General features: G+C 64.0%; 103 protein-coding genes, 2 tRNA genes and 4 pseudogenes (1 of these 109 cut by a window edge). 44 read left to right on the top strand and 65 right to left on the bottom strand.

Annotated elements, in window-relative coordinates; all coding sequences use genetic code 11:
- Positions 1-272: the 5' end (the start) of a porin gene (locus tag B5V03_RS37310; protein WP_129275388.1), read on the bottom strand. It extends 1312 nt beyond the left edge of the window; the window shows 272 of its 1584 coding nt (coding positions 1-272); it begins with the start codon at positions 270-272; its stop codon lies off the left edge, out of view.
- A 508-nt stretch (positions 273-780) separates the two neighbouring features.
- Between B5V03_RS37310 and B5V03_RS37305 the strand changes: the two genes are divergently transcribed.
- Positions 781-1260: a MarR family winged helix-turn-helix transcriptional regulator gene (locus B5V03_RS37305; RefSeq protein WP_129275387.1), complete on the top strand. Its 480-nt coding sequence runs from the start codon at positions 781-783 to the stop codon at positions 1258-1260.
- A 22-nt stretch (positions 1261-1282) separates the two neighbouring features.
- Here B5V03_RS37305 and B5V03_RS37300 read toward each other — a convergent pair whose 3' ends face one another.
- Positions 1283-2365 carry an alpha/beta hydrolase family protein gene (locus B5V03_RS37300; protein WP_129275386.1) on the bottom strand — a complete coding sequence of 361 codons (1083 nt, stop codon included), beginning with the start codon at positions 2363-2365 and terminating at the stop codon, positions 1283-1285.
- Positions 2366-2894: 529 nt separating this feature from the next.
- Positions 2895-3073, bottom strand: a pseudogene (locus tag B5V03_RS37295) (aspartate transaminase); the annotation flags it as partial.
- A gap of 122 nt (positions 3074-3195) precedes the next feature.
- On the opposite strand from B5V03_RS37295, the gene B5V03_RS37290 reads away from it, so the two are divergent.
- Positions 3196-4986 carry a peptide ABC transporter substrate-binding protein gene (locus B5V03_RS37290; RefSeq protein ID WP_129275385.1) on the top strand — a complete coding sequence of 597 codons (1791 nt, stop codon included), beginning with the start codon at positions 3196-3198 and terminating at the stop codon, positions 4984-4986.
- Position 4987: 1 nt separating this feature from the next.
- Here B5V03_RS37290 and B5V03_RS37285 read toward each other — a convergent pair whose 3' ends face one another.
- Together B5V03_RS37285 and B5V03_RS37280 are read right to left on the bottom strand one after the other, a co-directional pair.
- Positions 4988-5197: a hypothetical protein gene (locus tag B5V03_RS37285; RefSeq protein ID WP_129275384.1), complete on the bottom strand. Its 210-nt coding sequence runs from the start codon at positions 5195-5197 to the stop codon at positions 4988-4990.
- Entirely contained in the window at positions 5194-6039 is an 846-nt protein-coding gene (locus B5V03_RS37280) for an AraC family transcriptional regulator (RefSeq protein WP_129275383.1), read from the bottom strand. Before B5V03_RS37280 ends, B5V03_RS37285 begins: the two co-directional genes overlap by 4 nt.
- 444 nt (positions 6040-6483) lie before the next feature.
- On the opposite strand from B5V03_RS37280, the gene B5V03_RS37275 reads away from it, so the two are divergent.
- The 7 genes from B5V03_RS37275 to B5V03_RS37245 all read left to right on the top strand — a co-directional run bounded on the left by B5V03_RS37275 (position 6484) and on the right by B5V03_RS37245 (position 14303).
- Positions 6484-8355, top strand: coding sequence for a PAS domain-containing sensor histidine kinase (locus tag B5V03_RS37275; RefSeq protein ID WP_245502460.1), 1872 nt, complete (start codon positions 6484-6486; stop codon positions 8353-8355).
- Between the two features lie 2 nt (positions 8356-8357).
- Positions 8358-9029, top strand: coding sequence for a response regulator transcription factor (locus B5V03_RS37270; RefSeq protein WP_129275381.1), 672 nt, complete (start codon positions 8358-8360; stop codon positions 9027-9029).
- Positions 9030-9131: 102 nt separating this feature from the next.
- Positions 9132-9509: a response regulator transcription factor gene (locus B5V03_RS37265; protein ID WP_129275380.1), complete on the top strand. Its 378-nt coding sequence runs from the start codon at positions 9132-9134 to the stop codon at positions 9507-9509.
- Positions 9510-9662: 153 nt separating this feature from the next.
- Entirely contained in the window at positions 9663-11561 is a 1899-nt protein-coding gene (locus B5V03_RS37260) for an FUSC family protein (protein WP_129275379.1), read from the top strand.
- Complete coding sequence (locus tag B5V03_RS37255; RefSeq protein WP_129275378.1) at positions 11558-11761, top strand: DUF1656 domain-containing protein; 204 nt, start codon at positions 11558-11560, stop codon at positions 11759-11761. Before B5V03_RS37260 ends, B5V03_RS37255 begins: the two co-directional genes overlap by 4 nt.
- Before the next feature lie 11 nt (positions 11762-11772).
- Positions 11773-13047 (top strand): biotin/lipoyl-binding protein, encoded by a 1275-nt coding sequence (locus tag B5V03_RS37250; protein WP_129275377.1) that lies wholly within the window; start codon positions 11773-11775, stop codon positions 13045-13047.
- 239 nt (positions 13048-13286) lie between these two features.
- Positions 13287-14303, top strand: coding sequence for an AraC family transcriptional regulator (locus B5V03_RS37245; RefSeq protein ID WP_164988535.1), 1017 nt, complete (start codon positions 13287-13289; stop codon positions 14301-14303).
- A 186-nt stretch (positions 14304-14489) separates the two neighbouring features.
- Here the strand turns inward: B5V03_RS37245 and B5V03_RS37240 are convergent, their stop codons facing one another.
- The 9 genes from B5V03_RS37240 to B5V03_RS37200 form a co-directional block, all read right to left on the bottom strand.
- Complete coding sequence (locus B5V03_RS37240) at positions 14490-15419, bottom strand: malonate decarboxylase subunit epsilon (RefSeq protein ID WP_129275376.1); 930 nt, start codon at positions 15417-15419, stop codon at positions 14490-14492.
- A 9-nt stretch (positions 15420-15428) separates the two neighbouring features.
- The gene (locus tag B5V03_RS37235; RefSeq protein ID WP_129275375.1) at positions 15429-16379 is read right to left on the bottom strand and encodes an AEC family transporter; all 951 of its coding nucleotides are present in this window, start codon (positions 16377-16379) and stop codon (positions 15429-15431) included.
- Positions 16376-17257: a triphosphoribosyl-dephospho-CoA synthase MdcB gene (gene mdcB, locus B5V03_RS37230; protein ID WP_129275374.1), complete on the bottom strand. Its 882-nt coding sequence runs from the start codon at positions 17255-17257 to the stop codon at positions 16376-16378. Before mdcB ends, B5V03_RS37235 begins: the two co-directional genes overlap by 4 nt.
- The gene (mdcG, locus tag B5V03_RS37225; RefSeq protein ID WP_129275373.1) at positions 17254-17934 is read right to left on the bottom strand and encodes a malonate decarboxylase holo-[acyl-carrier-protein] synthase; all 681 of its coding nucleotides are present in this window, start codon (positions 17932-17934) and stop codon (positions 17254-17256) included. The genes mdcB and mdcG overlap by 4 nt, the downstream gene beginning before the upstream one ends.
- Positions 17909-18631, bottom strand: coding sequence for a biotin-independent malonate decarboxylase subunit gamma (gene mdcE / locus B5V03_RS37220; RefSeq protein ID WP_129275372.1), 723 nt, complete (start codon positions 18629-18631; stop codon positions 17909-17911). The genes mdcG and mdcE overlap by 26 nt, the downstream gene beginning before the upstream one ends.
- Positions 18618-19556, bottom strand: coding sequence for a biotin-independent malonate decarboxylase subunit beta (locus B5V03_RS37215; protein ID WP_129275371.1), 939 nt, complete (start codon positions 19554-19556; stop codon positions 18618-18620). The genes mdcE and B5V03_RS37215 overlap by 14 nt, the downstream gene beginning before the upstream one ends.
- Positions 19553-19870 carry a malonate decarboxylase acyl carrier protein gene (mdcC, locus tag B5V03_RS37210; RefSeq protein ID WP_129275370.1) on the bottom strand — a complete coding sequence of 106 codons (318 nt, stop codon included), beginning with the start codon at positions 19868-19870 and terminating at the stop codon, positions 19553-19555. Before mdcC ends, B5V03_RS37215 begins: the two co-directional genes overlap by 4 nt.
- A gap of 9 nt (positions 19871-19879) precedes the next feature.
- Positions 19880-21526 carry a malonate decarboxylase subunit alpha gene (mdcA, locus tag B5V03_RS37205; RefSeq protein ID WP_129275369.1) on the bottom strand — a complete coding sequence of 549 codons (1647 nt, stop codon included), beginning with the start codon at positions 21524-21526 and terminating at the stop codon, positions 19880-19882.
- 184 nt (positions 21527-21710) lie between these two features.
- On the bottom strand, positions 21711-22496 hold the full coding sequence (locus B5V03_RS37200) for an alpha/beta hydrolase (RefSeq protein WP_129275368.1): 786 nt from the start codon (positions 22494-22496) through the stop codon (positions 21711-21713).
- A 320-nt stretch (positions 22497-22816) separates the two neighbouring features.
- Between B5V03_RS37200 and B5V03_RS37190 the strand changes: the two genes are divergently transcribed.
- From B5V03_RS37190 to B5V03_RS37165, 6 genes and pseudogenes are all read left to right on the top strand, one after another.
- Positions 22817-23158: a hypothetical protein gene (locus B5V03_RS37190; RefSeq protein ID WP_129275367.1), complete on the top strand. Its 342-nt coding sequence runs from the start codon at positions 22817-22819 to the stop codon at positions 23156-23158.
- Positions 23159-23189: 31 nt separating this feature from the next.
- On the top strand, positions 23190-23786 hold the full coding sequence (locus B5V03_RS41890; protein WP_164988534.1) for a hypothetical protein: 597 nt from the start codon (positions 23190-23192) through the stop codon (positions 23784-23786).
- Positions 23787-23806: 20 nt separating this feature from the next.
- Positions 23807-24979: an efflux RND transporter periplasmic adaptor subunit gene (locus tag B5V03_RS37180; RefSeq protein WP_129275365.1), complete on the top strand. Its 1173-nt coding sequence runs from the start codon at positions 23807-23809 to the stop codon at positions 24977-24979.
- Positions 24976-28119 carry an efflux RND transporter permease subunit gene (locus B5V03_RS37175; protein ID WP_129275364.1) on the top strand — a complete coding sequence of 1048 codons (3144 nt, stop codon included), beginning with the start codon at positions 24976-24978 and terminating at the stop codon, positions 28117-28119. Before B5V03_RS37180 ends, B5V03_RS37175 begins: the two co-directional genes overlap by 4 nt.
- A pseudogene (locus tag B5V03_RS37170) lies at positions 28106-28521 on the top strand (thioesterase family protein). Before B5V03_RS37175 ends, B5V03_RS37170 begins: the two are co-directional and overlap by 14 nt.
- A gap of 81 nt (positions 28522-28602) precedes the next feature.
- Complete coding sequence (locus B5V03_RS37165) at positions 28603-30099, top strand: sensor histidine kinase (protein WP_129275363.1); 1497 nt, start codon at positions 28603-28605, stop codon at positions 30097-30099.
- On the opposite strand, the gene B5V03_RS37160 is transcribed toward B5V03_RS37165, so the two are convergent.
- Entirely contained in the window at positions 30046-32337 is a 2292-nt protein-coding gene (locus B5V03_RS37160; RefSeq protein ID WP_129275362.1) for an FdhF/YdeP family oxidoreductase, read from the bottom strand. The two genes, B5V03_RS37165 and B5V03_RS37160, sit on opposite strands and share 54 nt — an antisense overlap.
- 250 nt (positions 32338-32587) lie before the next feature.
- Between B5V03_RS37160 and B5V03_RS37155 the strand changes: the two genes are divergently transcribed.
- Positions 32588-33835 (top strand): oxalate decarboxylase family bicupin, encoded by a 1248-nt coding sequence (locus B5V03_RS37155; RefSeq protein WP_129275361.1) that lies wholly within the window; start codon positions 32588-32590, stop codon positions 33833-33835.
- A gap of 64 nt (positions 33836-33899) precedes the next feature.
- Here B5V03_RS37155 and cydB read toward each other — a convergent pair whose 3' ends face one another.
- The 8 genes from cydB to B5V03_RS37115 all read right to left on the bottom strand — a co-directional run bounded on the left by cydB (position 33900) and on the right by B5V03_RS37115 (position 41952).
- Positions 33900-34886 carry a cytochrome d ubiquinol oxidase subunit II gene (gene cydB / locus B5V03_RS37150; protein WP_129275360.1) on the bottom strand — a complete coding sequence of 329 codons (987 nt, stop codon included), beginning with the start codon at positions 34884-34886 and terminating at the stop codon, positions 33900-33902.
- A gap of 2 nt (positions 34887-34888) precedes the next feature.
- Positions 34889-36298, bottom strand: coding sequence for a cytochrome ubiquinol oxidase subunit I (locus B5V03_RS37145; protein ID WP_129275359.1), 1410 nt, complete (start codon positions 36296-36298; stop codon positions 34889-34891).
- A 19-nt stretch (positions 36299-36317) separates the two neighbouring features.
- Positions 36318-37856 carry a malate dehydrogenase (quinone) gene (gene mqo, locus B5V03_RS37140; RefSeq protein WP_129275358.1) on the bottom strand — a complete coding sequence of 513 codons (1539 nt, stop codon included), beginning with the start codon at positions 37854-37856 and terminating at the stop codon, positions 36318-36320.
- A 42-nt stretch (positions 37857-37898) separates the two neighbouring features.
- The gene (locus B5V03_RS37135) at positions 37899-38303 is read right to left on the bottom strand and encodes a hypothetical protein (RefSeq protein ID WP_129275357.1); all 405 of its coding nucleotides are present in this window, start codon (positions 38301-38303) and stop codon (positions 37899-37901) included.
- Positions 38304-38330: 27 nt separating this feature from the next.
- Positions 38331-39767 carry a class II fumarate hydratase gene (gene fumC, locus B5V03_RS37130; RefSeq protein ID WP_129275356.1) on the bottom strand — a complete coding sequence of 479 codons (1437 nt, stop codon included), beginning with the start codon at positions 39765-39767 and terminating at the stop codon, positions 38331-38333.
- Positions 39768-39909: 142 nt separating this feature from the next.
- Positions 39910-40572: a YoaK family protein gene (locus B5V03_RS37125; RefSeq protein ID WP_245502458.1), complete on the bottom strand. Its 663-nt coding sequence runs from the start codon at positions 40570-40572 to the stop codon at positions 39910-39912.
- A 23-nt stretch (positions 40573-40595) separates the two neighbouring features.
- The gene (fdhD, locus tag B5V03_RS37120) at positions 40596-41432 is read right to left on the bottom strand and encodes a formate dehydrogenase accessory sulfurtransferase FdhD (RefSeq protein ID WP_129275354.1); all 837 of its coding nucleotides are present in this window, start codon (positions 41430-41432) and stop codon (positions 40596-40598) included.
- A gap of 19 nt (positions 41433-41451) precedes the next feature.
- Complete coding sequence (locus tag B5V03_RS37115; protein WP_164988533.1) at positions 41452-41952, bottom strand: Dps family protein; 501 nt, start codon at positions 41950-41952, stop codon at positions 41452-41454.
- Positions 41953-42542: 590 nt separating this feature from the next.
- Here B5V03_RS37115 and B5V03_RS37105 point away from each other — a divergent pair.
- Both B5V03_RS37105 and B5V03_RS37100 read left to right on the top strand, forming a co-directional pair.
- A complete protein-coding gene (locus tag B5V03_RS37105; RefSeq protein ID WP_164988532.1) occupies positions 42543-43415 on the top strand; it encodes an SDR family NAD(P)-dependent oxidoreductase in 873 nt (290 codons plus the stop codon).
- A 156-nt stretch (positions 43416-43571) separates the two neighbouring features.
- Complete coding sequence (locus B5V03_RS37100) at positions 43572-46472, top strand: ATP-binding protein (RefSeq protein ID WP_129275350.1); 2901 nt, start codon at positions 43572-43574, stop codon at positions 46470-46472.
- A 245-nt stretch (positions 46473-46717) separates the two neighbouring features.
- Here B5V03_RS37100 and B5V03_RS37095 read toward each other — a convergent pair whose 3' ends face one another.
- Positions 46718-49570: an ATP-binding protein gene (locus B5V03_RS37095; protein ID WP_245502457.1), complete on the bottom strand. Its 2853-nt coding sequence runs from the start codon at positions 49568-49570 to the stop codon at positions 46718-46720.
- Positions 49571-49682: 112 nt separating this feature from the next.
- Positions 49683-49964: a hypothetical protein gene (locus B5V03_RS37090; RefSeq protein ID WP_129275348.1), complete on the bottom strand. Its 282-nt coding sequence runs from the start codon at positions 49962-49964 to the stop codon at positions 49683-49685.
- A 250-nt stretch (positions 49965-50214) separates the two neighbouring features.
- On the opposite strand from B5V03_RS37090, the gene B5V03_RS37085 reads away from it, so the two are divergent.
- From B5V03_RS37085 to B5V03_RS43105, 4 genes and pseudogenes are all read left to right on the top strand, one after another.
- Entirely contained in the window at positions 50215-50457 is a 243-nt protein-coding gene (locus B5V03_RS37085; protein ID WP_129275347.1) for a hypothetical protein, read from the top strand.
- 317 nt (positions 50458-50774) lie between these two features.
- Positions 50775-52040: an ABC transporter substrate-binding protein gene (locus B5V03_RS37080; RefSeq protein ID WP_433995370.1), complete on the top strand. Its 1266-nt coding sequence runs from the start codon at positions 50775-50777 to the stop codon at positions 52038-52040.
- Between the two features lie 163 nt (positions 52041-52203).
- Positions 52204-52431: a hypothetical protein gene (locus tag B5V03_RS41885; protein WP_164988531.1), complete on the top strand. Its 228-nt coding sequence runs from the start codon at positions 52204-52206 to the stop codon at positions 52429-52431.
- Positions 52432-52838: 407 nt separating this feature from the next.
- Positions 52839-53123 (top strand): annotated as a pseudogene (locus tag B5V03_RS43105) (winged helix-turn-helix domain-containing protein); the annotation flags it as partial.
- A gap of 2634 nt (positions 53124-55757) precedes the next feature.
- On the opposite strand, the gene B5V03_RS41880 reads toward B5V03_RS43105, so the two are convergent.
- The 7 genes from B5V03_RS41880 to B5V03_RS41875 form a co-directional block, all read right to left on the bottom strand.
- The gene (locus tag B5V03_RS41880; protein WP_164988530.1) at positions 55758-56459 is read right to left on the bottom strand and encodes a hypothetical protein; all 702 of its coding nucleotides are present in this window, start codon (positions 56457-56459) and stop codon (positions 55758-55760) included.
- A gap of 11 nt (positions 56460-56470) precedes the next feature.
- Complete coding sequence (locus tag B5V03_RS37060) at positions 56471-57742, bottom strand: efflux RND transporter periplasmic adaptor subunit (RefSeq protein WP_129275343.1); 1272 nt, start codon at positions 57740-57742, stop codon at positions 56471-56473.
- The gene (locus tag B5V03_RS37055) at positions 57739-60921 is read right to left on the bottom strand and encodes an efflux RND transporter permease subunit (RefSeq protein ID WP_129275342.1); all 3183 of its coding nucleotides are present in this window, start codon (positions 60919-60921) and stop codon (positions 57739-57741) included. Before B5V03_RS37055 ends, B5V03_RS37060 begins: the two co-directional genes overlap by 4 nt.
- Before the next feature lie 79 nt (positions 60922-61000).
- Positions 61001-61924: an RNA polymerase sigma factor RpoH gene (rpoH, locus tag B5V03_RS37050; RefSeq protein WP_129275341.1), complete on the bottom strand. Its 924-nt coding sequence runs from the start codon at positions 61922-61924 to the stop codon at positions 61001-61003.
- Positions 61925-61983: 59 nt separating this feature from the next.
- Positions 61984-63408, bottom strand: a complete 1425-nt coding sequence (locus tag B5V03_RS37045) for a sensor histidine kinase (protein ID WP_129275340.1) — start codon at positions 63406-63408, stop codon at positions 61984-61986.
- Between the two features lie 9 nt (positions 63409-63417).
- Positions 63418-64098 (bottom strand): response regulator transcription factor, encoded by a 681-nt coding sequence (locus B5V03_RS37040; protein WP_164988529.1) that lies wholly within the window; start codon positions 64096-64098, stop codon positions 63418-63420.
- 77 nt (positions 64099-64175) lie between these two features.
- Positions 64176-64355: a hypothetical protein gene (locus tag B5V03_RS41875; RefSeq protein ID WP_164988528.1), complete on the bottom strand. Its 180-nt coding sequence runs from the start codon at positions 64353-64355 to the stop codon at positions 64176-64178.
- 234 nt (positions 64356-64589) lie between these two features.
- Here B5V03_RS41875 and B5V03_RS37035 point away from each other — a divergent pair, with 234 nt between their 5' ends.
- Positions 64590-64838 (top strand): hypothetical protein, encoded by a 249-nt coding sequence (locus B5V03_RS37035; RefSeq protein ID WP_129275338.1) that lies wholly within the window; start codon positions 64590-64592, stop codon positions 64836-64838.
- A gap of 261 nt (positions 64839-65099) precedes the next feature.
- Positions 65100-65465: a hypothetical protein gene (locus B5V03_RS37030; RefSeq protein WP_129275337.1), complete on the top strand. Its 366-nt coding sequence runs from the start codon at positions 65100-65102 to the stop codon at positions 65463-65465.
- A 904-nt stretch (positions 65466-66369) separates the two neighbouring features.
- Here B5V03_RS37030 and B5V03_RS37015 read toward each other — a convergent pair.
- From B5V03_RS37015 to mnmA, 8 genes are all read right to left on the bottom strand, one after another.
- Positions 66370-66663 (bottom strand): DUF2934 domain-containing protein, encoded by a 294-nt coding sequence (locus B5V03_RS37015; RefSeq protein WP_129275336.1) that lies wholly within the window; start codon positions 66661-66663, stop codon positions 66370-66372.
- A 292-nt stretch (positions 66664-66955) separates the two neighbouring features.
- Positions 66956-67117, bottom strand: coding sequence for a DUF2934 domain-containing protein (locus B5V03_RS37005; protein ID WP_129275334.1), 162 nt, complete (start codon positions 67115-67117; stop codon positions 66956-66958).
- A gap of 295 nt (positions 67118-67412) precedes the next feature.
- A tRNA-Met gene (locus B5V03_RS37000) sits at positions 67413-67489 on the bottom strand.
- Between the two features lie 112 nt (positions 67490-67601).
- On the bottom strand, positions 67602-68003 hold the full coding sequence (locus B5V03_RS36995; RefSeq protein ID WP_129275333.1) for a VOC family protein: 402 nt from the start codon (positions 68001-68003) through the stop codon (positions 67602-67604).
- A 132-nt stretch (positions 68004-68135) separates the two neighbouring features.
- A tRNA-Met gene (locus tag B5V03_RS36990) sits at positions 68136-68212 on the bottom strand.
- A 303-nt stretch (positions 68213-68515) separates the two neighbouring features.
- Positions 68516-68878 carry a hypothetical protein gene (locus B5V03_RS36980; RefSeq protein WP_129275331.1) on the bottom strand — a complete coding sequence of 121 codons (363 nt, stop codon included), beginning with the start codon at positions 68876-68878 and terminating at the stop codon, positions 68516-68518.
- A 204-nt stretch (positions 68879-69082) separates the two neighbouring features.
- A complete protein-coding gene (locus tag B5V03_RS36975) occupies positions 69083-69721 on the bottom strand; it encodes a class I SAM-dependent methyltransferase (RefSeq protein ID WP_129275330.1) in 639 nt (212 codons plus the stop codon).
- A 21-nt stretch (positions 69722-69742) separates the two neighbouring features.
- Positions 69743-70924: a tRNA 2-thiouridine(34) synthase MnmA gene (gene mnmA, locus B5V03_RS36970; RefSeq protein WP_129275329.1), complete on the bottom strand. Its 1182-nt coding sequence runs from the start codon at positions 70922-70924 to the stop codon at positions 69743-69745.
- 348 nt (positions 70925-71272) lie between these two features.
- On the opposite strand from mnmA, the gene B5V03_RS36965 reads away from it, so the two are divergent.
- The 8 genes from B5V03_RS36965 to flbD all read left to right on the top strand — a co-directional run bounded on the left by B5V03_RS36965 (position 71273) and on the right by flbD (position 79428).
- Positions 71273-72898 (top strand): flagellar hook-length control protein FliK, encoded by a 1626-nt coding sequence (locus B5V03_RS36965; protein ID WP_129275328.1) that lies wholly within the window; start codon positions 71273-71275, stop codon positions 72896-72898.
- A gap of 13 nt (positions 72899-72911) precedes the next feature.
- The gene (locus B5V03_RS36960; protein WP_129275327.1) at positions 72912-73619 is read left to right on the top strand and encodes a flagellar hook assembly protein FlgD; all 708 of its coding nucleotides are present in this window, start codon (positions 72912-72914) and stop codon (positions 73617-73619) included.
- Between the two features lie 215 nt (positions 73620-73834).
- A complete protein-coding gene (locus B5V03_RS36955) occupies positions 73835-74110 on the top strand; it encodes a DUF1153 domain-containing protein (protein ID WP_002714638.1) in 276 nt (91 codons plus the stop codon).
- A gap of 188 nt (positions 74111-74298) precedes the next feature.
- Positions 74299-75903, top strand: coding sequence for a flagellar basal-body MS-ring/collar protein FliF (fliF, locus tag B5V03_RS36950; protein WP_129275326.1), 1605 nt, complete (start codon positions 74299-74301; stop codon positions 75901-75903).
- Positions 75904-75921: 18 nt separating this feature from the next.
- Entirely contained in the window at positions 75922-77013 is a 1092-nt protein-coding gene (gene fliG, locus B5V03_RS36945) for a flagellar motor switch protein FliG (protein ID WP_129275325.1), read from the top strand.
- On the top strand, positions 77013-77636 hold the full coding sequence (locus B5V03_RS36940) for a FliH/SctL family protein (RefSeq protein ID WP_129275324.1): 624 nt from the start codon (positions 77013-77015) through the stop codon (positions 77634-77636). Before fliG ends, B5V03_RS36940 begins: the two co-directional genes overlap by 1 nt.
- A gap of 3 nt (positions 77637-77639) precedes the next feature.
- On the top strand, positions 77640-77990 hold the full coding sequence (gene fliN / locus B5V03_RS36935; protein ID WP_129275323.1) for a flagellar motor switch protein FliN: 351 nt from the start codon (positions 77640-77642) through the stop codon (positions 77988-77990).
- Between the two features lie 52 nt (positions 77991-78042).
- Positions 78043-79428, top strand: a complete 1386-nt coding sequence (gene flbD, locus B5V03_RS36930; protein WP_129275322.1) for a sigma-54-dependent transcriptional regulator FlbD — start codon at positions 78043-78045, stop codon at positions 79426-79428.
- A gap of 127 nt (positions 79429-79555) precedes the next feature.
- Here the strand turns inward: flbD and B5V03_RS36925 are convergent, their stop codons facing one another.
- Positions 79556-79888: a GYD domain-containing protein gene (locus B5V03_RS36925; RefSeq protein WP_129275321.1), complete on the bottom strand. Its 333-nt coding sequence runs from the start codon at positions 79886-79888 to the stop codon at positions 79556-79558.
- 378 nt (positions 79889-80266) lie between these two features.
- Here B5V03_RS36925 and B5V03_RS36920 point away from each other — a divergent pair, with 378 nt between their 5' ends.
- Together B5V03_RS36920 and B5V03_RS36915 are read left to right on the top strand one after the other, a co-directional pair.
- On the top strand, positions 80267-81517 hold the full coding sequence (locus tag B5V03_RS36920) for a vanadium-dependent haloperoxidase (protein WP_129275320.1): 1251 nt from the start codon (positions 80267-80269) through the stop codon (positions 81515-81517).
- Positions 81518-81727: 210 nt separating this feature from the next.
- A complete protein-coding gene (locus B5V03_RS36915) occupies positions 81728-82876 on the top strand; it encodes a M20 family metallopeptidase (protein ID WP_129275319.1) in 1149 nt (382 codons plus the stop codon).
- Positions 82877-82989: 113 nt separating this feature from the next.
- Here the strand turns inward: B5V03_RS36915 and B5V03_RS41870 are convergent, their stop codons facing one another.
- The 13 genes from B5V03_RS41870 to B5V03_RS36860 all read right to left on the bottom strand — a co-directional run bounded on the left by B5V03_RS41870 (position 82990) and on the right by B5V03_RS36860 (position 93563).
- Entirely contained in the window at positions 82990-83145 is a 156-nt protein-coding gene (locus tag B5V03_RS41870; RefSeq protein ID WP_164988526.1) for a hypothetical protein, read from the bottom strand.
- A gap of 87 nt (positions 83146-83232) precedes the next feature.
- On the bottom strand, positions 83233-83814 hold the full coding sequence (locus B5V03_RS36910) for a flavin reductase family protein (protein WP_129275318.1): 582 nt from the start codon (positions 83812-83814) through the stop codon (positions 83233-83235).
- A gap of 30 nt (positions 83815-83844) precedes the next feature.
- Positions 83845-84684 (bottom strand): ATP-binding cassette domain-containing protein, encoded by an 840-nt coding sequence (locus B5V03_RS36905; RefSeq protein ID WP_129275317.1) that lies wholly within the window; start codon positions 84682-84684, stop codon positions 83845-83847.
- Positions 84685-84704: 20 nt separating this feature from the next.
- Complete coding sequence (ssuC, locus tag B5V03_RS36900) at positions 84705-85511, bottom strand: aliphatic sulfonate ABC transporter permease SsuC (protein WP_129275316.1); 807 nt, start codon at positions 85509-85511, stop codon at positions 84705-84707.
- The gene (ssuD, locus tag B5V03_RS36895) at positions 85508-86674 is read right to left on the bottom strand and encodes an FMNH2-dependent alkanesulfonate monooxygenase (protein WP_129275315.1); all 1167 of its coding nucleotides are present in this window, start codon (positions 86672-86674) and stop codon (positions 85508-85510) included. Before ssuD ends, ssuC begins: the two co-directional genes overlap by 4 nt.
- Complete coding sequence (locus tag B5V03_RS36890) at positions 86671-87624, bottom strand: sulfonate ABC transporter substrate-binding protein (protein ID WP_129275314.1); 954 nt, start codon at positions 87622-87624, stop codon at positions 86671-86673. Before B5V03_RS36890 ends, ssuD begins: the two co-directional genes overlap by 4 nt.
- Before the next feature lie 38 nt (positions 87625-87662).
- A complete protein-coding gene (locus tag B5V03_RS36885; RefSeq protein WP_129275313.1) occupies positions 87663-88613 on the bottom strand; it encodes a sulfonate ABC transporter substrate-binding protein in 951 nt (316 codons plus the stop codon).
- Positions 88614-89168: 555 nt separating this feature from the next.
- Positions 89169-90335: a cytochrome P450 gene (locus tag B5V03_RS36880; protein ID WP_129275312.1), complete on the bottom strand. Its 1167-nt coding sequence runs from the start codon at positions 90333-90335 to the stop codon at positions 89169-89171.
- 144 nt (positions 90336-90479) lie between these two features.
- On the bottom strand, positions 90480-91262 hold the full coding sequence (locus tag B5V03_RS36875; RefSeq protein WP_129275311.1) for an SDR family NAD(P)-dependent oxidoreductase: 783 nt from the start codon (positions 91260-91262) through the stop codon (positions 90480-90482).
- A 73-nt stretch (positions 91263-91335) separates the two neighbouring features.
- The gene (locus tag B5V03_RS36870) at positions 91336-92109 is read right to left on the bottom strand and encodes an SDR family oxidoreductase (protein WP_129275310.1); all 774 of its coding nucleotides are present in this window, start codon (positions 92107-92109) and stop codon (positions 91336-91338) included.
- 101 nt (positions 92110-92210) lie between these two features.
- A complete protein-coding gene (locus tag B5V03_RS36865) occupies positions 92211-92711 on the bottom strand; it encodes an SRPBCC domain-containing protein (protein WP_129275309.1) in 501 nt (166 codons plus the stop codon).
- A 44-nt stretch (positions 92712-92755) separates the two neighbouring features.
- Positions 92756-92923, bottom strand: a complete 168-nt coding sequence (locus tag B5V03_RS41865; RefSeq protein WP_164988525.1) for a hypothetical protein — start codon at positions 92921-92923, stop codon at positions 92756-92758.
- 1 nt (position 92924) lies between these two features.
- Positions 92925-93563: an NADPH-dependent F420 reductase gene (locus B5V03_RS36860; protein ID WP_164988524.1), complete on the bottom strand. Its 639-nt coding sequence runs from the start codon at positions 93561-93563 to the stop codon at positions 92925-92927.
- Between the two features lie 94 nt (positions 93564-93657).
- Here B5V03_RS36860 and B5V03_RS36855 point away from each other — a divergent pair, with 94 nt between their 5' ends.
- Entirely contained in the window at positions 93658-94557 is a 900-nt protein-coding gene (locus tag B5V03_RS36855) for a LysR family transcriptional regulator (RefSeq protein WP_129275307.1), read from the top strand.
- 253 nt (positions 94558-94810) lie between these two features.
- Here B5V03_RS36855 and B5V03_RS36850 read toward each other — a convergent pair.
- The 9 genes and pseudogenes from B5V03_RS36850 to B5V03_RS36810 all read right to left on the bottom strand — a co-directional run.
- Positions 94811-95104, bottom strand: a pseudogene (locus tag B5V03_RS36850) (cytochrome P450); the annotation flags it as partial.
- Between the two features lie 117 nt (positions 95105-95221).
- Positions 95222-97396 (bottom strand): PQQ-dependent dehydrogenase, methanol/ethanol family, encoded by a 2175-nt coding sequence (locus tag B5V03_RS36845; protein ID WP_129275306.1) that lies wholly within the window; start codon positions 97394-97396, stop codon positions 95222-95224.
- A 241-nt stretch (positions 97397-97637) separates the two neighbouring features.
- Positions 97638-98516, bottom strand: a complete 879-nt coding sequence (locus B5V03_RS36840; protein WP_129275507.1) for a L,D-transpeptidase — start codon at positions 98514-98516, stop codon at positions 97638-97640.
- 213 nt (positions 98517-98729) lie between these two features.
- A complete protein-coding gene (locus B5V03_RS36835) occupies positions 98730-99167 on the bottom strand; it encodes a hypothetical protein (protein WP_129275305.1) in 438 nt (145 codons plus the stop codon).
- 122 nt (positions 99168-99289) lie between these two features.
- Positions 99290-99916, bottom strand: a complete 627-nt coding sequence (locus B5V03_RS36830; RefSeq protein WP_129275304.1) for a LysE family translocator — start codon at positions 99914-99916, stop codon at positions 99290-99292.
- A gap of 179 nt (positions 99917-100095) precedes the next feature.
- Positions 100096-100878, bottom strand: a complete 783-nt coding sequence (locus tag B5V03_RS36825) for a helix-turn-helix transcriptional regulator (protein WP_129275303.1) — start codon at positions 100876-100878, stop codon at positions 100096-100098.
- A gap of 227 nt (positions 100879-101105) precedes the next feature.
- Positions 101106-102311 (bottom strand): LLM class flavin-dependent oxidoreductase, encoded by a 1206-nt coding sequence (locus B5V03_RS36820; protein ID WP_129275302.1) that lies wholly within the window; start codon positions 102309-102311, stop codon positions 101106-101108.
- Positions 102312-102427: 116 nt separating this feature from the next.
- The gene (locus B5V03_RS36815) at positions 102428-102934 is read right to left on the bottom strand and encodes a hypothetical protein (protein ID WP_129275301.1); all 507 of its coding nucleotides are present in this window, start codon (positions 102932-102934) and stop codon (positions 102428-102430) included.
- 113 nt (positions 102935-103047) lie between these two features.
- Positions 103048-103839 carry a hypothetical protein gene (locus B5V03_RS36810; protein ID WP_129275300.1) on the bottom strand — a complete coding sequence of 264 codons (792 nt, stop codon included), beginning with the start codon at positions 103837-103839 and terminating at the stop codon, positions 103048-103050.
- A 279-nt stretch (positions 103840-104118) separates the two neighbouring features.
- On the opposite strand from B5V03_RS36810, the gene napE reads away from it, so the two are divergent.
- From napE to B5V03_RS36780, 6 genes are all read left to right on the top strand, one after another.
- Positions 104119-104304, top strand: a complete 186-nt coding sequence (gene napE, locus B5V03_RS36805) for a periplasmic nitrate reductase, NapE protein (protein ID WP_129275299.1) — start codon at positions 104119-104121, stop codon at positions 104302-104304.
- Positions 104305-104329: 25 nt separating this feature from the next.
- Complete coding sequence (locus tag B5V03_RS36800) at positions 104330-104644, top strand: chaperone NapD (RefSeq protein WP_129275298.1); 315 nt, start codon at positions 104330-104332, stop codon at positions 104642-104644.
- A gap of 15 nt (positions 104645-104659) precedes the next feature.
- On the top strand, positions 104660-107173 hold the full coding sequence (gene napA, locus B5V03_RS36795) for a nitrate reductase catalytic subunit NapA (RefSeq protein ID WP_129275297.1): 2514 nt from the start codon (positions 104660-104662) through the stop codon (positions 107171-107173).
- A complete protein-coding gene (locus B5V03_RS36790; RefSeq protein ID WP_164988523.1) occupies positions 107170-107640 on the top strand; it encodes a nitrate reductase cytochrome c-type subunit in 471 nt (156 codons plus the stop codon). The genes napA and B5V03_RS36790 overlap by 4 nt, the downstream gene beginning before the upstream one ends.
- On the top strand, positions 107637-108278 hold the full coding sequence (locus B5V03_RS36785; RefSeq protein WP_129275295.1) for a NapC/NirT family cytochrome c: 642 nt from the start codon (positions 107637-107639) through the stop codon (positions 108276-108278). Before B5V03_RS36790 ends, B5V03_RS36785 begins: the two co-directional genes overlap by 4 nt.
- Positions 108279-108378: 100 nt before the next feature.
- On the top strand, positions 108379-109494 hold the full coding sequence (locus B5V03_RS36780; protein ID WP_164988522.1) for an ATP-dependent DNA helicase: 1116 nt from the start codon (positions 108379-108381) through the stop codon (positions 109492-109494).
- 69 nt (positions 109495-109563) lie between these two features.
- Here B5V03_RS36780 and B5V03_RS36775 read toward each other — a convergent pair whose 3' ends face one another.
- Together B5V03_RS36775 and B5V03_RS36770 are read right to left on the bottom strand one after the other, a co-directional pair.
- Positions 109564-110409 carry a metal-dependent phosphohydrolase gene (locus B5V03_RS36775; protein WP_129275293.1) on the bottom strand — a complete coding sequence of 282 codons (846 nt, stop codon included), beginning with the start codon at positions 110407-110409 and terminating at the stop codon, positions 109564-109566.
- A 198-nt stretch (positions 110410-110607) separates the two neighbouring features.
- Positions 110608-112296, bottom strand: coding sequence for a caspase family protein (locus B5V03_RS36770; RefSeq protein WP_129275292.1), 1689 nt, complete (start codon positions 112294-112296; stop codon positions 110608-110610).
- A 307-nt stretch (positions 112297-112603) separates the two neighbouring features.
- Between B5V03_RS36770 and msrA the strand changes: the two genes are divergently transcribed.
- From msrA to B5V03_RS36755, 3 genes are all read left to right on the top strand, one after another.
- On the top strand, positions 112604-113308 hold the full coding sequence (gene msrA, locus B5V03_RS36765; RefSeq protein WP_129275291.1) for a peptide-methionine (S)-S-oxide reductase MsrA: 705 nt from the start codon (positions 112604-112606) through the stop codon (positions 113306-113308).
- 30 nt (positions 113309-113338) lie between these two features.
- A complete protein-coding gene (msrB, locus tag B5V03_RS36760; RefSeq protein WP_129275290.1) occupies positions 113339-113773 on the top strand; it encodes a peptide-methionine (R)-S-oxide reductase MsrB in 435 nt (144 codons plus the stop codon).
- Positions 113774-113878: 105 nt separating this feature from the next.
- A complete protein-coding gene (locus B5V03_RS36755) occupies positions 113879-114043 on the top strand; it encodes a DUF3309 family protein (RefSeq protein WP_129275289.1) in 165 nt (54 codons plus the stop codon).
- The last annotated feature ends 190 nt before the right edge of the window (positions 114044-114233 follow it).

Raw genomic sequence — 114233 nt, 5'->3', positions numbered from 1 at the left:
TAGTTCATCATGCGGTTGCGAGCACCGGCAGTACCGCCCTGGTTCGGATTGAAGTCCGAATTGGTACCGAGATTCAAATCGGCACGCACGTAGCCACCGAGCTTGATGCAGGTGTCGGTGCCCGGGATGTAGTAGAAGCCGGCGCCGTACAGCGAGCAGATCTTCACGTATTCGACCGCCTTGGCCTTCACGGGAAGATCGGCGGCGAACGCACCGGAGGCGGCCATCAGGCCGGCAGCCGTGCCGAGAAGAAGCGTCTTCGTAAACTTCATTAGTAAACCTCCAGGTCGGTTCAGGGGGCCCGGCTCCTGGACGGAGGCCGCTCTACCCTCTTCAATTTCCGTTCAATTCAGATCCGCACCGAGGGTCCGGACTGAAACGACAGCGAGGTGCCCCCCCTCCGTCGTGGCTTCACATATAGTTTATAAAAACAACTGCCTCAATTTATTGATTTGATGAATCGACAGTTCGAAGGAAGATGTTGCCCAAGCGCAACAGAGACGAGAGGCGCGCGACCCAAGCATATGCAAGACAAAGAAAAAGCCCTCAGGGGGCATCCCGAGGGCTTTCTTGGAGGTCTCGCATCGCTGTCCGTCGACAAAGGTCAAGAGCAGCAAGATTGAGTATGAAGAGGCGTAATTTACTTAATTGTTTTTTGCAAGCATTTAATGCCGAACGATTTCAACCTTTCGGTGTCTAAAACTATCGTCGGTGCGCGATGTTAGAGACGCCTCCCCAATATCCCATTAAAAGACAATAATAAGACAGGGGGGAAGCCACATGATCGAGAAGAAACTCGACAGGGCAATTACGGACTTCATCTGGAACGTCTTCGAGATTCACTCTCAGCTGGAGGATATCCATACCAGCTGGGCCGGACTGCTGGGCATTACCGAGCCGCAATGGTTGATCTTGATGGCCATCACTGAACTGGACGAGGGACAGGGCGTCGCTGGAATCGACATTGCGAACAAGCTGCGCGTTCACCCGGCCTTTGTGACCAACCAGACCAAGACCCTCGAAAAGAGCGGCTTCCTGTCGCGGCGTCCCGGCGCGGACGACGCACGCTTCGTCCTGATGTCGCTCACGACAAAGGCGACGACGGACATCGAGAAGCTCTCCAAGAGAAAGCTCGCCCTGAACTCGACCATGTTCAATGATCTCGACGAGAAGACGTTGGCTACCCTGAACGCTGCGCTCGCAACGATCGCCAAGAACGCCCGACTGGCAGCACGATTGCTGGCTATCGACGCCTCGTAGCGCGAGCCGCCGCAAACGCTCTCTAGAGATAGGCAAGAGGATCGATCTGACGGGCAGGCCCGAACTTGTCGCCGAACCAATCGAAGACGAAATCGTCCACGGCAACGAAATTTTCGACCTCTCCCAAAGGGCACCGGATCGCGTTCGGGACGACGACCGAGCAATGCGCCCCGGATTGGTGGTAGGCAGCTTGCAGTTCGAGCGCGTCCTCCTCCCGCACCATCGAGCGACGCCCGACCGCCACGAGAATCGGACAGGGCACGCGACGCGCCGTCGGCAGGGACCGCGTCGGGCTGTCGCCGCCGACCTCATGCCAGACACCGGTTATCCAGCGAACCGACGCGCGAAGTCGGTGCGAGGCCCAAAAGCCACCGTCGCACACCGCAGCGGCGATCCTGCGATCCGAGCAGGCGAGGCGTGAAGCGTGGCTGGCGCCCGCCCCTTCGCCATAAACACCGATCCGATTTGAATCGACGTCCGGGCGACCATCCAGATAGTCGAGCCAGCAACCAAGAGCATGCTCGGGCCTGCGTGAGCGAGAGACGGATGCATTGCGGCCGTCAACGAGCAGGAGCGAAACTCCTCGGCCAAGCAAGGCCGGAAGCAACCGAGCCAACACCGCGCCCAGATCGGCTTCCTCGTCGCCGACACAAATGACCGCGGGTGCGGAAGCACAATTGCAAGCCGCCGAGACAAAGAAGCCCTCGAGCGTCGCTTGACCAAGATAGTCGATTTCCACGCGCTCAATCCGCTTGGCCCAGCGATCTTCGAGCTTGCCGAGGCTAAGGCCGATCTTGTCCGCGAGATCGATGCCTGCCGCATCTTCGGAGCAGGACAGACTTCTTGCGACTTCGTGGGCGGTCATCGCACACAGATACGATTCGCCTGAAAATCGAGACGAACCTGCTTCGCCCGCGGATTCGGCGAGCACGAGGTAGTCGTCACCTATTCTCGCCCAATCCGATACCCATCGCCGCCTCTGCGCGTCACGCGCGAGTTCGGCGACCGGCAGCCTTTCGAAGAATGCGGAGGCTCGTTCGCGAAGGTGTGCCAGACTGCCGGAAGCGCTGTCACAGAAGCTGTGGGGCGAATGATCCCCGTCCATCTCTCGTCTCCCAAGCGGCGCTGTTAGCGGCTACTCGGGCTCGCCGGATTCGCCTCGTCCACTGGTGTACTTTGCAATATCATCAGAGCAATTCCGATGCCACATCTCGTCGGCTCACGCAGGGCGACATGCGCTGTGCGCGAAGACTGCTACAAGATGACGCACCATCAATGTCGCCACCTTGTTTTGCTCGCACTCTCGCAATCTTCTGCCGCAACCAGCGAAAAAACAGAACGATGTTTCGTGAGAAGGCGCGACTGCAATTTGCGAACGTTCACAAATGAGTATGGCCGCGCGCTGCAGCACTCCTTTCGCTGCGTCTAGCGTATCAGGACACCGGGCGCTCCAGCGCGAGACGGTTGATTCATGAGCACGCTGCCCAAAGAACAAGCCAGTGCCGAGTCCACCGATTCCGGGCGCAGATCCGCAGCGATCCGACACCGTATATCCCACGACAACCCTCGCGTTCAGTGCAGCGCTCTGCACGCGCGCGATGCGCTCGCAGGCCCGCTTGAGCGTGTCCCTCGACGATCGCAGTCAGCCGCACACGGGCGCAGTCGCGACGCGCCTTGTCGAGCCTAACGCTGTCGCGGACGAACGACTGATCGCTCACCAGCGCATGCGCGGGGTGGCCTGGCTGATCGACGACGGACATGACGAGGTCTGCGACAGCAGCTCGTTGATCGCAGCAATCAACGGCGCGGGACCACGCCCTTGCGCGGATTCGCACATTTCGCCGCAGGGCGTCCCGGCAATGTCGGCATTGCTGCCTTGCCCGCGATGAAACATGATGGGTTGCCGGGGATGACGTATCTTTCGAGGTGAATCCGATGAACGAAAACGAAATCCGTCAGCGCATCGTGGAGGTGAAGCAAGGCACGCTGTCGCGGCGCTCGTTCATCCAGACCATGGCTGCGGTCGGGATCGCAGCGCCCGTCGCGAGCCAGATCCTGCTCTGGAACGACGTGGCGATGGCGGATGCCACGCTTCCCTACAAGCCGACCAAGGCCGGCGGCGGCGGCCCGCTGAAAATCCTGATCTGGCAGGCCCCGACCCTGCTCAATCCGCATTTCGCGCTCGGCACCAAGGACCAGGTCGCCTCGCGCATCTTCTTCGAGCCGCTCGCAGGCTGGGACAAGGAAGGCAACCTCGTCCCATGCCTTGCCGCCGAAGTCCCGACCAAGGCGAACGGCGGCCTCTCCGCCGACGGCACCAGCGTGACCTGGAAACTGAAGCAAGGCGTGAAGTGGCATGACGGCAAGCCCTTCACCGCCGACGACGTCGTCTTTACTTGGGCATACGCCGCGGACCTGGCGACGGCTGCGTACACCACGGGATCCTACCAGAATATCAAGGTCGAAAAGATCGACGACCACACCGTCAAGGTGATCTTCAAAGCTCCGACGCCGTTCTGGGCCGACCCCTTCGTCGGCTCGGTCGGCCAGATCCTGCCAAAGCATCATTTCGGCGACTATGCCGGCGCAAAGTCGCGCGACGCACCGGGCAATCTGAAGCCGGTCGGTACCGGCCCGTACAAATTCGTCGAGTTCAAGCCGGGCGACCTGCTCACGGCCGAACGCAATCCCGACTATCACGTCAAGAACCAGCCGCATTTCGACACGCTCGAGCTCAAGGGCGGCGGCGACGCCGTCTCCGCGGCCCGCGCGGTGCTGCAGACCGGCGAATATGACTATGCCTGGAATCTGCTGGTGGAGGACGAGATCCTCAAGCGCATGGAGGCCGTCGGAAAAGGCAAGGTGGAGTTCACCCTCTCCGGCGGCGTCGAGTTCATCGTTCTCAACACCACGGACCCGTGGACCGAGGTCGACGGCGAGCGGTCCAGCGCCAAGACCAAACACCCGACGCTGTCCGATCCGGCCGTTCGAAAGGCATTCAACCTGCTGATCGATCGTGAGGCGATCCAGAAATTCATCTACGGGCGTGCGGCCGTCGCCACGGCGAGCTTCGTCAACCAGCCCAGCCAGTTCAAATCGGGCAAGCTGAAATACGAGTTCGACATCGAGAAGGCGAACAAGATCCTGGACGAGGCCGGCTGGAAGAAGGGCGCGGACGGCATTCGCGCGAAGGATGGCAAGCAGCTCAAATACGTCTTCCAGACCTCGATCAACGCCCCGCGACAGAAGACGCAGGCCATCATCAAGCAGGCCTGCCAGAAGGCCGGCATCGACATCGAGCTGAAGTCGGTCACCGCGTCGGTGTTCTTCTCGTCCGATGTCGGCAACCCCGACACCTATTCGAAGCTCTATTGCGACATGGAGATGTACAACACGACGCAGCCGCAGCCCGATCCGGAGCGGTTCTTGAACCAGTGCGTCTCCTGGGAGATCTCGACCAAGGACAACAAATGGCTCGGCCGCAACGTCTCGCGCTGGTCGGATCCCGAGGCCGACAAGGCCTACAAGGCCGCGCAGAACGAGCTCGATCCGGTCAAGCGCGCCGCGCTGCTGATCAAGGTCAACGAGATCTTCTGCGAGGCCAACGTGCTGGTGCCGCTGCTCTCGCGCAATATCGTCGGCGGCAACGTCAACAGCCTGATGGCGGACATCTCGGGGTGGGATGTCACGACGTGGAATCTGGGGAGCTGGTATCGGAGCTCATAGCTCACCGTGCAGCCAACGCCACGGCGCTCCGGCAGAAGTTGAGGGCGAAGCGTCCGTAGAGAAAGCTGCTCCCCGGTTCCAAGGCAGCGAGACGATAGGAGCTGCCGAGGGCGCGGACAAGCTCGATCGTCTCCATGAGCTCATGGTGCGTCAGCATCAAATGAATGCTCGCCAGCGGCAGCAGCAGGGCTTGAATGCCGAGATTGCTCATGACGATCCCGCTCCTGCACGCGGCAGCGGCATGAATTGCGCGAGATAGGCGCTCCGCCATTGATACGGCGTGTCGCCGACAAAGCGCTTGAACACCGTGGTGAAATGCGCCTGGGTCTGAAAGCCCACGGTCAAGGCGATATCGACGAGCGGAATTTCGGCCTGCTTGAGCAGCTCCTGGGCGCGCTCGATGCGACGCCTCAGCAGATATTCGTGAGGCCGAACGCCGGTGGCGGTGCGGAACTGCGCCGCGAAATGCATCCTGCTCAGGCCCGCAACGGCGGCCATGTCCTGTAGCGTTATCTTGGCGGTCAGGTTCTTGTCGACATATTGCAGAACGCGCTTGAGGCGCCAGTTCTGCAACGACCGAACGGTCCGGCCGGCATCCTCCTCGCGAACGTCGTCAGTTGGGTCGAGCTCGGCCGGTGCGCGAAACGTCTGCCGGCTGAACGTCCGGGTGAGGATCGCAAGCCGAAGGGCGTCGGCCATGATCCCGGAGTGGGCATCGTGCGTGGCTTCGGTCGCCGCGAGCGCATCCGACAGGCGCCGCATCACCGGATCGGTGAATTCTTCCGCTCGCTCGTTCCCAGCAGGCGATCCCGCCAGGAGTTTTGCAGAGAGCTTGAAGCCGGATCCGCGGACGGCAGATCGCTCGACATCGGCTGTTTGCGCCTCCACTGCCAGGGCTACGTCCAGATGGACGAAGGAGAGCATCGCACCGTCTTCGCCGAACCGGTCAGGGAGTTTCGACAACCCGAGCCGATCGCGATCGATCGCCGAGATATCGATCGCGCGAACGCCATGATCCCTAACCACCTGTGAGCGTGACATCTGCAACGACATCGTCGAATCTCCTTATCCCGTTTTCCATCCGGCCTGGCCTGACTGGCTTGTCCGAATGTCATGGGAGCAGAGTAATTCGACGGTCCGCGCGATCCATTCTACGCGCGGGTGCATCGCTAGGTTCTCGGGTTGACCGCGTCATACCTAGGTATGATCGCAGCATGTTCGTCGGGTGAGCCGACCGGCGCGACGCGCCTGCGGTAAGTTGACGCGCTTTTGCCTGCCATCCACCTGCAGAATCGCGGGAGTTCCCCGGTTTTTCCAGGGAATGCCATCCGCCGGCGCTTTCGCCGGATTGAGCGGCGTGAAGGTCTTCCACGAGAGCACGAAAATCGCGCCGCGGGATGTTGTGGACGCGATCAAATCGCGGCATCAACGCCGCTGATATGAGACAAACGGCTGCCAGCGACGATGACTGCTCATGATCGGGCCACGGGTTCATCCATGAGCCGCGCCGGCTTGCGGTTCTGGTCCGCCGTCCTCGCCGTCGCGGTTTTCCTAATTGACGTGCTGACGCCGCTCGAGGGCGCGGTCGCGGTTCTCTATGTCGTGGCCATCCTACTCGCAGCAAGGACCAACCGGCGCGACGACACCATCGTGGCCGCGGCCGGCTGCGTCATCCTGACGATATCAGCCTATCTGCTGTCGCACGGTCTGGAGACCATCGCCTCGCCCGCCCTTCGCGCGCTGGTGAGCCTCGCCGCCATCGGCATCACGACGCTGCTGGCCTTGCAGAATCACGCGGCCACGAAGCGCCTCGCCGCGCAGGCGCGCCTGCTCAACCTCTCGCATGACATGATCTTCGTCAGGGATCGCGGCGGCGTGATCACTTTCTGGAACAAGACCGCCGAGCAGGTCTATGGCTGGTCGGCCGACGACGCGCTCGGGCAGCTCGCCGACGAGCTTCTGCAAACCCAATATCCCGACCGGCGCGAAATCATCGAGTCTGGCCTGCTCGACACCGGTCGATGGGAGGGCCGCGTGCGGCAACGAACGAAAGACGGCGCCGCACTTACCGTCGATGCCCGATGGGCCTTGCAGCACGACCGTCTCGGCAAGCCGGTCGGGGTTCTTGAAACGCACACCGACGTCACCGATCGCGTCGCCGCACACAGCGCGCTGGTGCAGAGCGAGCAGCGATACCGCCGGATGTTCGACGCGAGCCGGATCGGCGTGGTCGAAGAGGACTGGAGCAAGCTCCGAGCCGCGCTGCGATCGCTGGAGATCGCGGGAACCAGCCTGCGCGACCATCTGGCGCAACACCCCGATTTCGTCCGACATGCCCGCCGGCTCGCTGGAATCACCGACGTCAATCCGGCCCTCCAGGCGATGGCAGGAGCAGACCGCGCCTCGGCCTTCATCGAGAATGTGGAGCGGCTTCTCGGCGCGGACGACCGGAGCTTCCTCGGCGCGTTGATCGCGTTCGCGGAAGGGGAGCCGTTCTACGAAGGCGAGACGGAGCTCGTCAGGCTCGACGGTCGCAAGGTTCCCGTGCTGTTCACGATCACCTTTCCTCCCGGGCCCGACGGCGATCGCAACGTGCTCGCCTTCGTGGTCGACATCACCGAACGCAAGCAGGCGCAGGATGCATTGCTCGCGGCGCAGGCGGAGCTCGCTCATGCCGCGCGCCTCGCCACCCTCGGCGAGCTCAGCGCCTCCATCGCCCACGAGGTCAATCAACCGCTGGCGGCGATCGTCACCAGCGGCGAGGCCGGCTTGCGCTGGCTGCGGCGCGAGGTGCCCGATCTGAAGGAGGTTGCGGCGACGATCGGTCACGTCGTCGCTCAAGGCCGCCGGGCCAGCGAGATCGTCACCCGCGTCCGCGCCTTCCTGAAGAAAGCTCCGGCCCAGCGGGACCTGCTTGAGATCAGCGAGATCGTCGAGGACGCGGCGCTCCTCGTCGCGCGCGAGCTCGCGAATGACGACGTCGCCCTCACCGTCGAGACCGAGCAGGGCCTGCGGCCAATTCGCGGCGACCGGATCGAGCTTCAGCAGGTCCTGGTCAATCTCTTGATCAATGCCGCCCAGGCCATGTCAGGCCAACCCGGACCCCGCACCATCACGCTGCGCGCCGGCGCCGTCGACGGTGAAAACCTCGCCATCACGGTGCAGGACAGCGGCCCCGGCATCCGGCCCGACGACCTGCCGCGCCTGTTCGATCCGTTCTTCACGACGAAGCACGGCGGCATGGGCATGGGACTTGCGATCTGCCGAACCACGGTGGAAGCTCACGGCGGCCAGTTGGCGGCCGAGAGCACGCCCGGTGCGGGAGCGACATTCCGCCTGACACTGCCATACAGCCAAGAACACCCCTGACCATGACACGATCAGATCAAGCGCAACCATCGGCCCGATCCCTCAACTCAGTCGTCATCATCGTCGATGACGACGCAGGCATCCGCGCCTCGCTCGACAGCCTGTTCCGATCCGTCGGCCTCGAGACGCGCCTGTTCGGCTCCCCGGCCGAACTGCTCGGCGGCTCGCTGCCCGACGGGCCCGGCTGCATCGTGCTGGACGTCCGCCTTCCCGGCGTGAGCGGGCTCGATCTGCAAAGCCAGCTCGTCCGGCAGGGCATCAGCTATCCAATCATCTTCATGACCGGCCATGGCGACATTCCGATGTCGGTGCGGGCCATGAAGGCCGGCGCGGTCGATTTCCTCGCAAAACCGTTTCGCGACCAGGACATGCTCGATGCCGTGACGACGGCGCTCGAACGCGATGCCCAGCACCGTGCCGAAGCCGCGACCAGGGACGATATCCGTGCCCAGTACGAGACCCTGACAGCGCGCGAGCGCGAGGTGATGGGCCATGTCACCGCCGGCCTGATGAACAAGCAGGTCGCTGCCCTGATCGGCCTCAGCGAGATCACGGTCAAGATCCACCGCGGCAATGTCATGCGCAAGATGGCGGTCCGGTCGCTCGCCGACCTCGTCCGCAAGGCCGAAGCGCTCGGGGTCTCCCAAACCCGCAGGACTACGGACCAAACCTGAGTATAATTCCGGCGGGACTGCCCCGGGTGCATATAAGCCGTCATCGGCCGCGCAATGGGAGATGTTCTCCTTGCGGAACACCGCGGCCAGGATTGTGCGCTGATGGCCAAAACCCCGGTGATTGCGATCGTGGACGACGACGAAGGCGTTCGCGCGTCGCTCGCGAGCCTCGTGCGATCGATCGGCTACGAGGCCCAAGCCTACGAATCCGGCGCGGACTTCCTGCAACATGCGCCGGGAGACGATCCCGCCTGCATGATCGCCGACGTCCAGATGCCTGTTGTCACCGGCGATGAATTGCAGGCCCGGCTGATTGCCGCCGGCCGCCGCTTCCCGATCATCTTCATGACGGCGTTTCCGAGCGAAATCGTGCGCCAGCGCGTGATGGCCGCAGGCGCGCATTGCTATCTCGGCAAGCCCTCCAGCGGTGACGAGATCATCCGTTGCCTTGAAGAGGCGCTGGCAGGCCACGTGCCGTAGTCCGCAAGACGGCCCTCGACCTGAGCCCAGCGTGCGTTCCGACAACTCGGTTGACGGAGCGGAAATACCGGCAAGCCCGGCAAACCTCATATTCGACGTGGATTTCGCGACATCGGCAGGGCCGCGCGTTCTGCCGGAAACGGCTGAGGCACGATGCGAGTGAATGTCACCAGTGCTGCCGCCCCGCGTCCACTGGTCTTTGCCGGCTTTCCGGCAAATTCCTGGGCCTTCGCGCTGCGAACCTGGCTGGCCATGCTCCTCGCGCTCTATGTGAGCTTCTGGCTGGAGCTCGAATCCCCATCGTCGGCTGCGCTGACCGTGGCCGTCCTGGCGCTGCCGACACGCGGTCAGGGTATGGAAAAGGCCGGCTACCGGCTGCTCGCAACCACCATCGGTGTCATCGCCGCGATTGCGATCGCGGGCATATTTTCCCAGACCGATGGCCTCCTGCTCGCGGTATTGGCCATCTGGGTCGGGCTTTGCACCTATGTAACCGGCATGCTGGACGGCAATCGCGCCTATGCGGCGGCGCTTGCCTCCATCACCGTCGCCCTGATCGCCGTCGAGCAGATCGACACGCCGCTGCAGGTGTTCCCGACCGGCGTCGCACGTGGCGCGGCCATCGGCATCGGGGTCCTTGCGGTGGCGATCGTGAATGAGGTTCTGGCCGCACCAAGCTATCATCCCGTTCTGGCGAACCGTCTCGAGGCGCTGCAAGTCCGGGTATCGGACTTCGCGCAGAACGCCATCCGCGGCGAGGCTTCGTCCGCAACGATTGCCGCGGACATGTTGCGCGACATCGCGTCCCTGCATCCGGAGATCGCAAGTCTCACCACTGAATCAAGCAGCGGCACCGCAAGAACCGCGGCTGCACGCACTGCAATGGTCGATCTCGTGACCGGGCTGTCGCTCGCCCGCGCGCTGGCGGTGCTGCCGCGCCCCGTCGCAGCGGCGCAGGACGACCGGAACGACAGCGAATCCAGCCTGACGATGATCTGCCGGGACGTCCTGCTCCGCGAGCTCGCCGGCAGCAGCGCGGACGTGCGCAGCAGCCTCGAGGCGCTACGGACCGGAACGCATCCGCGCCGGCAATGGCGCGCCCCGCTGTACCGCTCACGGCGCATCGCAGCGGAGGGCGGCGTCAGGGCCGCGATCCACTTCATGCTCATCGCAATGATCTTCGTGACGGCGGGATGGCCGGCCACCGAGCTTTGTCTCACCCTGGTCGCAGCCATCATCGGCCTGAGCTCGACGGTCCCCGACCCGCGCGGCTTCACGAGGCTCGCGGTCTTTGCCATGCCGATCGCATGCGTACTGGCCGGTATCCTGAAGTACCTCGTCTTCAACGGCGTATCCGAGTTCCAATTGCTGGCGATCGGCCTTGCGCCCGTCGTGATTGGCGCGGCGCTGCTGATCACGCTGCCAAGCCGCATTCTGTCGCCGATCGGCCGGCTGGTCCTCGTGTTCATGCTGCTCGTCCTCGCGCCGAGCAATCCGCAAAGTTACGATCCGCAGGTATTTGTGGTGACGTGCCTGTTTCTCCTGCTTTCCGCGGTGCTGGTCTTTGCGGCCCAGCTGCTGCTGCCCTCTCTGTCGGGTGACAAGCAGATCCGCTTGCTGGTCGGCGAGGCCCGTCGCGACCTCAACCGTCTCGATTCCCGGCGCGCCCCGAAACTCGCGCCCGGGGAAGCCGCGTTTCGCGATGCCTCGCGGATCGCGCAGATCATGACGGCCAACGCTGAGCCGGCGACCAAGCATCAGGCCGCGGCCGAAATCATGCGCTGGTTCGACCAGGCGGCGACCCTGCGACGGTGCAGGGCCGAGTTGGACCGGTTGCCCGCAAGCCCGCTCAAGGAGGCGGCGTCCGCCGCGCGAGCCGCGCTCACCCTGCGAGACGAGAACGCAATCATGGCGGCCGCCGAGGCGCTGCGCCTGATAGCAGCCGCGCACAACATCGCCGCCGATCAGGCGCTCGCCGCGCTGGTCACGGCAGGCGTCGCATTCCAACCCTCGCAGCTTCCCAGCGGCTCCAGCCAAGGGAAACGGCCATGACGAACACCTATCGGGAGCTCGTCATCGGCGGCGTGCTCATCGCTCCCATCGTCTCCTATGCGGCAATCGCGCTGCTCGCGTTCCTGATGCTCCGCCCGCTGCTGCGCTTCATCGGCTTCGCGAGAATCTTCAGCAACCCGTCGCTCGCCGAGCTCTGCCTCTACGTGGCGATGTTCGGCATGCTCGCACTGTTCTTCTAGGGAAGAGAGTCATGGAAGCCACCCTGCCCCGGGATGCCGCGCAGCGCCCTGGCGACCCGCCAGCTGAACCACCGATCGATTCAGCCGCGCCGGAGACCGTGGCGCGCGACACAAGCGATCTCACGGCGGATAGCGGCAGGGCTCAGGCACACTCAATTCCCTCTGCAAGGCCACTGCGCAAGGCTGTCGGCCGCATCATGCTCAGCGCCGGCAAGCATCTGGCAACCCTCGGCATCGCACTGGTCGCCATCTTGATCTCGGTTGCGACATGGCAGCACTACGTCACCGCGCCCTGGACACGGAACGGCAGCGTGCGCGTCCAGGTCGCCAACGTCGCACCGCAAATCCCGGGCAAGATCGTGGAGCTGCGTGTGGGCGACAACCAGTTCGTCCACAAGGGCGATGTCCTCTACGTCATCGATCCCTTCGACTTCGAGGTGGCCGTCCGCGTCGGCAAGGCGCTCGTCGAACAGCGGGCTGCGGACCTTGAGGTGAAGCAGGCCGAGTTCGACCGGCGCCAGCATTTGTCCAATCTTGCGACGACGCCCGAAGAGCAGCAGATCTTTGCAGGCAACGCGGCGCAGGCGAAGGCCGCCTACGCGGCGGCGGTGCACCAGCTTGCGCAGGCGGAGCTGAACCTGAAACGGACCAGCGTGGCCAGCCCCGTCGACGGCTACGTCACCAACCTCCTGCTGCGCGCAGGCGACTATGCCGTCACTGGAATCAGCAACATCTCGGTGATCGATTCCAACAGTTTCTGGATCGACGGCTATTTCGAGGAGACCAAGATGGCCGGTGTCTGCATCGGCGATCGCGCCGAAGCGCAGCTGGTCGGTTACGACAAGCCGATTCTCGGGCATGTGAAGACCGTGACACGCGGCATCAGCGTGTCGAATGCCGCCACGGGCACGCAGGGCCTGCCCAATGTCGATCCGATCTACACCTGGGTGCGGCTTGCGCAGCGCGTGCCGGTTCGCGTCGCCATCGACACGGTGCCGCCGGATGTGCCGCTGGTCTCCGGCATGACGGCGACGGTGACAATCCGTCAGCCCTCCGCGAGCGATCGCCAAACCCGGTTCGAAGAGTTACGCGCGAGCTTCGTCGATCCCGTCGCCGATCTGTTCGGCGCCGGACGCCCGCCGCGTCCGAACTGCCTCCAGGCCACATCCCAGCAGCGCCCCGAGGTGGAAGCGATTCCGTATTCGCGCGAACCCGCGGTTCCCCCGGCACAGACGATCGCACCCGGCCTCACACCTGGCATCGACGCGTCACCACGCCTGCCCTGAATCAGGCGTACGCCTCTCGTCGCTCTCACACCACACCTCACAGCAGAGGTGCTTGATCCATTTGATTCAATTTAGCTTTTTGCGACACGCGGTCGCACCCCTCGCATTTGCAAAATCTAATACCGCTTAAGCATCCTTAACGAGCCCGGCGGTGAAATCGCACCTATCGTTTGAGCATCGACCAATTGCATTCGGCAGCCGTCACGACGGCAGCGGAATCCAGGATACGGGGACGAACGATGCTCAATGATATGCAAGCGGCCGGCGCCGGGTTGACGTATCAACTCAGCCGTCGCGAACCTGATTCCCCGCGGGAGACCCGCGCATTTCCTCTCGAACGAAGGTGGCGCCAGCCCCGCCAACGGGTCGGAAGCGCGCCCGAGGACATCACGATCTCGCGCTGGATCTGTGCGCCAACAGGAATAAGGCAGGAAGAGGCGACCACGCCTTCCGACCGATACTTCTTCGCCATCGCCTTGAAGACGACCCGCGTCAAGCTGACCAGGGGCCGTCACGCCATCTTCGACGGCGTCATGCCGGCGGGCACGCTGTATATCGGCGCGCCGTCGCAGCAACTCAGTGCGCAGTTCTACGCGCCGTGCGATTTCCTGCACTTCCACGTCTCTGCCGGCAGTTATTTTCCGACTCTTCGGCCTGGAGCAGGATATGCCTCGGCCGAAGCCCTCAACGACCTCGTCCTGCTCCGCGACCCCTTCGCCGAGCAGCTTGCGAAAGCGTTGACCGAACGCGGCCATTCAGCCGACCGGGAATTCGCGCGCTGCATCGGCCAGACGCTGGCCCTGCACCTTGCCCGGCGCGAGCTGCCGCACGCAAAAGTCAATGCCTTGCCGAAATGGCGGCTGCGGCGGGTCGAGGAATATGTCGGGACGCATTTCGACCACTGCATCAGCCTGTCCGAGCTTGCCAAGGTCGCGGGACTGTCCCGGATGCACTTCGCGGCTCAGTTTCGCGTCGCGACGGGATACCGGCCGCGGGAGTACCTGCTGTATCAGCGCATCGAGCGCGCGAAATCGCTGCTGTCGAATTCCGAGATGGCCCTGGCCGAGGTGGCGCTGACCGTCGGCTTTTGCACGCAGGCGCATTTCTCGACCGTCTTCAAACGGATCACGGGTGACACGCCGGCGCGCTGGCGATGCGCCAGCCGCAACGCGCTGGCTTCGTCCAGGCTCTCCGGCGGCGATCCGGCTTCGACACGCAAGGCGGTGTCTTGCGTGCTGCCCGCGGACTTCTCGTGAATCATGCGAAATGAGAAACCGCGGGAGTTCGTGAAATACTTCTGTTACGGGATCGGCGATGCTGTGCGTGTTAGGTGACTTAGACCCCCAAGTCACCGCTCGAGCCTCTCTCCTCCCTGGGCCAACGAGCATTTTGGGGCCGTCCTCCCCCAAGGACGGCCCCCTTTTTTCGACAGCACGGCGCGATCAGTGACGCGCAACCCAGGCGCGGACGCCCTGAAGACTCCTGAAATCGTCCAGCGAACGCGCCGGAACTCCGGGCGCGATTTCGGCGGCCATGCCACTCAGCGCATGTCCCGGACCGAGCTCGAGAAAGCCCGTCGCGCCCGCTTCGACACAGGCTTGCAGGCAATCGGCCCATTGCACGGTGTGCGAGATCTGCGCGGCAAGCTTGTCGAGACCGGTCTCGAGCGAGACGACCGGAGCGGCGTCTATTCCGCTCAGAATGCGCGCACCGGTTCTCGGCGGGAACACCGCCGGCGCCAGGCGCAAGGTCTCACGAAATACGACAGAGGCTCCGGCGAGCCGTTTGGTGTGGGAGGCAACCTCAACCGGCAACGCGACGATCCTTGCCGCGCGCATGGCCCGTGCGTCTGCGGCAATCCTGCCCAACACCTCACGATCGCCGCCGATGACAAAGGCATCCCCGGGATTGACGATGGCGATGGCTGCGCCGTGACGCTCGCAAAGGCGACCGACCTCGTCTGGCGAAAGACCGCGAACGAAGATCAGCCCGTCGCCAGCTTGCGTGGCCGCATCCATCGCTTCTGCGCGGCGCGCCACCTGATCGAGCGTGGCGATCGCATCGAACAAGCCGCCGACACCCCAGGCCGCGACCTCGCCGACACTGTAGCCGGCAATGATGAATCCGCGTGGAACCACATCTCCAAGCGCGCTCGCCGCGGCGAGCGGCTGCAAGGTGCAAAGAATTTGGCCGGCACGATTGCGGTGCAGGGCCTCATCGGGCTCGTCGCGCACGAACTCGCGCGGATCCTTGCCGCCGAGCAATGTCGTAGCGTACGCAAACAGGTACGCGGCTTCTGGTGCGTCGCCGGTGAGAGCGAACATCTCCCGGTGCTGCCTGCCTTGGCCAGAGCACAGGATCGCAAGCGTCATGGTCGCTACCTAGCCCGGAAAGAGCATTGCGATCGCAATCGCCAAGGTCACGGCGCTGAATCCGGTGCTGGCGATGACCATGGACCCTGCCGTTGCGGAATCCAGCCGGTAGTTGACCGCGAACAAGATTCCGAAAAAGCCCGAGGGTATTGCGGCGAGCAGAATGGCCGTTTTCGCCGCATCCTGCGGGATCGGTATGACGCGAATGACCGCAACGGCCAACAGCGGGCGGACGATGTCCGAGGCCACCGTTGCAGCGGTGACCTTCCAATCCGGCCGAAACGATTGCGCCGACAGAATGGCTCCGGTGAGGAACAGGGCGACGCCGGCAGCCGAACTTCCGATCAGCGCGAGGCTCGCATGGGCCAGTGCGTCGAGGCTCACATCCGACAACGAGAACAGGATGCCAAGCGCGGGCGCGAGCACCACCGGCTTGGTGATCGCACGCCGGACCGCTGTCAGGACCTGCCGCGCCGCCATTTGCTCGCCGCGCGCCTTGGCGGCGCCCATTTCCGCGATAATCAGGGTCAGCGGACTGATGAGGATCGAGCCCGCCGCCAGTGCAACGGCAACCGGGACGGTGCCGGTCGGTCCCACGACGGACGTCATGATCGGAAGGCCCACGCCAGCGAGATTCGGAAAGCCAATCGTCAACGCCTGTAACGACGCCTCCGACTTGGAGACCTTGGAGAACCTGCGTGCGGCAAGATACCAGGCGAGATAGAGCAGCAGCATCGTCACGCCGAGCACCAGGAAGAGCGGAACCTGCTCGATCATCTCACGACGCGACGCCGAGGCGGTCGCCGCGAACAGAGAGGCCGGCAGCGCAAAATCCATCACGAGTGCATTGAGAGCATCGACATGGAGATTGTCGACGACATGAAACTTGCCGGCGGCGTATCCCAACAGCAGGACGAAGAAGACCGGCACCAGGGCCATCAATATTGCATTGGACGTCATGGGCTCAGCCCCTCACGGGCTTCGACGAAAAGTGTCATTGCAAGCAGGTCGGCCGATCCGCCCGGGCTGAGACGACGGACGACGAAGCTGTCGTGGATCGATTGGGCCCGTGCATGCCAGCCGGACGCGCAGACACCGCCTGAAGCGATGAAGCGACGCGCCGCATCATGTGCAAAGCGAAGGCCGTCGAGCCCACCGCGATGCAGGAGGTTGGTGTCTTCAACGGATGCGATCAGGGCAAAGCAAGCCTCGACCCGGGCAGCTTCCGCATTCTCCGGCGCGACAGCCCTCGCTGTGCGCAAGGCCGGCAAACCGATCCCGTAGACGCTGGGAAATCCTGTCGCGGCCTCGATGCGCGCACCGCCCGCGCGAAAACGGCGGCGGGCCACGCTGCCATGGCTGTGCAGCAGCACTGGACCATCAAGTATGCTGTCACCCCACAGCCGCGCCACGACATCGCCAAGCGGGAGTTCGTCGTCGACCAAGCCGCTGGCTTTCGCGCCGGCCGCCGCGCACAGAAGGCCGAGCCCGAAGATCGCGCCACGGTGCGTGTTGACCCCCGCGGTCGCCGCAAGCATGGCGCGCTCCGCCTCCAGTCCGATGATCCGCAGCCGCCCCATGCCGCAGCCGAGCGCACCCGCATCGGCGAGACGTTGCAGATAGGGTTTGATGGCTGCTGCGCTGCGACGAAACGTGCCCGCGTCCATGTCGTCGTGACTGCCATTGTCGACATGGCTCACCAGCCCCGGCTTCGGCCAGGTTTCGAGCTCCTTGACGAGGCAGTCGGCGGCGACGGCGCCGATCACAGATGCATCGGGCATCATCTGCCGCTGGCGCAGGATCGGCCGTTCCATACCTCGTGGGGCCGTGGTGATCATGATCCCATAGCTCCCGACATGAATTGATGCCGGCCGAGCAGGACCACGCTCTCGATGCGCTTGACCAGAAGCTCGCTGGCGCCGCCGTGAAATTCGCGCCAGTTCACCGCGGCGCCGTCGGCGCCCATCAGCTCGCCATCAAGCCGCATCGGCGCGCCGGTCTCGATCGCGGCGACATCGGCGACGAAACGATCGATGTCGGTCTCGCGGCGAAACTCGTAGAGGACATCGAGGTCGGAACGGCCCGTCACGTAGTCGAGCCCGGTCAGCGACTGCCACGCCAGGCTGCCGAAGACGCGCGCGTCCACCGCATGGCGAAGCGCCAGGGCATCGAGCCGGTCGAGCGTTGGCCACCAGTTGCGCGGCGCGTAAGCCCGCGCCTGCCGCAGCAATGGCGGCCTCGCGACGGAGGCGACGTGGTCGAGATCAACCAGAAGGGAGATCCGTTTCTTGCCGGCCGAGGGCGGCAAGGGCAGGCCCAAAGCGAGGCCGGTTGCCTCGCCCGGCAAGGCGCGCCGCCTGATCGTCGGCCATCTCATTTTTGGCCAGCGCGCGAGAAGAGGATCGGTTGCGAGATCGCCTCGCGCCTCCAGCATCGCGCACCAGCCTGCCGGGCTGACGAAGACGAGGTCGTGACGACCGGGTGGACGCTCAGCGCACTTGCAAGGCGAGGTCACGAACGCGCTCCGCGATCTCGGCGGCCTTCAGCCGGCCGCCACGTTCCTTGCCGAGCGCATCACGCTGGTCCCGTGCGGCCGGCAGGTCGACCAGCAACGCCTCCAACTGGTCGGCCAGCGAAGCGGCGTTGCTCCAAATCATGTGAACGGCGCCCATCTGTGCGAGATTGGACAGGCCCGGAGCGAACACCGGCGTCGACTTCGCCTTCTCCTGGAGCGCCTCCATCGACAGCTTGGTGACCTTCGCCATCGAGGGCAGGTCCATCACCGCGGGTTCGGCGCCGGGCAATCCGACCAGCACGCGCGTCGCAAGGCCCGTCGCAAGCAGCGCGCCCGCAGCCGAGTGACCGTACAGAAGGCCGATGGTCGGGCGGCCATTCGTGTCCGCATGGATCAGCACTTTCGCCAGATGCGCGAGGAATTCATTCAGCCCGAGCAGCTCGTCGCGCTTGCTCATGCGCTGGCTGTCGCTGTCGACGAGCACCAGGATCGGCCCGGAGTCCCGGCCGATCGAGTCCAGGACATGGCCGGACAATCTGATCGCCTCGTCGACACCCAGCGCAGTCCGGTCCGCAACACCAAGGACGAGCATCCGGACACCCGAGCGCAGCGTCGCCGAGCCGAGGATGACGCCCTTGTCGCGCCTCACCTCATGGCCGTCGGGAAAGAGCGAGGCGATGATTTCATCGAGCATCACGGCTGGTCCTCCCGATCCGGTTGGCAAGGGCAATGAACTGGTCGGCCGGCAATTCGGGAACGGCTTGAGCGTCCGCGATACCTTCCGCCGTCCAGATGTCGATGGCATCTCCGCAAGCACCAAAACTGCGCAGCCGGCCGGCAAGCCGGTCCTGTTCGGCCTTCAGCCTGTCGAGACCGAACGGTCCGACCAGGCCGAGCAGCTCGAGCGCGGCCTCGCGAAAATCCTGTACATTGTCGTCGGCGAAGACATCGGCGGCGCCGAGCAGCCGGCGGTGCTTGCCGCCCATCGTCCGCCAGACCAGCGCGCGGTCGCGCGAGTCGAACTCCTCGACGCCGCGATTGGTCTCGATGACTTCGGGGCCCGACACCGCGATGCGCCCCGGCTCCGAGACGGCGAGCGCGGAGCAACAGCCCGCGATCAAGCCGCCGCCGCCATAGCATCCGGACCTGCCACCGATCAGGCCGATGACCTTCACGCCGGCGCTGCGAGCTTCCATCACGGCACGCATGATCTCGGCGATGGCAAGCTCGCCGGCATTGGCTTCCTGCAACCGGACGCCTCCGGTATCGAACAGGACCAGCACGGGGACCGTGCCGATCTCGCGCGCTGCGCGGAGCAGCCCGGTCAGCTTGGCACCGTGCACCTCGCCGAAGGCACCGCCCATGAAGCGTCCTTCCTGTGCGGCGACGAACACGGGTGAGCCGTCAAGCCGACCGTGACCAACGACGATGCCGTCGTCGAACTGCTCGGGAAGATCGAATATCTTCAAGTGTGGACTGACCTCGCGCTGCCCAGGCCCGATGAACTCAATGAGGCTGCCGGCATCGAGGAGCAGCTCCAGCCGCGTGCGGGCCGACGCCTCGTAGAAGCTGGTGCTACGGGCCCGCTCGGCCGGGGCGACGTCCTTGAGCGGCGCAGTCATTGGCCGTTCTCCGCGATCAATCGCACCGCCTGCGCCAACCGCAGCGAAACCGTATCGGGACGCGCGCCGCCGTCATTGATCGAGAATTTCAGGCCTCCGGGTGAATAGCGCTCGACGAAATCGCCGATCACGGCACTCCAGACCTCGCCGAAACCGACCGCCGCGGTCTTGATCTCGACCGCGCATTCCGCATCCGGCAGCACACGCTCCACCAGCACTTCCAGATTGCCCGAGGCGACAACGCCGACGATCGCGCTTCGCCTGGCGCCGCCAGCACGCGCGCGAACCGGATGTCGAAAGCTGAGATCTTCCATGGCGCGTCCTCACCAGTTCCTGAATTTCGACGGGGGTGCGTACAGGCCGCCCGACCAGCGCACGAGGTCCTTGATCGAGCGCGCCGCCAGCAGGCTCCGATCCGCATCGAGCGGATTGATGCCGAGATCTTCCGGCCGGCGGATCACGCCGCGCTCGCGCAGACGCGCGACCATGCCGCGGTCCCTCCGACGGCCGACATCGGTGTAGCCGGCAACGCCGCGGATGGCCTGCTCGCGCTCCTGCGCGGTGCGACACAGCAGGAGATTCGCAACGCCCTCCTCGGTGACGATGTGCGTGACGTCGTCGCCATAGATCATGACCGGCGCAAGCTCGAGCTTCAGCTTCTCCGCGAGCTCGATCGCGTCGAGGTTCTCGACGAACAGAGGCACGTTCTTGTCGCCGAAGGTCTCGCCGATCTGCACGACCAGCTTGCGACCGCGGCGTAGCGGCGCCGGACTGTCAGGATCGGCCTCCGCTCCGGCCCTCAGCCAGGGCTCACTCGGATGACGCCGCCCGCGGGCGTCTGCCCCCATGTTCGGCGCGCCACCGAAGCCTGCAATGCGCGAGGTGGTGACGGTCGACGAATTTCCCTGCAGGTCGATCTGCAACGTGGAGCCGATGAACATGTCGCAGGCATAGAGCCCGGCGGTCTGACAGAAGGCGCGGTTCGAGCGCAGCGAACCGTCGGGACCGGTGAAGTAGACGTCGGATCTGGCGCGGATGTAGTCATCCATGCCGACCTCCGAGCCGAACGAGTGGATCTGCCGCACCCAGCCGGACTCGATCGCGGGAATCAGCGCGGGATGCGGATTCAGCGCGAAGTGAGTAGCGATCCTGCCCTTCAGCCCCAGCCTCTCGCCGAAGGTCGGCAGCAGGAGCTCGATCGCGGCCGTGCTGAAGCCGATGCCGTGATTGAGCCGCTGCACACTGTAGGGCGCATAGATGCCCTTGATCGCCAGCATCGCGGTCAGGATCTGGCCCTCGGTGATCGCGGCGGGATCGCGCGTGAACAGGGGCTCGACGAAGAACGGCTTGTCGGCCTTGACGATGAAGTGGACGCGGTCCGCCGGAATGTCGACCCGCGGAACGGTCTCGAGGATCTCGTTGACCTGTGCGATCACGATGCCGTCCTTGAACGCCGTCGCCTCGACCACGGTCGGGGTGTCCTCGGTGTTCGGGCCGGTGTAGAGATTGCCCTCGCGGTCGGCGCTGACGGCGGCGATCAGCGCGACGTGCGGCGTGAGATCGATGAAGTAGCGGGCGAACAGTTCGAGATAGGTATGAACCGCGCCCAGCTCGATCTTGCCGCCGAACAGCATGCGCGCGATGCGCGCCGATTGCGGCCCGGAATAGGCATAGTCGAGCCGCTTGGCGACCCCGCGGTCGAACAGGTCCAGATGCTCGGGCAGAACGACGCCCGACTGCACCATGTGCAGATCGTTGACCCTGGAGAGATCGACCGCCAGCAGCGCACGGCTCAAGAGATCCGCCTGCTTCTGGTTGTCGCCTTCCAGGCAAACCCGGTCGCCTGGCCGGACCACGGCCTCCAGCAAGCGCGTGACGTCGTGGGCTTCGACGATTTTGCCGCGGGCGACGCTCGATCCCGCCGCAATGCGGGCATCGCGCGCGGCGCGGTTGTTCTGCCAGCTCGTCATGGCCTCGTCCTCTCCCACTTCACCGTGATCGCTCTCCAAGCCAGGCCGGTGCCGGCTATGGTGCTGGTCGTCTCGATCACATTCATGGACATTCTCCGGATGGGGCGGTCGGGCCGGCGGGAGTGCAGATGCTCCCGCCGTCCTTCCTTCTGCCGATCGTGCGTCAGGACCGGCAAAAGCCTCGTCAGCGCGTGACCGGCTGCTGGATGCTGCGCGCCGCGCGGGTGATGATCGCCGCGACCTCCTTCGGATGCGACTCGTAGACCGAGTGGCTGGCGCCCGGGATCACGGTGGTCTGGCTCTTGGCGCGCTCGTAGTACCAGCGTTCGAGATCCGGATTGATGATCTGGTCGCTGCCGGCGACGATGCCCCAGCTTGGCTTGGTCTTCCACGCAGCCGCCGTCAGCGGCGTGCTGAACACCTGGGTCGCGGCCAGGACCTGGGAGCGCGCAACGAATTCGGCGCGCTCACGCGGCAAATCAGGCGCGAACAGTTTCGGGAATTGCACGGGATCGAGATAGGTAAACTTGTCGGGCGTCACCTTGATGACGCCTTCGGTCTTGCCGAGCACGCTCGGCGTCTTCTTGCCCAGCGCAGATTCGTCCTCGCCGACGTCGGGCGCGTGCGCAGCGACGTAGACGAGACCGACGACGTTCGGGTGAACGCCGGCCTCGGTGATGATCGAACCGCCATAGCTGTGACCGACGAGGAGGGTCGGACCATCCTGGAGATCGAGAACGCGCTTCGCCGCCGTGACATCGTCGGCGAACGAGGTCTCGGGCTCCTGCACCATGGTGACGCGGAAGCCTTCCTTGATCAGGATCTCGTAGACCGGCTTCCAACCGGATGCATCCACCCAGGCGCCGTGCACCAGGACGATGTTCTTCGGGGGTTCTGCGCGCGCGGGGGCGACGGTCGAGAACAAGGAGAGAGCGGCGGCAACGGCGAGGCCAGCGTTGAGGTGTTTCATGTCGGGATCACTCCGGGTTGGAATGACGCGACACTAGGTCCGGGGCCTGCCATGCGTATTTCCGCAAACAACTATCCTTGCGACTTCGCACGCCGGGACACGCGACTGGCGACGATCGCCACTCGCACATCCGCCGGACGCGGCCTAGCTGAGAGACGCATCTCAAGCGAAGAGCGAGCGTCATGCAACTGACATCCGTGACAAGAATCTCTCGAGAGCGTGAACGCCCGGCGTTCGGACACGAAAGACGATCGATGCGCGCTCGGTCATTCACGACAACGTTCCTGACCTCACTCGAAATCCAAGCATAGGATCGAACAATGACATCCATCGCAAAGTGCCGGGCCGCTCTCTTCGTCCTGCTGTGCGCAACGATGCCGGCCCATGCCGGCAGCTGCACGGATGACATCGCGCAAACCCAGGCCCAGCTCGATCTGGCCATCGAGAAGGACGCGGGCTCCCATGGCTGGAAGCCGGAGAGCCTCAACGCGTTGCGGAACCATCAACCAACGCCGCGCTCGCTCGCGGAATCGGAAGGCAACAACGGCGTCGGTTTCACCGATGCGCTCGATTCGCTTGATCGCGCGCGCACCGCCGATAGCACCGGCGACATCGCCGCGTGCAGCCGGGAAATTGCACGCGCGCGGGCTGTCCTGAGATAGCGAAGGCGACTTCAGGACCGTTGGTAAAGCGATGCGTCTCGCGGTCGTGCAGCCGGGGAGCAGGACGTGCGTTCTGGAAATACCTGCGCACGCGCACCTTTCTATTGTCGATCTCGGTCAGCCGGAGTCACGTTCCATGCAAAAGCAGCATCTAGCAAACAACGGTGTGATGCTTGCAGCGGCCATACTGTGGCTGGTCTCGGCTGCGGCGATCGCTCAAACAACAGTGCCAGGGATGCAACCTCCTGCCGGCATGCTTGCGACATCGCCGCTCAACCCGCAATCGACGCGGCCTGTGGGCATTCCATTGGGATCGACCGAGATCGCAACGCCGGGTATCTCACCGATCACTCCCGCGCAAAGCATGATGGGCTGCGTCAGCTCCGCGAATACCGCATCGACTGGAGCATTGTTCGACGGCGGCGGGCTGTCCGGTGGCTCCGCCGCCAATTGCACCGGCAGCACCGCACTTGCCTCACCCCTGCCTTCGACATCGACGGTGGGACGCGTCGGGATTCCGCTGGGAGCCACCGAGATCGGCGGCGCCGGAATCAGTCCGACCGTGCCGGTGCCCGGCCCCACGTCCACGATCGGCACGACGCCGATCGACGGCCCCGGCAATCCCTGAGATCAAGAAGGACCATCGCCGTGAAACGGAATCTCACCATTGCGCTGCTTGCACTCGCCGCGATCCTGACCGGCTCAGGCCTCTGGTTCTTCGGCACCGACCGGAAGCCGGCGGTGGCAGCCGCACCCGTGCCCGCCGCCGTACCGGTGGTCGCCGCCACCATCACCGGCAAGGACGTTCCGATCTATCTGCGCGGCATCGGCACGGTGATCGCTTACAACACCGACGTCGTGCGCAGCCAGATTCAGGGACAGATCGTCAAGATCGCCTTCACCGAAGGACAGGCCGTCAAGGCCGGCGACCTGCTCGCCCAGATCGACCCGCGTCCTTATGAGGCGCAGATCGAACAACTGACGGCCAATCGCGACAGGGACCAGGCGCAGCTCGCGAATGCCGAAGCCAATCTCTCCCGCTACAACCAGCTCGGCGACAAGGGCTATGCGACCCCGCAACTGATCGAAACGCAGACGGCGCAGGTGGCGCAGCTCAAGGCCGCCGTGAAGGCCGACCAGGCCCAGATCGACGAGGCCAACGTCCAGCTCAGCTATACCCGCCTGACATCGGCCATTCCCGGCATCACCGGCGTCCGCCAGATCGATGTCGGCAACGTCATTCATCCGACCGACGCCAACGGTCTCGTCGTCGTCACCCAGATCGAGCCGATCTCGCTGCTGTTCACCCTGCCGCAGACGGACCTGCCGGTGATCGAGGAGCACGCCGCAAAGGGCGCGCTGAAGGTCATCGCCTATAGCCAGGACAACAAGATGAAGCTCGACGAGGGCACGCTGCTGCTGGTCAACAACGAGATCGCGGGGACGACCGGCACCGTCCAGCTCAAGGCGGTGTTCCCGAACCATGAGCACCGGCTGTGGCCGGGCCAGCTGGTCAACGCGCGCCTGTTGCTCGAGATTCAGAAAGACGCGCTCACTGTCGCAGGCTCAGCCGTGCAGCAGGGGCCGAACGGCAGCTATGTCTATGTCGTGGCCAAAGACCAGACGGTCGCCTTGCGGCCCGTCCACGTCGCGGAGATCAGCGACGGCCAGGCCCTGATCGACAAGGGGCTGAAATCAGGTGACGTCGTCGTGATCGACGGCCAGTACCGGCTCGCGGAAGGCAGCCGCGTTCATGAGTTGCATGGCAAGGCCGCGCGTGAAGCCGACCTGCAGAGCGCCGTGCAGGATGCGATCCCATGAACCTCTCCGCGCCCTTCATCCTGCGGCCGATCGCGACCGCCCTGCTGATGGCGGGCCTGCTGCTATGCGGCCTCGCGGCCTATCCGCTGCTGCCGGTCGGCGCGCTGCCGAACGTCAATTACCCGACCATCCAGATCTCGGCGCAGCTGCCCGGCGCCGACCCCGGCACAATCGCCTCGTCGCTCGCCACGCCGCTCGAGCAGCAGCTCAGCCAGATCCCCGGCGTCACCCAGCTCACCTCCTCCAGTGCGCTCGGCGTCGCCCAGCTCACGGTGCAATTCGAGCTGTCGCGCACGGTGGACAGCGCGGCGGTGGACGTGCTGGCCGCGATCAATGCGGCGAGCCCCTTCCTGCCGCCGAACATCCCCTATCCGCCGACGATCAGGAAGGTGAATCCGGCGGAGACGCCGATCATGCTGATCGCGCTGACGTCGGACTCGCTGCCGCTGACCACGGTGGATGCCTATGCGGAGAACATCCTGCTGCCGAAGATCTCGCAGGTGCCAGGCGTCGGCCTCGTCGGAATCGGCGGTCAGCAGAAACCCGCGATCCGCGTCCGCGTCAATCCGCAGGCACTTGCCGCCCGCGGCATCGGCCTCGAAGACGTCCGCAACGTGATCGCCGGCGCCAATGTCGACCTGCCCAAGGGCACGCTCAACAGCCCGCGCGTCACCTATACGCTGAACACCAACGATCAGCTGCTCAAGCCGTCCGCCTATGAAGACCTCATCATCGCCTATCGCAACGGCTCGCCGGTGCGGATACGCGACATCGGCACCGCGGTCGACGGGCCCGAGAACGACCTTCTGGCCGGCTGGTACGGCAAGGAGCCGGCGATCATCCTGGCAGTCCAGCGCGTTCCCGGCGCCAACGTGATCGAGACCGTCGACCGCATCAAGAAGCTGCTGCCGCAATTGCAAGCCTCCGTTCCGCCCGCGATCAAGGTGACGATCGCCGCCGACCGGACCGCCACCATTCGCGCCGCCGTCTCCGACGTTCAGTTCACGCTGATGCTGACGGTCGCACTGGTGGTGATGGTCATATTCCTGTTCTTGCGGAATTTCTGGGCCACCATCATCCCGGCGATCACGGTTCCGCTGTCGCTGGTCGGCACCTTCGCGGTGCTTTACGTGCTCGGCTACAGCCTGGACAACCTCTCGCTGATGGCGCTGTCGATCGCGGTCGGCTTCGTGGTCGACGATGCCGTCGTGGTCATCGAGAATATCGTGCGCCATCTCGAGCAGGGCATGACGCCGATGGAGGCCGCGCTCAAGGGTTCCAGCGAAATCGGCTTCACCATCGTCTCCATCACCTTGTCGCTGATCGCGGTGTTCATCCCGCTGTTCCTGATGGGCGGTTACGTCGGCAAGCTGTTCCAGGAATTCGCCGTCACGATCACCGCGTCGCTGCTGCTGTCGCTGATCATCTCGCTCACGCTGACACCGATGATGTGCGCGCGGCTCCTGAAGGACGAATCGCGCAGGAAGCACGGCCGGCTCTATCTCATCTTCGAACGCGGCTTCGATGCCCTGCTGGCACTCTATGCTAGAGGCTTGCGCATCGTGCTGCGCCATCGCTTCGCGACGCTGCTGGTGATGCTCTCGACCGTCGCGCTGACCGGCTATCTCTACGTGATCATTCCCAAGGGTTTCTTCCCGCAGCAGGACACCGGGCAGATTGTCGGCATCACCGAAGCCGCACAGGACATCTCCTTCCCCGCCATGTCCGAGCGCCAGCAGGCGGTCGTCGACATCCTCTCGAAGGACCCGGCGGTGCAGTCGGTGGCGAGCTATATCGGCCCGGGCGGCCCGACCGCGACGCTCAACCAGGGCCGCATCTTCATCGTCCTGAAGCCGAAGCCCGAGCGCAAGGCCAGCGCCTACCAGATCATCGAGCGGCTGGGGCCGGCGCTCGCCCATATCCAGGGCATCAGGCTCTACATGCAGGCGGCGCAGGACATCACCATCGGCGCGCGCCTGTCGAAGACGCAATATCAGTACACGCTGACGGACGCCGATTCCAACGAGCTCACCAGCTGGTCGGCGATCTTCTTGGCAAAGCTCCGCGCACTCGACCTCATCACCGACGTCGCGAGCGATCAGGCCAATGCCGGCCCGCGGCTGGAGGTGACCGTCAATCGCGAGGTCGCATCGAGCTTCGGTATCCTGCCCACGACGATCGACAACACGCTCGACGACGCGTTCGGCCAGCGCATCGTGTCCACGATGTTCACCTCGCTGAACCAGTACCATGTCGTGATGGAGGTCGATCCGCGCTTCCAGTACGGCCCCGAAGCGCTCAAGGACATCTACCTGAACTCGTCGACCGGCCAGCAGGTCCCCCTGAGCACGCTGGTTCACACCGTGATCAAGCCTGCGCCGATCCTGATCAACCACCAGAGCCTGTTTCCCTCGGTGACGATCTCGTTCAACCTAAAACCCGGCGTCGCGCTGGGCGATGCGGTGGCGGCGATCCAGAAGATCGAGCGGGACACTGGCAGGCCCGCCTCGCTGGCGGCCTCGTTCCAAGGCAATGCGCAGGCGTTCCAGTCTTCCCTGTCGGGCACGCCGCTCTTGATCGGGGCGGCGCTGATCGTGATCTACATCATCCTCGGCGTGCTCTATGAGAGCCTGATCCATCCGATCACGATCTTGTCGACGCTGCCTTCGGCCGGCATCGGGGCGCTGCTGTTGCTGCTGGCGGTCCACATGGATCTCAGCGTCATCGCCATCATCGGCATCATCCTGCTGATCGGCATCGTCAAGAAGAACGGCATCATGCTGGTCGATTTCGCCCTTGAGGTGGAGCGCCAGCACGGGCTCAGCCCGGAAGAGGCGATCTACCAGGCCTGCACGCTGCGCTTCCGGCCGATCCTGATGACGACGATGGCCGCGCTGCTCGGAGGCGTGCCGCTGATGATCGGCTCCGGCACCGGCGCGGAGCTGCGCCAGCCGCTCGGCTACACCATCGTCGGCGGCTTGATGCTGTCGCAGGTTCTGACGCTCTACACGACGCCCGTCGTCTATCTCTATCTCGACCGGCTCAGCAACTGGCTGACCGGGCGCAAGCCGCGGGCGACCGCGACACCCACACCATCCACGACCGAGGCAGATACGGGCTTGAGTCATGAATCCGCTTGAGAAGGTCACCGCCGGCACGACGGCTTCGATGCTGGTGACCGTCACGCCCGAGATGACGGTCGGCCATGTGGTGCCGGGAATGCCTGAAGTCTACGGCACGCCGATGATGATCCTGCACATGGAGATGGCCGCAGGATCGGCGGTTCAGCCGTTGCTGCCCGCGGGCCATGTCAGCGTCGGAATGATGGTCAATATCCGCCATCTGGCGGCAACCCCGGTCGGCCGTACGGTGCGCGCGATCGCGCGGGTCGTCGCGGTCGAAGCCAGGAGCATCCTGTTCGACGTCGAGGCCTGGGACGGCGACCGCAAGATCGGCGACGGCACCCATCGGCGCGGCGCGTCGACGTCGCCGAATTCGAGCGGCGGTTCGGCGTGACGACACCCATGGCAGAGATGGCCTAGGGTCGCAGGCTTCGTGCATTTTGACAAAGCGCCTGCGAAAACGCAAAAGACCGTTCTTCGGCGCCGCGGTAAACCTCTCGCATGACGCTCGACCGCCTGGATGGCTCTAACCCCGTACAGCCCCAGCGATGGTGGCGTCGTGTGCTGCCGATCCAGACAATACAGGATCGCATTCTGCTGTGGGCTTCGGGCAGCCTTGCTTTGACCCTGCTGTCCTTCGCCTGCTCGCTGCTCGGAGACAATTTCACGATAATCGCCTTCGCCGCTGTTCTGGCCGCTTCGCTGACGCTCGTCGGCGCGATCATGGATATCACGGCCCTGAAGAAGGCCCATGTCGAACTGGAACACAGCGAGCTCCGTTACCGCCATTTGTTCAGTCGCATGCCGATCGCGTTCCGGCAGCTCGACGCCAGCAGGCTGGTCGTGCTGTTCCGAAAATTAAAAGCCGAGGGCGTCAAGGACCTCGGCCCCTATTTCGACAGTCATCCCGAGTTCCTGCGGACCTGCATGGACGCGCTCTCGTTTCAGGAGGCCAACGAACGGGCCATCCAGATGTTCGGAGGCGGCAGCGACGACTATGTCGGACGTTCCATGGCCGATACCTGGAAGGAACGTCCCGATACGTTCCGGCGGGCCATGGAATCCCGCTATCGCGGCGAGACGAACTTCGAGGAAGAGACGAGGATGGTCACGTGGGATGGCCGCGTCGTCGACGTTCTCTTTACGACGGCTCGGGTCGGCCCCATCAATGATCTCGAGGTAAGCCTGGTCGGTACGATCGACATTTCACAGCGTCTTCGCACCCAGCAGAAGCTCCAGCAGGTGCAGGCCGAGTTTGCGCATGCCGCGCGCGTCTCGATGCTTGGCGAATTGACCGCGTCGATCGCCCACGAGGTCAACCAGCCGCTGGCCGCCATAGCCACCAACGGCGCTGCCGGGCTGCGATGGCTGAACAGACCCACTCCCGATATCGTCGAGATCCGTAAGGTGATCGAGAACATCGTCGTGGATACCCAACGCGCCGCAAACATCGTGGCGCGCGTTCACGGGATGGCGTCCCGCAAGGTGCCCGAGCAGGCATCCCTGTCGTTCGACGAGATCATTCGCGAAGCGCTTCTATTTCTGCGGCACGAGATGGAATCCCGCAACGTAACGATCCTGCATCGCCCTGCCCCCGCCGTGGCGCACGTGCTCGGTGACCGCACCCAGCTCCAGCAGGTGATCGTCAATCTCGCCATCAACGCGGTGCAGGCCATGACGCAGGCCGGATATGACGATCGCAGGATCATCATCAGCACGGTCATACAGGACACCGCGACGCTGTGCTGCTCGGTGGAGGACAACGGTCCCGGCATCGCCGCCGAACATGTCGATCGGCTCTTCGACAGCTTTTTCACGACCAAGGAGAGCGGGATGGGCATGGGACTGCCGATCTGCCGGTCGATCGTGGAAACGCATGGCGGCTGGATCGGCGCCGAAGGCAATGGTACGAGTGGCGGCGCGCGCTTCTGGTTCACGCTGCCGCTATTCCCCGGTAGCTGCCGAACGCACCAGGCGGATCGGGACGCCCTTGTATGACGGCGTGAAGCTCAGGGGATCGCGGGCATAGAGCGGCACCAGCGGATTGGTCTCCGGATAGTACGCCGCACAACAGCCGGTCGGAAAGGAATAGGCCACGACGCGGAAGTTGCGCACGATCCGCTCGGCGCCATCCGTCGAGGCCGTGATCAGGTCGACGCGATCGCCGTCGGCAAGTCCGCGCTTTTTCAGTTCATATTCGTTGAGGAACACCACGTCGCGCTGGCCGAAGACGCCGCGATAGCGGTCCGACAGCGAGTAGAGCGTGGTGTTGTACTGGTCGTGGCTGCGGACGGTGGTGAGCCAGAGGAAATCGGGATCGCTCTGCGGCGGGTCCTCGCCGCAGCCCGGAAAGACCAGGAAGTTCGCCTTGCCCGACGGCGTCGCCCAGATGCGCTCGCGCGCGGTCGAGGTGAGATGGAAGCCGCCGGGGACGCGGATGCGCGCATTGTAGCCCTGGAAGATCGGCAACACCGCCTCGATTGCATCGCGGATGCGGTCGTAATCGGCGACGAAGCCGTCCCAGTCGACCACCGTGCGCTCACCCAGCGTTGCCTTGGCAACGCCGGCGACGATCGCGATCTCACTACGGAGATGCTCCGACGCCGGCTTGTTGCGGCCGGCGGACGCATGCACCATCGACATCGAATCCTCCACCGTGACCGACTGCGGTCCGGATACCTGAATGTCGATCTCGGTGCGTCCGAGGCACGGCAGGATCAGGGCGGCGCGGCCATGGATCAGGTGACTGCGGTTGAGCTTGGTGGCGACATAGGCGGTCAGATCGAGCTTGCCGAGCGCGGCCTGCGTTGCCTGCCAGTCCGGAATGGCCGCGGCAAAATTGCCGCCCATCGCGAAGAACGCCTTCACCTCGCCGCGGATCATGGCTTCCAGCGCGGTCACCACGTTGTGTCCCGGCGCGGCCGGCGGCTTGAAGCCGAAACGCTGCTCCAGGCGCTCGAGGAAGTCCGCCTTGGGGATCTCGGTGATGCCAACGGTGCGATCGCCCTGCACGTTGGAATGACCGCGAACGGGGCAAACGCCGGCGCCTTCGCGCCCCACATTGCCGCGCAACAGCGCGAGGTTGGCGATCTGCTGGACGTTGTTCGCGCCACGCCAGTGCTGGGTGACGCCCATGCCGTACACGAGGATGGCGCGCTCCGCCTTCATATAGGCGCCGGCCGCATATTCCATGTCCTCGCGTGTCAGGCCGGACTGGCGTTCGATGTCGGGCCATTGCAGGCGCTTGAGATCGTCGATCAGCGCTTCGACGCCGACGGTGTGACCGCGAATGAAATCCCAATCGAGGATTTCCGGCTGCTCGGCCGCGCGGGCAGCCTCGTCGGCCTCCACCAGGATCTTCATGATTCCCTTGAGGACGGCGACGTCGCCGCCGACCCGCACCTGGAAGAGTTTTGAGCTGATCGTCGTCGACGACAGCGTGATCATCTCGAGCGGGCTTTGCGGTGCCTGGAAACGTTCCAGCGCCCGCTCGCGGAACGGATTGAAGGAGATGATGGAAGCGCCGCGGCGGGCCGCATTGCGCAGGCTCGTCATCATCCGCGGGCTGTTGGTGCCCGGATTCTGCCCGAAGATGAAGATGCAATCGGCCTTGTCGAAATCCTCGAGCAGCACAGTGCCTTTGCCGACACCGAGCGAATACGGCAGGCCGACGCTGGTCGCCTCGTGGCACATGTTGGAGCAGTCGGGGAAATTGTTGGTGCCGTATTCGCGCACGAACAGCTGATAGAGGAAGGCGGCCTCGTTCGAGGTCCGCCCGGACGTGTAGAACTCCGCCATGTTCGGATCCGGCAACGATCTGAGCTCACGTCCGATCATGTCAAACGCATCGCTCCATTCCACCGGAAGATAGCGGTCGGATCCGGCATCATAGGCCATCGGATGCGTGAGCCGTCCCACCATTTCGAGATCATAGTCGTTCCAGCTCGCGAGCTCGGTGACGGTATGCTCGGCGAAGAATTCTGGCGTGCAGCGCTTCGATGTCGTCTCCCATGCGATCGCCTTGCCGCCGTTCTCGCAGAATTCGAACGAGGAGGTGTGTTTCGGGTCCGGCCACGCGCAGCCGGGGCAATCAAAACCCTCCGGCTGGTTCATCCGGCTCAGCGTCGCCGCGCCCTTCAGCGGCGCACGCTGCACCAGAAGCGCCTCGCTGAGTGCCTTGAGTGCGCCCCAGCCGCCGGCGGGTTCACGATAGGGACGAACCGATTTCGTGGTCATCTCGATATCTCTCGGTATTGGCAATTTCCGGCCAGTTAAGGATCGTGCCGGCAGAGCCGTCTTTTCAAAACGAAGCCGAATTTCGCAATCGCACACGCATGGTCCCGGCCGGCGCGGGCTGAAGCAGCCAGTGCTTTCCGGCAAAAAGAGCGCCGTTCGCGGAAGCTGAAGCGGTAGCCGGAAACTAGGCTGGGTGGATGGAGCCCCGTCACGACGATGGGCTTTCGACTATTTTCAGGAGCGATCCAAGATGTTTTCAAGACGAGATTTGCTGGCCATGTCCGCGGCAGGCGCCGCCATGGTCGGTTCCAGCGCACACGCTGCGAGCTTCGGCAATCCGGACGAGCCGCCGCAAGGCGCCATCAACGCCAAAAGCCCGGGAAGCCTGACCGATCCCGGTCCGCAAAACCCTGAATTGGCCAGGCAATTCCCTTCCGCGCAAACCCCGCCCGCGACCGATGTCGGCGGCATGCCGATGGATTGGGCCTCGTTCAACAACGCGCCGAGGCGCATCCAGAATGGCGGATGGGCACGGCAAGTCACGGTCGAAGACTTCGCCATCTCGAAGGAGATCTCCGGCGTCAACATGCGGCTGTCCGCTGGCGGCATCCGCGAGTTGCATTGGCATCAGGCCGCCGAATGGGCGATCATGACCTACGGCAGCTGCCGCATCACCGTGCTCGACACGCTGGGGCGCCCCTATGTCGGCGACCTCAAGGCCGGCGACCTCTGGTATTTTCCGGCGGGCGCGCCGCATTCACTGCAGGGCCTGGGCCCCGACGGCTGCGAATTCGTGATCTGCTTCGACGACGGCCACGCCAATGAGTTCAACACGCTGCTGGTGACGGACTGGCTTGCGCATACGCCGCCCGAGGTGCTGGCGAAGAATTTCGGCGTCCCGGCCGACGCGTTCGCGAAGATCCCTCTGCACAATCGCTGGATCTTCCAGGGCACGGTGCCCGGCGATCTCGCCGCCGATCGCGCTGCCGTTGCCGGGAACGTCGAGGCACCACCCTACCCGTTCATCCACTCGCTCGGCAGTTCGGCCCCCGTCAAGGAGAGCTCCGCAGGCAGCATCCGCGTCGCCGACAGCAGCAACTTCAAGGTCGCGACCACCGTCGCCGCGGCGCTGGTGACGATGCCGCCGGGAGCGGTCCGCGAGATGCACTGGCATCCGAACGCCGACGAATGGCAGTACTACATCAAAGGCAAGGCGCGGATGACGGTGTTCGACACCGGACCCAACGCGCTAACGACGGATTTTTCGGCCGGCGACATCGGCTATGTCCGGCGCAACCTCGGCCATTATGTCGAGAATGTCGGCGATACCGAATTGCAGTTCGTCGGCGTATTCCGTGCGCCGCGCTACGAGGAGGTCTCGCTATCCAACTGGCTGACGCATACGCCACCCAAGCTGGTCGCCCAGCATTTCAACATCGACGAGAAGCTGATCGCGCAATGGCCGGACAAGGGCCCGGGCGTCATGCCAAAATCCTGAACGAAGGATTCCGAACGACAAAGGCGCCGGAGACGGCGCCTTTGTCTTGCCTGCCTGAGAACCGTCAGTAGTGATCAGACGCGGGGGCCGTCTTGCCGCGGAAGACGCGATAGCCGACCGCGACATAGAGCAGCATCAGCGGGAACACGAACAGGCCCGCGCCCCAGAACATGAAGGCAAGACTTGCATGAGGCGCCGCGGCCTCGTCGATCGTGACGACGAACGGAATCATGTAGGGCCAGAACGACAGAGCGAGCGTGGCGAAGGCCGCGACGAAGATCAGCGCGACCATATGGAACGGCCAATAATCGTCATGGCGCAGGATGCTCTTGGCCAGCATAGCGGCCGCACCGGCGCCGATCGCGGGAAACGCGAGCAGATAGGGCCGGTCGGTCCAGCGCTGCAGAATCGGAAGATGTTCGGCAAGTGCATATGCAAAGACGACGACCAGGAACACCAGGACGCCGAGCGCCAGCGGCGGGATCTGGCGCCGCGCGTCATCCCGAACGGGGCCATCGCTCTTCCGCACCAGCCAACAGGCGCCGAGCAGCGCATAGCCGAAGCAGAGCCCGATCCCGCACAGAGCGGAAAAGGCGGTCAACCAGCCGAACGTTCCGCCGGTATAGTCGCCGTTAGAGAACTGAAGTCCCTCGACGAGAGCGCCGACCATCGCGCCCTGCATGAAGCTGGCGGCAAACGAGCCCGCGACGAAGCTGACGTCCCAGACCCAGCGCGAGCTGCGCGCCTTGCCGCGAAACTCGAAGGCTACGCCGCGCAGAATCAATCCGAGCAGCATCACGAGGACAGGGATATAGAAGGCCGACATCACCATGGCGTAGACCACGGGAAACGCACCCCACATGATCACGCCCGTGACGATCAGCCAGGTCTCATTGCCGTCCCAGACCGGAGCAATCGTACGCAGCATCGCGTCGCGCTTCGCCTCGCTGCCAGCCACACCAAACAGCATGCCGACGCCGAGATCGAACCCGTCGAGGAGGAGATAGATCAGGATGCTGATGGCAAGTAGGGCAACCCAGTACATCACCATGGCTATTCTCCCGCCTCGAGATAGCTGCGCGGGGCCGGCACCTGATCAGCGAGCGACATCGGCCGATTGGGCACGGGAGCGTGGAGCGGCTTGCCGCCGAGTCCCGCCGGGCCGGCACGCAGTAGCCGATAGATGTAATACGTCCCGAACGAGAAGATGAAGGCGTAAACCGCGACGAACAGGATCAGCGAGGTCAGCGCGGCCGACGCGGTCAGGAACGGCGTCACGGCGTCCGCGGTGCGCAACACGCCGTAGATCGTCCATGGCTGGCGGCCGACCTCCGCGGTGTACCAGCCGGTGAGGATCGCGATCCACGGCAGCGGGAAGCTGAGGAAGATGCCCCACAGCAGCAGGCGGCTCCGATCGAGCCGATGCTTGAGGCCAAGATAAGTGCCGAGCCAGGCCAGCCCCAGCATCACAAAACCGCAACCGACCATGATGCGGAAGGCGAAGAACGGAATCGCCACCGGCGGCCGGTCCTGCGGCGCAAAGCTGGTCAGGCCGACCTCCTTCGACGTCAGGCTCATGCTGCCGATGATGCTCCCGAGCACAGGAATCGATATCGCGTATTTGTTTGACCCGGTGCTCGAATCCGGGATCGCGATCAGCACCTCGGAGGCCGGCTGCTCGTCATGCCAGCGCGCTTCGATCGCGGCGAACTTGGCTGGCTGGTAGTCGTGAACGTAATCGCCGACGAGATGCCCGATGAAGAGCTGAACCGGCAGCAGTACCGCCGCCAGCGCAAGGCCCATCCGCAGCATCACATGGGCCTCGGCGCGATAGGTCCGCCGCAGCAGATACCACGCGCCGGTTGCCGCCACGCAGAACGCGCCAGTCAAATAGGACGCGAGCAGCATATGCGGAAACCTGACCCAGACCACGCGATTGAAGATGATCTGCGCCCAATCGTTCGGTACGAACTGACCGTTCTCCAGGACGTAGCCGGTCGGTACCTGCATCCAGCTATTGTTGACCATGATCCAGAACGCCGAAAGCGTGGTTCCGAGTGCGACCATCGCGGTCGAGAACAGATAGAACCACGGCGGCACGCGGGGCCGGCCGAAGATGAGGATGCCGAAGAAGCCCGCCTCCAGCATGAAGGCGGTGAATGTCTCGTAGGAGAGCAGCGGACCCTGGATCGGCCCCGACATTTTCGACAGCACGCTCCAGTTCGTACCGAACTGAAATGCCATCACCACGCCGGATACGACGCCCATACCGAAGGCCACGCCGAAGATTTTTAGCCAGAACTCGAACAGGGTCCGGTACACGGGCTTGCCGCTGTACTGGTGCATCGCTTCGAGCACGGTGAGCCAGGCGGCAAGGCCGATCGTGAACGCCGGAAAGATGATGTGAAACGAGATGGTGAAGGCGAATTGCAGCCGCGAGAGGAGGAGCGCCGTCGGATCCATCGGACAATCTCCCGCTCGCTCACGCCCGCCTCGCGACCGCCGGCGCGCGCGCGGCCGGCTGCGGAATATTGTCGACCTTGAGGGCCTCCGCTGTCGCCGCGCGAATCTGGCGGCAGAAATCCGCGTCGTCGATCAGCGAAACGCCATAGGACGGCACGATCTGCTTCAGCTTCGGCAGCCAGGCGCTTGCCGTCAGCTCGCCAGCAAAACACTTCTCGAGCACGCTGATGGCGATGAACGCGGCAGTCGAGGCGCCCGGTGAGGCGCCGAGAAGGGCGACCAGCGAATGATCGTCCGCGCCGACAAGCTCGGTCCCGAACTCGAGCAGGCCGCCGCGCTTGACGTCGGGCTTGATGATCTGGACGCGCTGGCCCGCGACCTGCAATCTCCAGTCCTTCGGATCGGCCTTCGGGAAATATTCGTCGAGCGCCGCGAGCCGGTGGCTCTCGGTCTGCAGCACCTGCCCGACCAGATACTCGGTGAGATCGAAATTGTCGCGTGCCACCGCAAGCAGCGGCTTGACGTTGGCGGGGCGAATGGACTCGAAGAGATCCAGCAGCGAACCATGCTTGAGGAATTTGCTCGAGAAGCCCGCATAGGGGCCGAACAGCAAAGAGTGCTGGCCGCCGATCACGCGCGTATCGAGATGCGGCACCGACATCGGCGGGGAGCCGACCGCGGCCTTGCCGTAGACCTTGGCATGATGACGCTTGTTGATCTCGGGATCGTCGCAGCGCAGCCAGATCCCGCTGACCGGGAAACCACCATAACCGCGCCCCTCGGGAATGCCGGATTTCTCCAAAAGCGGCAGCGCACCGCCGCCGGCACCGATGAAGACGAATTTTGCTCGGACCGAGCGCGTCTCGCCACTCGCGGTGTCGCGCACCTCGATCCGCCACCGGCCGCCCTGCTCCCGGTCAAGTCCGGTGACGCAGCTGTTGTAGTGGACCGCGCAGCCCGGCTGGCTGACGAGATGGCTAACCAAGAGATGCGTCAAAGCCCCGTAATCCACGTCCGTGCCGGTGATGATCCGCGTCGCGGCAACCGGTTCATCGGCACTTCGTCCGTCCATCACCAGCGGCGCCCATTCGGCAATCTGCGTCGGGCTCTCGGTATGCTCCATGCCCTCATAGCAATGATGGACCGACATCGCCTTGAACCGCTTCCGCAAGAATTCGACGTTCTCCGCGCCGTGCACGAAGCTCATATGCGGGACCGGATGGATGAAGGACCTGGGATCGGCGATCGCGCCCCGCGCGATCAGGTAGGACCAGAACTGCCGGGACAGATCGAACTCGACATTGACCTGCAGTGCCTTGGAGATGTCGATGCTGCCGTCAGGTCTTTGCGGCGTGTAGTTCATCTCGCAGTTTGCCGCGTGGCCGGTGCCGGCATTGTTCCAGGAGTCCGAGCTTTCCTGCGCGCAATCCTCGAGGATCTCGAACGTCTGGATCGACAGGGAAGGCTCGAGCTCTTTGAGAAAGACACCGAGGGTCGCGCTCATGATGCCGGCGCCAATGAGGACGACATCGGTTTCGCTATCGGAAGCTGCTGACATGGCTTTTTCCTTCGTTGGGTGTTGCTGTTCCGGATGGTTCGATCAGGCCCGCGCCGATTGCCGTGCCTTGGCGCGGAACGGCACCTCGGCGCCCGGCCGCAGGATCACGTAGGCACGGCGCCACGACGAATCGTCGGTCAATTTCCAGCTGTGCCCGGAGCCGGCAGTGTCCTCAGCCAGCAGGACGTTGCCGGGGTAAATCAGGAAGTGGTGGCCGTCACGCGTCTGGAAATCCAGCGTTCCGCTCAGCGTGATCACCAGCTGCCGGATCGGCGCGGTGTGCCAGGCAAAAGCTCCGCCCGATTCCGTCTCCTGGAAGGAGACACTGACCGCATCGATCTTGCCGGTGAGAAAGTCGCCACGCTGGCCCGGCTCCAGCTCGAGAGAGCCTTCCTCGAAATGCGAGTTATTGTCCTCTCCGGTCCACAGACGCACGCAACGAATCATCGTATCTCTCCTTCAGCCGGTCATGCTTCATCCAACCTTGGCGCCGATTTCGAGCGGCACCTTGATCTCCGCGACATAGGGCTTGACCATCTTGGCGGGATCGACGATGCGGTCGAACTCCGGCTCGGTCACGAAGCCGAGCTTCAGCGCCGCCGACCTCAGCGTGAGATCATTGTCCATCGCGTAATGCGCGATCCGCGATGCCTTGTCGTAGCCGATCACCGGCGCCAGTGCGGTCACGAGCATCAGCGACCGCTCGACATATTCCTCGATCTTCTTGCGGTTCGGCTCGGTGCCTTCGACGAGGAAGGTGCGGAAATTCGTGCAGCCGTCGGTGAGGATGGTGATGGACTGCGCGATGTTGTGGATGATCAGAGGCTTGTAGACGTTCATCTCCAGATAGCCTCCGGCGCCACCGAACCCGACGGCGACGTCGTTCGCCATCACCTGCACGGCGATCATCGTCAGTGCCTCGGCCTGCGTCGGATTGACCTTGCCCGGCATGATCGACGAGCCGGGCTCGTTCTCGGGAATCCGCAGCTCGGCAAAACCCGCGCGCGGACCGCAGGACAATAGGCGGATGTCATTTGCGATCTTGTAGAGCGAGCCGGCAAGCGTGCGCAGCGTGCCGGAGAGCTGCACCAAGGCGTCGTGCGCGCCTTGCACGGCGAACTTGTTCGGCGCACTGACAAAAGGAAGGCCCGTCAACTGCGCGATCTCGGCGGCGACGGCCTCCGCAAAGCCCGGCGCCGCGTTGATGCCGGTGCCGACGGCCGTGCCGCCCAGCGCGAGGCGGTGAACGCCCCTGAGCGCATCGTCGATGCGCGCCAGATTGTCGGCGAGCATGACGGCATAGCCAGACCATTCCTGCCCGAGCGTCAGCGGGGTCGCATCCTGCATGTGGGTGCGGCCGATCTTGACAATGTCGTCCCACTGGCTCGATTTCACCGCGATGGCGTCATGCAGGGCCTCGACCGAGGGAACGAGACGCTCCGTCACATTCAGCGCGGCCGCGATGTACATCGCCGATGGAAAGCTGTCGTTCGACGACTGCGACATGTTGACGTGATCGTTCGGATGAACCGGCGCCTTGCTGCCGAGCGCGGTGCCTGCGAGCTGGCAGCATCGGTTCGAAATCACCTCGTTCACGTTCATGTTGAACTGCGTTCCGCTACCCGTCATCCAGACGTGAAGGGGAAACATGTCGTGATGCTGACCGGCGAGAATCTCGTCGCAGACATGGACGATCAGCTTGTGAATCCTGCCGTCGAGACGACCGCCGGCGCAGTTGGCGTTCGCAGCCGCCTTCTTCAGGATCGCGTAGGAGTGGATCATTTCGCGCGGTATCAGGTCGCGGCCGATGCTGAAATGCTCGAGCGAGCGCTGCGTCTGCGCACCCCAGAGCTTGTCCGCGGGAACATTTACGTCACCCAGGCTGTCTGTCTCTTTGCGGAAGTCGTTCATCCCAGCCTCTCGTGGCAGTTGATGTCGGAAGCACCCTTGCTGAACTCATCGAAAATGTACGGACCGCCCAGCGGACACGCTTCCGCGAACGAACGTCGTTTTGCCGAATGGCATGACGGGCGCATTGGCCTGCGACGTGGCTTCAGTGCGGATGGCCTGGACGCCGGCACAGCCAGAGAACGCATGCCGACGATGCGATCGGCAGAGCGAGGCTCCATGGTCCAAGCCACCTCGTGAAGCAGCCGCCGAGCGCGGCGCCGATCAGGAACATCGAGCAGAGCGCAAGCATGGTTCCAGTGCCTCGCGCCGCATCGAGATCGGACGCTGCAACGAACTGATCGATGGCGCGGAGCATGTTCCCGGTGACCGTGACCGAGAGATACTTCCAGCGCTCGACCTGCCTGAAGCTCGCTGACTGCAACGCGACGCCGAAGGAGATGACAAGGATCGTAATCTGATCGGAAACGCGATGGAGCAGCAGCATCGCCGCGCCCAGGCAGACGATCTCTCCGACAAGACAGCGCAGCGCCGCCCGGGTGCGGATCGCCACCACCGCTCCCAGGATGAAGGCCGCGAGCGGAAGCAGATGGTGAAGCGCGCGCTGCCATTGCCCGGACAGAGCATCAACGCCGATGAAGACGACATTGCCGGTCTGCGAACTCGCGAAGACACCGAGCGACATCCACGTAAAGGCGTCGAGGAAGCCTCCCGACATGCTCAGGAGAGCAGCAACCAGCAGCGATCGTTCCGGCGCGTAAACCTCGATGCGGGCCTCGGCCAACGGCTCCGGTGCTGCGGCTTTCATCGCCATTGTCGCGGGCCCGCGAGTCAGCAGCCGGTGCGCGGCGCGGCCTCTTCAGGCAGCAGAACGCGGCGCGGATGCGTGAAGACGCCGTATCCGTCATCGCGGGCGACAGCGAGAAGCGTGATTCCCGCCTCGTTCGCGGTCTGGATCGCGAGCGCGGTCGGCGCGGAAACGGCGACGATAACGGGCGCGCCGATCATCGCGGCCTTCTGCACCATCTCCACCGAAACGCGGCTCGTCAGCAGTACGGCGCCGTCGCGGGCCGAGTTGCCGGCGCGGACGATTGCACCGGCGAGCTTGTCGAGCGCATTGTGCCGGCCGACATCTTCCCTGATCAGGGTAATGCCGGAGCGGGGATGCCAGAAGGCCGCCGCGTGAACGGATCTCGTCTGTTGATTCAATATCTGGAGCGGCGACAGCGCCTGCATGGCGTTCAGCAAGTCCCGCGCTTGAAAATCAATGCCGGAGCTCTCGACCCGCGACGGCGCGCGACGTGCCTGTTCGAGGCTCTCGATGCCGCATAGCCCGCACCCGACCGGACCGCTGATGGCACGGCGGCGCGCGGCCAGGGATGCCGCGCGGTCGCCATCGAGCCACATCCGCACTTCCATGCCGAGCTCGTTCGAGATCAGCTCGATGCTCCCTATCTCGCTTGCGCGGTCGATGATGGCCTCGGTGAGGCTGAAGCCGACACCGAAATCCTCGAGGTCAGCCGGCGTCCCCATCATCACCGCATGGGTCGACCCGTTGTAGGTGAGCGCGATGGCGCTCTCCTCGGCGACCAATCGCGACGTCGATTTCGTGCGGCCGCCGCGCCAGGCGATCTCCCGGTGCCGCGTGTATGTCGAACCCGTCATCATGGCTCACACCGTCTTGTGCCTACGCGTTCGGACCACTTCGACCGGTCTCGTAGAGGAACCAGACGCGCCGCTCCGTCTCGTCGATCCAGTTTTCCAGCAGGCTTGCGGTCGCGACATCGCTGTATTCGTCGCAGAGCTCGTGGACCCGGCGCATTTCCCGCGTCAGTTGCTGATTGTCGCTGCGCAGCTCGGCGAGCATGTCCTGCGGATCGACATAGTCGGCGTCGTTGTCGAGGATGCGTTGCTCGCGCGCGATCTGGCCAATCGAGCGCAGCGTCGTTCCGCCGATCTTGCGCGCCCGCTCGGCAATGTCGTCGGTCATGGCAAAGATCTGCTCGGCCTGCTCGTCGAGCAGTAGATGATAGTCGCGAAAGTGCCGGCCCGACACGTGCCAGTGGAAGTTCTTGGTCTTCAGGTACAGCGCAAAGACGTCGGCCAGCAGCGCTCTCAGCGCGGCAGGAACGTCCCGGTTTGCGTTGGCTCCGAGATCGGTCGGGCTTTGGAGGTCCACTTTGGTCATCGTTGTCATTCCTTGTTGGAGGTTGCCTTGTTGGAGGTTGGAAAATTTAGCCGCGCGCGAAACGTTCATCCGCCGGCGTCGTTCTGTTCCGCAGTGGAAAGAGTGCGATCGACCCGAAGACGCCGTCGCGGCGGATCAATGCGTGGAGCAGCCCGGCAGCCGCCTCCGAGGACGGCCGCGATCAACACGAGCGGGCCTGGTCCGGAGCGCGACGGGTTGCCTGACTGGTTCATCGCTTCTCCTTGCAACGTATGAACCGGCCCACGACCGGCCACACGCCCCGTTCTGTCGAGCGGCTCAATTTCGTTGTAGCCGCCGGCCACCGGCCCGATCTTCTGAAACCCACCGTCATTTTCGCGAAGGCACGGACGTGGTCCGGTCCGTGAGGGAGACTGCTCCGGATCCGTTTCGGGCTTTCTGGAAAAATTTCGTGCGATCTGAAAAACATCCGCCGGGCTCGAAAGACCCGTCTGGTGCCGGGGCCTATGTCAGATGCTCTTCGCGCAAGGCCAGCGGTCGATCGCCGAACGATGAACGGGTCGCGACGGCGCTGGCGTCCTTGCGGAAGCTGGAAGGCGATTGGGGATCGAATGAGCAAAGTGATCATCGTCACAGGAGCTGCAAACAGCATCGGACGAAGAACCTGCAGGACATTGGTGCAGGCCGGCCACACCGTCTACGTTTCAATGCGGGACATCGATGGCCACGACGAGCACGGTGTCGAGGAGGCCGGTACTGGACTCCGAACCATTGCGTTCGACGTCTCCTCGGAAGCCTCAGTGAACTCAGCCATCGACGCCATCGTCGCGGAGAACAACCGCCTCGACGTGATCGTGCACAATGCGCGACAGGTCCTCTACGGACCGGCGGAGGCCTTTACGCCGGACCAGCTGGCCGAGCTCTACGACACCAACGTGCTGAGTGCGCAAAGGCTCAATCGGGCCGCATTGCCGCAGTTGCGCAAGCAAGGCCAGGGCCTGCTGATATGGGTCTCGTCGAGCAGCGCGCGTGGCGGCTCGGTTCCTTTCCTGGGGGCGTATGCTTCGTCAAAGGCCGCGCTGGATGCGCTGGCGCTCGGCTATGCCGGCGAACTCGCGCGCTGGGGCGTCGAGACGACCATCGTCGTTCCCAGCGCGCTCGGGCCCGGCCACTACATTCGCTCCGGCCGGCCGCTGGACACTGTTCGGGCCGAGGAATACGCGGATGGTCCGACGGCCGATTTGAGCGAAATCGCGCTATCGGCACTTGCACAGCTTCCGGCGAAGGATCGAACGCCGCAGGACGTCGCGGCCGCCATAGCCGATGTCGTCGATTTGCCGTTCGGACAGCGTCCGCTGCGCGTTCATTTCGGTCCGGACGACGACGGAGCTGCAGCCGTCGACGCCGTCGCCGACAGCGTCCGTACGGAACTGCTCCGCCGGATCGGACTGGAAGACATCCTCAAGCCCGCCTTCATCGGATAGCACGCTCTTCGGAGCCCCAGACGAAAGTGATAGGCCGCAACGCTTTACCCTGAAACTGCCGGATGTTACCTGTGAAGGGCCACTACGTTCACACGTCTTGGTGTGCTTCCAGGTCATGGAACGTGACGAATTGTGTGCCGGGTTGATGTCCACGAAATGACCCCCCGCTGGCAAAGCAACAACATGATGGCCGCAGTCGGCCACTCCGCCCAAGACGAGTCCGCCCGCGAGATCTTCGTCTTCGGGCCGTTTCGCCTCGACGCCTCGCAGCGGCGGATTGAAAGAGACGGGAGCCCGCTCCAACTGTCGGGCCGGGCATTCGAGATCCTGCTCGCACTGGTCCGGCAGGCCGGCAACGTCGTCAGCAAGACGGACCTGATAGCCAAGACGTGGCCTGGCGCCGATGTCGAGGACAACAGCCTGCGCGTCCATATCGCCGCACTCCGCAAGATACTCGGAGACGGCAACGGCGGCGCCAGATACCTGAGCACGGTCTCCGGGCAGGGCTATTGCTTCGTCGCTGCGGTCTCGCGCCCGGACCAGAGGCAATCTGCACCGATCAATCCGACCTATCACCACAATTTGCCGGCGCATCCCCGGCACATGGTGGGGCGTGAACAAGCCATTCAGGACATCTCGGACAAACTGAGAGCCCAACGTTTCGTGACGGTGGTCGGCCCGGGCGGCATCGGCAAGACCACGGTTGTCGTGTCCACGGGCCATGCCCTGCTCGCGGAATTCGCCGGGCATGTCCACTTTGTCGGTCTCGGCGAGACGGACAACGCCGCTCTGGTGCCAGCGATCGTCGCATCTTCATTCGGGCTGCTGGCGCGATCGAACGATCCGACGAGCGGCCTCGCGACATTCCTGAGCGACAAGCGCATGCTGCTCATTCTGGACTGCTGCGAGCATGTCATCGAAGCAGCGGCGGCGCTGGCCGAACGGCTCCATCAGGCAGCACCCGAGCTGCATATCGTGGCCACGAGCCGTGAGTTGCTGCGCGTCGAAGGCGAGTTCACATACCGGCTCGCGCCCCTGCCGAGCCCGCCGGAGAAAGCCGCGCTGAAAGCCGCGACCGCCATCGCCTACCCCTCCGTGAAACTCTTCGTGGAACGTGCGACTGCGGGAGGCGGCGAGTTCGCGCTGACGGATGCGAACGCCTCTGATGTCGGCAACCTCTGCCGTCGGCTCGACGGCATCCCGCTGGCCATCGAGCTCACCGCCTGCCATGTGGGTACATACGGCGCGAGAGCGATGGTGCAACTCCTCGACCAGCACCTCAATCTGCTATGGGAGGGACGACGCACCGCACTGCCCCGGCACCGGACGCTGCGCGCAACTATCGAATGGAGCTACAATCTTCTATCCGAACCGGAACGCGTGGTTCTCGGCCGGCTGTCGGTGTTCGTCGGCAGCATGACCCTGGATGCGGCCCGGTCGGTTGCCGCGGCCACGGAGGACGACGACACGATCCTGGCGATCATCGACGGCCTCGTCGCCAAGTCGATGCTTGCACTGAACACCGGCTCGCAACCGACCCGCTACCGCCTCGCAGACTCGACCCGGGCCTACGCGCAGGAGAAACTTGCCGCCAGCGGAGACGCCAGCGCGATCTCGCGACGTCACGCCGGCTACTTTCTCGGTCTTCTTGAAAAGATCACCGGCGAATCCGACCGGAACCTTTCGATGGCCGCCGACGAATTCGCCAACGTCCGCGCAGCATTGACATGGTGCTTCTCGGATCAGGGAGACCGCAGAGCCGGCGTGGCCCTCGCTGCAGCATCGATACCGCTATTCTTCAAGCGGTCGCTCCTGGCAGAATGCGAGCTCTGGGTCACCCGTGCCATCGAAGCACTCGATGAAACCAATGGAAGCATCCGGCACGGCCTCGTTCTTCACACTGCGCTGGGGGCCACCCGGATGCTCACGGGACAGCTGGATGAACTAGGCGCAAAGCACCTCTCCCGGGCGCTCGAACTGACCGAAAAGATCGGCGACATACCTGGGCAGATCCGTTTGATAGACCAGTTGCATCTGCTGCAATTGTTCGTCGGTAAATATGATGACGCGTTGGGCACCGCCAGACGCGGCGAAGCCATTGCCCTCGCCGGCAACGATTCCGCTGCGGTGGCGCGCATGCGCGTATTGCTCAGCATCTCCTGCCAGTATCTTGGCAAGTTTGTTGCCTCTCGCTCATACATCGAAGCGGCGATGCTGCATCCGGGCCTGGAGGGGGACATCCATAGCGGCCTCACCCTCGAATATCCCAAACGCGCTCAAATCACGTTTGCTCGCATCCTCTGGCTGCAGGGACATCCCGATCAGGCGACGCAAATGGTGCGCCGGGCCATCTCGGACGTCATCGCGGCGAACCATCCGGTCATGTTCTGCAGAGCGCTGCCATGGGCGTTCGACGTCTTCTTCTGGAATGGCGACATGGACGATTGCGAAGAACATATCGACAGGTTCATCGTGGAGGCGCGAGGGCACAACCTCGCCATCCTCCAGATGGTCGGTGAGGCCATGAAGGGGATTACGCTGCTGGCCCGGAACGAGATCGGTACCGGGCTTGCTCTGCTGAGAGGCGCGATCGAGAAGTTGCAGAGCCGGAGTTTCGGCGCGGTGGCAGGCCTTCGCACGCCCCTCGCCGAAGCCCTGGCGGCGGCAGATCATTGCGACGAAGCCCTGGACACCATCGACCAGGCGATTGCCCAGGCCCGGCACTGCAACTTCATGATGGACATGCCCGACATGTTGCGCACAAAAGCGGAAGTGCTGATGCATCAGCGCAATCCGGATCTTTCGCAAGCGGAGCTGAGCCTCGTGCAGGCGCTCGACCTCGCTCGCCATCAGGGCGCACTGGGTTATGAGCTTCGTGCGGCAGTCGGGCTTGCGAGATTGTGGCAGCGACAGGGTCGCCGCCAGGAAGCGCACGATATGCTGGCGCCCGTCTATCAGCAATTTACCGAGGGATTCCAGACGCGCGGCCTCAAGATGGCAGGGCAGTTGCTTGCCGAGCTGACCCCTCAACGCTCGTGCTCGCTTGCGGCCAGATGACCGGCACCGGGCTGCGCTCGTTGCCCGGACCGCCGTGCAATCGCGATAGAGCGGTGCAGTCTCGAACGACGAGTCCGGGCTGCCGGTCCATGCTGGGTCTGCAATGAGACGTCGGCGCCGGCAACCGCCTCCGCGGCACGGACGAATTGCGGAACGTTCCAGAGCACGGGGGATGCGGCGCTCGCCGAGGCCGCACCGGCATCCGATCGATTGAACCGGATGCCGCTCCCCGGGGCATCTCTTGCCTAGGATCCCAGCTTCGCCATCATTGTACGCACCTCGCGAAGGTCCGCCGTCTCGAAACCTTCGGTGAACTTGCCGTACACGGACGCGAGAACATCGCGTGCATCGGCCGCATGCCCCTCGCTCATCCCCAATCGTGCCACGCTGATCGCCGTCCTCAGCTCCCAGAACAATGCCCCCTGGCTCCGCGCCACTTCGAACGCCCGGTCGAAGGCCTGCCCGGCAGCGGCCGTCGAGCAGCGCTCTCCGGGAAGCAGCAGCAATTCGCCCTTGATGCGCCAGAGCTCGGCGACATACCAGCCCTCGTCCCTCGCCTCACACCGTGCGAGCGCCTCGTCGGCGGTCGCAAGTGCTTGCGACACCTCGCCGGCTTGTCCGAGACATGCAGCAAGTTCGCCGAGCGGAAGCAGGAAGCGCGGCAGGAACCGCGCCTCGCCCGCGAGCTCGAGTGCTTTGCGCAGCAGGGGCAATCCGGTTGCGAGGTCGCCGCGGCGCGCGATCAGCAGGCCCCTGAAGGCGCGCGCCCATAGATTCCACAAACGGATCGGGTGGCGTTCGGTGTGCTCGATCAGCATCGTGCAATAGCGCCCGGCCGCATCGAGATCGCCGGCCAGAAAGGCAATCGGACAAGCACCCTGGCCGAGGACGCTGCAGAACGTGAGAGCGTGGCCACTCGTCCGGCCTTCCTCGACGTTGTGCTCGACGACGCTCAATGCCTGGTCCGCGAGGCCAAGCAGCCACAGGATCCGCGCCTGGAAGTAGCGCGCCGAGGCCCGCAGGTCGAACCGGAAGCGGATAACCTGCGGCTTCGCCGCGAGGTCCGACAGGCGAGACATGGTTCGACCGATATGATGATACGCCTGCCGCTGGTCGCCGAAATAGTGCAGCGCGGTTGCAAGGAGCCGGTCTGCCATCATCCGGTCGACGGAATTGCCGGAATCGGCCACGACCTCCGCGAAACGATGCGCGAATTCGAGGGCCCTGCGGAATTCGCCATTGTTGAACTGATCGATGCAGAGTCCCCAGAGCGCGCGCAGCAGGTAATCTCTGTCCTCGAGCTGCTCGGCAAGCTGCAGGGTTGCAGCCCAGGCGGGACCGGCCTCGCGGGCCCTGCCGACACCGTACATCAACGACCAGCCGCGTGCGGCCGACAGCTGCATGCGAAGCCGCGGCGCGTCCGCGGCCGTCGGATCGAGGCGCGCCAAAGCGAGTTCGGTCCGCTCGCGGCATTCGCTGAGGAGCGACAATTGCACCCATAATGGGACCGCAGCCGCCGTCAAGGCCGCACCGACTTGCGGGTCTCCGCCGGACGAGAAGGCCCAATCAAGGCTCGTTCGCACGTTGTCGATGTGCCGGCCATAGATGGTGAGCCACTCCGCCTGCGGCCTCACTTCGCTATCGGCCTCGGCGCTGGCGAAGAATCCAATGTAATACGTCGCCTGGCGGCGAGCAGCGCCGGGATATTCGCCGCCGGCATGCAGCTTTTCCGACGCATAGGCATGCGTGGTATCCAGCAGGCGATAGTGAGGGCTCTCGCCGCGAATGTCCGCGAGAACGAGCGACTTTGCCACCAGCCTGGCAAGCTGGCCGGTGACGTCGCTGATGCCATCGCCGGCCACCGCGATCACGGCGTCGAGCTGGAATTCGCCGGCGAATACGCCGAGCTGCCGGAGAAGCCAGGCCTCGTCGTTCGGCAACAGGTCATAGCTCCAGTCGAGCGTTGCACGCAGCGTTTGCTGCCTCGGCAAAGCCGTGCGCCGGCCGGTCGTCAGAAACTTGAACCTGTCATCGAGAAGTGCCGCGATCTTCGGTGGGCTGAGCATGACCGCGCGCGCAGCCGCAAACTCGATCGCAAGCGGAATGCCGTCGAGCCGCCGGCAGATGGCGGCGATGGCGCCGATATTTTCCTCGTCGGGCGCGAAGCTCGAACCCAGTGCCTTCGCTCTGCGCGTGAACAATTCCACTGCGCTGTAAGCAGACGCGCCGGCGGGCTCGTGCCATGCTTCAGGCGGCACACCCAGAGGAGGCACGCGGTAGACATGCTCCCCCTCGATGCGTAGCGCCTCCCGGCTTGTCGCGACAATGATCGTCCCGGAACAGCGGCTGACGATCAGCTCGGCCACCTGCGCCACGGCATCGATGACATGTTCGCAATTGTCGAGGATGAGCAACAACGGCCGAGGGCCGATCGCGCGTGCGATGGAATCAGGCGATATCTCCTCGCCCTCGAGCTTGGTGCCAAGCACGCTGGCGATCACCGAGCAGACGAGCTTGGGATCGGACAGCGAAGCCAGTTCGACCAGCAATCGATCCGCCGCGAAGCTGGTCGGCGGCGTTCTGGCAGCCTCCAGCGCCAGCGCCGTCTTTCCGATCCCGCCGGGCCCGACCAGGGTCACCGCGCGATAGGCCGACAGCAGCCGCCACAAATGTGCGATAGCGGCGGTCCGGCCGATGAGATCGAATGATGCGCTGGGAATGTTGATCGACGGCGGCAACCCGGTAGCGGCAGATTGTAGCGGGGTGTCCAGATGCTGGACGCGCCACGCTCCCAGCAAACGATAGCCTCGGCCAACACTGGTCGACAGCATGTCGCGGTCAGGACCAAGGGCCTTCCGGATCGCCGCGATATGCACGCGAAGTGCACTCTCCTCGACAAAGACGCCCCGCCAGACCCGCTCCGTCAGGTCGTTCTTGGTGACGAGCTGGCCCTCCGCTTGAACCAATTCCGCAAGAATCTCAAAGGCACGCCCCCCCAAAGGAACGAGCTCTCCCATCGAGCGCAATTCGCGTCCGACAAGATCGATCTCCCATTCCGCGCAAGTGTAGACGGGACGCTGGCCTGTCTCAGCCATCATCGGGACAGCCCCAAGCGGTTTCACCATTTTCTATCCAGCTTACCACCAACCCTTTCGAAAGACACAGGTCGCCGGACGGCGCGGCCGCCCCCCGTGTCGTAATGCGCGCGGTTCAGCAGCCGCGGCAGATCGATCCTTCCAGCATCTTCTCGAGCCGGGCGTCGTCCTTGTCGATGGTCGGGTCCGAGCCGAGCAACGGCCCCTTCGTCGCGTGACCGCCGCCATCCGACGACGAAAGCGCGGTGCCCAGCGAGTTCGTTCCCGGCGCGGCGGCACTCGTGCCGAGCGCACCGCCACTCGCCATCGACATATGCGATCCCATGCCGCCATGGGCAGACGCAGTCCCCGAGAGCGCAACGCAGGCGACGATGCAAACAACAGCAAATGATCTCATTCTCACACTCCTCAAGTTTAAACTATGCGCCTCCAGAAACGGACATCGGACGCGTTTGGCCACCCACAATCGCGCGAGAATTCTGACAACGGTGACAGACTCTTCCCGCAAGAGTGATGCAGATTCGACGGGAATTAGCGCCCCGAAGACCTACATACCCTTCATCAAAACAATTTTCGGAAACGCCACCAGCCGAGCAGCGATCTTCGCCAAGCGACTCTCCGCACGGAGCAAGCAATGGAGAATCGCTATGAGTGTATTCAAAATTCTAATCGCTGCGGCGCTACTCTCGACGGCAACGATATCGTCCGCATCCGCCGCCTGGTCTTACGCCGACCAGGAGCCGGCAGCCTTTGCATCGATGTACCCCGATCGCGACGTGCTGAATGGCGGCGCCCTGACGCCCGCCGGGCGGATGGGCCTCGAGCGGCCCGGTGGCGCCGCGCCCGTATTCCCCATGGGCCATTTTCACAATCATAACTGGCATCGCTGACGCGACACCACAATCGAGCATCATGCGTCCTCCCAAGATGACGGTGTCCGCAATCCGGGAGTGCGACCGCGCCATGCGGCGCACCCTGCGGGCTTCGAAGCAAGATCGATCACATCGATCCGGCTAGCCGGGCTGGCAACTGCGAAACTTAACAGTTCTTCAGCATCCGTAAGCGAGCCCACGGCGCCGTCCGCGCTATAGTCGCGACGCCGACTGCCGCATGCGCTGATCCGGCGCGCCACGAGCAGGGCGCGGCCAAGTGACGCGTCGTCACGGTCTGGCAAGTGCGAAAACCGGCAGCGCCAAGGAGGCATCGCTTGATCACCGACAGAGGTAGCTACTCGATTTCGCACCAGGCGTGGCGCTTGGGAAAGCTCGTCATCTCGTGCGCCGTGCTTGCAGCCGGCAACGCGTCTGCGGAGCCGCGGTACGATCCCGGCGCCAGCGACACCGAGATCCGGATCGGCAACATCATGCCCTACAGCGGCCCCGCGTCGGCTTTCGGCATCATCGGCAAGACGATGAGTGCGTATTTCCGCATGATCAACGACAAGGGCGGGATCAACGGCCGGAAAATCAATTTCATCTCGTATGACGACGCCTACAGTCCATCCCGAGCGGTCGAGCAAGCGCGACGGCTCGTCGAGTATGACGAGGTGCTCGCGATCTTCGCGCCATTCGGCACGGTCAGCAACGCCGCCATCCAGAGGTACATGAACATCCGGCATGTGCCGCAATTGTTCGTCATCACCGGAGCGTCGCACTCGGCCGATCCCGAGCACTTTCCCTGGACCATCGGCTGGCAACCGAGCTACCGAACCGAGGCACGCATCTATGCAGACTATATTCTGCGGCACCATCCAGATGCCAGGATCGGCATTCTCCACCAGAACGACGATTTCGGGCGCGACTATCTGCTGGGGTTGAAGGACATTCTGCAGGACAAGTACGAGCAAATGGTGGTGGCAAGCCTGCCATATGAGGTCAGCGAACCCACGATCGAGTCACAAATCGTCGCGATCAGGACTGCCGCACCCGACATATTCATCGACGTCGCCACGCCAAAATTCGCAGCCCAGTCGATCAGGAAGCTCGCCGAGCTGGACTGGCATCCCGTCCACATCGTGACGAACATCTCGGTCTCGGTCGGCGCGGTGCTGAGACCCGCCGGGCTGCACAACGCAAAGGGGATTCTCAGCGCCGGGTATCAGATGGACGTGACTGATCCGCAGTGGGACAGCCACCCGGGCATGCAGCACTTTCGCGCGTTCATGGCCAAATACTATCCGGAAGCGGATCGGTCGGAGAGCGGACCGCTGGTGGCCTTCAACATGTCGGGTGCGCTCGTGGAGGTGATCAGGCGCTGCGGCGATGATCTGACGCACGAGAGAATCATGCGCGTGGCCACCGATCTCGATCTCGAAATCGAAGGCTACATTCCCGGCATCAGGATAAAGACATCGCCAACGGACTTTCATCCGATCGAGCAGCTCCAGATGATGCGCTTCACCGGCGAGAGATGGGAATGGTTTGGCCCGCTGCTCGATGGACGCACGGACCAGGCGGCGCCTTCGCCCGACTAGGACGCGAAGCTGAGCCGTCGCTGTTGAGGTCAACGTCACGCGACGGCTTCGTGCAAAGACGAAAATGTTCGTTCGATCAATACTGCGGATCCGGCACGCGCATGCGCATGTCTCGCGAGCGGGCCGAGGCGTTCCCGGCATCGCTTTCTCAAGGAGACGTTCGATGACTACACTGAAGCTCTTGTCGGCCGGATTCGTGGCCGCAGCCATGATTGCCTCCCCCGCGATGGCCCGCGAAGGCAACGCGAAGCGCACCAATGTCGAGGCCTATGCGTCGGCTCAGCGCGTGCCTGTCACCTCCAAGCGCGGCTGCGTCCGTGCTCCCGACGTCGGTGCGTATGCGAGCGCTCCCTGGCGTCGGCCGCCCTGCGAGCCCACGTCTGGTTATTGAGCTCGCAAACCGGAGCAAGTCCGGTTGACGCCAAGCGGAAGTTGATCGTCTCAGCGTTCCGGATTTTGGATCTCACGACGAATGCAAGGACGGCGGCTCTCGATGGGGCCGCCGTTCTTGCGACCGGGCGCACGCGATGAGCGCTTCTTCCGGCCATGTCTCCTATTGTGACACACTCCCGACCGCTGTCACGAATTCGTGTATCGAACATGACCGCGTCGGGTGCCAGCATCACCAAGGACGGTCGCGGACCACTGGGAAGCCGTTCTTGACACGCCAACGGCGTCCCCTGTAGGAGACCCGAGCGCATTCAAGCTTTAAAATTCTTGCCAAGGGTCGGTGATTTCAAGGGCGGGCTCGTGATTTCCCCCGGATCACGGCAGCGAAGTTGATGCACGGGACCCTCTATGTCATCGCCGGTTGATCGCACCTACTCTCTCGGACATTGGCTCGTCGATTGCCAACGCAGAGAGCTGAGGCATGACAATGTCACAGTGCCGATCGGAAGCCGCGCGTTCGAAATTCTCGAGAAGCTGGTGGGCTCCGCAGGCCTCCTCGTCACCAAGGACGATTTGATCGCGAGCATCTGGTCGGGCCTGACCGTCGAAGACAACACGCTCCAGGTTCATATTTCGGCCGTCCGGAAGGCACTCGGCGACGATCGCAATCTCCTCAAGACCGTTTCGGGCCGCGGATATACTCTCGCCGGGGCTTGGCAACGCGGGCATCTGGATCACCCCTCGGCCGCACCGGTAACCGTTGCGGCCGATACGCCCTTTTCCAGCAATCTGCCGAGCGTCCGCGCGCCTCTCATCGGACGCGAGGATTGTCTGAGCCAATTGGCCGATGTGCTGTCCGCATATCGGGCCGTGACTCTCGTCGGCCCCGGCGGCATCGGAAAGACCAAGCTTGCGATCGAGCTCGCGCGCAGCATCGCACCCTCGTTCAACGATTCCGTGGCGCTGGTCGAACTCGCGACCCTGCAGGATGCGACCCTCGCGGCATCTGCGACCGCCCGCGCCCTCAAGCTCGCCTGCAATGACAAGGAAGTTTCACCCGCAGGCATTGCCCAGGCGATCGGAACGCGCCGCCTGCTTCTTGTTCTCGACAATTGCGAGCATGTGATCGAAGCCGCCGCGCAGATCGCCAGCGCCGTGCTTCGCTATTGTCCGAACGTCACCGTTCTCGCGACCAGCCGCGAAGGTCTCCGCATCGACGGCGAATATGTTGCGGCCATTCCGGCGCTGTCGGTTCCCGATCCCGACATGCACGATCCCAATCTGCTGCTCCGGGAAAGCGCCGTGCAGCTGTTCGTCGCGCGTACGCGGGCCTTGCGTGCGAGCTTCGCTGCGGGCGCGGAGGAGCTTCAGAAGGTAGCCGCCATCTGCCGCCGCCTCGACGGCATCCCGCTCGCATTGGAATTTGCCGCGGCTCGGGCCGCCAATCTCGGGGTGGACACCGTATTGCTTCGCCTCGACAAGCGCTTCGAGCTCCTGAACGGCGGTCGCCGCGATCAATTGCCGCGCCACCAGACCCTGCGGGCGACGCTGGACTGGAGCTACGATCTGTTGCTACCGGCAGAGCAAAGCCTGCTTTGCCGGCTCGCGGTGTTTCCGGCCGGCTTCACGCTCGATGCGGCCATTGCGATGATGGACGACACCTTGTCGCGATCGGACGTCATCGAAACCCTGTTCAATCTGGTTGGAAAATCGCTCGTGTCGCTGGACCCCTCCTTTGAGGGACGATGGCGCCTCCTGGAGAGCATCCGTGCTTATGCCCTGGAGAAGCTGGCGGACGCAGGCCTTGTCGAACAGGCTGCCAGGCGGCAGGCCGACTTTCTCCGGCAGATCATCGCGCCGCTCGGCGATAGCTCTCCGGCTCCCGACGACATCTCCCGTTTCTCCCAGGAGATCGGAAATGTGCATACGGCACTCGACTGGGCGTTCTCGCCCGCTGGAGATACCGCGCTTGGCATCGAGCTGACGGCTGGCTTCGTTCCGGTATGGATGCAGTTGCTGTCCTTCGTGGAATGCTCGACGCGTATCGAGTTCGCGCTCGCGCATTTCAGTCCCGAGTTCACCTGCGTTCCAAAACTCAAGGCGCAGCTCTATGTCGCCCTGGGGTTCGCCCTTCTCAACACGACGGGGTCGGCGGATCGCATGAAGGCGGCACTGAACATCGGTCTCGTGCTCGCCGAGGAATTGTCCGACCTCGAGCTTCAGCTCAAGGCCGTCTGGACGTTGTGGAGCTATAACCTCAATTCGGGCCAATATGCCGCGGCCAAGGAGGTCGGGGAGCGCTACCTCGCGATCGCGCTGCGCACCGGAAATCCCGCCAACGAGACGGTTGGCCGTCGCCTGATCGGCGCCGCCACCCATTTCTTCGGCGCACAGGAGGATGCGCGGCGCGAACTGACGCTGTCGCTGGACCATGCGGCTCACGGATTGGACGACGGCGCGAACCAGATGTGGTTCCTGCTGAACCAGAGCGTTCTTGCCAAGGCGATGCTGGCCCGCGTGCTGCTGCTGCAGGGAAAGATCGTCCAGAGCAGATCGCTGGCCGCCGAATGCCTCCAGGAGGCCCAGCGCGAGAAAGACAAGCTTGCGATCGCCTACGCGCTGCGCAACGCGGTCTGCCCGATCGCGCTGATGACGCATGATCTCGCCGCCGCCGATCAGGCGATAGCCTCGCTTCTCGAGCTCGTCACGCGCGAGGGGATCGCATTCTGGACCAGCTGGACGTCCTGCCTGAAGGGGCAATTGCTGGTCCTGCAAGGCAAGCATGACGACGGAATTGCACTGCTGCGCAGCGGCCTGAAGGCGCGGACCGAGAACGGATGGTTGATGCGCAATCCCGAGTTTCTCGGGTCGCTCGCCGAAGGCCTGCTTGCGAGCTGCGAGCCTGCGCAGGCGCTGGCCGCGGTGGAGGAGGCCCTGACCATGTCGCGCCAAGGCCGGCAATTGTGGTGCCTTGCGGACCTGCTGCGGATCAAGGCTGAGATTCTCCTGGCCAACGACCCATCCGATCTCTCGCGTGCCGAAGTGCTGTTCGCCGAGGGACTGTCCGTCGCCAGAGACCAGCAATGCCGATTCTACGAGCTGAAGGTTGCGGCTGCGTGGGCGGGGATCATGGCGAAATCGAACCGCCAGCAGACCGCACTTGATCTCGTCGGCCCGGTCAGCGCTTTGTTCGATCAGGAGATCGATCTTCCCGCAATCGCCTTTGCCCGCGCTCTGGCTGAAATACCGGGCATCTCGCTTTCGACATGCGACAGCGAACGGCCTGCTTCTTGTACGTGCCACTAGGCAAAGGTCTGCAATTTCGCCTCAGCATCCCGGCGGCAGGACCGGCGACACGCCGGGCGTCGCTGCCGCGCCTGAGGCGTTGGCCGGCAACATTGTCGCAGGCTCCGCCAGATTCATCGAGACGCCTTCCGCGCAGGCCGAGCTGTTCGGACTGGGCACCACAGTAGCATTCGGGTCGATACCCGTGCCGCCGGCGCCGCTGGTGTCCGCGACGATCGTGCCGGGCGCGGGGTTTGCGGTCACTTGCGGAATCGACAACGGCAGAGATGCAGCGCTCGTCACCTGCCCTCCCGGCGTCGAGCTGCATGCGACCGTCGCCCCCGTTCCCACTGGCGCAGTCGCGGAGATCGTCCCGATCGAGCTGCTGTTCTGTCCTATGGCCGGCAGCAGCGGAGCCGCGATGCCTGATGTCGAGACGCCTGTAGGCGACACAGTCGGCGTCGCCGGCACCGGCGTGAGCGATGACGATTGCGGAACGCAGACGACCACCGTCCCCGGCGTGGTCGGATCCGAGGCGAGCGGGACGGGCGCCAGCGTCGTATCAGGAGCGCCCGGCACGGTCGTTGCTGAAAACGGCCCCGGACTGTTGAGCGGCGAGATCACGATCGCGCCCGGCACCGTCGGCAGATCCATTGCCGTGCTGCCGGTCGTTGCGACCTGCGCCTGAACAGGCCAGCCGCCAAGCAGGAGAGCCATCACCGCTGCGAACGCGATCCGCATCATCTTACGTGTCCCTAGCTCACTTCGATCTTGCGAACGGTGACCTTGCTGCCTTCGGCCAGATTGACCACCGGATTCAGCACGACCTGATCGCCGGGCTGCACGCCGTCGCGCACTTCCACACTGGTGCCGAAATCCCTGGAGATCGAGACCTGCTGAAAATGAACCGTGCCGTTTCGCACGACCACGACATGCAGACCATTCTGGTCGAAGACGAGTGCGTCGGACGGGATCGTCATCGACGGCGTCTTGCGCGGGATCGATAATTCGACCGTGCAATAGATGCCCGGACTGAGCAGACCATCGGGATTGGGCACGTCGATCTCGGTCAGCAGCGTCCGGCTCCCCGGCTGCAGCGCGGTCGCGATCCGCGTGACCTTGCCGGCAAACGTCCGCCCCGGAATCTCGGGGACGCGAATATCCGCATCGACGCCCGGGCCAAGTCCGAACGCCTCGTCCTGCGGCACGAAGACCTGGGTTCGGATCACGTCGGAATGCATCATCGTGAACATGAAGGTCGACCCGGCTGACACCAGGCTGCCATTGTCCACGTTGCGCTGCGTGACCACGCCGTCGAACGGCGCCACCACGCGCTGGTAAGCCTTCTCCTGCTGGAGGACCCGAATCTGCGCTTGCTGCGCCGTGATGTTCGACTGGGCGACACCCACCGCGCCCTGCTGCGCGCGCAGGGTGAGGCGGTCATTGTCGCCCTGCTGTGCCGTCAACCAACCTTGCTTGACAAGATTGCTGTCACGCGAGTTGGTGACGTCGGCGAGCTCCCGGCTCGCCTGCGCCTGCTGAAGCGCGGCCTGGTCCTGGGCGAGCGTCGCCTGTGCCTGCGCGATCTGCTGATCCAGCTCGGGAGCGGTGATTTCAGCAAGCAGATCGCCCTTCTTGACCCGGTCGCCGATATCGACGTAGCGCTTCTCGATATAGCCGCTGGTCCGCGCGAAGATGTTGGCCGCCTCGAATGCGGTTGTGGTCGCCGGCAAGCTCACCTTCATGATGTCGCCGCTGGGCTTGACTGTCGCCACCCGAACTTCCGGAACGTTGGTCCGAACCTGTTCTGCGACTGCGGCAACGTCACGCGCGGCCTCATAGTGCCGCCAGCCGCCGATGCCGAGACCGCCCGCAAGCAGCAGCAGCACGCCTCCTCCGAGCAACGCACCACCGTAACGGCGTCCGGATCGCGCGCCCTTGCCCGGCAACTCCACGATCCGCAAACTTTCCCCCCCGGGGCGGTCACTCGCCTCGTCGTCATTGGGCCGTGCGCGAACGTCACTCATTCCGGTTGCTCCTCGAATACGCCGTGGCGAGGCTTGCCGTCATTGCCCTTGCGCAGCATGGCAAACAGATAAGGCACAATCAGCAAGGTGGTCGGGGTTGCGAACAGCAGCCCGCCGATGACCGCCCGCGCGAGCGCCGCATTCTGCTCTTCGCCCGGCCCGCCGATCGCCATCGGGATCATGCCCACGATCATCGCCGCCGCGGTCATCAGCACCGGCCGGATCCTCGTCCGGCCGGCGCTCAGCGCTGCCTGGAACGCGGAATGTCCCTTCAATTGCTCGTCACGCGCAAAGGTCACGAGCAGGATGGAATTTGCGGAGGCGACGCCGACCGCCATGATGGCGCCCATCAGCGACGGCACGTTCAGCGTCGTCCCCGTGATGAACAGCATCGTCACGATGCCGCAGAATGTCGCCGGCAGCGCCAGGATGACGACGAACGGGTCGCCGAAATTCTGGTAGTTCACGACCATCAGCAGGTACACGAGGATCGCCGCGAACAGCAGCCCTACTCCGAGATCGCGAAACGACTGATGCATGCTCTGGATCTGTCCCAGAACCTGAATCGAATTGCCCGGCTGGAGCTGCTTCTGGAGGGTTGACGTCACCCTCTCGATATCGGCTGCAACGCTGCCGAGATCGCGGCCCTGCACGCTCGCGTAGACGTCATACACCGGCTGGACATTGGCCTGGTTCGCATTGGTGGGAACGGTGCCCCGCTTGAAGGTCGCGACATTGCTGAGCAGGCCGGGCACCGTCTGCCCGCTTGCGGCAAGCGAGGCCGACACCGGCGTGTTGCCCAGGGCGTTCAGAGAATTGGCCCTGTATTCGGGTGTCTGCACCGCCAAATAATAGGGGATGCCCGACGTCGGATCCGTCCAGAAATTCGGCGAGACCTGCGCCGACGATGAGAGGCTGACATTGATGTTGGTCGCAACCGTGCTGGCATTGAGGCCGAGTTGCGCGGCGCGGGTGCGGTCGATATCGGCGTAGAAGGCGGGCGCATCGACCTCCTGCTGGAGATGCGCATCGACCACACCGGGGATCGCCGCAAGGCTCCTCTGGAGCTCCTTGGCTACGGCCAGATTGTTGGTGCCGTAGCCGACCGTGCGGACATCGATCTGCGCGGGAAGACCGAAGTTCAGGATCTGCGTGACGATGTCGGCCGCCTGGAAATAGAAGGTGTCCTCCGGGAATGCCGATGGCAGCACCTGCCGCAGCTTCCTGATGTAATCCGAGGTCGGCTTGTGCCCGTCCTTCAGCGACACGAGGATGGTGCCGTCGTTCACCCCGATCGTCGAGCCGTCCGTGAATGCGAGATTGTAGGCACGCGCGGGCAGGCCGATATTGTCGACGATCAGCGCGCGGTCGTGCTCCGGGATGACTTCGCGGATCTTGTCCTCGACCGCCTGGAAAATCGCTTCCGTCCGCTCGATCCGCGTGCCCGCGGGCGCGCGAACATGAAGCTGGATCTGACCGCCGTCGATCAGGGGATAGAAGTCCCGGCCGACATAGGCGAACATGGTGGCGCCGAGCGCCAGCACCAGCACGGCGACGACAGGTATGATCACGCGACGCCGCAGCAGCGTCAGCAGGAGATTGGAATAGCCATCGCGCAGGCGCTCGAACCCGCGCTCGAACGCAGCCGAGGCGCGCCCAAATATGCCCGTCGGGCGCTCGCCCTCGCCATGACGGTGCTCGCTCTTCAAGAGCAAACCGATGGTGATCGGCGTGAGCGTCCGCGACAGCCCGTAGGACGCCAGCATCGCGAACACCACGGCGAGGCCAAGCGGCGTGAACAGATATTTGGCCGGGCCCTCCAGGAATACGACCGAGGTGAACACGCAGCTGATCGCGAGCGTCGAGACCAGCGTCGGGATGGCGATTTCTGCTGCGCCATGCAGGGTCGCATCCGGCAGCGGCATGCCTTCCTCGGTCCAGAGGCGGTGTGTGTTCTCGATCGTCACGGTCGAATCGTCGACGAGGATGCCGACCGCAAGGGCAAGGCCGCCGAGCGTCATGGTGTTGAGGGTCTCGCCGAGGAAATACAGCACGATCAGCGAGGACAGCATCGCGAGCGGAATCGAGATCAGGACGACCAGCGTCGATCGCCATGATCCCAGGAACACCAGGATCATCAGTGCCGTGAGGCCGGCCGCGATGGCGCCTTCGCGCAGCACGCCGTCGACCGAATGGGTGACGAAGATCGACTGGTCGAACAGCTCGTTGATCTTCAACCCCGCCGGGGCCGACGCGCGGATCGAAGCCAACGCGTGCTTCACGCCGTTCACGACGGCGAGGGTGGAGGCATTTCCGTTCTTGATGACGCTGAGCAGGACGGCGCGGTGGCCGTCCTCACGCACGATGTTCTGCTGCACCTGGGCGCCGTCGCGGACCTGGGCGACGTCTTTCAGGAAGATGGTGGCCCCGTTCGCGAACTTAACCGGGATCATGTTGAGATCCTGGATCGTGGCCGGCGTCGCGTTGGTGCGAACGGTGTATTGGGTGTCGCCGATCTTGGTCGTGCCGGTCGGAAGTGTCAGGTTCTGGGTGTTCACCGCGTTGACGATGTCGAGCGGCGTCAACCCGCGCGACAAGAGCTTGTTCGGATCGATGTCGACCATGATCTGGCGATATTTGCCGCCGGCAGGCGTGGGCAAGGTCACGCCCGGAACGGGAGCCAGCTGCTGGCGAACCCGGTAGATGCCGAAATCGTAGAGCTGCTGCTCGTTCAGGCTGTTCGACTCGAGGCTGAGCTGGAGCACCGGCACGCTCGAGGCGTTGAACTGCACGATGATCGGCGGCTGGATGCCCGGCGGCATCAGGGCGCGGATGGCGTTGGTCGCCGAGACGATCTGCGAGATCGCGAGGTCGAGATTGACGTCCGGCTGGAAGTAGATCTTCTGAATCGACAGGCCATTGAGGGTCTGTGCCTCGATGTTCTTGATGCCGCTGACGTTGGCGCTGATCGAATACTGGCTATAGGTGCTGACGCGCTGCTCCATCTCCGGCGTCGACAGGCCGGTGTAGCTCCAGATCACCGTGACGACAGGGATCCGGATCTCCGGGAAGATGTCGGTCGGCATCGAGCGGATCGCGATGCCGCCGAGGAACAGAATCAGCGCGGCCAGCACATAGAATGTATGTGGCAGCCGCAGCGCGAAGCGAACAATTCCCATGGGGGTCTGCCTGGAGCAAGTGACGCGGGATCGTCGGAGAGATGAGGACGGTCGGAACTCCGTTCAAATGAAAACGAATTCAGGCACTCCATGCCGTGCCGCGCGCCGCATCCTGCGCAGCGCACATGACGGCCCGCTTGACCTTGGCAAAGGCACGCATCTCGATCTGCCTGACACGCTCGCTGGAGATCGACAATTCGCGGGCCAACTGATCGAGCGTCACCGGGCATTCCGTCAACCGCCGCGCCTCGAAGACACGCCGTTCCCGTGCCGCAAGCCCGCCCAGCGCCACACGCAAGGCCTTGGTGCGCCGCTCCATCTGGTCGTGATCGACGAGCACCGTCTCCGCATCGACCGCGCCATTGACCAGCAAGGCCTCCAGCTCGGTTCCGCCGTCCTCGTCGCCGACGCGCGCGTTGAGCGACATGTCGCCATTGAGCCGCACGTCCATCTCGATCACATCGCGCGCCGTGACCTCGAGCTTACCGGCGATCAATTCGGCGACGTCGGGCGTGAGCGCGACCATCACGCCGCCGGTGGCTCGCCTGATCTCGCTGCGCAGCTTGAAAAACAGCTTCTTCTGCGCCGCTGTCGTCCCGATCCTGACCAGCGACCACGACCGCAGGATGTAATCGCGAATGGCCGCCTTGATCCACCAGACCGCATAGGTCGAGAAGCGCGCACCGCGGCCGGGCTCGAAGCGCGACGCTGCAATCACGAGGCCCAGATTCGCTTCGGCGATCAGATCGACCAGCGGCAAGCCATATCCCTTGTAGCTGCGCGCCAGCTTGGCGGCGAGCCGGAGATGGCTGGTGACGAGCGCGTCCGCCGCGCTCCGGTCCCGCGTCTGCTGCCAGCGACGTGCGAGCTGCTGCTCCTGATCCTGCTCGAGCAGGTCGTATCGCCTGATGGTCGCGGAATACGCACTGAGGAACGGGGCCGGCAGCGATGCACCCGGCGCAGCAGGCGGATCGTTCCTCGCAATTTCGTGGCTAGTCAGCATCTGTCACTCCCACATTCCAGGCCGGCTGATTGATCTCGAAAGCATCGCGCATGATTGGCTCATCCCATCTGGTCGGCGTCTGCGTGCTGCAATGTCCTGAACCGGCGGCTGGCGGCGTTGCCCGCTCGTCCGGTCCAGGCAAGGATCTCGATCCGGCCTCCGGGAGCCGGACCAATGATCAGCCGAAAGCCGTGCAGCTTGACGATGGCCGCGACCAGGCTCAGTCCGAGCCCCACGCCCGGCGTGTGGCGCATCTTGTCGGAGCGATAGAACCGCCGCAGCACCGCCTCGCGTTCCTGCTCGCTGATGCCGGGCCCGGTATCGCGCACGCACACGAGTGCGGTGTCGTCCTCCGCTTCCAGCGCGAGCTCGACCCGTCCGCCTGATGGCGTAAACTTGACGGCATTGTCGACGAGATTGGCAACCGCCTCGAACAGCAGGTCGCGGTCGCCCCACACCTGCACATTGCGATCGACGACCACACCGAGCACGATGTGTTTGTCCTCGGCAATCGGCTCGTAGACGTCGCAGACCTCCCGCAGGATCTCGTCGAGCGCGACGTCGCCGAAGCCTGACATGCGGCGGTTGTTCTCGATCTCGGTCAGCCGCAAGAGAGCGGTGACGATCGCAAGCGACTGGTCGATGCCGGCGATGGCCTTGTCCGCGATCTCCTGGAGCTGCTCCAGCGTTGCCGCATGCGTTCGACCACGTTCCAGCGCCAGGCGGACGCGCGTGAGCGGCGTCCTGAGATCATGAGCAATGTCGTTGCCGACCCCGGCAAGCGCATTGATCATCGTCTCCATCTCGTCGAGCATGCCGTTGACGATTTTGGCCAGCCGCGCGAAGGAATCGTCCGTCTTGCCTTCCCGCAGCCGCTCGCGCAACTCGCCGGCGACGATGCGCTGGACCCGCTGGTTGACTTCCTCCACGCGCCTCTGGGCACGCGCGCTCAGCCAGACACCCGCCAGCAGGCAGAGGCTGAAGGCCGGCAGCAGGCCCAGGGCCAAGGCCTGCCCCACGACACTCGATATCTCGCGCGTCTCGTCGACATTGCGGCCCATCACCAGGACATCGCCACTGTCGAGACGCCTGCCGACCGTCCTGACGACGGGACTGTGAGCTGCCGGTTTATCGAACAGATCGAGCCGCACGCCCTGCACCGCGCCGTCGAGCCCGAGCGCACGCGGCAAATGGTCGATGTTGCCGGCGAGGCGCGTGCCGGCGGCATCGAACAGTCCCGCGTACTGCACGCCCCTGGAATCCTGATCGAGATGATCCGTGATCGCGCCGATGCGGCGCGCCGGCGGCAGGTCCGCGATGAAGTGGATCTGCGTGGTGATCATGCGATCGGATCGCGTGACCAGATAGTCGTCGAGCTTCCAGTAGATGAACGCGAACAGGGCGAGCACGAACAACGCGAAGGCGGCCGCCACGGCCAGGGCCCAGAGGAACGTACTGGAGCGGATCAACTGAGCCCGATACATCCCGTGCCCCTATTGCCGCGAGCGCAGGACGAAGCCGGAGCCGCGGACGTTGCGGATCAGCTGCATCTCTCCGGGGCCGTCGACCTTGTGACGAAGCCGGCCCATATGCACGTCGATCAGGTTCGTGGTCGCCGGGACGAATTTGTAGTTCCAAACCTCCTCGAGCAGCATCGCGCGCGTCAGCAGCTGGTCGTTCCGGCGCATCATGTATTCGAGCAGGCGGAATTCGCGCGGCAGCAGGTCGAGCTCGCGCTCGCCGCGCCGCGCGGTGCGCTGGATCAGGTCGATCTCGAGCGGCCCGACACGCAAAATGGTCTCGCAGCTGTCGACCGGACGGCGCAATAGCGCCTCGATCCGCGCAACCAGCTCGACGAGCGCGAACGGTTTTGTCAGGTAATCATCGCCGCCGATGCGCAATCCGCGCACACGATCATCCACCGCGCCGAGCGCGCTCAGGACCAGGACGGGTGTCCTGACTTGATCATTGCGCAGCGCCTCGATGACGGTGAGCCCGTCCATGCCCGGCAGCATGCGATCGACGATCATTGCATCCGGGCTCGACGCGCGCGCCCGGTCGAGACCGTCGACGCCGTCAGCGGCCCATTGCACCTCGAAGCCGCGATCGGCGAGCTCGGCGACAATCGCCTCGGCGGTCTCGGCATCGTCCTCGATCAGGAGAATCCGGTTCATGATCTTCGGCCCATGGTCCGCGCGGCGCCTGAGTGCGCGGCGGGAAAGCACGGGCTCGGCGTCGCGCGGCATCATGCTCAGTGCCTGCGTGTGTCGAACGCGCGGCGCTGATGCCGCCTCATGCCGGCTACCCGCTGCGCTACGAGATAGTGCTGCGGCGCACGGGTCGCCACTAAATTGCGGTTCATGATGTCGGCCGCGCGCCGTGCCAACATTGCAAATGTAACAGCGATGCGTCTTGCCAATGTCGTGATCATCTTTCGGGCTCCACTGCCAACTGCGCTGGATCGAACATAGGCTCTCAACGCACGCGCTGTAGTTTCAGGGGCCACGGATGTTATGTATTCGCACGATCGTGGTCGCGGCGCTGACCAGGCTCACAGGCCGTTGAAATCCAGTGAGCAATTCGTGCGTTTGAATCGCGCGCCGTCGTTCACACCTTGATGACGAGCCGGCTTGGTTCGGCCTGATGTCATCAATGGAGAGAGCGAATGACCACGTCCAGATTGTTGTCGATGGGATTGATTGCAGCCGCCATGCTGGGTGGCCCCGTGATGGCGCGCGAGCACCATCGCGTCGTGCGGCAGCCCGCGATGGAGGCCGATACGGTCTCAACGAACGCGCCCTTCTATTATCCGGGCGAACGCGCCTGCATTCCGGCACCGCGCGTCGGCGCCTTCGCCACCGCGCCGTGGACCGGCAACAACGTGCCGTGCGAACCCGGCACCGGCAGCTACTGATCGCGCCAACGCGGCCGGCGGTGTAACTCCGCTGCCGCTGCTCATGGAATGACAGGGAGCGGGCTGTTTCATTCAGCCCGCTCCCTCGCGCGCGTCGCGGCCACGCGCGGCGAGATGATCTTCGGTCGGCACGCCTGATATCTGACGCAAAATTCAGTTGGATTGCCGTGTAGCGCACCTACCTCTCCCTCATCACGGGCCCAGTCATCGACAGCTTCGCGTGCAGCATGGCCGGGCCGCTCAACACGAGAGGAGTTTTCCATGACACGCGCAATCATGATTCTGGCAACAGCGGCACTCGCCTCGACGCTCGCCATCGGCGCGGCCAACGCGCATGGCGGTGGTGGCGGCGGCCACGGCGGCTTTGGCGGTGGGGGCTTCGGCGGCGGACATGCGGGCTTTGGCGGCGGCGCGCATTTCGGCGGCATGGGCCATGAGGGAGGTTTTGGCGGCGGCGCCCACTTCGGCGGCGAGCATCTCGGCTTCGCCGGTCATGCCGGCGACTTTCGCCAGCATGCATTTCACCGCTACGGTCGGGGCGGATATGGAGTCTACGGCGCCTATCCGGATTGCTATGACTGGTACGAGCTGCATCCCGACCGGCCATTGCCGCTGAGCTGCAGCTAGCTCAGCGCGCACCGCGCCGATCGGTCCGGACTGCGCAGCATCGCGATCCGGGCTGATCGCGTTGCGCAGTCACGTGGCTGTGGAGATGCGATCCGGCGAAACACACAGTTTCGCATTCTCGCGGCATGTTTCGCCCGAGCTTTGCGTCGTCGCTTCACCCTCGTAAGCCAAGAGGGCGCAGGGAAGGTCGGGTGCCGGCTGGCACCCGCGGTCCGCTGCGCGAAGATGGTGCGCAAAAGAACCGCACAGCAGCATACAGGTGTAGCCAATCACTCGGCCTTCCCTGCGCGATGGTTGGGACGGCGTATGCCGTGCTCTCCCGGGAGCCGAGTTCCTTCTGGCCTCCCTCACCTTCGCGAATTGACGATGCTGTCCGCCCGGTTGGGCTCGCACACACCTCCGCGAAAGCTTGACCGTAGCAACGACGGCCAGGACCACACGGTTTTGCCGTACGCGCGGCTCGCCATTTCGCCGCAGTTTTCCCGGCCCTGTCGACGGAGCCGGAAACTTACAGGCGAGACGAACCTAACAGCGCCGCTCGTCCGCACGCGGCCGCGAGCTCACAGGGACTACCCGCCCTGCCCGCACCTCTCGTGCCGACGCTGCCGCGTCCACCGCAAGCCCGGCTCGCAATCAAGACGACACGAGATCGCCCCTCAAGGAAAGAGCCGGGATGGGCGAGATGTACGATATTTCCGAATTTCGGTAAAGCGGAATATTTTTGCGGGGAGGGGTTGACGGGGTGGCGGGTGTTTTGCCCGACGGGAGCTGCGGACTTGTTCGAAGCCGCCAGGTGAAGAAGCCGGCGGCTTTTTTCCGTCCTGCAAAGCGAAACGGGCGACCGGGGGCAACGACGCCGGTTTGTGGCGGATGGGATACCGCCCGGAGCCGAGACCTCTCGCGGCTATGAACCGCCCGGGCCCTTTCGCTCCTCGCGTTCGTCCTCGATTTGCCCTTCGGCTTCGAGCCAGAACTCCAAGTCGCGATCGATCGGCTGGCCGGCCTGCTCCCAGAGTTCGTAGGCACGCGCGCGCACCTGGCCGCGCAGCATCATGCGACGGAGCTTTCGCTTCAACTCCTCCGCAAAGCTCCTGAACCGCTGGACGGTGGTCTCGTCCTTGACGAGCGCGGCTGCTCGCGTTGCGAGTTCAATCTGGTGCTCGATCTTCTGCTGCTCGTCCACTGCAAGCACTGCCATAAAAACGGATTGATTCAGCGCCGTGCCGTTCAGACATTGAATTCGTTTCCGGGACGTTCTGTTCCTTCGAATAACAGCGCGGCTTGAAATGCCCTGGGACGATCGCCGCTTTAGTGCCACGTCGTATCCGCGTCGACGATCACCGCGCTGATTTCCGGGTCTTCGGTCGTGTTGCAGGTGCAGGGCATGCCCTCACCGCAGCGGCAGCCGCCGAGCTTATCGCTCCAGACCCGGAGTGGATGGTTTTCGCAGTCCCATCCCAGACCCTGGCAGAACGGGCAGATCTTGTCGGTTACAGTGTATCCGGCGTCCGCAACGTGCTCGCCTTGTCCTCGTTGCGCAGCTCCTGCTCGGCCGCGTGCCAAAACTCTTCCTCACGGCCTTTGGGCTTGCCGGCCTGCTCCCACAAGCGGTGCGCGCGGTCTCTGATCTCTTGCTCGGTCGGCTCGGACAATTGCATCTCCTGCTGTGAAGCACGGCCCACCCTGGGGATATGGGGGGCTTGGAGGCGGGCCGTGCAGGCCAGCGATCGGCGGCGATTCTGGCCCGCGGATTCAAGCCTTGATCGTGCGCGGGAGTTCCTAGCCGCGCGTGCGATCCGGCGTGCCTTTTGTCCGACCCGCGTTGAGGAATGCAGTGGGACGTTGCCGCGCGAAGGGACATGCCGGACAACGGCACAGCAAGACATGGGTCACGCTGATGGACCCAAGTCGCGGCTGACAGATATCGGGAAAGAGGTGAGATCGAAATGGTCGCGGGAGAGGGACTCGAACCCCCGACCCCAGGATTATGATTCCCGCGCTCTGACCAGCTGAGCTACCCCGCCACGGGGATCGCGGCGGCCTGATACGGCCGAGCTCGCGAACGCGCGGCATATAAGGAAGCGGCGCGGCTGCGGAACCTCTCGCCTTGGTCAGCCAGCCACGTTCGTCGCACGCCTACGTCCGTCCGATCAGCTGAGCGATCTCCCAGACATGACCTGACGGGTCGGCGAAGGATGCGGTTCGCCGTCCCCATGGACGGTCGACCGGGCCATTGAGCAGCTCGACACCAATCCTTCGAAGGGCGGAGCACACCTCATCGACGTCGGCGACCCTGATCGTCAACAGTGCGCGGGCTCCTCCGGAAGACGGCCCAACAGGCAACGGCTCGACGAGCTGAGGCGCCTGAGACATATCAAGAAGATTGATCAGGAGCCCGCCGAATCTCAATACAGACGACACGGCATCCTCCCAGACTGTCTCGGCTGTGAAAACCTTGCCGTAGAACGCCTTCGAAGACGCAATGTCATCGACGAACAGCGTGATGACTTCGACTTCGCTTGGCAGACCATTGACCATGTCGCTCACTCCCCACCGTTATGGCGCCTGCTTGCGCAAACAGCACAACCGACCGCTCTCACAGACCCGGCGCCATGCATCGGGATTGGCCGAGTTCTGCCGAGCGATCAAATGGGAGCCTGGGGAGTTAATTGGTAGCGGGAGAGGGACTCGAACCCCCGACCCCAGGATTATGATTCCCGTGCTCTAACCAGCTGAGCTACCCCGCCACAGGGTCGCGAACGGCTGTTACGGCCGATCTCGCGAACGCGCGGCATATAATGAGGGGGGCGGCGGGAAGTCAATCCGCGTTTGCGAAAAGCTTCCCCCTCCCGCCTAAGCCAAGGCTATGGCGAGACAAGTCGCCGGGAATATTGGCCTTTTTGCCGCTACGGCCGGGCCGGGCTTGTCCCGGCCATCCACGACCTTGTTCGCTGCCCGGAGAACGTCGATGCCCGGGACGAGCCCGGGCATGACGGAGTTTGGGGATAGGGAACAGGCCTCCGCCTTCGCCAGGGCTTCGGCGCGACAAGCTATTTCGGCCTCACATTCGGGTCGCCGCCGGGGCTGCCGGGAGGCGGGATGACTGGGGTATTGGCACCGGTGTCGGGGGCCGGAGCGTGCATGTCGGGGTCGACGCCGGCGGGCGGGCAGAGCACGCCGTCGGATTTTGCCAGCTTGTCGCCGAGCGGTTCCCGGGACTGGCCGGTGGTGGTGCCGTCGGGCGTGGCGGCGCGGTTCGGGCGGTCCTGCGGCAGGCAGTTGGCGGCGTGCTGCGGGGATGGCGGCGCGGTCGCTTGCGGCGGCGTTGCCGGGGCGGGCGGGGCCTGCGCGATCGCGACGCCTGAGGCGGTGATCAGGAGGCTGGCCAGGATGATGTTTGATGTGGTGCGCATGGAAGGGAAACGCGCGGGGAAGGGGCGATGTTCCCTGGCGAAACGCGATGTGATCGGGGTTTGGGTCCCTCAGGTTTCCCCATCGTCATTGCGAGCGCAGCGAAGCAATCCAGAATCTTTCCGCGGAGGGACTCTGGATTGCGTCGCTGCGCTCGCAATGACGGCTGGGGAGAGGTCGGTGCGCATCGTCGGCACCGTTCGCGCTTACGATTTGTGATACCGGATCAGCGAAAAATGGCCCATTGGCGGCATCGGGCGGCGCTCGGCGAGCGTGACGCCGCCGTGTTTGGCGGCCCAGTCGACGAGGCGCTGCCACGGGAATTCCGGGCGCCAGCCGAGCCGGCGGGCGAGCGGTGCGAAGGCGAGCTCGGAGAGTTTGCGAAACCCCTTTTCCGCGCCGATGTGGTTGACGAGGATCAGTTCGCCGCCGGGCTTGAGCACGCGCACGAACTCGTCGAGCGTGCCTTCGGGATCGGGCACGGCGGTGATGACGTATTGCGCCACCACGGCGTCGAAGAAGTTTGCGGGGAAGGCGAGGTTTTTCGCGTCCATCACCGAGAGCACTTCGACATTCGACAGCCGCAGCGCGCGCACGCGCGATTGCGCCTTGCGCAGCATCGGCTCGGAGATGTCGACGCCGCAGATTTTGGTGGTGCGCGAATAGTCGGACAGCGACAGACCCGTGCCGACGCCGACGTCGAGGATGCGGCCTCCGATGCGGTCGGCCTCGGCGATGGTCGACTGCCGTCCGGCGTCGAACACCTTGCCGAACACGAGATCATAGACCGGCGCCCAGCGGCCATAGGCCTTCTCGACCCCGGCCCGCGAGATGTCTGCTGCCATGCCCCCTGCCCCAGTATTTTTTTAGCCGCGAACCGCTTCTGCGAGCGGCCTCGCCGTGCTCGTCGCTGCCTTCGCCGCCGCGCTTTGAATGAAGCCGCCGCCGAGCACGCGCGCCTGCCCGCTGGGCGCGTCGTAGAACACGCAGGCCTGGCCCGGCGAGACGCCCTCTTCGCCGGCGACCAGCTCGACCTCGTAATGGCCGTTCGCACCGCGCAGCCATGCCGGCTGCGGCGCGCGGGTCGAGCGCACCCGCACGAACAGCTCGAGGCCGGCTCCGATGGCGCGGTCGATGTCGCCGCCGCCGATCCAGTTGACGTCGCGCAAGGAGATGCGATGCATCTTCAGCGCATCGCGCGGGCCGACGACGACGCGGCGGCCCGGGGCATCGAGACGCACCACGAACAGCGGCGCGGCTGCCGCGATGCCGAGGCCGCGGCGCTGGCCGACGGTGAAATTGGCGATGCCGTGATGCTGGCCGAGCACGTGGCCGTCGAGATCGACGATGTCGCCGGGGTCCATCGCGTTTGGACGGAGCCGGGTGATGATGTCGGTGTAGCGGCCCGTCGGCACGAAGCAGATGTCCTGGCTGTCGTGCTTGTCGGCGACGCTCAGGCCGTAGCGGCGCGCAAGCTCGCGCGTCTCGGGCTTGGTCATGTCGCCGAGCGGGAAGCGCAGGAAGTCGAGCTGCGACTGCGTGGTCGCGAACAGGAAATAGCTCTGGTCGCGATCGCTGTCGGCGGCACACACCAGCGCGCGCGAGCCGTCGTCGCGACGGCGCGAGGCGACGTAATGGCCGGTGGCAAGCGCCTGCGCACCGAGCTCGCGGGCGGTCTTCAGCAGGTCGCGGAATTTTACGCTGCGGTTGCACTCGATGCACGGCACCGGCGTCTCGCCGAGCGCGTAGCTATCGGCGAAATTGTCGATGACGGACTCGCGAAAGCGATCCTCGTAATCGAGCACGTAATGGGGAATGCCGAGCTTTGCCGCGACGTCACGGGCGTCGTGGATGTCCTGGCCGGCGCAGCAGGCGCCCTTGCGGTGGGTCGCCGCGCCATGGTCGTAGAGCTGCAGCGTGATGCCGACGACGTCATAGCCCTCGGCCTTCAACAGCGCAGCCGTCGTCGAGGAATCGACGCCGCCCGACATGGCAACGACGACCCTGGTATCCTCAGGACGGCCTTCGAGATCCAGACTGTTGAGCATGGCTTTCAAGATGTGACGGCGGCGTTTCGCGATCCGCGATTTCTATGCCTCCGGCGGGACATCGGCGATCCCCCGGGAACCTGGTTCCCCCGGAGGCACGGTCTGCCCGGTCGAAAGCGGCTGAGAGCTGCCTCTTTAATATAGGCCGCATTCCGGTGAAGCAATCGCGCTGGCCTTAAGCTTAGGGCAATTCTTGCCGGGGCGGCAGAAATGACGGGGTTTTTGCCGCCTTCGTGGCGGCGGCGCAAATCCATCAATATATTGATTTCACTTGATAAAACCGCAAAATACAGGGATGGCCCACTCCTTGCTACCCCTTATGCCGAAGATGTTTCCAAGGGGTATGCCGTGGTTGGTCGGACGTCAGATGTAGCGGCAAGCGTGCCTGTCCAGAGCGCGCAGCAAAAGTCTGCGAGGTCACAGAGCTCGAAAGACACGTCCAGCAGCGACTCCTTCGGCTCGCTGGTCGACAGCAACACCCAGGCGATCAGCAACAGTTCGTCGTCGCAGGATAGCGCGCCGCGCCGGGCGGATTCGTCGTCCAGCTCGGACAAGAGCCCGCGAGATACCTCCTCCAGGGACCCCTCCTCGCAAAGCAAGGCGAGCGACAACACCGACAATTCCGCGCCCGCCAAGACCGATACGTCGGCCGATGCGTCCAAAGATGCATCCACGGATACGTCCAAAGATACGTCAAAGGCTGACGGCAAGACCAAGTCCGAGGGCTTCGACACCAAATCGGCCGACAAATCCGACAAGACCAAGGATGGCAAGACCGACGGCACCGACGGGCTCGCCGCCGCCGTCGATGCCGCCGCGACCGCACAAGTCGACGCGACGCAGACCGCCGTGCCGGATCCGACTGCTATCCCGGTTGCCGCGCCTGTGGTGCCGGTCGACCCGAACGCGGCCGCCAGCCAGGCCGCGACCTCCTCGCCGCTGACGATCGCCGCTGCCGGCATCGCCGCCAGCACGTCAACCGCCGCGCAGATCGCAGGCGGCAAGACCGATACTGCGACGCCTGGTGACAAGAGCGCCAAGACGGCCGCCGCCAAGGTCGATGCCAGCACGACGACGACACTCGGCGATATCGCCACCGGCACGACCGATGCGACCGCGACCGATGCCAAGACCAATGGCGGATTGATCGCCGCGGTCGACCCGGGCACGCCGAAAACCTCGTTCAAGGCTGCCGTTGCCGCGCAAGGCGGCAGCGACGTCTCCAATATCGGCCAGGACGGGGCTAAGGCGAACGCCGCCGCAGCGCAGACTCCCGCAACGGCCGCCAACGCCGCCGCGCATCCGCAAGGCGCCAAGCCGCAGGCCGACGCCGGCACGACCGACGCCAAGTCTGCGGTCTCCGACCGCGCCGATGCGACCCCGGCAACAGCTACACCACACGCGCATGCGGATACGCAGGCGACCATCGCCACGACCGACACCAGCGCACAGGCGACCTCTGCCATCCAGGCGCCGGTGACCAACACGATTTCGGCCGCGACCGCTTCCACCGCAATGCTCACCGCGACCGCGGCGAACGCCAATACCGTGCCGATCAGCGGCGTGCCGATCGAGATTGCCGCCGCCGTCCGCGCCGGCAAGACGCGGTTCGACATCAGCCTCGATCCGATCGATCTCGGCCGCATCGACGTCCGCGTCAATGTCGACCGCAACGGCCAGGTCACCTCCCATCTCACGGTGGAGAAGCCGGAGACGCTGGCGATGCTGAAGCAGGACGCGCCGCAATTGCAGCGCGCGCTCGACGATGCCGGCTTCAAGACCGGCAGCAACGGGCTGTCCTTCAGCCTGCGCGACCAGAATTCATCGGGCCAGCAGTCCGGCCAGAACAACGACAATGGCGGCAATTCCCGCCGGCTGATCATCAGCGAGGACGACACCGTTGCGGCTGCGCCCGTCGGGCGCGGCTACGGCCGCATGCTCGGATCGAGCAGCGGCGTCGACATCAGAGTGTGAGGAGTATTCGCAAATGACCACCACGAATGCCACCAGCGCCCCGACCCCCGTCTCCGGGACCACCGACGTCCCGAAGTCGTCCTCGTCGAGCTCGCTGGGCTCGTCCACCGGCGCGACGCTCGCCGGCAATTTCCAGACCTTCCTGACGCTGCTGACGACACAGCTGCAGAACCAGAACCCGCTCTCCCCGCTCGACACCAACCAGTTCACCCAGCAGCTGGTGCAATTCGCCGGCGTCGAGCAGCAGCTCAAGACCAACGATTCGCTGTCCCAGCTCGTCACCCTCGAGAAGACCACGCAGGCGACCCAGGCGCTGGGCTTCGTCGGCAAGACCGCGCTGGTCGACGGCTCGACCGCGACCATGACCAAGTCGTCGGCGACCTGGCATCTCAACGTGCCCAGCGACTCCACCGTCGACATCACCATCGCCAATTCCAGCGGTCAGACGGTCTTCACCGGAAAATATACTGCCGCGGCCGGCACCGACATTCCCTTCACCTGGAACGGAATGGGCAATGACGGCACCCAATGGCCCGACGGCAAGTACACGATCTCGGCCACCGGCAAGGACGTCGCGAACAACAATGTCGGCATCGCCGCCCAGGTGCAGGGCGTGGTGTCGTCCGTCGATCTGACCCAGTCGCCGCCGCTGCTCAGCATCGACGGCGCCAGCTACACGCTGAGCCAGGTCAAGAGCATCATCGCCACCAGCAGCAACTAAGGCTCGCGCGGCGCCCGATGCGCCCTGTTTGTTAGTAAAGTATTTACGAAGACCCCCTCGACCGGCCCGGATACCACCGTTCCACCGGCCGAGCGGCCCGCGTTCCCGCAAGTTTCAACGAGAATTGTATTGAAGCCTTAGGCTTAGCGGATTTTTAAGCCGCCGCGCGTACGGTTTCAATGTGAGTTCAGTGGTTGAGAGTTTGTGAGTACGCCATGACAGAACCCCATCGCCCGAGGGTAAAATACGTCATCGGGCCGGACGGCAGTCCGCTGACGATTGCAGATCTGCCCGCGCCCGGTACCAAACGCTGGGTCATCCGCCGCAAGGCCGAAGTCGTCGCTGCTGTGCGTGGCGGACTTCTCTCCCTCGAGGAGGCCTGCAGCCGTTATACCCTGACGGTTGACGAATTCCTTTCCTGGCAGTTTTCCATCGACCAGCACGGTCTGGCGGGTCTTCGCACCACCCGCATCCAGCAATATCGCCAGTAAGCGATCCGGAAATCTGCGGCTTTTGACGAAAATCGGCCTCGCCTTGCGAGGCCGATTTTTTTCATGTTTCGTTTTGGCGCGACTTTTGTCCGAGCTCTTAACCTTCGTTAACCATATCGAAACCATCACCTAGGCAATAATTGCCCAGTCGGCCGCTCAGTTGCGGGTCGAAGCTTCGGGGCGGTTGCTTGCAAGGTCTTGCGGACTTCTTAAAGGGTATCGGCGCCGCCCGGTTCGGGGCGATGATCGCGGTCACCGCCGCGCTCGTCGGCTTTTTCGCGTTCGTCATCATGCGCGTCACCACGCCGCAGATGACGACGCTGTTCACCGACCTCTCGGTCGAAGATTCTTCCGGCATTATCAAGGACTTGGAGCGCCAGGGCATCCAGTTCGAGATCCGTAATGAGGGCAGCATCATCATGGTGCCCAAGGACAAGGTCACGCGCCTGCGGATGAAGCTCGCCGAGGGCGGCCTGCCCAAGGGCGGCGGCGTCGGCTACGAGGTGTTCGACAAGTCGGATGCGCTCGGCACCACCTCCTTCGTCCAGAACATCAATCATCTGCGCGCGCTGGAAGGCGAGCTCGCCCGCACCATCCGCGCCATCGACCGGATCCAGGCCGCCCGCGTCCACCTCGTCTTGCCCGAGCGCCCGCTGTTCTCGCGCGAGGCGCCGGAGCCGTCGGCCTCGATCGTGGTCCGGGTCCGCGGGGCGCTGGAGGCGCAGCAGATCCGCGCCATCCGTCACCTCGTCGCCTCTGCCGTCAACGGGCTGAAGCCGCAGCGGGTTTCGATCGTCGATGAATCCGGCCAGTTGCTGGCCGACGGTGCCGCGACCGATGCGGACCAGGCGGTCGGCGACGAACGCCGCACCGCCTTCGAGAAGCGGATGCGCAAGCAGGTCGAGGACATCGTGTCCTCGGTCGTCGGCTCCGGCCGTGCCCGCGTCCAGCTCTCCGCCGATTTCGACTTCAACAAGGTCACCCAGACCTCGGACAAGTTCGACCCCGAGGGCCGCGTGCTGCGCTCGACCCAGACCCGCGAAGAAAGCAGCATGACCGCCGACAACAACGGCCAGGTCACCGTCAACAACGAGCTTCCGGGCCAGCAGCAGAACAGCGGCGTCGCGGCCAAGGACCAGAGCAAGAAGACCGAGGAGACCAACAATTACGAGATCTCCCGCACCACCAAGACCGAGGTGACCGAGGCCGGCCGGGTCAACCGCATTTCGGTCGCGGTGCTGGTCGACGGCATCTACACCAAGAATGACAAGGGCGAACTGGCCTACACCGACCGCAGCAAGGAGCAGCTCGACCGCATCGCCGCCCTGGTCCGCTCGGCGATCGGCTTCGACCAGAAGCGCGGCGACCAGGTCGAGGTCGTCAATCTGCGCTTTGCCGATGCGCCCTCCACCGCCCCGATCGCCGAGCCCTCCGGCTTCCTCGGCATGCTTCAGTTCACCAAGGACGACGTCATGTACTTCGTCGAGCTCGGCGTGATGATGCTGCTGGGCCTCGTCGTGCTGTTCATGGTGATCCGCCCGCTGGTCAAGCGCATCCTCGCCTCCGACGAAGTCGCCGCCGCGATCTCCGGCGTCCTCACCGGCCCGGCCGCGGAAGAGCCCACGCCGGCCCAGCCGCTGCTGCCGAGCGGCGCCGCGAGCGCGATCGACGTCGCCACCATCCAGGGCCAGGTCCACGCCCAGTCCGTTCATCGCGTCGGCGAGCTCGCCGAGCGCAACCCCAACGAAACCGTCGCCATCATCCGTCAATGGCTGACCGAACCCGCAAAATGATTCGAGAAGTGAACTGACATGGCCGGCAATTTGCAAAACGCCAACTCGAACGACATCACCAGCGTGATCTCCACGCTCGGTCAGCGTGCCGGCAGCCGCGCGGGCGCCAAGATCGAAGCGGTGGCGGGACCGAAGCGCGCCGCGATCCTGATGCTGGCGCTCGGCGAGCAATATGGCGGCAAGATCTGGTCGCTGCTCGACGACGACGAGGTGCGCCAGCTCTCGCTGGAAATGTCGACGCTCGGCACCGTCGAGGTCGACACCGTCGAGGACATGCTGCTCGAATTCGTCTCGCGCATGTCGGCCTCGGGCGCGCTGATGGGCAATTTCGACGCCACCGAGCGGCTGCTCCAGCAGTACCTGGCGCCCGAGCGCGTCAACGGCATCATGGACGAGATCCGCGGCCCCGCCGGCCGCAACATGTGGGAGAAGCTCTCCAACGTGCAGGAAGAGGTGCTCGCCAACTATCTCAAGAACGAATATCCGCAGACCATCGCGGTGGTGCTGTCGAAGCTGAAGCCGGAGCATGCCGCGCGCGTGCTCGGCATCTTCCCCGAGGATCTCGCGCTCGACGTCGTCAACCGCATGCTGAAGATGGAGGCGGTCCAGAAGGAGGTGATCGAGAGCGTGGAGAAGACGCTGCGCACCGAATTCATGTCCAACCTCTCGCAGACCCGCCGCCGTGATGCCCACGAAGTGATGGCGGAAATCTTCAACAATTTCGACCGCCAGACCGAAACCCGCTTCATCACCTCGCTCGAAGAGGACAACCGCGAATCGGCCGAGCGCATCAAGGCGCTGATGTTCACCTTCGACGACCTCGTGAAGCTCGATTCCGGCTCGGCCCAGACCTTGATGCGCAATGTCGACAAGGACAAGCTCGGCGTCGCGCTCAAGAGCGCCAACGAGGACGTCCGCAACTTCTTCTTCGGCAACATGTCCTCGCGCGCGGCAAAAATGCTCCAGGACGACATGGCAGCGATGGGCCCGGTCCGTCTGCGCGACGTCGACGAGGCCCAGGCGCTGCTCGTCAACCTCGCCAAGGACCTCGCCGCCAAGGGTGAGATCATGCTGACCAAGAACCGCGCTGACGACGAGCTGGTGTATTGATGGGCGCTCCGGCTAAATTCCTGTTCGACACCGACTTCGCGGCGCCCGAGCGGTCGCCACGCGAGAAGGCTGCGACCGCCGCCGAGATCGCGCAGAAGGTCGCGGAAGCGGAGGCGCGCGCCTATCAGGACGGCTTTGCCGCCGGCCAGCGCGAAGCCAAGGCCGAGAGCGACCGCCGCGTTGCGCTCGCCATGGAAGAGATCAACATCGGCGTCCGGGGCATCGCGTCCGGCATTGGCAACATCGAGAGCAAGATGGAGACCGAGGCGGTCGACGTCGCGATCGCGGTGGCGCGCAAGCTGTGCGCCGACCTGGTCGCCGCCGAGCCGCTCGGCGAGATCATGGCGCTGGTCAAGGACTGCTTCTCGCATCTGGTCGCCACCCCGCATCTCGTCGTTCGCATCAACGACGCGCTCTACGACAGCGCGCGCGAGAAGATCGAGCGGCTCGCCAAGCAGAGCGGCTTCGAGGGCCGCCTCGTGATCCTCGCCGAGCCTGAAATCGCGACCGGCGACTGCAGGATCGAATGGGCCGATGGCGGCGTCGTGCTGGAACGCGGCGCCATCGCGGCCAAGATCGACGAAATGGTCGGACGCTATATCGCGTCCCGGAGGGGGAGCTAAGCCATGAGCGACACCGACGGACAGGTCCCGCTGCCCGATCTCAACGGCCCAATGCCGCCGACCGGTACGGACGTCGGGTACAGCGAGGACGAATATGCGGCGCGCGCCGCCGCCGATCTGGAGGCCGTGTTCGACGTGCCGGTGCAGGTCTCGGCCGTGCTCGGCCGCTCCAAGATGGACGTCAGCGAGCTGTTGAAGCTCGGGCCCGGCACCGTGCTCGAGCTCGACCGGCGTGTCGGCGAGGCCATCGACATCTACGTCAACAACAAGCTGGTCGCCCGCGGCGAAGTCGTCCTGGTCGAGGACAAACTCGGCGTGACCATGACCGAAATCATCAAGACCGAACGCGCGTAAAGCGAACAAGGAATGACGCGCGGCAGCGCGACCAGACGGACAGGAGACTGACATGCGGCTTCTCATCGTTGGCACATTGAAGGGCCAGCTCACCACCGCCACCAAGATCGCGATGGATAACGGCGCCACCGTGACCCATGCCGAGGATCACGAGCAGGCGATGCGGGTGCTGCGCGGCGGCAAGGGTGCCGACCTTCTGCTGGTCGACGTCGCCCTCGACATCCGCGACCTCGTGATGCGGCTCGAGGCCGAGCACATCCACGCTCCGATCGTCGCCTGCGGCATCACCAACGATGCCCGCGCCGCGGTTGCCGCGATCCACGCCGGCGCCAAGGAATACATCCCGCTGCCGCCGGACCCGGAGCTGATCGCAGCCGTGCTGGCCGCTGTCGCCAACGATTCCCGCGAGCTGGTTTATCGCGACGAGGCGATGGCGAAGGTCATCAAGCTCGCGCAGCAGATCGCGGGCTCGGACGCTTCCGTGATGGTCACCGGCGAATCCGGAACCGGCAAGGAAGTGCTGGCCCGCTACGTCCACACCCGCTCGGCCCGCGCCAAGCGCCCGTTCATCTCGATCAACTGCGCCGCGATCCCCGAGCATCTGCTGGAGTCCGAGCTGTTCGGCCACGAGAAGGGTGCCTTCACCGGCGCGATCGCCCGCCGCATCGGCAAGTTCGAGGAAGCGACCGGCGGCACGCTGCTGCTGGACGAAATCTCGGAGATGGACGTCCGCCTACAATCGAAGCTGTTGCGCGCCATTCAGGAGCGCGTCATCGATCGCGTCGGCGGCACCAAGCCGGTCCCCGTGGACATCCGCATCATCGCGACCTCGAACCGCAACCTGGTGGAAGCCGTGCGCGAAGGCACGTTCCGCGAGGATCTGCTGTTCCGCCTTAACGTCGTGAACCTGAAGATCCCGCCGCTGCGCGAGCGTCCCCTCGACATCCTCGAACTCGCCCAGCACTTCGTGAAGAAGTATGCCGAGGCCAACGGCGTACCGATGCGCCCCATCTCGGCAGACGCCCGCCGCGTGCTCTCCACCAACCGCTGGCAGGGCAACGTCCGCGAGCTCGAAAACACCATGCACCGCGCGGTGCTGATGGCGCAGGGCGACGAGATCGGTCCCGACGCCATCCTCACGCCGGACGGCGACCGCCTCGACCTCGCCAAGACGGTACCGGCGGTGGCGCACGCGACGATGGCCGCCGAGCAGGTGACGCGCGCGCTTGTGGGGCGCACCGTTGCCGACGTCGAGCGCGATTTGATCCTGGAGACGCTGAAGCACTGCCTCGGCAACCGCACCCATGCCGCCAACATCCTGGGCATCTCGATCCGCACGTTGCGCAACAAGCTCAACGAATATTCCGACGGCGGCATCCCGATCACGCCGGCGGGCACGCCCGGGGAATATCCGCGGATGCCGATGGTGGGGGCGTGAGCCAACAGCTTGCACGCCTCATCATGCCCCGCCGCCGGGCGTTTCCATAAAGCGCGTGGATGGCCCGGGACGGCCCCGCCACGGCGACCAGGTATCTGATGTCATGGCGGCGCGCGCTCGCGGCGGCCTACTTGCCTGGAGGTACGTAGACGCTTGCGAGCTTCGCAGCCTTTTCCGCGATAGGTTTGAATTCGCTCATCTTCCAGGCGCGGACCGTCTCGATCTTGGCAATGGCACCGCTCGCGGCGGCGGCCATCCCGATGGCGACAGCATCTGCCCCATCAGGCAACTCCGTCACGAGCAGCGCATCATGCGAGCCGGTGGTCATGAATGCTCCCTGGAGCTTCCCGCCGGCCTGCTCGACCATCGCACCGATGATCGCGGTGCGATCGGCCGGCTTGTCGACCAATCCCTTGATGCCGGAATTTGAGTATGAGACGTACGAGATGAACAACGGCATGTTTCTCTCCGTTGAGGTTACAGCGACGACAGTCTTGGAAAAAGCGCTCTGAAACGAGAGCGAGGCACGGCCTGCCGACGGCATGCGAGCTGCCTTGAAAATCGACCTACGGACTTCGGCACGTCCAACTGGCAGCTTGTTCTGACTATAGCCGACTCCACCCAACAGCGCGAACGGTAAGCCAAGCTACCCATTCGGGACCGCAACTATTCTGCCGGCCGGAAAGCTCTGCCTCTCGGCGGTTGAGGCCGCGGGCTGAGTGAAGCAATTCACAATCGATCCGCATGAAGCTTGCTAATATCCCGGAGTAGCGCGGCGTGATGCCGGGCGGAGCCGCATCGGTCTCGCGAAACGTCCTTCACACCGAAAGGGCATGCCATGAAACACTCGTCGTGGACCATCTCCCGCCTGTCGCTGATTGTAACGCTGATCGCAGCCTCGGCGCCGCTTGCACGCGCCGACATGATCATGGACTGGAATGCAAAGGCCGACGCGATCGCCACCGAGAAGCAAATCCTTCCGGCGCCCCACAGCCGCGCCTTGTCCATGATGCACGTCGCGATGTTCGAGGCGGTCAACGCGATCGATCGCCGGTACGCGCCCTACAAGCTCGCCTTGTCCGCGGACCGTTCGACGTCGCGGGAAGCTGCGGCGGCAGTTGCGGCTCACGACGTGCTGCTGTCGCTCTATCCGGACCTCAAGCCGGACCTGGACGCGGCGTTGACGAATTCTCTGGCACCGATCGCCGACGGCGAGTCCAAGGTCGCGGGCATCAGCCTCGGCAAAGAGTCTGCGATGCAGATCATCGCGCTTCGTGCGAACGACGGCAGCGCCGCTCCTGAAACCTACCGGCCCCTGACGACACCGGGCGCCTACGTTCCGACAACCGTCCCGCTGTTCTCGACCGTGGGCGCGACAACGCCCTGGGTCATGACCGCCGGGTCCCAGTTTCGCCCCGGCCCGCCGCCGGCGCTTGGTTCGGAGGTGTGGACGCGGGACGTCAACGAAATCCGCGAGGTCGGCAGCCGAAGCAGCCCGACTCGGACGCCCGAGCAAACGACGGTCGGTCGGTTCTGGTTCTTTGTCGGGGCCCGCACCTACAATCCGATCGTGAGGCAGGCGGCAATGGCCAAGGGCATGGATCTCGTCGACTGCGCCCGGCTGTACGCGTTGACGTCAATTGCGGGCAACGACGCCCTGGTCGCCGTGTTCGACGCAAAATACCATTACAATTTCTGGCGGCCGATCACGGCCATCCGCAACGCGGACCTGACGTCGAATGCAGCGACGCCTCGCGAAGCGTCGTGGCTTCCACTGGGGGACACGCCGATGCATCCGGAATATCCCTGCGCTCACTGCATTACGTCGGCAGCGATTTCGACCGTGCTCCAGACTGTCGTTGGAGATTTCGGCGAGTTCTCACTGACCAGCCCCACGGCACCAGGCGTCACGCGCAAATGGACGCGGCTCCAGGACTATAGCGACGAAGTCTCCAACGCCCGCATCTGGGCCGGCTTCCACTACCGGTTCTCGACCGAGATCGGCAAGGACATGGGCCGGAAGATCGGCGCGCTGACCGTCGCCACACAGCTTCGCGGCGTGGAAGCGATGGCGGAGCCGAGCCGTTAGGATCGTACGTCCGTCCGGGCTACGAAACAGCGCCGTAGCCCCGATAGAGCGAAGCGCAATCCGGGGTTGGCTCAGCGATCGGGATTCCCGGATTTGGCTTCGCTCCATCGGGGCTACGGGAGCTGAACACATGGCGGCACCGCATCCGGGGACTAGGTCGCGCCGACACAACGCCCTATAACCCCGCGTGAGAACCACGCGAGGATAAACATGTCTGAAGCTCAAATCACGGACTGGCTGGCGTCGCAGCGGCAGGCGATGATCGATCTGCTGCGCGACGTCGTGAACATCGATTCCGGGTCCTATGACAAGGTAGGCGTCGATGCGGTCGGTGCGCGGTTCGAGCGGCATTTTGCCGAGCATGGCATTCCGTTCCGGCGCGAGAGCGACGCCACCTTCGGCGACGCGATCCACGCCGAGGTGGCAAAGCCCGGCAGCAACGAGAAGCCGGTGCTGTTGATGGGGCATCGCGACACCGTGTTCGGCAAGGGCGAGGCCGGGCGCCGTCCGTTCACGATCAAAGACAACCGCGCCTATGGTCCCGGCGTGGCCGACATGAAGTCCGGCGTCGTCATGAACATCTTCGTGGCAACCGCTTTCCACAAATTCGGCGGCTCACCGCATCCGATCAAGCTGCTGATCACCTCGGACGAAGAGATCGGCTCGCCCTCCTCGCGTCCCGTGATCGAGCGCGAAGGGCGCGCCGCGCGCGCCGTGTTCAATTCCGAGCCGGGCCGCCCCACGGGCAATGTCGTGACGGGGCGCAAGGGCGGCATCTTCATGCACATGTCCATCACCGGCAAAGCGGCGCATTCCGGCGCCAACTTCGCCGCGGGCGTCAGTGCGATCGGCGAGCTCGCGCACAAGATCGTCAAAATCCATGCGCTGACGGATCTCGACAAGGGCATCACGCTCAATGTCGGCCTCGTCTCGGGCGGGCAGTCCGTCAACACGACGGCGCCTTACGCCGAGGGCCAGATCGACCTGCGCTATGTCGATCCGGCGGATCGTGCGAGGGTGATGGGCGCGATCGAGACAATCGTTGCGACGTCCTATGTGCCGGGCACCAGTGCGACGCTGACGATCAAGGGCGAGTTCGTGCCGGTGGTGCAGAGCGCGGATTCGAAGGCGCTGTTCGAAGGCTATCAGGCCGCTGCAAAGAAGGTCGGCCTCACCACGCTCCAGGGCGAGTTCTCCGGCGGCTGCGCCGATTCCGGCTTCACCGCCGCCGTGGGCACGCCGACCATCTGCGGCCTCGGCCCCGTCGGCGGGCTCGCGCACACGCCGGAGGAGTATCTCGAGATCGACAGCATCGTGCCGCGCGCACAGGCGCTGGCGCTGGCGATTTTGCGGGGGTGAATGCAGGTGCTGTAGGGTAGGCAAAGCGAAGCGTGCCCACGACTTCGGTCATTACGGAAAGATCGTGGGCACGGCGCAAGGGCGCCTTTGCCCACCCTACGACTTCCCGAGGCTCACGAATAACTCGGTGCGTCCGGCTTACGAAAAATGTGGATGGGATCGCCTGGCACGATCGGCTGGCCGCTGAACATTGCGTACGCATAGAGCGCGAGATAGGCGATCGCGAGCGCGCCGATGGCGTAGAAGGCGATAGTCGCGACGCGCTTCATCGTTCCGCTCCGTTGCCGTCCCGGCGGGAAGGCTCAGGCGCGCTTCTAGAGCGATGACGGGGAAAAGGCCAGCCTGCGGGCTGGCGGTCAAACGCCGCGCCGGCTGTGCGTGGGAACGCTGACTTCCGCGAGCCTGGCCGCGTCTTCGTCCTGATCGACCGCAACGTACTGGCCGTGCCAATAGGCCAGCGCGGCGTTGCGGGTCGAATTCCTGATGTCCCTGACACGGCCGATGACGATGCCGTGCGAGTGGCGTTCGACGATCTCCTCGACCTCGCAATCGACGGCGGACAAGGCACCAACCAGCAGCGGAACGCCCGAGACTGACGTCACCCATTGGCTGCCTGCAAAGCGATCGGCGCCCTTCAGGCCGCCCTTGCCGGCAAAACGCTCGGCAACATCGAGCTGGTCGGCTGCAAGCATGTTCACCCCGAAGGCGCCGTAACGCTTGATCAGCGGGAACGAGGAGGCATCGCGGTTGATGCTGACCAGCAGCGTGGGCGGATCGACCGACAGCGAGGTTACCGATGTCACCGTCATGCCGGTGATGTCCTTGCCCCGCCCGGCCGTGATGACGCTGACGCCGCCGGTGAGGTGGCGCATGGCGCCGCGGAAATCGGCGGGCAAGACGGGGATTTCAGTCATGAGATCGCGAGGCACTACATTCATGGCATGGTCCCCGAAGCGGGGTTCCCTTATTTAGGTACGATCTTCCGCCGACAAAAGGTGGCTCAGGATCGAGCCCTCGAGGGCGGCAAGCTCGGCCGAGCCACGTTCGCGCGGCCGGGCGGTGTTAACCATGACATCATGGGCAATCCGGCCCTCGTCGATCACGAGCACCCGGTCGGCCAGCGCGACCGCTTCGGCGACGTCGTGGGTCACCAGGATCGCGGTAAAGCCCTGGTCGCGCCAGACGCGCTCCAGCAGGCGCTGCATCGAGATGCGGGTCAGCGCGTCCAGCGCGCCGAGCGGCTCGTCGAAGGCCAGCACGCGCGGATGGGAAACCAGCGCGCGGGCGAGCGCGACGCGCTGCTTCTGGCCGCCCGACAGCACCGAAGGCCACTGGTCGCGCTTGTCGGTCAGACCGACTTCCGTCAGCGTTTTTTCGGCACGTGCATGCGCGTCGCCGGATGAACGATCGCGGCCAAGACCGACCTCGACATTGGAGAGCACGCGGGCCCAGGGCAGCAGCCGTGGCTCCTGGAACATCACGCGGATGTCTTCAGGCTGGACCGCCGCATCGCCGAAGCTGATACTGCCTGCGTCGATCTTTTCGAGGCCCGCGATGAGACGCAGCAGCGTGCTCTTGCCGCAACCGCTCTTGCCGACGATGGCGACGAACTGGCCGGCGGGGATGTGCAGGTCGATGCCGCGCAGCACCTCGTTGTCGCCGTATGATTTGCGCAGGCCCCGGATGGTCAGTGGCAAGCCGCTGACATGCACCGGACGCTCCTCGCGCGCCACGCGAGCCTGCGGCGCGAAATTGGCGTGGCTGGCGAGCTCGGTTTCGGGAAGGGACGTACGAAGCGCTGTCTGCATGTGATTCCCAGTATTTCTGCTCAACGTTTCTGGAAGGCGGGGTGCCAGGAGAGCGTCAAGCGCTCCAGCACACGGGAGGCACTGTCGGCGAGCTTGCCGAGCAGCGCGTAGATCAGGATCGAGAGCACGACGACGTCGATCAGCATGAACTCGCGCGCCTGCATCGCCATGTAGCCGAGGCCAGAGGACGCCGCGATGGTTTCGGCGACGATCAAGGTCAACCACATGATGCCGAGCGCAAAGCGGATGCCGACGAAGATCGACGGCAGCGCGCCCGGGAAGATCACGCGGCGGAACAGTTCTCCATCGCTCATGCCGTAGATGCGGCCCATCTCGATCAGCTGCGGATCGACGGTGCGGATGCCGTGCAGCGTGTTGAGATAGATCGGGAAGAACACGCCGAGCGCCACCAGAAACAGCTTTGCGCTCTCATCGATGCCGAACCACAGGATCACCAGCGGGATCAGCGCCAGATGCGGCACGTTGCGCACCATCTGCAGCGTCGTGTCGGTGAGCTTTGCCGAGAGCTGCGACAGGCCGTTGGCGAGACCGAAGGCGAAGCCGATGCTGCCGCCGATCAGGAAGCCGATCGAGGCGCGCCAGAACGAGACCCAGATGTTGCGGATGAGCTCGCCGGAAAGCAGCAGCTTCCAGCCGGCGAGCGCGACATCGCTCGGCGCCGGCAGCACGCGCGTCGGCACGAAGCCGGTGACGCTTGCGACCTGCCAGACCGCGATGATGCCGAGCGGCACGATCCACTGGACCAGTCCGTCGACGCGCGGCAGGCGGAAGCTGCGCGGGAAGGAGATGCTGTCGATGAGGCTCATGATTGCGACACTCGATGCTGCGGACGGTAATCGCTGCCAACCGTCTCACCGAAGGGGCCACCGTTGAAGTGCAGCCTGGTCACGTTGGAGGGCTGCTCCAGCGAGAGCAGCGGGAACACCAGCTCGGCGAAGCGATAGGCTTCCTCCAGATGCGGGTAGCCCGACATGATGAAAGTATCGATGCCGATGTCCTGGTATTCCTTGATGCGCTCCGCGACGGTCTGAGCGTCGCCGACCAGCGCGGTGCCGGCACCACCACGCACGAGGCCAACGCCGGCCCACAGGTTCGGCGCGATCTCGAGCTTGTCGCGCTGGCCGCCATGAAGCTGAGCCATGCGCTGCTGGCCAACCGAGTCCATACGGGCAAAATTCTTCTGCGCCGTCGCAATGGTGTCGTCGCTGACATGCTTGATCAGCTCGTTCGCCGCGCGCCAGGCCTCTTCGTTGGTCTCGCGGACGATCACGTGAAGGCGGATACCGAAGGAGAGCTTTCGGCCACGCGCGCTCGCGACCTCCCTCACCTTCGCGATCTTCTCGGCAACCAGAGCCGGCGGTTCGCCCCAGGTGAGATATTTGTCGACGGCGTCGACGGCAACGTCGATGCCAGCGTCCGAGGAGCCGCCGAAATAGAGGGGCGGGCGCGGCGACTGCACCGGCGGGAACAGCAGCTTGCTGCCCTCGACGCGGATATGCTTGCCCTCGACATCGACGGTCTTGCCGGCGAGCAGGTCGCTATAGACGCTGAGGAACTCGCGGGTGACCTCATAGCGCTCGTCATGCCCAAGGAAGATGCCGTCGCCCTTGTTCTCGACGGGATCGCCGCCGGTGACGACGTTGATGAGGAGACGCCCGTTGGTGATGCGGTCGAGCGTCGCAGTCATGCGCGCGGCAACGCTCGGCGATTGCAGGCCGGGGCGGACCGCCACGAGATAGCGCAGCCGCTCGGTGAACGGCGCGACTGAGGAGGCGACGATCCAGGAATCCTCGCAGGATCGCCCGGTCGGCAGCAGCACGCCGAAATAGCCGAGCTGATCGGCGGCCTGCGCGACCTGGCGCAGATAGTTGAAGTTGACCTCGCGGCCGCCGATGCCGGTGCCGAGATAGCGGCCGTCACCGTGGGTCGGCAGGAACCAGAGGATGTTGGCGTTGGATTGTTGACTCATGTACCGGGCCTCCGCGCCACGTCGGAAATCTTGATTGCCTTGGGGATCAGGTTGAGCGCGAAGAACGCGTCGGCAACCTGCTGCTGGTCGGCGATCACGGCATCGGTCAGCGGCTTGATGCCGTAGGACTGCCGCTTCAGCGCCACCTCGACCACCGGGACCGACAGTCCGATCGCCGGCGCGAGTTGCTCGGCCACCGCATGGATGTCGCCCTTGGCCCAATCGTCGACCGAGCTAAGCTCGGCGAGCACGGCGTCGACGATCTTCGGATTGGCTTCGCGGAATTTTTTCGAGGAGAAATAGAACTGGTAGTTGGCCACGATGCCGGTGCCATCAGTGAGCGTGCGCGCGCCGGTGGCGGCTTCGGCCGCGGCCTGGAACGGATCCCAGATCACCCAGGCATCGACCGCGCCGCGCTCGAAGGCGGCGCGTGCATCGGCCGGCGCCAAAAACACCGGCTCGATCTCTGAATATTTGACGCCCGCCTTCTCCAGCGCCTTGACCAGAAGATAGTGGACGTTGGAGCCCTTGTTCAGCGCGACCTTCTTGCCCCTGAGGTCGGCGACCGATTTCAGCGGGCTGTCCTTCGGCACCAGGATCGCCTCGCCCTTCGGCGCCGGCGGCTCATAGGCGACATATTGGATCGGCGCGCCGGCGGCCTGCGCGAAGATCGGCGGGGCTTCGCCGGTGTTGCCGAAATCGATCGCGCCGACATTGAGCGCTTCGAGCAGCGGCGGACCGGAGGGGAATTCGGTCCACACCACCTTGTAGCCGTCGGCAGCTAATTTCGGCTCCAGCGTGCCCTTACTCTTGAGCAGAACCAGCTTGCCGTATTTCTGGTAGCCGATGCGGACCACCTTGTCCTGGCCATAGGAGGTGCCGACCGCGGCAGCGACGATGCCGATCGAGAGGACGATGGCCGCGATCACGCGCTGAATGATACGCCTCATGTTCAGACCTTTTGAATTGGGAAGGTTGGTGGGCACGATCAGGTCGCCGCACTGCGCCAAACGATGTCGCGGATCACGACGGGCTTCGGGATCAGGCCGAGCTTGTAGAAGCGGTCGGCGACGCCCTGCTGGGTCGTGACGATGTCGTCGGTGACGGGGCCGATCACGAAGTTCGAGCGGTTGGCGGCGACGGTCTGGATGTCCAGCGGGACGCCGGTGATCGCGGCCAGCGATCTGGCAACCTCGTCGCGGTGCTGCTCGGCCCATTTGCCGGTCGCGGTCGTCACGTCGACGATCTGTTGCAGGATGGCGCCGTGGTTCTTGGCGAAATCGCGGTTGGCGATGTAGAAGGAATTGGTCTTGGTGACCTCGCGCGAATTGATCAGGATGCGGCCGTTCTGCTTGGTCTCGCCGATCGCGAAATAGGGATCCCAGATCGCCCAGGCCTCGATGCTGCCATTGGCAAAGGCGGGGCCGGCGTCCGGCGGCGCCAGATAGACCGGCGTGATGTCGGCGTAGGTGAGACCGGCCTTCTCCAGCGTCTGCACCACGACGTTGTGGGCGCTGGACCCCTTGGTGAAGCCGATACGCTTGCCCTTCAGATCGGCGATGGAGCGGATCGGCGAATCCTTCGGCACCAAAATGCCCTGGCCGTTGGTGATGGGCTGGCCGGCGGCGTAAACGATCGCGGCGCCCGCGGCCTGGGCGAACACCGGCGGGGAATCACCGACCGCGCCATAATCGATGCTGCCGACGTTCATCGCCTCCATCATCGGCGGGCCCGAGGAGAACTCGACCCATTTCACCTCGATGCCTTGCGGGGTGAAATGTTTTTCCAAGGTAGCCTGCTGGCGCGTGATGACCAGCACGCCGGTCTTCTGGTAGCCGATACGAATTTCCTTCAGCGCACCTTGCGCGTTCGCGCGCGAGGCAAAGGCCGCTGCGGCAGCGGTTCCAACGGACAGTTTCAGAAAATCGCGACGTTGCATTCCACACTCCGGGCCGCGCGCGGCCATCGTCATTCACGTTTGGGGAATGATGGTGCGGGTCGGCGGAGCTGTCGAGACAGGCGGAAAAATAGCGATGCGCGCACTGCGCTTGCGACAAGCGCATGATTAATCTTTCAAGCGGCGGAGCGAATGAAGATGGAATTTTTCTGCACGCGAATGTGAGAGCTGCGCGGATTTGGCCCAACGCTCCGGGGGCCCGAACATGAAATGTGAAAACAACCCCATGCACAGTAGCCGGGGCCGTGCGAAATCAACGACTTACGTATTATCCGAAATGCGTTTGACGCGTCGGGCAAAACAGGGGTAGGATGGCATCATGGCGGACTGGGAGCTGGCGTGACGCGACGCGCCTTCCACCTCCGCTGTCATTCCCCGCCACCGGGTCTCGCCTTCGGAGAGCCCGATGACAGGCTCCGGCGGGGAATCCAGTATTCCAGAGACGCCACACGTTCCACACGGCTGACGCGGCGTACTGGATCGCCCGGTCAAGCCGGGCGACGACACCGCCTTTGTGGCGGTGGCGCGCCTTGTAAACTAATGCAGCCATGTCACCGGCAGATTCTGCAACCCCCTGAACGCCCAGCCGCCGATCCGCACGGGCTCGTCATCGGCGATCTCGAGCTGCTTGGCCCGCGAAAACACCGTCGGCAGCGCGACGTCGGCGATCATGGCGCGCGAGGCGAAGGCGCCGGCGCAGAAATGCGGGCCGGCGCCGAAGGCAACGCTCTTGGCCGTATCACGCCGCACGTCGAATTGGTCGGCGCGCTCAAAATGCTTTTCGTCGCGGTTGGCGGAGCCGAACATCAGGAACACGCGCTCGTCGGTTTCGAAGGAGACGTCGCGGATGCTCCACGGCTTTGCGATCCGCCGCGGCGACATGCCGATCGGCGATATCCAGCGCGCATACTCCTCGAACGCCGCGAGCCACGTCACCTCGCCCTTGCGCACGAGATCGAGCTGGTCGGGATGGGAGAGCAGCGCCCACACCGTACCAGCGATCGCCTTGCGCGGCTCGTTCTGGCCGCCCGAGATCGCAAGTTTGACATTTGCGCGCACCCTTTCCATCGGCATGCCGGAGGCGAGCAGCACGCCCAAAATGCTCTGGTCCGGATGCTTGCGCATCACCGGCAGGATGTCGTCGATCGCGGCATCGATGCCTGATGTCGCCGCGTGACAGCGTGCCTCGACCTCAGGATCGCCGCCGTAATTGGCGATGCCCTCGATCATGCCCTGCGACCACGCATCCATGTCGCCGAAGCCGATATTGGTGAGGCCGGTGATCGACTTCAGGCACTCACCGGAAAACGGCAGCGCGAAGTCGCGCATGAAATCGATGCGGCCAGATTCTACGCAATCGAGAATGCGGTCGGCATGGGCCTGGAATAGCGCGGTCCAGTGCGCCTTCACCGTCTTCGGCGACACCGTCGGAAACATCGCGCGGCGCTCGATCTGATGCGCCTCGCCGTCCTTGCGCATCATGTTGTGGCCCATCAGCCGGTTCATCAGGCCGGCGGGCTGGTGCGAGGAGAACACGTCGATCTGCTTCTCCGAGATCGAGATGTCGTCGCGGCTTGCCAGCAGCGTCGAGCCGAGCTGCGGCACGAAGGCGATCGGCGCTTCTTTCCGCAGCTTCGCGAGCATCGGATAGGGGTCCGCCCAGAACGCGGCAGGGTCGATGTCGATGCGCGGCGCGGTGCTCAAGCGCGGTCTCCCCTGGATTCTCGTATGCTTCAGGGCAGACTAGCGAAATCAGGCGCCGGCGTCTGTCCCTAGCGATAGGGACAAGCGAGGGTCCTGTAGGGGGTGCTGATTCAGACTAGCCGATAGCGAACCCGAGCGGCCCCTTCAGCCCTCCCCAAACAACGCGAGAAAGTTCGGCTGGCCGTTGGACGCGGCCAAGCCGCCGTCAACGGGCAGGATCACGCCGTTGACGAAACCGGCGTCATCGCTGGCCAGGAACGCGATCACGGCCGCCACCTCGTCCGGTGTTGCGGGCCGGCCCATCGGCAGGCGCCCCCGGAAAATCGACATGACGGCCTCACTCTTCTGCAGCTCCGCCGTCGCATCCGTGGTGGTCAGGCTGGGGGCAACGGCGTTCACCCGGACGCCGCGGGCTGCAAACTCCAGGGCAAGGGATCGCGTCAGGTTCGAAACCGCGCCTTTGGCCGCGTTGTACCCGCTCCCGCCCCAGTCACCGCCGAGGCCCGAGGCGGACGACACATTGACGATCGAGCCCCTGGTTTTCAGAAGGTGTGGCAGCGCCTCGCGGGTACCGAAGTAGACGCCGTCCAGGTCGGTCGCCAGCTGGCGCCGCCAGTCGGCGGTGGTCAGCTCTGCGAACGGGCCAAAGATTGCGAACCCGGCGTTGTTGACCAGCACGTCGAGGCGACCGAAGCGGACGACGGTGTCTTCCACGAGCCGCTTGATGTACGCCTCGTCCGACACGTCCCCGGCGTGGATGAGCGATTTCGCCGCGTCGATGCCCGCGATCGTGTCGCGCAGCTTTTGTTCGCGGCGTCCGTTCAGCACGACCGTTGCACCCTCGCGCAGGAACCGCCTGGCCGTGGCCGCCCCGATACCCGTCCCCGCCCCGGTGACGATGACGACCTTGTTTTCAAAACGCTTCATGATTCACTCCGATATGTTGCTCGGGATTACCGTCGGTGGCGACAGAGCACCCGCCGTCTTCACAAAATTAAAGTCAGAAGATCCAGTCGACCAACAACTCGCCGCCGGAGACCTCGAGCACCGTGCCGGTGACGTAGGGGTTGGTCATGAGGAACACGGCCGCGTGCCCGACGTCGGCGGCCGTCCCGAGCCGCCGGGCCGGGAAGTTAGCGCGGACCTTGGCACGGATTTCCTCCACGTCTGCCGGAGGCAGCACGTCCCAGAAATCGGTATCGATGAATCCGGGTCGGATCGTGTTGACGCGGATCGGGGCCAACTCCAGGGCGAGCGATTGCGACAGGGATTCGACAGCCGCGAACGTTGACGTGACCGCGGCCAAGCCGAGCTTCGCCCGGGCCCCGGCGCCGCCCGTAAGGAAGGTCATCGAGCCGCCGGCCAGCAGGTGCGGGGCGGCATGACGAGCGCAGGCCCAGGTGCCCAGGAACTTGCCCTCCAGATAGCTGCGGACGCCGCGCATGTCGGGGTCCATGAACGATCCCCAGGATCCGAGCGCCGGTCCGGCGGTGACGACGAGGTGGTCAAAGGGGCCGATGGCCTCGAATGCGGCTTGCACGGCCGCCTCGTCGCTGATGTCCAGAACGACTTGGTCAAACGCCGCCAGCTCCGGATGCTCCTCGGCCGAGACATTGCGTCTGCTCGCGACCGTGACGGCCGCGCCCGTGGCGTGGGCAGCTTGGGCGACCCCGAGGCCGATCGCTTTTTTGCCGCCGCCGACGACGACGCGCTTGCCGGTGAGGTCGAACGACGGTGCCAACGGACGTGCTTGTTGGAATGCGGGATTGCTCATGACTAATGTTCTTTCATTTTAAGAGGAAAGCCGGCGCGCGTGCGCTTCGACGCGAAGGTCAGTTGTTATCCGGTTCGACTGGGGGTGAAGGCTGATGACGGTCAGGCTTGGGCGCGATTGCCCTCCTCCGCCGCGCGAGCCAAGGCTTCCACCCACTCCTGGTGGTAGCGATACAGGAGGCCGGGATTTTTGCGTCCGACCATCTCCAAGAAAAAGGGACCCTGCTGGGTCTCTTCGGTGAGGACGTGGCAGCCCTGCGCCGTCGGAGTGATGACCCAGCCGTGGTAGGCGGTGGAGCCCGTGTCGTCACCGTCGACCGTGGTTGCCCATGCGAGCCTTTTGCCAGGGACGCATTCGGTGACTTCAAGGCTCATCGGATAGCCCGCAGTCACACGGGTGAGCTTGGTACCGAGGGCAAGTTCCCGCTCACCGCCGAGAATTCTCACTTGGTTCTCAGGGGTGAAGTGACGGTGCCAGTTCTCGGCATCGACAAGCAGCTTCCAGACCGTCTGGGCGGGCGCTTCAACGTCGATATCGTTCAGCCCGTAGATCGCCGAGATCTTGGGGTGGAACTGATGAGGCCAGATAACGTGGTCGTACATGCGTCAGCGCTCCTTCTTGAAGAGAATTGGAAGAATTTCTGCGCTCAACTGCTGTTGCGCACCTGAAACAGCGCGGCTTCTTCCGACCGCCCGCCGAGGTTAGGCAGCCCGGAGTGGAGCCGTTCGACGATCCTGCCGACTACTTCCAGACCTGATGAGATGCACGCTGTTGATCGGATATTGCCGAGCGACGGCTGTGCGATGAGGTCCATCTCAGCTGGGCCGCTCTGCGAGGTCAGCGAACACCAGCGCCTGGCGCCATCCCGCAGGGCTTGTCTTCATGGCCTGCCGAAATGTGTCGGCCATCGCCTCCGCCATCCACGCCGATTCCAGCCCACCGAGATCCACCGCGCCTAGTCCTATGTCCGCCGCCAGCGCGGCGGCCACCGTCTTTGCCTCAGCGTCGTCGCCGGCGAGAAACACCTGTGCCCCGGACGCGCTCAGCCGCTCGGGATTCTCCCTCAGCAACCGCATCACCACGGTGTTAAAGGCTTTCACCACACGCGCCCTCGGTGCGGCTGCCTGGAGCTGCTCGGCGAAGCTTGGTCCCTGGGGACGCGGTGAGGCGTAGCCGCCGCCCGGACCGGGCTCGCGGTTGTTCGGGTCGATTACGATCTTCCCCGCGAGCATGTCGGGGTCGGCGGGCATCACGCCGCGCGGCGTCCACAACACGACCTCACCGAATGCCGCGGCCTGTTCCTGCGTCGTCGCCCGCGCACCGGCGAGGCCCGTCGCCGCCTCCGTCGCGCGGACCGGGTCGCGCGACCCGAAGGCCACCTCGTGACCGGCGCGCGCCCAGATGGTCCCCAAGGTGCGCCCCACTGCTCCGATACCCACGATGCCGATGCGCATAACGCTCTCCCGCTTCTGATGCCCGCAAGGTAAGGCGCGGGGTCGTGCGGGGTAGTACAAACAGTGTTGCGGCAGAACCAACCTGATGTATTGAATGGGCATGGACACGCTACGCGCCGCCGTCGTCGTTCTCCGCGTCGCCGAGGCCGGCTCCTTCGCCGGGGCGGCGCGCCTGCTCGGGGTGACCTCGGCCGCCGTCGCCCGCCTCGTGGGCCGCTTCGAGGCCGCGCATGGGGCGCGCCTGTTCCGTCGTTCGACCCGAGCGCTCTCCCTCACACCCGACGGTGAGCGCTTCCTCGCCGAAGTCCGAGGCCCCGCCCTCGCGCTCGCGGCGGCGGCCAGCCGTCTCGGCGCACCGGTCGGGATCGCGGGCACGGTGCGCGTGACCGCCGCCGCCTCGCTTGCCCCTACCCTGCTGGGCGCCCTGGCATCGCTTCTCGAGCGTTACCCGGCGCTGCGCGTGGAGCTTGCCCTCGACGATCACATCGCCGACCTCGGCGGCGGGCGTTGGGATCTCGCGGTGCGGATCGCACCCCGGATCGCCGACGCCAGCGTCCTCTCCCGGCGCCTTGCACCGTTGCCGCTCCTGACTCTCGCGGCCCCTGCCTACCTCGCCAGGCATGGCGTGCCACAGACGCCCGACGACCTCGCGCAGCATCGGCTGATCGGCGTGCGTCTTCCGGCGACGGGGCGCATGATGCCCTGGCTGTTTCGCGCGCCCGGCGGCACACGCCGTTTTCAACCCGACTTCGCACTCGTCGTGGACGGATCAAACGCCATGCGCGCAGCGGCGGCGCTCGGAGCCGGGATCGCGCAGGCCGGCTCGGAGAGCACGGCCGCGCTCATCGCCTCCGGCAGTCTCGTGACGGTGCTCGACGCCCACGCGCCGCCTCCCTGGGCCGTGTGGATGCTGCGCGCCCGGGGGCCCGCAGGACCGGCGCTCGCCGCAGTCATGGAGGCGTTTGTTGCGGCGTTTCGTCAGAAGGGGAAATGATGACGAGCAGGGCAGCCCTCGCCTGCATGCGAGACGGCGATATGCTGATCGTTTGAAAGTTGGATCGCCTAAAGCGCGATGAGATCGGGATGAATCGTCATCGCGCTTTAGGTTGTTGTTCACGCATGATCTCTTCGGAAAACCGCTTCGCACTTTTCCGGATCATGCTCCAGGCCGATAGTTGCCGCATCTTATTGCGACGGCCACGACTCAGTCCGATTGAGCCGGGTTAAGTGCACCGTCACCGCAGTCTCTTCACGGTCTTCGGCGACACCGTCGGAAACATCGCGCGCCGGTCGATTTGATGCGCCTCGCCGTCCTTGCGCATCATGTTGTGGCCCATCAGCCGGTTCATCAGGCCGGCCGGCTGGTGCGAGGAGAACACGTCGATCTGCTTCTCGGAGATCGAGATGTCGTCGCGGCAGCTCAACAACGTCGAGCCGAGCTGCGGCACGAAGGCGATCGGAGCCTCCTTGCGCAGCTTTGCGAGCAAAGGATAGGGGTCGGCCCAGAACGCGGCAGGGTCGATGCGCGGCGCGGTGCTCAAGGCGGTCTCCCCTGGATTCTTGTGTGCTTCAGGGCAGACTAGCGCACGACGGTGCCGGCGTCTGTCCCTAGCAATAGGGACAGACGCGCGCTGGGCGCGTGTTCATGAGCGGCCTCGTCACCTGCTCTTCGGCCTGATGGCGTCGACAGTTCCCTGGATGAAGGCCTGGAGCTTCGCGATGTCGCCTTCCTTCAGCTTGCCGCTGAAATCAGGCATGCCCTGGTCGCGGAATGGACCGTGGAAGACGATATTCCTCAGATTGGTAATCACATCAGTGCCGACGTAGCCGAGATTGACGATGTTGCCGCCGCGGTCGACGCCGGGCACACCGTGGCAGGCTATGCAGGCCGCCGTGACGTAGATGTCCGCGCCTTCCCTGATATCCTTCGGATCGTACTTCACGCCCTGCAGCAGAGCTTCGGTCTGATACTTGACGAACTCCGGCAGCTTCGCCGTGCCGCCGAGCGCGTATGTATAGATCGTTCCCGGGTTCTGGTACTCGGTCGCGCGATGGGCGAGGCCGTAGGAGCCGCCCCAGCCGACCGCGATCGAGATGTATTGCTTGTCATCGACCATGTAGGTTGCTGCAGCCGCCACCGCGCCGGTACCGGTCGAGATGTCCCACAGCCTGGTTCCTGTTGCTGCATCATAAGCGACGAAGCGACCATCCGCCGTCCCCTGGAAAACCAGATTGCCGGCCGTGGTCAGCGTACCGCCGTTCCACGGCGACACGTGCTCGACGCGCCAGACTTCCTTTTGATGCACCGGATCCCAGGCGAGCAGACGTCCGAACGGGGTCGACTTCGGAGACGGGTTGAAAGCAAAACCGAGATTCGCGCCCAATATGCCGCCAACCTTGCCTGGCGCGGCGGCATTCTGCTTGAACGACTTTTCCGGCGTCAGATTGACCGGCAAGTGCTGCGCCGGAATGTAGACGAGGCCGGTCTGGGGATTGAACGACATCGGCTGCCAGTTGTGAGCTCCGTCTGGTCCGGGAATGGACTCGTAGGGCTCTTCGCCGCGCGCAGCCGGCAGCTCGATCGGCCGTCCGTTGGCGTCGTATCCCGTCGCCCAATTCACATCGACGAAGTTCTTGGCCGAGATAAACTTGCCGTTGGTGCGATCGATGACGAAGAAGAAGCCGTTTTTCGGCGCGTGCAGGATCACCTTGCGCAGCACACCGTCGATCTCGATGTCGGCCAGAATCATCGGCTGGGTGGATGTATAGTCCCAATTGTCACCGGGCGTCTCCTGATAGTGCCAGATATACTTGCCTGTGTCGGCGTTGAGCGCGACGATAGAGGCGAGATAAAGATTGTCGCCACCCGACGGACTGCGAAGCTTGCGATTCCAGGGACCGCCGTTTCCGGTGCCGACATAGACCATGTTCAGATCGGGATCGAACGTGATCGTGTCCCACGGCGTGCCACCGCCGCCGTTGATCCAATATTTGCCCGAGGGATCCCAGGTCTTCGCCGCGGCTGCCATCGAAGCGTCCTCGAATGGCTTCGATGGATCGCCGGGCACGGTGAACCAGCGCCAGAGCTGGTTGCCCGTCTCGCTGTCGTACGCCGTGATGTATCCGCGGGCGCCGTATTCGGCACCGCTCTGGCCGATCACGACCTTGCCCTTGAAGACACGAGGCGCGCCGGTGATCGTGTAGGAATGCTCGTGATCGATCAGTGTGTCCTTGTCCCAGACCCTGACCCCGGTCGCGGCATCGAGCGCGATCAGGCGTCCGTCATAGGCGGCGACGAACACCTTGCCCTTGTAAAGGGCGAGGCCACGGCTGACGGCGTCGCAACAACCCCGATAGCCCTTTGACCGGTCAACACCGGGATCGAACGACCAGATTTTTTTCCCGGTCCGCGCGTCGATGGCATGGACCACGCTCCAGGGCGCCGATTGGTACATGATGCCATCGACGACGAGGGGAGTCGCCTCGATCCCGCGCGATGATTCAAGATTGTAACTCCAGACCAGCCCGAGCTTCCCGACATTGTCGGTGTTGATCTGATTGAGCTTGCTGAACCGCGTTTCGGCGTAGTCGAGGCCGACGGTCGGCCAATCCCAGGATGACTTCGTATTTGCCTTGATGAAGTCGCTGTCGACTCGCGAGATATTCGCCTTGATGCTATCAGGCTTCGCGTCGGTCCCGGTCTGCGCCCATGCGCTGGAAGGGAGGGAAAGACTTAGGAGGGAAAGAGCGAGACTGATCTTACGGAGGGCAATCTTGACCCGGTCGCCCGGTGTTCTTTCAGGCCGTTGGCACTCTGCGCTGGATCGTTCCATGCCTCACCCTCCTCCGCGCACGTCGAGATCAAGATGCGCGCGCATGCTTCAGTTGATATGAAGCGTCAAACCTCCCTCGACGGTGCTACTGAAGTATTTCAGTCTTGGCTTGCCCGATTGCAGCTGTAAGCAAGCGTCTCACGCCAAACGCAAAGGCGCCGCATCTATCAGCGCAGCAAATTGCGGGACGACTTGATTTTTCTCCTTCTCCTCGGTTGCAGAACGAGGACGAAGGACTGAATTACTGCGCCTCGGCGATCTTCGGTCCCGACGGCAGCATCTGCGCGTTGGCCGCCAAGGGCCGCTTCGACGGCGATGCCGGGTTCGGCAATCGGAACGCGGCGTCGGCCGGCGCTCCCTGAAATGGTCGACTTGCAGCGGTTGCCGGCAGCACGATGACTTTCGCTCCGACCTTAACCCGCTCGTAGAGGTCTGAGACGTCGTCATTGGTCAGCCGGATACAGCCGGACGAAACCTTCTTCCCGATCGTGTCAGGGTTGTTGGTGCCGTGAATGCGATATTCGGTCTCGCCCAGATACATCGCGCGGGCACCGAGTGGGTTGCCGGGCCCGCCGGCCATGAACCGCGGCAGATAAGGCTGACGCCCGATCATCTCGACAGGCGGATGCCAATCCGGCCATTCTGCCTTGCGAGCCACCGTCTGCTCACCGGACCACGTAAAACCTTCGCGGCCGACACCGATGCCGTAGCGCAGCGCTTGCCTGTCGTTCAGGACGAGATAGAGGAATGTGTTCTTGGTATCGATGATCACGGTGCCGGGCGTCTGGCGGCTGGCGTAGTCAACCACCTGCCGGACCAATGCGCCGGGGACGTCAGCGTCGGCTTTTGGCGGCTCGACCAGCGGCGCCGGGGCGGGAATCGGAGCTGGAGCTGGCGCTGCTGCATGAACCGGAGGTGCCACGTAAACCGGAGTTGACGACGCCTGGGCTTGGACTTGGGCTTGGGGCGCGGACGGCTTTTTTGTTGGTTGCACGCTCGCCGGCTGAGAGAGCAAACCATATCCCGCTACGGCGACGGCCACGGCGCCAAGTGCAACTCTCGCGGCCATTGGGACTGCGAGCGTCTCTGCCTTTTTGCCGCGTTTGGATCGCTTGCTCATATCGTTCCCCAGGTCACCACGTCTGGAAGAGTTACCCAGCAAAATTTAAGAAACTTCGAAGCGATTTCGCTCAGACTGGAACCGTGTGTCGTGGTTAACGTCGAGCGCTTGTTCGGCAACAGCAAATCGGGGGAAAAACTGAGAATTACTCAACGTGGGCAAATTGCCGCCCGCTCGGCATCACTAAGCGGGCTTCGATAAGACGGGCTGAATTCACCGTCCTCGAATGAGCATTTCATAGGATCGCTGGATCGCAATCAGCTTGAGCCCAAGCCGAGCATCATGATCGAGTGTGCCGGCCACGAAACCGTGTCCTGCGCCAATTCTGGTGCAGGTGCCAAGGTAGGTAACGACTTTTAACGCGTCGCTATCGAGCGTTCCCTTGACGACTCTTTCGACACGAGCATTCATCAAGGCCAATGGAGTACGGTCCGGAGAGCTAATGTCGGCTTCCCTGCCGACGATCGTCACCTCGACGATTACTGGTGCGTCGACTTCTTCGGGAATATGGTCAAAGAGCACACCTCTTTGCGAACCCGCCACCGCGCAGGCCTCGGCCCTGTCAAATGCAAGACAGCCCACAATCAAGCAAACCGCGCAAAGCACGATCGTCTTCCATATACGCACATTCGTACGCTGATCGATGGTCATCGCATCACAATGCCAAGTGTTTCCAAGGTCTGCAATGGGCGACAAGCGGCCGCTTAATATCAAGGACCGCCACCGGCTGTGAACGGATCCCAGACTTCAACTCGATCGAAGAAAGGATCAGACTATTTTTCCTGCAAGGCCATGCGAACGCCGAGACCCAGGTAGATTGCCCCGATGACGCGGCCCTGCCAACGGCCGATGCTGCGATGACGGGTGAGCCAGCCGGCGACCTGCCCGGCGGCAAGAGCGATCAACGCGGTGTAGATCGCGCTCATGATGACGAAGACGAGACCAAGAACCGCAAGCTGGGCGACGACGGAGCCTCGCTCGGAATGCACAAACTGCGGGAGAAAGGCCAGGAAAAAGAGCGCCGTCTTCGGGTTGAGCAGTTCGGCCAGGACGGCCTGCCGAAAGGCGAGCCCCGCGTCTACCAGACGGGACTGCGTCAGCTTGATATCCTCGCCTCGTTCCATCAGCGCGCGGATGCCAAGATAAATGAGATAGGCAGCGCCGGCATATTTCACCAGGCTGAAGGCAAGAGCCGAAGTCATCAGCACTGCCGACAATCCGAGCGTCGCCATCGCGGTGTGGAGCAGGTCGCCGGTCGCGATGCCGAGGCCAGTGGCAATTCCAACCCGATACCCGCCGACGGACGAGCGCGCGAGCACCAGGAGAACGGCGGGGCCTGGAATGAGGAAGAGACCGAGCACCACCGCGATGTAGGTCAGCAAGGTGTCGAAATGGATCATGGCAAGTTCCGATCTGGCTGTGGATGACCAGGAGCGAGCCAGACGGGATCTCCCAATGCAAGTCCTGAATGGACGAATTGTAGAGACCCTAAGCCTCAATCGCCGCCGAGCATTAGAAAGACGCGGGTGTGTAGCTATTTTCCTCTCTCGGAAGCAGATATCGCGAACTTTGTGTCCCCTCAGTTCAGGACGTTCGGTCCTGCCAGCAACCGCAGCACGATCGCGAACAATTCGTTCTGCGATGAAATTCCGAGCCGGTCATAGGCGCGCTTGCGGTAGGTCAGGGTCGAGTGAAGGCTGATGCCGAGCGCTTGCGAGATCGCTTCGGAGCTGAGACCGAGCAGGATATGGCGGCAGACCTCCTGCTCGCGCGGTGACAGCGCGGAGAGCGGGGCGCGCGTTGCGAACAACGCGGCGAGGTTCTGGTCGGGCGTCGCCGCCTGCTGGAAATGGCGCGCGACGCTGGCGCTGATCGCAGGCGCGATGGTCTGGAGCCGCGCGCGCTCGGCATCGCCGAAGCGGCCCTGGGACGTGATGCGGTAGAAGTTGACATAGAAGCAGGTGTCGCCGGTCCAGATCGCGGTGGCGCATTTGTCGACGATGTCGGAGTCGTTGAAGAAGATTTTCCGGTAGCGCGCGCCGTACATGCGCGGCGCGAACGACGGCAGCATGATCGGCGCGCTGCTCTCGGCTTCGAACAGCGCATCGCGGTTCGGATCGGATTCGTGGAATTGCCCTGCATAGGCGGCGCCGAGATCGGCGCCGGTCGGGATGTTGCCCGCATCGAGCAGGCATTGCGTCGCGCCTGCGCGCGTCAACGCGAACACCATGCAATGGCCGACGCCGGCCTGCCGGCGCAGCGTGTCGATGAGGATGTTTGGGAAATCCGGGCGGCCGATGGCGAGCACCGCGGGCGCGACGTCGGCGGCCGCTGGATTTGAGACCATGCTGTGGGGCCGCATTGGTTCCTCCGCTGAGTATCTTTTGGCGGAGGATATCAGCCGCGGGATTTTAGTGAAAGTCGGCGACGCCGCCTCATGCCGCCTCTGGGTCCCGGCTCTGCGCAGCATCGCTACGCGCTGCAGCGCGTCCGGGACACGCCCAAACTGGTCGTCTCGTGCCCCGGACGCAGCGCAGCGCCACTTCGGCGGTGCGCTGCTGAGTCGGGGCCCATGCCAGATACGGAGCGTTAGCCCGCCGCCGCCTTCGCCGGCGCGACGCTGACGGCGAGCTTGCCGTAGCGGTCCGTAAACGCCTCGGTGTCGATCTCTTCCAGCTTGATCTCGCCACTCATGACGCCCTGCTTCCAGGCCAACTGCGCCGGATCGTTCTGGAACTCCGGCATCACCTCGCGGCCGAACAGCTCGAGCGATTCGCAAATGTGCTCGTGGCTGTTCTTGCCCGCTTGGTTCAGCAGGATGACCTGGTCGATGTGCGAGCTCTGGAATCGCTTCAGCTTCTTGCGGATCGTCTCGGGCGAGCCGATCAGGCCGCCGCGCAGCGCCGCTTCCTGCGCCTCCGGATTGTCGCGCTTCCACTTGTTGTACTCGTCCCACATGTTGATGGTGTAGGGCGCGGGGCGCTGGCGGTTCTGCGAAGCGCCGTAGAAGCGCAGCGCGAACTGGAAGAAGGTGGCGCCGTCGGCGCGGGCGCGTGCCTCTTCGTCGGTCTTGGCGCACATGAAGAACGACACCAGCGCCATGTTCGGGTTGATCTCGTAATCGGCAAGCTTGCTCAGCCGCTTGGTCATCGCGTTGTAATATGCGTGCACCCAGGCGTGCGCGGCATCCGCGCTGACGAACTGGAAGCCGAGCGCGCCAAAGCCGTGACGGCCGGCGCGTTCGATGGTCGGCAGCTGCGAGCAGGCCATCCACAGCGGCGGATGCGGTTTTTGCACCGGCTTCGGCACGACATTGCGCAAGGGGATGTCGAAATACTTGCCGTGATGCTCGGAGCCGGCGTCCTTGAACATCGGGAAGATCGCAGCCACGGCCTCCTCGAACACCTCCTTCTTGGTCTCCATGTCGCGGCCGAACGGCGTCAGCTCGGTGATCGAGGCGCTCTCGCCCATGCCGAACTCGCAGCGGCCGTTGCTGAGCAGGTCGAGCACCGCGACGCGCTCGGCAACGCGCGCCGGATGGTTGGTCGTGAGCTGGAGAATGCCGTGGCCGAGGCGGATGTTTTTCGTGCGCTGGCTCGCCGCGGCGAGGAAGGATTCCGGCGAGGGCGAGTGGGAATATTCCTCGAGGAAATGATGCTCGACGACCCAGGCGTGGTCGTAGCCGAGACTGTCGGCGAGCTCCATCTGCGAGAGCGCGTTCTGGTAGAGGGCGAGCTCGTCGCCGGCCACCCAGGGCCGTGGCAGTTGCAGCTCATAGAAGATGCCGAACTTCATGGCGTCGCTCTCCCGCTTATTCTTGTTGCGCTCATCTTAATGAGCGAAGCGGCGCTGTCTACGGAGCAGCAATTCCGCTGCGCGGGAGAATTGAATATTCTGCGCTGCGCTGTGTCCTAGCGGCCGCGCTCTCTCTCGATGACCTCACCCTCCTTGTGATCGTCGTCGGGACCGTTGAAATCGCCGGCATGGTTGTCACCACCGTCTGGTCCATCGCCGTTGTGATTGACGCCATCCCCGATCTCGGGCGGAACGTCGCTGTTCTGCTTGGCCTCCAGCGCAGCTTGCAATTCTGCGCCGAGGTTCAAGGCGTCATTTTCGATGAGCGGGGGGAGTGGAGGCTCAATATTCACGCCGTGTTCTGCATCCAAACCGTGTTCCGCCTGAAACTCTGCCCATAGCGCCTTGATGTCCACCAAGGCCCCGGCTCCGACAACGCTCATCGCCTTTTGTTCTCGCGACGATAGTGATCTTTCCTCCGAAAGCTTCGTGAAGCCATCATAGATGGCCGTCTGGTCCTTGATCGAAAGATACGAGAGCACTATGCTGGCAACCTCCGGGAGCGACGAATTCACAAATTCGAGCATTTCCCCCATCGCTTCTTCCGTTTCCGTCTTCGGCATTGCTTCTTCCTTTCGATGGCTCTTGCGATTGCTGTCGGGCTAGTGGACCGTCCGGCCGGGCCTGCGCAGCGGATAGGAGAGGCCGCGCGGACACGCCGTGTCGATCGCGCGTGTTACGGCATAGCCGGGTTGACCATCTTGATGATTTCGGGCTTCAGCACGCAGTACATGCCGCGGTCGCCCCATTCCACCAGCTTGGTGGTCTCAAGCCGCGGCATCATGATCGCGGCCGTCCGGTCATGGTAGTCGGTGCCGTTTTCGTCGTCGTCGAACACCAGCGAATTGAACTCGAACTTCACGCCGTATGCGGGCTGCGGTCCGGGTTTGGTCGGAACGCGGAACAGCATTTGTGCGGTGAACTCCATCGCGGCATGCTGGGCCGGCGCCTCGCCCGCGACCTGAAGCGTCCAGGACGCGTTTTGTCCGTCGCTGGTGATGCTCCGGTTATTGATGCCGATGTCGGGTATGCTCCGCGACACGCTGTGTCCAAACGTCACCGACCCGCCGATGGTCGCGGTCGGATCGGCACCGAAGAAGCCACCGCTCGCCGAGAACGACTCGCTCATCGACGTGGTGTACGACGTCGACCCCTGCGTGGTGTCGGGCGTGACCGCGACGAGCTCCGTCGACGGAGCGATCAACCCATCGGTACCAACCAGACGGCAGTCGTAGTTGTACTCGCGCAGCTTGAACGTGCCGTCCACGGACGTGAACAGGATGCTGTCGATTTCGACCAGGTAGTAGGAGTACCAGGCGTCGTCGGCCGATTTCCCGGTGACGGCCCATGACTGGATGGCGTGCTGGTACCGGCTGCCACCGCCCATGCCCCAACCACCCGGCAGCGTTTGATGGATGAGTGAATTGACGTGGGCAAAGTTCTTGTAGAGCTGAGAGGTATCTACCATGTGCGGTCTCCCTATTTAACCCAAGGTAGTACTTGATCATCATTATCAACTTAAAGAAGTGAAGCAGTTCACATCCGACGTAAAATCTTCATCAATACCTGAACGGCCTACGTCCCGATCCGAGTCCGCAGGTGACCTTTAAGCGACGTGCCGCCAGACGGCTGCAATTCGACCTATTGATCCAGATCAACGCGTCAGCCGGCCTTCTGCATCAAAAGTGCATCAAGGCAACGGCCCGGATGCCGTCCCGATTCCCATACCAGTTCAAAGAGACCGAATATGTCGGCCCCTGACGACACGATGTCGCGCGTGCGCCGTAAGCGCATGGAGATTTTTGCGTTCCTGTTCCTGACCGCGGTCGTGATGCCCGTCCTCGCGGTCGGAACGGTCGGCTCCTACGGGCTCGGCGTCTGGATCTACCAGATGTTCGCGGGACCACCGGGCCCACCACCCTCCCCGCATTGATCCCCGACAGCGAAAGACAGGCATCATGGCCCACACCAGACTCAACCGCCGTGCATTGATCACCGGACGGGTGCTCAGCACCGACCGCGTCATCTCGCCTCCCGGCTGCGAAATCGCCAGCATCATCGTGCAGGCGCGCCGCGAGCGCCTCGACGCGCTGGAAGCCGCGATATCAGCCCTTCCCGGCTGCGAGATTCACGCCCGCGACGCGCGCGGCAAGCTCGTGGTCGTGACCGAAGCGCCTGACGCCGGCAGCCTCGGCACCATGCTCAACACCATCCAGTCGCTGCCGGATGTCTATTCCGCGGCGCTGGTCTTCCACGCCATCGAAACCGCCTGACGCCGGAGAGCCATCATGACATCGCCAAAGCTCGACCGCCGCCAGATGCTGAAGCTCGAGGCCGCCGCCATCGCGATGGCCGCCGCGGGCATGCCGGCTCCGGCGCTTGCCGCCAATCTCGTCACCGAGCGCGATACGTCCGAACTGAAATGGGACAAGGCCGCCTGCCGCTTCTGCGGCACCGGCTGCTCGGTGATGGTCGCAACCAAGGACAACCGCGTTGTCGCCACCCATGGCGACATCAAGGCCGAGGTCAATCGCGGCCTCAACTGCGTCAAGGGCTACTTCCTCTCCAAGATCATGTACGGCCACGACCGCCTGACGCAACCGATGCTGCGCAAGACAGGCGGCAAGTACGACAAGAACGGCGAGTTTACACCCGTGTCCTGGACCGAAGCCTTCGACATCATGGAGGTGAAGTGGAAGGAAGCCTTCAAGAAGCGCGGGCCGAACGGCGTCGCCATGTTCGGCTCCGGCCAGTGGACGATCTGGGAAGGCTATGCAGCGTCAAAACTGTTCAAGGCCGGCTTCCGCACCAACAACATCGACCCCAATGCGCGGCACTGCATGGCCTCGGCGGTTGCCGGCATGATGCGCACCTTCGGCATCGACGAGCCGGCCGGCTGCTATGACGATATCGAGGCCACCGATGCCTTCGTGCTGTGGGGCTCCAACATGGCGGAGATGCATCCGATTCTGTGGACGCGGCTGGCCGACCGCCGGCTGTCCGCGCCGCATGTCCGCGTCGCCGTGCTCTCCACCTTCGAGCACCGCTCGTTCGACCTCGCCGATATCGGCATGGTGTTTAAGCCGCAGACCGATCTCTACATCCTCAACGCCATCGCCCATCACATCATCAAGACCGGCCGCGTCAACAAGGATTTTGTTGCTGCGCATACGATCTTCAGGCGCGGCCAGACCGACATCGGTTACGGGCTGCGGCCCGAGCATCCGCTCCAGAAGAAAGCAACCGGTGCGGCGAAGGCCAACGACTCCACCGAGATGAGCTATGACGAATATGCCAACTTTGTCTCGGAGTACACGCTGGAGAAGGCGGCCGAGATGTCCGGCGTGCCGCTCAACCGGCTGGAGGCGCTCGCCGAACTCTACGCCGATCCCAAAACAAAAGTGGTCTCGTTCTGGACCATGGGTTTCAACCAGCACACCCGCGGCGTCTGGTGCAACAACCTCGTCTACAACATTCATCTTCTGACCGGAAAGATCTCCTCGCCCGGCAACAGCCCGTTCTCGCTGACCGGCCAGCCCTCGGCCTGCGGCACCGCGCGCGAGGTCGGCACCTTCTCGCATCGCCTCCCCGCCGACATGGTCGTGACCAACAAGGAACATCGCGACCACGCCGAGCACCTCTGGCTGCTGCCCGAGGGCACCATTCCCGACAAGCCCGGCGCGCACGCCGTGCTGCAAAGCCGGATGCTGAAGGACGGCCTGATCAACGCCTATTGGGTGCAGGTCAACAACAACCTCCAGGCCGGTCCCAACGTCAACGAGGAGACCTATCCCGGCTTCCGCAACCCCGACAATTTCATCGTGGTCTCGGATGCCTATCCGTCGGTGACGGCGCTGGCCGCGGACCTGATCCTGCCGACGGCGATGTGGGTGGAGAAGGAAGGCGCCTACGGCAATGCCGAGCGGCGCACGCAGTTCTGGCACCAGCTGGTCAAGGCGCCGGGCGAGGCGCAGTCCGACCTGTGGCAGCTCATGGAATTTTCAAAACGCTTCAAGATCGAGGAAGTGTGGCCGGAGGAGCTGATTGCGAAGCAGCCGGAGGTTCGCGGCAAGACGCTGTTCGACGTGCTCTACCGGAACGGCCAGGTCGACAAGTTTCCTGTTGCGGAGATCGAGGAAGGCTATTCGAACGAGGAATCCAAGGCGTTCGGCTTCTACGTGCAGAAGGGGCTGTTCGAGGAATACGCCTCGTTCGGCCGCGGCCATGGCCACGACCTCGCGCCGTTCGAGAGCTATCACCGTGAACGCGGGCTGCGCTGGCCCGTCGTCAACGGCCAAGAGACAAAGTGGCGTTTCCGTGAGGGCAGCGATCCCTACGTCAAGCAGGGCACGGACGTGCAGTTCTACGGCTATCCTGATGGCAAGGCGCGCATCTTCGCCCTGCCGTTCGAGCCCGCGGCGGAATCGCCCGACACTGACTATCCGTTCTGGCTCTCGACCGGCCGCGTGCTGGAGCACTGGCATTCCGGCACCATGACGCGCCGCGTGCCCGAGCTCTACAAGGCGTTCCCCGAGGCCGTCTGCTTCATGCATCCCGACGACGCGTCGGAAGCCAAGATCCGGCGCGGTGACGAGGTCAAGGTGGAGTCCCGCCGCGGCTTCATCCGTGCCCGCGTCGAGACGCGCGGCCGCGACCGGCCGCCGCGTGGCCTGGTGTTCGTGCCGTGGTTCGACGAATCCAAGCTGATCAACAAGGTGACGCTCGACGCCACCGATCCGATCTCGCTGCAGACCGACTACAAGAAATGCGCCGTGCGCATCGAGCGGGTGAACCTGTCATGATGAAACGATTTGCAATCGCCCTGCTGGCAGTCGCGATCGCCGCAGGCGCAACCTCGCTGACCGCGCAGACCGTCAATTCAGGCTTGCGCGGCCCGACCCCGCTCAATGACGAAGGCCCCGCGCCGCCGATGCTGCCGAACCGCAATACGTCGGAACGGGAGTCGCGCAACTATCCGGAGCAGCCGCCTGTCATCCCGCACACGATCGACGGCTACCAGATCGACCTCAACGGCAACAAGTGCCTGTCCTGCCACGCGCGGGCGCGCACGGCGGAATCGCAGGCGCCGATGGTCTCGATCACGCATTTCATGGATCGCGACGGCCAGTTCCTGGCCTCGATCTCGCCGCGACGCTTCTTCTGCACGGAATGCCACGTGCCGCAGAACACTGCGACGCCGCCCGTGAGCAACGATTTTACCGACATCGACACGCTGCTGTCGCGCGCAAGTCCGGGTGGCCGGCGATGACGACGGCTGCTGACGAGCCAAAAGCGAAGCGTAGCTTTATCCTGCGCTGCTGGGATTTCGCGCGCGAGCTCTGGCAGGTGCTGATCCGGCCGAGCTCGGTGTTCGGGCTCGGCGTGCTGGTTCTGGCGGGCTTCGCGGCCGGCGTGATCTTCTGGGGCGGCTTCAACACCGCGCTGGAATTGACCAACACTGAAAAGTTCTGCACCGGCTGTCACGAGATGCGCGAAAACGTCTTCGCCGAGCTGAAGTCGACCATCCACTTCACCAACCGCTCCGGCGTGCGCGCGACCTGCCCGGACTGCCACGTGCCACACAACTGGACCGACAAGATCGCGCGCAAGATGCAGGCCTCCAAGGAGGTCTGGGGCAAGATCTTCGGCACGATCGACACGCGGGAAAAATTCCAGGATCATCGCCTAGAACTGGCGGCGCATGAATGGGCCCGCTTCAAGGCCAATGATTCGCTGGAATGCCGCAACTGCCACAGCGCCGATTCCATGGACATCACAAAGCAGTCGCCGCGGGCTTCGGTGGCGCACCAGCGCTTCCTGTTCACCAAGGAAAAGACCTGCATCGACTGCCACAAGGGCATCGCCCACCATTTGCCCGACATGCGCGGCGTTCCCGGATGGCAATAGGGCCGCAGGCAATCGGATTTGCCCCGGCTTGAACCGGCGGAGCGAATGGTTAGTTTTGGGGATGGCGAATCGCCCCGTTTCGCCCCTTCTCAAGACAGACATGGCCACATTCACCCCGCATCAGGATGCCGCGCTCAAAGCCGTTGGCGACTGGCTCAAGGCAAAACCCGGCCGGAACGGCACACCGCCGGTGTTCCGCCTGTTCGGCTTTGCCGGCACCGGCAAGACCACGCTGGCGCGGCACATCGCCGACGGCGTCGACGGCGAGGTGAAATTCGCGGCCTTCACCGGCAAGGCTGCGCTCGTGATGCGCAACAAGGGCTGCGACGAGGCCTCCACCATTCACTCGCTGATCTACCGCGCCCGCGAATCCGGCGAGGAGCAGCCGAGTTTTGAATTGTGGGACGACGCGCCGGCGTCGAAGGCCAAGCTGATCGTGATCGACGAATGCTCGATGGTCGACGCTGAACTCGGCCGCGATTTGATGTCGTTCGACTGTCCGCTGCTCGTGCTCGGCGATCCCGCGCAGCTGCCGCCGATCCAGGGCGGCGGCTTCTTCACCAATACCGAACCCGACGCGATGCTGACCGAGGTGCACCGCCAGGCCCAGGACGATCCGATCGTGCGGATGTCGATGGACGTCCGCGAGGGCCGCGAGCTCGACATCGGCCGTTACGGCGAGAGCGAGGTGGTGTCGCGCAAGGAGCTCGATCCTGATCGCGTCATGGCCGCCGACCAGGTGCTGGTCGGGCGCAACAACACGCGACGCGCCTACAATATGCGGGTGCGGCAGCGCCAGAACATCGAGGACGTGTTTCCGGTCGCCGGCGACAAGCTGGTGTGCCTGCGCAACAACCGCAAGAAGGGCCTGTTCAACGGCGGCCTGTGGCGCGTGAAGTCGCGCAACACTTCGCGTTCGAAGTCGCGCATCCTCAGCATGCGGCTGTCGCCGGACGAGGATCTTGGCCACAAGATCACAAAAGTCTCCGTGCGCGCCGATTGCTTCGAAGGCGGCGTCGAGGCGATCGCCTGGGAGCAGCGCAAGCCCTATGACGAGTTCGACTACGGCTACGTGCTGACCGTGCACAAATCGCAGGGTTCGCAATGGGACGACGTGGTGCTGTTCGACGAGAGCTTTGCGTTTGGGGAGAGCCGGGCAAGGTGGCTGTATACGGGGATCACGCGGGCGGCGAAGCGGTTAAGTATCGTGGTTTGACGCCGCAGGAACAATGCGCCGACGTCAGCTTCTCATGATCGAGCGGACATCTTGCGATCAGCCAGAGCATCAAGGTTGCGGACCCGATAGACCGGGCTCGCGCTCGGCCCGGAATACATTGCCATAGAGATTTGCGATCCATTGCCGGCCGCTCGAGGTGATATTGAGATAGCGTATCGCGGTCTCGATTTGTGGAGCAACATTGTTCCAGTAAAACTGCGGATACTTGTAGACGACGTCGGCAGGCGTTTCATAGCCGAGCTTCTTGTTCAGGCCGATTTCCTCAAACTCGTGGAACAGGGCGTTTGACTTTCTCAAGTAGTTGGGATCGCCAAGCTGGCCGATCAGGTCAGCAGCGCGCAGCAACATGCCCTCCTCTTCCATCAAACTGTCATTTGAGGATTCCGAATAGGGAAAGCGCGTAAATTCTATGGCCCGGGCAATTCGACCTGCGTCGATCTCTTCGACGTCGTCGAAGCGCTCCAGGACGAACAATCTTGAGCGATCCACATGGTAGGGTGCGAGCGCGGCGTCGGAGGCCCCCCGTGGAAGACGAATCATGCGGCCGGTCAAATCTGCGACATAGGAATCCTCGCTATCCCCTTGAACGACTCCGCGCACATACCCGATGTCATGGGTGAGGCACGCCAGCGTGAAATTCGCATAGTCGGCGACTGTCGTTGGCCGCAACAGCATTCGTCCCATCATGATGTCGTGCCCGGCAAGAGTAACGAGCATCGAGTGCTCTATGTTGTGATACAGGGCGTCGCTGTTACCGATGCATTCCAATGTGAGTCTGGCCGCAAAGGGAAGAACTTCGGCCAGACGGGCATGCGAGGAGCCAAACCGATCTCGTGTGTCCGAAGTCAAAAACGACGCTAGGGTCTGCGCTACCAGTTCTGGAATTGTGATCATCTGAACACCCATCTCAGTGTGCGCTGCGGGTTCTGACGAGCTCCTTCGTGAGCCTTGAATAGCACATCGCAGCTTTGAGAGCAGGTGAATGTTCACGTCCGTGCGGAAGCCGACCTCGACGGTCGGCCGGCGACATCCGTTTTGGGACCGGGACGGCACCCGGGGTTGGGCCCCGCCGTCGCGCCTCACACGCAGCCGTCACTTCCCCGCCACGAAATAGAAATCCTCTCGTCCCGGCGGCGAGCCGTAGGAGAACGGCTGCTGCTCGTGCTTGGTCACGGACCAGACGTCGTCGCGGACGATGTCGAACAGTTTTCGGATCTCGACCTTGGGCACCTTGATCTCGCGGGCGAGCGCGGTGGCGAACGGGCTGTCGGCGCCGCCGTCACCGTCCATCGCAGTCTCGCCATGCTTGGCGGCGTAGACCACCATGAAGCCGGCGCCGGGCTCGATGTTGGAAAAGCCCTTGTCCACCAGCTTGAGCGACAACGTGCGCTGCATGGTCGGCGCGAACGGATTGTCGCGGCAGGCATCCAGCATCACCAGACGCACTTTACGTGCCGCGCCCACCGCTGCGATCACCTGCTCCAGCGCCACCGCCTGGGTCTCGGCGTCCCGGTCGGCGGCGAGCTTGGCATCGACCGGAACGAGATAATTCACCCCGCCGATCTCGAACCCGTGGCCGGCGTAATAGACCACCGCCCAGTCGGCCTTTTCCGCTTCGTCGGCAAACGTCTTCAGCGCCTCGAAGAACTTGTCGCGGGTGAGGTCGCTGACCGAGATCACGGTCTGGAAGCCGACATCTTTCAGCACGCTTGCGATCAGTTTGGCGTCGCGCGGCGGATTGGGCAAAGCGTGGACGTTCTTGTAGGCGCCGTTGCCGACCACGAGCGCGACGCGGCGCCCCGTCGGCGCGCCCGCCGGCGTTTGCGGCGTCAGCGCGGCGAGCCGCGCTTGCGCGATGGCACGGGCGCGCGCGACGTCGAGCTCGTCGAACCTGGTCAGCGAATAGGCCGCCGCGCGATAGTCGGCGCGGGCCTGGGCGATATCCTTCCTGCGCTCGTAGAGCTGGCCGCGGCCGGAATGGGCGCGCACGCTGTTCGGGTTGAGCTGAAGGGCGGCGTTGTAGTCCTTCAGCGCGGCGTCGAGGTCGCCCTTCATCATGTAGACCTCGGCGCGATTGATGATCGCGAACCCGTTTTTCGGCTGCTTCTCGATCAGGCCGTTGCAGTCGGCGAAGGCCTGGTCGAACTTGCCCATCAAACCGTAGGTGATGCAGCGGTTGCCGGCGATCTGCGGCGAAGCCGGGTCGATTTTCTCGGCTTCCGCAAAATCGGCGATCGCGCCGTCATAATCCTTGGTCAGCGTGCGGACGCGGGCTCGATTGGTCCAGCCGAACAGGAATTTGGGCGCATATTTGATCGACAGGTTGAAGTCGTCGAGCGCGCTTTGCAGGGCGTTCTGGCGCAGATAAATGATGCCGCGGTTGTTATAGGGAGGACCGAAGGTCGGCCGCTTCTGGATGGCGAGGTTGTAGTCGGCCATCGCCAAATCGTCCTGCCCCTTGCGTCCGCGGACGATGCCGCGTCCGTCGAGCGCCAAGACGTTGTCCGGGTCGAGGTCGAGGGCCGTCGAAAAGGCCTCCAGCGCCTTGTCGTTGTCGCGCTTGTTGAGCAGCGCGTTACCGTGCACCACGAGCGCCATCACCTTGTCCTTGCCCGTGAGACGGTCCGCGTTGAGCAGGTTCTCGCAAGCCTGTATCCGCGCCTGCGTCTCTGCCCGTCCGTCGCGGCAGGTGGCCAGGTCGTCGCCGGGTTGGGGGTCGGCCGCAGCGGTCGCAACGGCGGCGGTCAGGATGACGAGGGTCAGGGAAACGACGCGCAGCATGTTGTCAGGTCAGCTCCAGCCACCACATTTTGAGTCGATCGACGATCGCGCGGGTTCATCTATTGTATGAGCATGATCTTTGCGGAAAACCGCTTCACACTTTTCCGGATCATGCTCTTAGCGCGGAGTTCCTGATACCGCCAAGCCGGCTGTCTCAGCCTGTGCTTTTCACAGTCTCGTGTCCGTCCCGGCGTAACAATCGCCGGATCCGCCCGTATCTCAGATGATGCGAAAACGCCGCCGGGCAGGCTGTTCGCCCGGCGCCAACCGACCTAGACTGCCCCACCTTCCGGAAAGAGGCTCTGCCATGCGCCGTCCCGCCCTCCTGACCCTGCTCGCCGCAACCACCGCCCTGACGCTGGCCTTTGCCGTGCCGTCCCGGGCCGCCGAGGATGCGGTGGTGATCCCCGCCCCGACCATGGACGCGACGCCGGCGAGCGGCATCCAGACCGCCGTCATCGCCGGTGGCTGCTTCTGGGGCGTGCAAGGCGTGTTCCAGCACACCGCGGGCGTCGTCAACGCGGTCTCCGGCTATGCCGGCGGCACCAAGGCGACCGCCGACTACCAGACCGTCTCGACGGGCCGGACCGGCCATGCGGAATCGGTCGAAATCAAGTACGACCCGAAGAAGATTTCCTATGGCAAGATCCTCCAGATCTACTTCTCGGTGGCGCACGACCCGACCCAGCTCAACCGCCAGGGGCCTGATACCGGCACGCAATATCGCTCGGCGATCTTCACCACCTCCGACGAGCAGAAGAAGGTGGCGGAGGCCTATATCGCCCAGCTCAACTCCGCAAAAGCGTTCGGCAAGCCGATCGTGACCAAGGTCGGCGCGCTGGAGGCGTTCTATCCGGCGGAGGCCTATCACCAGGACTATCTGACGCTGCATCCGAACCAGCCCTACATCGCCTATAACGACCTCCCCAAGGTCGAGAACCTGAAAAAGCTGTTTGCGGATAACTATATTGAAAAGCCGACGCTGGTGAGCGCCAGCAAGGCCACCAACTGATCGCGAGATCGTAAAAGAAACGGGAGACCCATGCCCGACACCAAGACCAAAACCACCGACGACCAGACCACTGACGGCAAGGTCATCAAGAGCGAAGAGCAGTGGCGCAGCGAATTGTCGCCGATGCAGTACGCGGTGCTGCGCGAGAAAGCGACCGAGCGTCCCTTCTCCGGCGAATATGAGCACGACCACCGCGCCGGCACCTATGTCTGCGCCGGCTGCGGCAATGTGCTGTTCGAGTCCGATGCCAAGTTCGATTCCGGCTGCGGCTGGCCGAGCTTCACCCAGCCCGCGGTCGAGAGCCATGTCGACGAGGAGCACGATTCCAGCCACGGCATGGTCCGCACCGAGGTGCTCTGCTCCAAATGCAGCGGCCATCTCGGCCATGTCTTCCCCGACGGGCCGGGGCCGACCGGCCTGCGCTACTGCATCAACTCGGCTTCGCTGAAGCTTAAGCCAAAATAACGCTGCGCCGCCGGGTTCCATCATGGAACCCGGCGGCGCGATGTGCTTTCTTGTCTGGCGGTGCGGTCGATCATCGCATTCCCTACGGCCGCCAGGGAGGACGCCATGGGTCTTGGGACCATCCTGATCATCCTGGTGATCATCTACCTGCTGGGCGGCATGTCCGGCCGGATCGGTGGCTATGGCTACGGCATGGGCCATTCCGGCATGGGGATCGGCGGCCTCGTGCTGGTGGTGCTGATCGTGCTGCTGCTGCTTGGTAAACTATAAGCCATCCAACATACTGAAATTACTTGGTTTATAGCCCTCGCGGGGCTGCCATGCGTGGATTCATCATCTCCCATCGCAGGGGTCGCAATTTTGTCAAAACAGCCTATATTAGTCGGCGAAAGTGATGTGTGGCGGGCCCACCCGATCGTGGCCTCCGCACTCCCCAACCCCACGCGCTTAAAGCCCCAGA

Source organism: Bradyrhizobium betae (genome assembly GCF_004123905.1).
Classification (GTDB): Bacteria; Pseudomonadota; Alphaproteobacteria; order Rhizobiales; family Xanthobacteraceae; genus Bradyrhizobium; species Bradyrhizobium betae_A.
Note: the sequence above shows the minus strand (reverse complement) of the source record. Positions and strands in the feature narration are given on the sequence as shown.

What these genes read in the sequence shown, in the direction of transcription:
- B5V03_RS36755 (WP_129275289.1), top strand. Translation starts at nt 113,879, where the DNA reads ATGGGTCTTGGGACCATCCTGATCATCCTGGTGATCATCTACCTGCTG.
- B5V03_RS37215 (WP_129275371.1), bottom strand. Translation starts at nt 19,556, where the DNA reads ATGACTGCGCCGCTCAAGGACGTCGCCCCGGCCGAGCGGGCCCGTAGC.
- B5V03_RS41865 (WP_164988525.1), bottom strand. Translation starts at nt 92,923, where the DNA reads ATGGACCTCATCGCACAGCCGTCGCTCGGCAATATCCGATCAACAGCG.
- B5V03_RS36835 (WP_129275305.1), bottom strand. Translation starts at nt 99,167, where the DNA reads ATGACCATCGATCAGCGTACGAATGTGCGTATATGGAAGACGATCGTG.
- B5V03_RS36910 (WP_129275318.1), bottom strand. Translation starts at nt 83,814, where the DNA reads ATGAATGTAGTGCCTCGCGATCTCATGACTGAAATCCCCGTCTTGCCC.
- B5V03_RS36810 (WP_129275300.1), bottom strand. Translation starts at nt 103,839, where the DNA reads ATGGTAGATACCTCTCAGCTCTACAAGAACTTTGCCCACGTCAATTCA.
- B5V03_RS37255 (WP_129275378.1), top strand. Translation starts at nt 11,558, where the DNA reads ATGACGAACACCTATCGGGAGCTCGTCATCGGCGGCGTGCTCATCGCT.
- B5V03_RS37105 (WP_164988532.1), top strand. Translation starts at nt 42,543, where the DNA reads ATGAGCAAAGTGATCATCGTCACAGGAGCTGCAAACAGCATCGGACGA.
- B5V03_RS36915 (WP_129275319.1), top strand. Translation starts at nt 81,728, where the DNA reads ATGTCTGAAGCTCAAATCACGGACTGGCTGGCGTCGCAGCGGCAGGCG.
- B5V03_RS36875 (WP_129275311.1), bottom strand. Translation starts at nt 91,262, where the DNA reads ATGAAGCGTTTTGAAAACAAGGTCGTCATCGTCACCGGGGCGGGGACG.
- mdcA (WP_129275369.1), bottom strand. Translation starts at nt 21,526, where the DNA reads ATGACGAGCTGGCAGAACAACCGCGCCGCGCGCGATGCCCGCATTGCG.
- B5V03_RS36890 (WP_129275314.1), bottom strand. Translation starts at nt 87,624, where the DNA reads ATGAGGCGTATCATTCAGCGCGTGATCGCGGCCATCGTCCTCTCGATC.
- B5V03_RS37095 (WP_245502457.1), bottom strand. Translation starts at nt 49,570, where the DNA reads ATGATGGCTGAGACAGGCCAGCGTCCCGTCTACACTTGCGCGGAATGG.
- B5V03_RS37250 (WP_129275377.1), top strand. Translation starts at nt 11,773, where the DNA reads ATGGAAGCCACCCTGCCCCGGGATGCCGCGCAGCGCCCTGGCGACCCG.
- B5V03_RS37275 (WP_245502460.1), top strand. Translation starts at nt 6,484, where the DNA reads ATGAGCCGCGCCGGCTTGCGGTTCTGGTCCGCCGTCCTCGCCGTCGCG.
- B5V03_RS37290 (WP_129275385.1), top strand. Translation starts at nt 3,196, where the DNA reads ATGAACGAAAACGAAATCCGTCAGCGCATCGTGGAGGTGAAGCAAGGC.
- ssuC (WP_129275316.1), bottom strand. Translation starts at nt 85,511, where the DNA reads ATGAGCCTCATCGACAGCATCTCCTTCCCGCGCAGCTTCCGCCTGCCG.
- B5V03_RS41870 (WP_164988526.1), bottom strand. Translation starts at nt 83,145, where the DNA reads ATGAAGCGCGTCGCGACTATCGCCTTCTACGCCATCGGCGCGCTCGCG.
- ssuD (WP_129275315.1), bottom strand. Translation starts at nt 86,674, where the DNA reads ATGAGTCAACAATCCAACGCCAACATCCTCTGGTTCCTGCCGACCCAC.
- cydB (WP_129275360.1), bottom strand. Translation starts at nt 34,886, where the DNA reads ATGGTGATGTACTGGGTTGCCCTACTTGCCATCAGCATCCTGATCTAT.
- B5V03_RS36800 (WP_129275298.1), top strand. Translation starts at nt 104,330, where the DNA reads ATGGCCCACACCAGACTCAACCGCCGTGCATTGATCACCGGACGGGTG.
- B5V03_RS37285 (WP_129275384.1), bottom strand. Translation starts at nt 5,197, where the DNA reads ATGAGCAATCTCGGCATTCAAGCCCTGCTGCTGCCGCTGGCGAGCATT.
- B5V03_RS37085 (WP_129275347.1), top strand. Translation starts at nt 50,215, where the DNA reads ATGAGTGTATTCAAAATTCTAATCGCTGCGGCGCTACTCTCGACGGCA.
- mqo (WP_129275358.1), bottom strand. Translation starts at nt 37,856, where the DNA reads ATGTCAGCAGCTTCCGATAGCGAAACCGATGTCGTCCTCATTGGCGCC.
- B5V03_RS36845 (WP_129275306.1), bottom strand. Translation starts at nt 97,396, where the DNA reads ATGGAACGATCCAGCGCAGAGTGCCAACGGCCTGAAAGAACACCGGGC.
- B5V03_RS37190 (WP_129275367.1), top strand. Translation starts at nt 22,817, where the DNA reads ATGACATCCATCGCAAAGTGCCGGGCCGCTCTCTTCGTCCTGCTGTGC.
- B5V03_RS37155 (WP_129275361.1), top strand. Translation starts at nt 32,588, where the DNA reads ATGTTTTCAAGACGAGATTTGCTGGCCATGTCCGCGGCAGGCGCCGCC.
- B5V03_RS37135 (WP_129275357.1), bottom strand. Translation starts at nt 38,303, where the DNA reads ATGATTCGTTGCGTGCGTCTGTGGACCGGAGAGGACAATAACTCGCAT.
- fdhD (WP_129275354.1), bottom strand. Translation starts at nt 41,432, where the DNA reads ATGATGACGGGTTCGACATACACGCGGCACCGGGAGATCGCCTGGCGC.
- B5V03_RS36790 (WP_164988523.1), top strand. Translation starts at nt 107,170, where the DNA reads ATGATGAAACGATTTGCAATCGCCCTGCTGGCAGTCGCGATCGCCGCA.
- B5V03_RS36955 (WP_002714638.1), top strand. Translation starts at nt 73,835, where the DNA reads ATGACAGAACCCCATCGCCCGAGGGTAAAATACGTCATCGGGCCGGAC.
- B5V03_RS37090 (WP_129275348.1), bottom strand. Translation starts at nt 49,964, where the DNA reads ATGAGATCATTTGCTGTTGTTTGCATCGTCGCCTGCGTTGCGCTCTCG.
- B5V03_RS36995 (WP_129275333.1), bottom strand. Translation starts at nt 68,003, where the DNA reads ATGGTCAATGGTCTGCCAAGCGAAGTCGAAGTCATCACGCTGTTCGTC.
- B5V03_RS37175 (WP_129275364.1), top strand. Translation starts at nt 24,976, where the DNA reads ATGAACCTCTCCGCGCCCTTCATCCTGCGGCCGATCGCGACCGCCCTG.
- B5V03_RS37160 (WP_129275362.1), bottom strand. Translation starts at nt 32,337, where the DNA reads ATGACCACGAAATCGGTTCGTCCCTATCGTGAACCCGCCGGCGGCTGG.
- flbD (WP_129275322.1), top strand. Translation starts at nt 78,043, where the DNA reads ATGCGGCTTCTCATCGTTGGCACATTGAAGGGCCAGCTCACCACCGCC.
- msrB (WP_129275290.1), top strand. Translation starts at nt 113,339, where the DNA reads ATGCCCGACACCAAGACCAAAACCACCGACGACCAGACCACTGACGGC.
- B5V03_RS36870 (WP_129275310.1), bottom strand. Translation starts at nt 92,109, where the DNA reads ATGAGCAATCCCGCATTCCAACAAGCACGTCCGTTGGCACCGTCGTTC.
- fliG (WP_129275325.1), top strand. Translation starts at nt 75,922, where the DNA reads ATGGCCGGCAATTTGCAAAACGCCAACTCGAACGACATCACCAGCGTG.
- B5V03_RS36960 (WP_129275327.1), top strand. Translation starts at nt 72,912, where the DNA reads ATGACCACCACGAATGCCACCAGCGCCCCGACCCCCGTCTCCGGGACC.
- mdcC (WP_129275370.1), bottom strand. Translation starts at nt 19,870, where the DNA reads ATGGAAGATCTCAGCTTTCGACATCCGGTTCGCGCGCGTGCTGGCGGC.
- msrA (WP_129275291.1), top strand. Translation starts at nt 112,604, where the DNA reads ATGCGCCGTCCCGCCCTCCTGACCCTGCTCGCCGCAACCACCGCCCTG.
- B5V03_RS36840 (WP_129275507.1), bottom strand. Translation starts at nt 98,516, where the DNA reads ATGAGCAAGCGATCCAAACGCGGCAAAAAGGCAGAGACGCTCGCAGTC.
- B5V03_RS36975 (WP_129275330.1), bottom strand. Translation starts at nt 69,721, where the DNA reads ATGGCAGCAGACATCTCGCGGGCCGGGGTCGAGAAGGCCTATGGCCGC.
- B5V03_RS41875 (WP_164988528.1), bottom strand. Translation starts at nt 64,355, where the DNA reads ATGATCACGACATTGGCAAGACGCATCGCTGTTACATTTGCAATGTTG.
- B5V03_RS36775 (WP_129275293.1), bottom strand. Translation starts at nt 110,409, where the DNA reads ATGATCACAATTCCAGAACTGGTAGCGCAGACCCTAGCGTCGTTTTTG.
- B5V03_RS37270 (WP_129275381.1), top strand. Translation starts at nt 8,358, where the DNA reads ATGACACGATCAGATCAAGCGCAACCATCGGCCCGATCCCTCAACTCA.
- B5V03_RS37055 (WP_129275342.1), bottom strand. Translation starts at nt 60,921, where the DNA reads ATGGGAATTGTTCGCTTCGCGCTGCGGCTGCCACATACATTCTATGTG.
- B5V03_RS36925 (WP_129275321.1), bottom strand. Translation starts at nt 79,888, where the DNA reads ATGCCGTTGTTCATCTCGTACGTCTCATACTCAAATTCCGGCATCAAG.
- B5V03_RS36865 (WP_129275309.1), bottom strand. Translation starts at nt 92,711, where the DNA reads ATGTACGACCACGTTATCTGGCCTCATCAGTTCCACCCCAAGATCTCG.
- B5V03_RS37040 (WP_164988529.1), bottom strand. Translation starts at nt 64,098, where the DNA reads ATGAACCGGATTCTCCTGATCGAGGACGATGCCGAGACCGCCGAGGCG.
- B5V03_RS37145 (WP_129275359.1), bottom strand. Translation starts at nt 36,298, where the DNA reads ATGGATCCGACGGCGCTCCTCCTCTCGCGGCTGCAATTCGCCTTCACC.
- B5V03_RS36785 (WP_129275295.1), top strand. Translation starts at nt 107,637, where the DNA reads ATGACGACGGCTGCTGACGAGCCAAAAGCGAAGCGTAGCTTTATCCTG.
- B5V03_RS36885 (WP_129275313.1), bottom strand. Translation starts at nt 88,613, where the DNA reads ATGCAACGTCGCGATTTTCTGAAACTGTCCGTTGGAACCGCTGCCGCA.
- B5V03_RS36780 (WP_164988522.1), top strand. Translation starts at nt 108,379, where the DNA reads ATGGCCACATTCACCCCGCATCAGGATGCCGCGCTCAAAGCCGTTGGC.
- B5V03_RS37115 (WP_164988533.1), bottom strand. Translation starts at nt 41,952, where the DNA reads ATGACCAAAGTGGACCTCCAAAGCCCGACCGATCTCGGAGCCAACGCA.
- B5V03_RS37265 (WP_129275380.1), top strand. Translation starts at nt 9,132, where the DNA reads ATGGCCAAAACCCCGGTGATTGCGATCGTGGACGACGACGAAGGCGTT.
- B5V03_RS37165 (WP_129275363.1), top strand. Translation starts at nt 28,603, where the DNA reads ATGACGCTCGACCGCCTGGATGGCTCTAACCCCGTACAGCCCCAGCGA.
- B5V03_RS37060 (WP_129275343.1), bottom strand. Translation starts at nt 57,742, where the DNA reads ATGAGTGACGTTCGCGCACGGCCCAATGACGACGAGGCGAGTGACCGC.
- B5V03_RS37045 (WP_129275340.1), bottom strand. Translation starts at nt 63,408, where the DNA reads ATGTATCGGGCTCAGTTGATCCGCTCCAGTACGTTCCTCTGGGCCCTG.
- B5V03_RS36830 (WP_129275304.1), bottom strand. Translation starts at nt 99,916, where the DNA reads ATGATCCATTTCGACACCTTGCTGACCTACATCGCGGTGGTGCTCGGT.
- napE (WP_129275299.1), top strand. Translation starts at nt 104,119, where the DNA reads ATGTCGGCCCCTGACGACACGATGTCGCGCGTGCGCCGTAAGCGCATG.
- B5V03_RS37300 (WP_129275386.1), bottom strand. Translation starts at nt 2,365, where the DNA reads ATGGACGGGGATCATTCGCCCCACAGCTTCTGTGACAGCGCTTCCGGC.
- B5V03_RS37125 (WP_245502458.1), bottom strand. Translation starts at nt 40,572, where the DNA reads ATGAAAGCCGCAGCACCGGAGCCGTTGGCCGAGGCCCGCATCGAGGTT.
- B5V03_RS36940 (WP_129275324.1), top strand. Translation starts at nt 77,013, where the DNA reads ATGGGCGCTCCGGCTAAATTCCTGTTCGACACCGACTTCGCGGCGCCC.
- rpoH (WP_129275341.1), bottom strand. Translation starts at nt 61,924, where the DNA reads ATGCTGACTAGCCACGAAATTGCGAGGAACGATCCGCCTGCTGCGCCG.
- B5V03_RS37015 (WP_129275336.1), bottom strand. Translation starts at nt 66,663, where the DNA reads ATGGCAGTGCTTGCAGTGGACGAGCAGCAGAAGATCGAGCACCAGATT.
- B5V03_RS36815 (WP_129275301.1), bottom strand. Translation starts at nt 102,934, where the DNA reads ATGCCGAAGACGGAAACGGAAGAAGCGATGGGGGAAATGCTCGAATTT.
- B5V03_RS37280 (WP_129275383.1), bottom strand. Translation starts at nt 6,039, where the DNA reads ATGTCGTTGCAGATGTCACGCTCACAGGTGGTTAGGGATCATGGCGTT.
- B5V03_RS37240 (WP_129275376.1), bottom strand. Translation starts at nt 15,419, where the DNA reads ATGACGCTTGCGATCCTGTGCTCTGGCCAAGGCAGGCAGCACCGGGAG.
- B5V03_RS36820 (WP_129275302.1), bottom strand. Translation starts at nt 102,311, where the DNA reads ATGAAGTTCGGCATCTTCTATGAGCTGCAACTGCCACGGCCCTGGGTG.
- B5V03_RS41880 (WP_164988530.1), bottom strand. Translation starts at nt 56,459, where the DNA reads ATGATGCGGATCGCGTTCGCAGCGGTGATGGCTCTCCTGCTTGGCGGC.
- B5V03_RS36920 (WP_129275320.1), top strand. Translation starts at nt 80,267, where the DNA reads ATGAAACACTCGTCGTGGACCATCTCCCGCCTGTCGCTGATTGTAACG.
- B5V03_RS37035 (WP_129275338.1), top strand. Translation starts at nt 64,590, where the DNA reads ATGACCACGTCCAGATTGTTGTCGATGGGATTGATTGCAGCCGCCATG.
- B5V03_RS36770 (WP_129275292.1), bottom strand. Translation starts at nt 112,296, where the DNA reads ATGCTGCGCGTCGTTTCCCTGACCCTCGTCATCCTGACCGCCGCCGTT.
- B5V03_RS37030 (WP_129275337.1), top strand. Translation starts at nt 65,100, where the DNA reads ATGACACGCGCAATCATGATTCTGGCAACAGCGGCACTCGCCTCGACG.
- B5V03_RS37200 (WP_129275368.1), bottom strand. Translation starts at nt 22,496, where the DNA reads ATGAAACACCTCAACGCTGGCCTCGCCGTTGCCGCCGCTCTCTCCTTG.
- mdcB (WP_129275374.1), bottom strand. Translation starts at nt 17,257, where the DNA reads ATGATCACCACGGCCCCACGAGGTATGGAACGGCCGATCCTGCGCCAG.
- B5V03_RS37305 (WP_129275387.1), top strand. Translation starts at nt 781, where the DNA reads ATGATCGAGAAGAAACTCGACAGGGCAATTACGGACTTCATCTGGAAC.
- fliN (WP_129275323.1), top strand. Translation starts at nt 77,640, where the DNA reads ATGAGCGACACCGACGGACAGGTCCCGCTGCCCGATCTCAACGGCCCA.
- B5V03_RS41885 (WP_164988531.1), top strand. Translation starts at nt 52,204, where the DNA reads ATGACTACACTGAAGCTCTTGTCGGCCGGATTCGTGGCCGCAGCCATG.
- B5V03_RS36905 (WP_129275317.1), bottom strand. Translation starts at nt 84,684, where the DNA reads ATGCAGACAGCGCTTCGTACGTCCCTTCCCGAAACCGAGCTCGCCAGC.
- B5V03_RS41890 (WP_164988534.1), top strand. Translation starts at nt 23,190, where the DNA reads ATGCGTCTCGCGGTCGTGCAGCCGGGGAGCAGGACGTGCGTTCTGGAA.
- B5V03_RS36825 (WP_129275303.1), bottom strand. Translation starts at nt 100,878, where the DNA reads ATGCGGCCCCACAGCATGGTCTCAAATCCAGCGGCCGCCGACGTCGCG.
- B5V03_RS37260 (WP_129275379.1), top strand. Translation starts at nt 9,663, where the DNA reads ATGCGAGTGAATGTCACCAGTGCTGCCGCCCCGCGTCCACTGGTCTTT.
- B5V03_RS37245 (WP_164988535.1), top strand. Translation starts at nt 13,287, where the DNA reads ATGCTCAATGATATGCAAGCGGCCGGCGCCGGGTTGACGTATCAACTC.
- B5V03_RS36980 (WP_129275331.1), bottom strand. Translation starts at nt 68,878, where the DNA reads ATGCGCACCACATCAAACATCATCCTGGCCAGCCTCCTGATCACCGCC.
- B5V03_RS36860 (WP_164988524.1), bottom strand. Translation starts at nt 93,563, where the DNA reads ATGCGCATCGGCATCGTGGGTATCGGAGCAGTGGGGCGCACCTTGGGG.
- napA (WP_129275297.1), top strand. Translation starts at nt 104,660, where the DNA reads ATGACATCGCCAAAGCTCGACCGCCGCCAGATGCTGAAGCTCGAGGCC.
- B5V03_RS37100 (WP_129275350.1), top strand. Translation starts at nt 43,572, where the DNA reads ATGACCCCCCGCTGGCAAAGCAACAACATGATGGCCGCAGTCGGCCAC.
- B5V03_RS37235 (WP_129275375.1), bottom strand. Translation starts at nt 16,379, where the DNA reads ATGACGTCCAATGCAATATTGATGGCCCTGGTGCCGGTCTTCTTCGTC.
- fumC (WP_129275356.1), bottom strand. Translation starts at nt 39,767, where the DNA reads ATGAACGACTTCCGCAAAGAGACAGACAGCCTGGGTGACGTAAATGTT.
- B5V03_RS36855 (WP_129275307.1), top strand. Translation starts at nt 93,658, where the DNA reads ATGGGCATGGACACGCTACGCGCCGCCGTCGTCGTTCTCCGCGTCGCC.
- mnmA (WP_129275329.1), bottom strand. Translation starts at nt 70,924, where the DNA reads ATGCTCAACAGTCTGGATCTCGAAGGCCGTCCTGAGGATACCAGGGTC.